The organism is Pseudomonas sp. GXZC, assembly GCF_026967615.1.
GTDB classification, from domain to species: Bacteria; Pseudomonadota; Gammaproteobacteria; order Pseudomonadales; family Pseudomonadaceae; genus Aquipseudomonas; species Aquipseudomonas azotoformans_A.
The window spans coordinates 1603275-1717233 of the sequence record NZ_CP114115.1 but is presented as its reverse complement, the minus strand read 5'-3'; the positions used below and the strand labels follow the sequence as shown (position 1 = coordinate 1717233).

At 60.5% G+C, this 113959-nt stretch carries 107 protein-coding genes (2 of these 107 only partly in view); 39 read left to right on the top strand and 68 right to left on the bottom strand.

The window, feature by feature from the left end:
* Window positions 1–647 carry the 5' portion of an S-(hydroxymethyl)glutathione dehydrogenase/class III alcohol dehydrogenase gene (locus tag OZ428_RS08145; RefSeq protein WP_010212435.1) on the bottom strand. Its footprint begins 466 nt before the window's first position, so the window shows 647 of its 1113 coding nt (coding positions 1–647); its start codon is at window positions 645–647; its stop codon lies off the left edge, out of view.
* Between the two features lie 109 nt (window positions 648–756).
* Between OZ428_RS08145 and OZ428_RS08140 the strand changes: the two genes are divergently transcribed.
* Window positions 757–1656: a LysR substrate-binding domain-containing protein gene (locus tag OZ428_RS08140; protein ID WP_269133076.1), complete on the top strand. Its 900-nt coding sequence runs from the start codon at window positions 757–759 to the stop codon at window positions 1654–1656.
* Here the strand turns inward: OZ428_RS08140 and ispD are convergent.
* The 23 genes from ispD to rpsB form a co-directional block, all read right to left on the bottom strand.
* On the bottom strand, window positions 1653–2360 hold the full coding sequence (ispD, locus tag OZ428_RS08135; protein WP_269133074.1) for a 2-C-methyl-D-erythritol 4-phosphate cytidylyltransferase: 708 nt from the start codon (window positions 2358–2360) through the stop codon (window positions 1653–1655). The genes OZ428_RS08140 and ispD overlap by 4 nt on opposite strands.
* Window positions 2357–2635: a cell division protein FtsB gene (gene ftsB / locus OZ428_RS08130; protein ID WP_003231201.1), complete on the bottom strand. Its 279-nt coding sequence runs from the start codon at window positions 2633–2635 to the stop codon at window positions 2357–2359. Before ftsB ends, ispD begins: the two co-directional genes overlap by 4 nt.
* Before the next feature lie 183 nt (window positions 2636–2818).
* Window positions 2819–4108, bottom strand: a complete 1290-nt coding sequence (gene eno, locus OZ428_RS08125; protein WP_133074429.1) for a phosphopyruvate hydratase — start codon at window positions 4106–4108, stop codon at window positions 2819–2821.
* A gap of 157 nt (window positions 4109–4265) precedes the next feature.
* The gene (kdsA, locus tag OZ428_RS08120; RefSeq protein WP_010212442.1) at window positions 4266–5111 is read right to left on the bottom strand and encodes a 3-deoxy-8-phosphooctulonate synthase; all 846 of its coding nucleotides are present in this window, start codon (window positions 5109–5111) and stop codon (window positions 4266–4268) included.
* 5 nt (window positions 5112–5116) lie between these two features.
* Entirely contained in the window at window positions 5117–6748 is a 1632-nt protein-coding gene (locus OZ428_RS08115; RefSeq protein WP_010212443.1) for a CTP synthase, read from the bottom strand.
* A gap of 273 nt (window positions 6749–7021) precedes the next feature.
* Window positions 7022–8341 carry a tRNA lysidine(34) synthetase TilS gene (tilS, locus tag OZ428_RS08110; protein ID WP_269133073.1) on the bottom strand — a complete coding sequence of 440 codons (1320 nt, stop codon included), beginning with the start codon at window positions 8339–8341 and terminating at the stop codon, window positions 7022–7024.
* A 41-nt stretch (window positions 8342–8382) separates the two neighbouring features.
* The gene (locus OZ428_RS08105; protein ID WP_016976871.1) at window positions 8383–9330 is read right to left on the bottom strand and encodes an acetyl-CoA carboxylase carboxyltransferase subunit alpha; all 948 of its coding nucleotides are present in this window, start codon (window positions 9328–9330) and stop codon (window positions 8383–8385) included.
* Between the two features lie 138 nt (window positions 9331–9468).
* The gene (gene dnaE / locus OZ428_RS08100; RefSeq protein WP_269133072.1) at window positions 9469–12990 is read right to left on the bottom strand and encodes a DNA polymerase III subunit alpha; all 3522 of its coding nucleotides are present in this window, start codon (window positions 12988–12990) and stop codon (window positions 9469–9471) included.
* Between the two features lie 73 nt (window positions 12991–13063).
* A complete protein-coding gene (gene rnhB, locus OZ428_RS08095) occupies window positions 13064–13696 on the bottom strand; it encodes a ribonuclease HII (protein ID WP_269133071.1) in 633 nt (210 codons plus the stop codon).
* Window positions 13693–14832, bottom strand: coding sequence for a lipid-A-disaccharide synthase (gene lpxB / locus OZ428_RS08090; RefSeq protein WP_269133070.1), 1140 nt, complete (start codon window positions 14830–14832; stop codon window positions 13693–13695). The genes rnhB and lpxB overlap by 4 nt, the downstream gene beginning before the upstream one ends.
* Window positions 14833–14834: 2 nt before the next feature.
* A complete protein-coding gene (gene lpxA, locus OZ428_RS08085; protein WP_033902786.1) occupies window positions 14835–15611 on the bottom strand; it encodes an acyl-ACP--UDP-N-acetylglucosamine O-acyltransferase in 777 nt (258 codons plus the stop codon).
* Entirely contained in the window at window positions 15608–16048 is a 441-nt protein-coding gene (gene fabZ / locus OZ428_RS08080) for a 3-hydroxyacyl-ACP dehydratase FabZ (protein WP_016976866.1), read from the bottom strand. Before fabZ ends, lpxA begins: the two co-directional genes overlap by 4 nt.
* Before the next feature lie 111 nt (window positions 16049–16159).
* Window positions 16160–17215, bottom strand: coding sequence for a UDP-3-O-(3-hydroxymyristoyl)glucosamine N-acyltransferase (lpxD, locus tag OZ428_RS08075; RefSeq protein ID WP_269133068.1), 1056 nt, complete (start codon window positions 17213–17215; stop codon window positions 16160–16162).
* A gap of 3 nt (window positions 17216–17218) precedes the next feature.
* A complete protein-coding gene (locus tag OZ428_RS08070; RefSeq protein ID WP_033902788.1) occupies window positions 17219–17722 on the bottom strand; it encodes an OmpH family outer membrane protein in 504 nt (167 codons plus the stop codon).
* Between the two features lie 45 nt (window positions 17723–17767).
* Window positions 17768–20155 (bottom strand): outer membrane protein assembly factor BamA, encoded by a 2388-nt coding sequence (gene bamA, locus OZ428_RS08065; RefSeq protein WP_033902789.1) that lies wholly within the window; start codon window positions 20153–20155, stop codon window positions 17768–17770.
* Window positions 20156–20229: 74 nt separating this feature from the next.
* Window positions 20230–21582 (bottom strand): sigma E protease regulator RseP, encoded by a 1353-nt coding sequence (gene rseP, locus OZ428_RS08060; RefSeq protein ID WP_033902790.1) that lies wholly within the window; start codon window positions 21580–21582, stop codon window positions 20230–20232.
* A gap of 53 nt (window positions 21583–21635) precedes the next feature.
* Window positions 21636–22826 carry a 1-deoxy-D-xylulose-5-phosphate reductoisomerase gene (gene ispC, locus OZ428_RS08055; protein WP_061435546.1) on the bottom strand — a complete coding sequence of 397 codons (1191 nt, stop codon included), beginning with the start codon at window positions 22824–22826 and terminating at the stop codon, window positions 21636–21638.
* Window positions 22823–23629, bottom strand: a complete 807-nt coding sequence (locus tag OZ428_RS08050) for a phosphatidate cytidylyltransferase (RefSeq protein WP_269133067.1) — start codon at window positions 23627–23629, stop codon at window positions 22823–22825. The genes ispC and OZ428_RS08050 overlap by 4 nt, the downstream gene beginning before the upstream one ends.
* Window positions 23630–24385: a polyprenyl diphosphate synthase gene (uppS, locus tag OZ428_RS08045; protein WP_016974405.1), complete on the bottom strand. Its 756-nt coding sequence runs from the start codon at window positions 24383–24385 to the stop codon at window positions 23630–23632.
* A gap of 17 nt (window positions 24386–24402) precedes the next feature.
* A complete protein-coding gene (gene frr, locus OZ428_RS08040) occupies window positions 24403–24960 on the bottom strand; it encodes a ribosome recycling factor (RefSeq protein ID WP_012722596.1) in 558 nt (185 codons plus the stop codon).
* Complete coding sequence (gene pyrH / locus OZ428_RS08035) at window positions 24957–25700, bottom strand: UMP kinase (protein WP_003189161.1); 744 nt, start codon at window positions 25698–25700, stop codon at window positions 24957–24959. Before pyrH ends, frr begins: the two co-directional genes overlap by 4 nt.
* Before the next feature lie 210 nt (window positions 25701–25910).
* Window positions 25911–26774 carry a translation elongation factor Ts gene (gene tsf, locus OZ428_RS08030; protein WP_038849203.1) on the bottom strand — a complete coding sequence of 288 codons (864 nt, stop codon included), beginning with the start codon at window positions 26772–26774 and terminating at the stop codon, window positions 25911–25913.
* Window positions 26775–26965: 191 nt separating this feature from the next.
* On the bottom strand, window positions 26966–27703 hold the full coding sequence (gene rpsB / locus OZ428_RS08025; protein ID WP_003189158.1) for a 30S ribosomal protein S2: 738 nt from the start codon (window positions 27701–27703) through the stop codon (window positions 26966–26968).
* 387 nt (window positions 27704–28090) lie between these two features.
* Here rpsB and map point away from each other — a divergent pair, with 387 nt between their 5' ends.
* The 3 genes from map to dapC all read left to right on the top strand — a co-directional run bounded on the left by map (window position 28091) and on the right by dapC (window position 32881).
* Window positions 28091–28873: a type I methionyl aminopeptidase gene (gene map, locus OZ428_RS08020; protein WP_016975842.1), complete on the top strand. Its 783-nt coding sequence runs from the start codon at window positions 28091–28093 to the stop codon at window positions 28871–28873.
* Between the two features lie 62 nt (window positions 28874–28935).
* A complete protein-coding gene (locus OZ428_RS08015; RefSeq protein ID WP_061435544.1) occupies window positions 28936–31638 on the top strand; it encodes a [protein-PII] uridylyltransferase in 2703 nt (900 codons plus the stop codon).
* 43 nt (window positions 31639–31681) lie between these two features.
* Window positions 31682–32881 (top strand): succinyldiaminopimelate transaminase, encoded by a 1200-nt coding sequence (gene dapC, locus OZ428_RS08010; protein WP_269133066.1) that lies wholly within the window; start codon window positions 31682–31684, stop codon window positions 32879–32881.
* Between the two features lie 13 nt (window positions 32882–32894).
* Here dapC and OZ428_RS08005 read toward each other — a convergent pair whose 3' ends face one another.
* Window positions 32895–34538, bottom strand: a complete 1644-nt coding sequence (locus OZ428_RS08005; RefSeq protein ID WP_269133065.1) for a Na+/H+ antiporter — start codon at window positions 34536–34538, stop codon at window positions 32895–32897.
* 255 nt (window positions 34539–34793) lie between these two features.
* On the opposite strand from OZ428_RS08005, the gene OZ428_RS08000 reads away from it, so the two are divergent.
* The 4 genes from OZ428_RS08000 (at window position 34794) to OZ428_RS07985 (ending at window position 37853) form a co-directional block, all read left to right on the top strand.
* Window positions 34794–35102, top strand: coding sequence for an arsenate reductase (locus tag OZ428_RS08000; protein WP_229999207.1), 309 nt, complete (start codon window positions 34794–34796; stop codon window positions 35100–35102).
* Window positions 35103–35135: 33 nt separating this feature from the next.
* Window positions 35136–36170, top strand: a complete 1035-nt coding sequence (dapD, locus tag OZ428_RS07995; protein ID WP_033902798.1) for a 2,3,4,5-tetrahydropyridine-2,6-dicarboxylate N-succinyltransferase — start codon at window positions 35136–35138, stop codon at window positions 36168–36170.
* Between the two features lie 64 nt (window positions 36171–36234).
* Complete coding sequence (locus OZ428_RS07990) at window positions 36235–37440, top strand: aminotransferase class V-fold PLP-dependent enzyme (RefSeq protein WP_269133064.1); 1206 nt, start codon at window positions 36235–36237, stop codon at window positions 37438–37440.
* On the top strand, window positions 37437–37853 hold the full coding sequence (locus OZ428_RS07985) for a SufE family protein (protein ID WP_269133063.1): 417 nt from the start codon (window positions 37437–37439) through the stop codon (window positions 37851–37853). Before OZ428_RS07990 ends, OZ428_RS07985 begins: the two co-directional genes overlap by 4 nt.
* Here OZ428_RS07985 and tcdA read toward each other — a convergent pair.
* Entirely contained in the window at window positions 37840–38649 is an 810-nt protein-coding gene (tcdA, locus tag OZ428_RS07980) for a tRNA cyclic N6-threonylcarbamoyladenosine(37) synthase TcdA (protein WP_038849221.1), read from the bottom strand. The two genes, OZ428_RS07985 and tcdA, sit on opposite strands and share 14 nt — an antisense overlap.
* 217 nt (window positions 38650–38866) lie before the next feature.
* Here tcdA and OZ428_RS07975 point away from each other — a divergent pair, with 217 nt between their 5' ends.
* From OZ428_RS07975 to OZ428_RS07960, 4 genes are all read left to right on the top strand, one after another.
* Window positions 38867–41458: a glycosyltransferase gene (locus tag OZ428_RS07975; RefSeq protein WP_033902802.1), complete on the top strand. Its 2592-nt coding sequence runs from the start codon at window positions 38867–38869 to the stop codon at window positions 41456–41458.
* Between the two features lie 109 nt (window positions 41459–41567).
* Window positions 41568–42719: a succinyl-diaminopimelate desuccinylase gene (gene dapE / locus OZ428_RS07970; RefSeq protein WP_028619141.1), complete on the top strand. Its 1152-nt coding sequence runs from the start codon at window positions 41568–41570 to the stop codon at window positions 42717–42719.
* The gene (locus tag OZ428_RS07965) at window positions 42719–43528 is read left to right on the top strand and encodes a putative RNA methyltransferase (RefSeq protein WP_269133062.1); all 810 of its coding nucleotides are present in this window, start codon (window positions 42719–42721) and stop codon (window positions 43526–43528) included. The genes dapE and OZ428_RS07965 overlap by 1 nt, the downstream gene beginning before the upstream one ends.
* Before the next feature lie 54 nt (window positions 43529–43582).
* Complete coding sequence (locus OZ428_RS07960) at window positions 43583–43960, top strand: hypothetical protein (protein WP_133074442.1); 378 nt, start codon at window positions 43583–43585, stop codon at window positions 43958–43960.
* Between the two features lie 54 nt (window positions 43961–44014).
* Here OZ428_RS07960 and OZ428_RS07955 read toward each other — a convergent pair whose 3' ends face one another.
* Window positions 44015–44224 carry a cold-shock protein gene (locus OZ428_RS07955; RefSeq protein ID WP_032891681.1) on the bottom strand — a complete coding sequence of 70 codons (210 nt, stop codon included), beginning with the start codon at window positions 44222–44224 and terminating at the stop codon, window positions 44015–44017.
* A 182-nt stretch (window positions 44225–44406) separates the two neighbouring features.
* Here OZ428_RS07955 and plsB point away from each other — a divergent pair, with 182 nt between their 5' ends.
* Genes plsB through OZ428_RS07940 form a run of 3 tightly spaced genes read left to right on the top strand, consistent with a single transcriptional unit; the run spans window position 44407 to window position 48109 of the window.
* Complete coding sequence (plsB, locus tag OZ428_RS07950) at window positions 44407–46926, top strand: glycerol-3-phosphate 1-O-acyltransferase PlsB (protein ID WP_269133061.1); 2520 nt, start codon at window positions 44407–44409, stop codon at window positions 46924–46926.
* 51 nt (window positions 46927–46977) lie between these two features.
* A complete protein-coding gene (locus tag OZ428_RS07945) occupies window positions 46978–47379 on the top strand; it encodes a YbaY family lipoprotein (protein ID WP_033902807.1) in 402 nt (133 codons plus the stop codon).
* A gap of 40 nt (window positions 47380–47419) precedes the next feature.
* A complete protein-coding gene (locus OZ428_RS07940; protein WP_033902808.1) occupies window positions 47420–48109 on the top strand; it encodes a DUF4197 domain-containing protein in 690 nt (229 codons plus the stop codon).
* Between the two features lie 65 nt (window positions 48110–48174).
* On the opposite strand, the gene OZ428_RS07935 is transcribed toward OZ428_RS07940, so the two are convergent.
* The 3 genes from OZ428_RS07935 to OZ428_RS07925 all read right to left on the bottom strand — a co-directional run bounded on the left by OZ428_RS07935 (window position 48175) and on the right by OZ428_RS07925 (window position 52711).
* Complete coding sequence (locus OZ428_RS07935) at window positions 48175–48384, bottom strand: hypothetical protein (protein WP_133074444.1); 210 nt, start codon at window positions 48382–48384, stop codon at window positions 48175–48177.
* 154 nt (window positions 48385–48538) lie between these two features.
* Window positions 48539–51604 (bottom strand): efflux RND transporter permease subunit, encoded by a 3066-nt coding sequence (locus OZ428_RS07930; protein ID WP_133074445.1) that lies wholly within the window; start codon window positions 51602–51604, stop codon window positions 48539–48541.
* 6 nt (window positions 51605–51610) lie between these two features.
* Window positions 51611–52711 (bottom strand): efflux RND transporter periplasmic adaptor subunit, encoded by a 1101-nt coding sequence (locus OZ428_RS07925; protein ID WP_061435528.1) that lies wholly within the window; start codon window positions 52709–52711, stop codon window positions 51611–51613.
* A 93-nt stretch (window positions 52712–52804) separates the two neighbouring features.
* Here OZ428_RS07925 and OZ428_RS07920 point away from each other — a divergent pair, with 93 nt between their 5' ends.
* Window positions 52805–53458 (top strand): TetR/AcrR family transcriptional regulator, encoded by a 654-nt coding sequence (locus OZ428_RS07920; RefSeq protein WP_269133060.1) that lies wholly within the window; start codon window positions 52805–52807, stop codon window positions 53456–53458.
* Between the two features lie 44 nt (window positions 53459–53502).
* Here OZ428_RS07920 and OZ428_RS07915 read toward each other — a convergent pair whose 3' ends face one another.
* On the bottom strand, window positions 53503–54285 hold the full coding sequence (locus OZ428_RS07915; protein WP_269133059.1) for a class I SAM-dependent methyltransferase: 783 nt from the start codon (window positions 54283–54285) through the stop codon (window positions 53503–53505).
* A gap of 96 nt (window positions 54286–54381) precedes the next feature.
* Between OZ428_RS07915 and OZ428_RS07910 the strand changes: the two genes are divergently transcribed.
* Window positions 54382–55002, top strand: coding sequence for an energy transducer TonB (locus OZ428_RS07910; RefSeq protein ID WP_269133058.1), 621 nt, complete (start codon window positions 54382–54384; stop codon window positions 55000–55002).
* A gap of 3 nt (window positions 55003–55005) precedes the next feature.
* On the opposite strand, the gene OZ428_RS07905 is transcribed toward OZ428_RS07910, so the two are convergent.
* The 7 genes from OZ428_RS07905 to ppc form a co-directional block, all read right to left on the bottom strand.
* Window positions 55006–55704, bottom strand: a complete 699-nt coding sequence (locus tag OZ428_RS07905) for an extensin-like domain-containing protein (protein WP_269133057.1) — start codon at window positions 55702–55704, stop codon at window positions 55006–55008.
* 3 nt (window positions 55705–55707) lie between these two features.
* On the bottom strand, window positions 55708–56535 hold the full coding sequence (locus OZ428_RS07900; RefSeq protein ID WP_269133056.1) for an isocitrate lyase/PEP mutase family protein: 828 nt from the start codon (window positions 56533–56535) through the stop codon (window positions 55708–55710).
* Window positions 56536–56562: 27 nt separating this feature from the next.
* On the bottom strand, window positions 56563–57423 hold the full coding sequence (locus OZ428_RS07895; protein ID WP_269133055.1) for a DUF72 domain-containing protein: 861 nt from the start codon (window positions 57421–57423) through the stop codon (window positions 56563–56565).
* Window positions 57423–57713 carry a hypothetical protein gene (locus OZ428_RS07890; protein ID WP_016979856.1) on the bottom strand — a complete coding sequence of 97 codons (291 nt, stop codon included), beginning with the start codon at window positions 57711–57713 and terminating at the stop codon, window positions 57423–57425. The genes OZ428_RS07895 and OZ428_RS07890 overlap by 1 nt, the downstream gene beginning before the upstream one ends.
* A 160-nt stretch (window positions 57714–57873) precedes the next feature.
* Entirely contained in the window at window positions 57874–58560 is a 687-nt protein-coding gene (gene tsaB / locus OZ428_RS07885; protein WP_269133054.1) for a tRNA (adenosine(37)-N6)-threonylcarbamoyltransferase complex dimerization subunit type 1 TsaB, read from the bottom strand.
* 90 nt (window positions 58561–58650) lie between these two features.
* Window positions 58651–59298 (bottom strand): adenylate kinase, encoded by a 648-nt coding sequence (gene adk, locus OZ428_RS07880; RefSeq protein WP_010212617.1) that lies wholly within the window; start codon window positions 59296–59298, stop codon window positions 58651–58653.
* 279 nt (window positions 59299–59577) lie between these two features.
* A complete protein-coding gene (gene ppc, locus OZ428_RS07875; protein WP_016979853.1) occupies window positions 59578–62205 on the bottom strand; it encodes a phosphoenolpyruvate carboxylase in 2628 nt (875 codons plus the stop codon).
* A gap of 185 nt (window positions 62206–62390) precedes the next feature.
* Between ppc and OZ428_RS07870 the strand changes: the two genes are divergently transcribed.
* The 3 genes from OZ428_RS07870 to OZ428_RS07860 all read left to right on the top strand — a co-directional run bounded on the left by OZ428_RS07870 (window position 62391) and on the right by OZ428_RS07860 (window position 64274).
* The gene (locus OZ428_RS07870; protein ID WP_033902821.1) at window positions 62391–62735 is read left to right on the top strand and encodes a hypothetical protein; all 345 of its coding nucleotides are present in this window, start codon (window positions 62391–62393) and stop codon (window positions 62733–62735) included.
* Between the two features lie 272 nt (window positions 62736–63007).
* Entirely contained in the window at window positions 63008–63433 is a 426-nt protein-coding gene (locus OZ428_RS07865) for a DUF4398 domain-containing protein (protein WP_033902822.1), read from the top strand.
* Between the two features lie 55 nt (window positions 63434–63488).
* Window positions 63489–64274 carry an OmpA family protein gene (locus OZ428_RS07860; RefSeq protein WP_033902823.1) on the top strand — a complete coding sequence of 262 codons (786 nt, stop codon included), beginning with the start codon at window positions 63489–63491 and terminating at the stop codon, window positions 64272–64274.
* A 29-nt stretch (window positions 64275–64303) separates the two neighbouring features.
* On the opposite strand, the gene OZ428_RS07855 is transcribed toward OZ428_RS07860, so the two are convergent.
* From OZ428_RS07855 to OZ428_RS07770, 18 genes are all read right to left on the bottom strand, one after another.
* Window positions 64304–64498: a hypothetical protein gene (locus OZ428_RS07855; RefSeq protein ID WP_033902824.1), complete on the bottom strand. Its 195-nt coding sequence runs from the start codon at window positions 64496–64498 to the stop codon at window positions 64304–64306.
* Window positions 64499–64684: 186 nt separating this feature from the next.
* Window positions 64685–65026 (bottom strand): hypothetical protein, encoded by a 342-nt coding sequence (locus OZ428_RS07850; protein ID WP_082461958.1) that lies wholly within the window; start codon window positions 65024–65026, stop codon window positions 64685–64687.
* Window positions 65027–65194: 168 nt separating this feature from the next.
* A complete protein-coding gene (locus OZ428_RS07845; RefSeq protein WP_017738324.1) occupies window positions 65195–65521 on the bottom strand; it encodes a hypothetical protein in 327 nt (108 codons plus the stop codon).
* A complete protein-coding gene (locus OZ428_RS07840) occupies window positions 65518–66417 on the bottom strand; it encodes an alpha/beta hydrolase (RefSeq protein ID WP_133074454.1) in 900 nt (299 codons plus the stop codon). The genes OZ428_RS07845 and OZ428_RS07840 overlap by 4 nt, the downstream gene beginning before the upstream one ends.
* Window positions 66418–66444: 27 nt before the next feature.
* Complete coding sequence (locus OZ428_RS07835; protein ID WP_269133053.1) at window positions 66445–67722, bottom strand: flavohemoglobin expression-modulating QEGLA motif protein; 1278 nt, start codon at window positions 67720–67722, stop codon at window positions 66445–66447.
* 21 nt (window positions 67723–67743) lie between these two features.
* On the bottom strand, window positions 67744–68292 hold the full coding sequence (locus OZ428_RS07830) for a hypothetical protein (protein WP_269133052.1): 549 nt from the start codon (window positions 68290–68292) through the stop codon (window positions 67744–67746).
* A 16-nt stretch (window positions 68293–68308) separates the two neighbouring features.
* Window positions 68309–69025 carry a TetR/AcrR family transcriptional regulator gene (locus tag OZ428_RS07825; RefSeq protein ID WP_016979842.1) on the bottom strand — a complete coding sequence of 239 codons (717 nt, stop codon included), beginning with the start codon at window positions 69023–69025 and terminating at the stop codon, window positions 68309–68311.
* A gap of 106 nt (window positions 69026–69131) precedes the next feature.
* Window positions 69132–70631 (bottom strand): lysine--tRNA ligase, encoded by a 1500-nt coding sequence (gene lysS, locus OZ428_RS07820; protein ID WP_038849273.1) that lies wholly within the window; start codon window positions 70629–70631, stop codon window positions 69132–69134.
* A gap of 32 nt (window positions 70632–70663) precedes the next feature.
* Window positions 70664–71759, bottom strand: a protein-coding gene (gene prfB, locus OZ428_RS07815) for a peptide chain release factor 2 (protein WP_100215725.1) whose coding sequence is annotated in 2 segments (ribosomal slippage) — window positions 70664–71686 and window positions 71688–71759 — 1095 coding nt in all. Because the reading frame shifts where the segments join, the coding sequence is not laid out codon by codon here.
* Window positions 71760–71932: 173 nt separating this feature from the next.
* Complete coding sequence (locus OZ428_RS07810; protein ID WP_269133050.1) at window positions 71933–73687, bottom strand: hypothetical protein; 1755 nt, start codon at window positions 73685–73687, stop codon at window positions 71933–71935.
* A 485-nt stretch (window positions 73688–74172) separates the two neighbouring features.
* On the bottom strand, window positions 74173–75174 hold the full coding sequence (locus OZ428_RS07805; protein ID WP_133074457.1) for a diguanylate cyclase: 1002 nt from the start codon (window positions 75172–75174) through the stop codon (window positions 74173–74175).
* Window positions 75175–75225: 51 nt separating this feature from the next.
* Complete coding sequence (locus OZ428_RS07800) at window positions 75226–76236, bottom strand: chemotaxis response regulator protein-glutamate methylesterase (RefSeq protein WP_269133049.1); 1011 nt, start codon at window positions 76234–76236, stop codon at window positions 75226–75228.
* A complete protein-coding gene (locus OZ428_RS07795; protein ID WP_269133048.1) occupies window positions 76233–78503 on the bottom strand; it encodes a hybrid sensor histidine kinase/response regulator in 2271 nt (756 codons plus the stop codon). Before OZ428_RS07795 ends, OZ428_RS07800 begins: the two co-directional genes overlap by 4 nt.
* Window positions 78500–79201: a chemotaxis protein CheW gene (locus OZ428_RS07790; protein ID WP_269133047.1), complete on the bottom strand. Its 702-nt coding sequence runs from the start codon at window positions 79199–79201 to the stop codon at window positions 78500–78502. Before OZ428_RS07790 ends, OZ428_RS07795 begins: the two co-directional genes overlap by 4 nt.
* Entirely contained in the window at window positions 79198–80457 is a 1260-nt protein-coding gene (locus OZ428_RS07785) for a CheR family methyltransferase (protein WP_133074460.1), read from the bottom strand. Before OZ428_RS07785 ends, OZ428_RS07790 begins: the two co-directional genes overlap by 4 nt.
* Window positions 80454–80966: a chemotaxis protein CheW gene (locus OZ428_RS07780; RefSeq protein WP_133074461.1), complete on the bottom strand. Its 513-nt coding sequence runs from the start codon at window positions 80964–80966 to the stop codon at window positions 80454–80456. Before OZ428_RS07780 ends, OZ428_RS07785 begins: the two co-directional genes overlap by 4 nt.
* Window positions 80966–82588 (bottom strand): methyl-accepting chemotaxis protein, encoded by a 1623-nt coding sequence (locus tag OZ428_RS07775; RefSeq protein WP_269133046.1) that lies wholly within the window; start codon window positions 82586–82588, stop codon window positions 80966–80968. The genes OZ428_RS07780 and OZ428_RS07775 overlap by 1 nt, the downstream gene beginning before the upstream one ends.
* Window positions 82589–82737: 149 nt before the next feature.
* Entirely contained in the window at window positions 82738–83448 is a 711-nt protein-coding gene (locus OZ428_RS07770) for a tellurite resistance TerB family protein (protein ID WP_033899955.1), read from the bottom strand.
* Window positions 83449–83616: 168 nt separating this feature from the next.
* On the opposite strand from OZ428_RS07770, the gene OZ428_RS07765 reads away from it, so the two are divergent.
* The 9 genes from OZ428_RS07765 to OZ428_RS07725 all read left to right on the top strand — a co-directional run bounded on the left by OZ428_RS07765 (window position 83617) and on the right by OZ428_RS07725 (window position 95480).
* A complete protein-coding gene (locus tag OZ428_RS07765) occupies window positions 83617–84528 on the top strand; it encodes a LysR family transcriptional regulator (protein WP_003209548.1) in 912 nt (303 codons plus the stop codon).
* Window positions 84529–84661: 133 nt separating this feature from the next.
* Window positions 84662–86119, top strand: a complete 1458-nt coding sequence (locus OZ428_RS07760; protein WP_028619108.1) for a gamma-aminobutyraldehyde dehydrogenase — start codon at window positions 84662–84664, stop codon at window positions 86117–86119.
* Between the two features lie 72 nt (window positions 86120–86191).
* Window positions 86192–87343: a putative ABC transporter substrate-binding protein YdcS gene (gene ydcS / locus OZ428_RS07755; RefSeq protein WP_133074465.1), complete on the top strand. Its 1152-nt coding sequence runs from the start codon at window positions 86192–86194 to the stop codon at window positions 87341–87343.
* 175 nt (window positions 87344–87518) lie between these two features.
* Complete coding sequence (locus OZ428_RS07750) at window positions 87519–88553, top strand: ABC transporter ATP-binding protein (protein ID WP_061435506.1); 1035 nt, start codon at window positions 87519–87521, stop codon at window positions 88551–88553.
* Window position 88554: 1 nt separating this feature from the next.
* Window positions 88555–89484 carry an ABC transporter permease gene (locus tag OZ428_RS07745; RefSeq protein ID WP_016977918.1) on the top strand — a complete coding sequence of 310 codons (930 nt, stop codon included), beginning with the start codon at window positions 88555–88557 and terminating at the stop codon, window positions 89482–89484.
* Window positions 89474–90283, top strand: a complete 810-nt coding sequence (locus OZ428_RS07740) for an ABC transporter permease (RefSeq protein WP_012722540.1) — start codon at window positions 89474–89476, stop codon at window positions 90281–90283. The genes OZ428_RS07745 and OZ428_RS07740 overlap by 11 nt, the downstream gene beginning before the upstream one ends.
* A 21-nt stretch (window positions 90284–90304) precedes the next feature.
* Complete coding sequence (locus OZ428_RS07735; RefSeq protein ID WP_269133045.1) at window positions 90305–91729, top strand: gamma-aminobutyraldehyde dehydrogenase; 1425 nt, start codon at window positions 90305–90307, stop codon at window positions 91727–91729.
* Between the two features lie 63 nt (window positions 91730–91792).
* The gene (locus OZ428_RS07730) at window positions 91793–93655 is read left to right on the top strand and encodes an NAD(P)-binding protein (RefSeq protein WP_269133044.1); all 1863 of its coding nucleotides are present in this window, start codon (window positions 91793–91795) and stop codon (window positions 93653–93655) included.
* Between the two features lie 199 nt (window positions 93656–93854).
* Complete coding sequence (locus OZ428_RS07725) at window positions 93855–95480, top strand: glucan biosynthesis protein D (protein ID WP_133074469.1); 1626 nt, start codon at window positions 93855–93857, stop codon at window positions 95478–95480.
* Window positions 95481–95524: 44 nt separating this feature from the next.
* Here OZ428_RS07725 and OZ428_RS07720 read toward each other — a convergent pair whose 3' ends face one another.
* From OZ428_RS07720 to OZ428_RS07710, 3 genes are all read right to left on the bottom strand, one after another.
* Window positions 95525–95710: a hypothetical protein gene (locus tag OZ428_RS07720; RefSeq protein ID WP_269133043.1), complete on the bottom strand. Its 186-nt coding sequence runs from the start codon at window positions 95708–95710 to the stop codon at window positions 95525–95527.
* Window positions 95711–95981: 271 nt separating this feature from the next.
* A complete protein-coding gene (locus OZ428_RS07715; RefSeq protein WP_033899937.1) occupies window positions 95982–97088 on the bottom strand; it encodes an NADH:flavin oxidoreductase/NADH oxidase in 1107 nt (368 codons plus the stop codon).
* 127 nt (window positions 97089–97215) lie between these two features.
* Window positions 97216–99117, bottom strand: coding sequence for a potassium transporter Kup (locus tag OZ428_RS07710; RefSeq protein WP_269133042.1), 1902 nt, complete (start codon window positions 99115–99117; stop codon window positions 97216–97218).
* A 410-nt stretch (window positions 99118–99527) separates the two neighbouring features.
* Here OZ428_RS07710 and OZ428_RS07705 point away from each other — a divergent pair, with 410 nt between their 5' ends.
* The 7 genes from OZ428_RS07705 to tsaA all read left to right on the top strand — a co-directional run bounded on the left by OZ428_RS07705 (window position 99528) and on the right by tsaA (window position 104296).
* On the top strand, window positions 99528–99851 hold the full coding sequence (locus tag OZ428_RS07705) for a type II toxin-antitoxin system RelE/ParE family toxin (protein ID WP_269133041.1): 324 nt from the start codon (window positions 99528–99530) through the stop codon (window positions 99849–99851).
* Window positions 99848–100183, top strand: a complete 336-nt coding sequence (locus OZ428_RS07700) for an addiction module antidote protein (RefSeq protein ID WP_133074474.1) — start codon at window positions 99848–99850, stop codon at window positions 100181–100183. The genes OZ428_RS07705 and OZ428_RS07700 overlap by 4 nt, the downstream gene beginning before the upstream one ends.
* 181 nt (window positions 100184–100364) lie before the next feature.
* A complete protein-coding gene (gene rimO / locus OZ428_RS07695; protein ID WP_003231334.1) occupies window positions 100365–101705 on the top strand; it encodes a 30S ribosomal protein S12 methylthiotransferase RimO in 1341 nt (446 codons plus the stop codon).
* A 104-nt stretch (window positions 101706–101809) separates the two neighbouring features.
* Window positions 101810–102283, top strand: coding sequence for a GNAT family N-acetyltransferase (locus tag OZ428_RS07690; RefSeq protein ID WP_133074475.1), 474 nt, complete (start codon window positions 101810–101812; stop codon window positions 102281–102283).
* 71 nt (window positions 102284–102354) lie between these two features.
* Window positions 102355–103065: an rRNA pseudouridine synthase gene (locus OZ428_RS07685; protein ID WP_269133040.1), complete on the top strand. Its 711-nt coding sequence runs from the start codon at window positions 102355–102357 to the stop codon at window positions 103063–103065.
* A 70-nt stretch (window positions 103066–103135) separates the two neighbouring features.
* Window positions 103136–103597: a DUF1456 family protein gene (locus OZ428_RS07680; protein ID WP_032893248.1), complete on the top strand. Its 462-nt coding sequence runs from the start codon at window positions 103136–103138 to the stop codon at window positions 103595–103597.
* A gap of 3 nt (window positions 103598–103600) precedes the next feature.
* Window positions 103601–104296: a tRNA (N6-threonylcarbamoyladenosine(37)-N6)-methyltransferase TrmO gene (gene tsaA, locus OZ428_RS07675; RefSeq protein WP_133074476.1), complete on the top strand. Its 696-nt coding sequence runs from the start codon at window positions 103601–103603 to the stop codon at window positions 104294–104296.
* A gap of 77 nt (window positions 104297–104373) precedes the next feature.
* On the opposite strand, the gene fpr is transcribed toward tsaA, so the two are convergent.
* The gene (fpr, locus tag OZ428_RS07670) at window positions 104374–105153 is read right to left on the bottom strand and encodes a ferredoxin-NADP reductase (RefSeq protein WP_003189055.1); all 780 of its coding nucleotides are present in this window, start codon (window positions 105151–105153) and stop codon (window positions 104374–104376) included.
* A 123-nt stretch (window positions 105154–105276) separates the two neighbouring features.
* On the opposite strand from fpr, the gene OZ428_RS07665 reads away from it, so the two are divergent.
* Entirely contained in the window at window positions 105277–106203 is a 927-nt protein-coding gene (locus OZ428_RS07665) for a LysR family transcriptional regulator (protein ID WP_269133039.1), read from the top strand.
* 3 nt (window positions 106204–106206) lie between these two features.
* On the opposite strand, the gene OZ428_RS07660 is transcribed toward OZ428_RS07665, so the two are convergent.
* The 3 genes from OZ428_RS07660 to OZ428_RS07650 all read right to left on the bottom strand — a co-directional run bounded on the left by OZ428_RS07660 (window position 106207) and on the right by OZ428_RS07650 (window position 108154).
* Window positions 106207–106569, bottom strand: a complete 363-nt coding sequence (locus OZ428_RS07660) for a diacylglycerol kinase (protein ID WP_003172176.1) — start codon at window positions 106567–106569, stop codon at window positions 106207–106209.
* Window positions 106570–106644: 75 nt separating this feature from the next.
* Window positions 106645–107295: a response regulator transcription factor ErdR gene (erdR, locus tag OZ428_RS07655; protein ID WP_003189050.1), complete on the bottom strand. Its 651-nt coding sequence runs from the start codon at window positions 107293–107295 to the stop codon at window positions 106645–106647.
* A gap of 139 nt (window positions 107296–107434) precedes the next feature.
* A complete protein-coding gene (locus OZ428_RS07650) occupies window positions 107435–108154 on the bottom strand; it encodes a tRNA-uridine aminocarboxypropyltransferase (protein WP_133074477.1) in 720 nt (239 codons plus the stop codon).
* 179 nt (window positions 108155–108333) lie between these two features.
* On the opposite strand from OZ428_RS07650, the gene OZ428_RS07645 reads away from it, so the two are divergent.
* Complete coding sequence (locus OZ428_RS07645) at window positions 108334–108774, top strand: PA3611 family quorum-sensing-regulated virulence factor (RefSeq protein ID WP_010212685.1); 441 nt, start codon at window positions 108334–108336, stop codon at window positions 108772–108774.
* A gap of 275 nt (window positions 108775–109049) precedes the next feature.
* Window positions 109050–110162: a TIGR00730 family Rossman fold protein gene (locus OZ428_RS07640; RefSeq protein ID WP_133074478.1), complete on the top strand. Its 1113-nt coding sequence runs from the start codon at window positions 109050–109052 to the stop codon at window positions 110160–110162.
* 178 nt (window positions 110163–110340) lie between these two features.
* Here the strand turns inward: OZ428_RS07640 and recX are convergent, their stop codons facing one another.
* The 5 genes from recX to OZ428_RS07615 all read right to left on the bottom strand — a co-directional run.
* Window positions 110341–110808 carry a recombination regulator RecX gene (recX, locus tag OZ428_RS07635; protein ID WP_033899922.1) on the bottom strand — a complete coding sequence of 156 codons (468 nt, stop codon included), beginning with the start codon at window positions 110806–110808 and terminating at the stop codon, window positions 110341–110343.
* A 2-nt stretch (window positions 110809–110810) separates the two neighbouring features.
* A complete protein-coding gene (gene recA, locus OZ428_RS07630) occupies window positions 110811–111869 on the bottom strand; it encodes a recombinase RecA (RefSeq protein ID WP_003189042.1) in 1059 nt (352 codons plus the stop codon).
* Between the two features lie 84 nt (window positions 111870–111953).
* Window positions 111954–112454: a CinA family protein gene (locus tag OZ428_RS07625; RefSeq protein ID WP_177110997.1), complete on the bottom strand. Its 501-nt coding sequence runs from the start codon at window positions 112452–112454 to the stop codon at window positions 111954–111956.
* Window positions 112455–112564: 110 nt separating this feature from the next.
* Entirely contained in the window at window positions 112565–113122 is a 558-nt protein-coding gene (locus tag OZ428_RS07620; protein WP_269133038.1) for a glycoside hydrolase family 19 protein, read from the bottom strand.
* Window positions 113123–113128: 6 nt separating this feature from the next.
* On the bottom strand, window positions 113129–113959 hold the 3' portion of the coding sequence (locus OZ428_RS07615) for a contractile injection system protein, VgrG/Pvc8 family (RefSeq protein ID WP_269133037.1). Its footprint extends 177 nt past the window's final position; 831 of the gene's 1008 nt are visible here — the last part of the coding sequence; its start codon lies off the right edge, out of view; it ends in the stop codon at window positions 113129–113131.

Below are 113959 nucleotides of genomic sequence, written 5' to 3'. Positions count from 1 at the left end.
ATGATGCGGCCGGCCTTGGCCTTGACCGCACCGATCACCGCCGACAGGCCGATACCACCAAGACCGAAGATGGCCACGGTGTCGCCCGGCTTGACCTTGGCCGTGTTGATCACTGCACCGATACCGGTGGTGACGCCACAGCCCAGCAGGCAGACTTTTTCCAACGGGGCTTCTTTAGGAATCTTGGCCACGGAGATTTCCGGCAGCACGGTGTACTCGGAGAAAGTCGAGGTGCCCATGTAGTGGAAAATCGGCTGGCCTTTGTAGGAGAAACGTGTGGTGCCGTCCGGCATCAGGCCTTTGCCCTGGGTGGAACGGATGGCCTGGCACAGGTTGGTCTTACCCGACAGGCAGAATTTGCACTTGCCGCACTCCGGGGTGTACAGCGGGATCACGTGATCACCCACTGCCACCGACGTCACGCCTTCTCCGATCGCTTCGACCACCGCACCGCCCTCGTGACCGAGAATCGACGGGAAGATGCCTTCCGGATCAGCACCCGACAGCGTGTAGGCGTCGGTATGGCACACGCCCGAAGCGACTACGCGCAGCAACACTTCGCCGGCCTTGGGCATGGCGACATCCACTTCAACGATCTCAAGGGGCTTCTTGGCTTCGAAGGCTACGGCAGCGCGGGACTTGATCATCCGGGTTTCTCCAGGCGGTTGAAAATTGAGACGGTGAGTGTAAAACATGGCTGACTGATGAATAATCCGGACAAAAGCAAAACTTTATTGCTGTACAGGGATAATCGTGATGTTGGAAAACCGCTGGGAAGGCATCGATGAGTTCGTCGCGGTCGCCGAATGCAGCCAGTTCACCGCGGCGGCGGAACGTCTGGGCGTGTCGTCGTCCCACATCAGCCGCCAAGTGGCGCGCCTGGAAGAACGCCTGCAAACGCGGCTGCTGTATCGCAGCACGCGCAAGGTGACCCTGACCGAAGCCGGCCAGACCTTCCTGCAACATTGCCAACGCCTGCAGGACGGTCGCGAAGAAGCCTTGCGCGCGGTGGGCGACCTCACCAGTGAACCCAAGGGCATGTTGCGCATGACCTGCGCGGTGGCGTACGGCGAGCGTTTTATCGTGCCGCTGGTCACACGGTTCATGGCGCTCTATCCGCAGTTGCGTGTGGATATCGAGCTGAGCAACCGCCAGCTGGACCTGGTGCATGAAGGCCTCGACCTGGCGATCCGCCTGGGGCGTTTGCAGGATTCGCGCATGGTCGCCAGCCGCCTGGCGCCCAGGCGCATGTACTTGTGCGCGTCGCCGTCCTACCTGGCGCGGTATGGTCGGCCACACAGTTTGTCGGAATTGAGTCGGCATAACTGCTTGATCGGCAGCTCGGATATCTGGCAACTGGCCCAAGACGGTCGGGAGTTTTCCCAGCGGGTGCAGGGAAACTGGCGCTGCAACAGTGGGCAAGCGGTGCTGGACGCGGCGCTGCAGGGCGTGGGGTTATGCCAATTACCGGACTATTACGTGCTGGAGCACCTGCACAGCGGCGCGCTGGTGTCGTTGCTGGAGGCGCATCAGCCGCCGAATACGGCGGTGTGGGCGTTGTATCCGCAGCAGCGGCATTTGTCGCCGAAGGTCAGGAAGTTGGTGGATTTCTTGAAAGCCGGGCTGGCTGAAAGGCCCGAGTATGGCGTGGCTTAACGTCGGTTCGCCCACCGCAACCGCAACCACTCCAGGTCTTCCGGCCGGGTCACCTTGATATTGTCCGAGCGCCCTTCGATCAGGCGCGGCGCCTGGCCGGACCACTCCATCGCCGACGCTTCGTCAGTGATGACGGCATCCGCCACCAGGCTGTCGGCCAATGCGCGGTGCAAGGCACCGAGGCGGAACATCTGCGGCGTGTAGGCTTGCCAGATCAGGCTGCGGTCGACGGTCTCAACCACACGTCCGTGCTTGTCGACGCGCTTGAGCGTATCGCGGGCCGGCACGGCCAGCAGGCCGCCCACCGGGTCGTCTGCCAGCTCAGCCAGCAGTTTGTCGAGGTCATCGCGACTCAGGTTCGGTCGTGCCGCATCGTGCACCAGCACCCAATCGTCATCGCTGGCACCCAGGGCATTCAGGTGCAATAGCGCGTTAAGTACCGAGCCCGAGCGCTCCGAGCCGCCGTCCGCACGCTGGATACGCGGGTCAGCCGCACACGCCAGCGTCGGCCAATAAGGATCATCAGGAGCAAGGCTGACCACCAGGCCTTTGAGCGATGGATGGTCGAGAAAACAGCCAAGGCTGTGTTCGAGAATAGTCCGCCCGCCCAGCTGCAAGTATTGCTTGGGACGGTCCGCAGCCATACGGGCACCGACGCCCGCGGCAGGAATCACGGCCCAGAAGGCCGGCAAACCAGGGTTCATTGAGCCAACTGGTAGAGGGTTTCGCCCTCCTTAACCATGCCCAATTCATGACGAGCCCGCTCTTCAACGGTCTCCGTGCCTTTTTTCAGCTCAAGCACTTCGGCATCAAGGACGCGGTTACGCTCCAGCAAGATCTCGTTTTCGGCGTGCTGTGCAGCAATTTGCTCGGTCAGGTCTTTTACCTGCGCAAAGCTGCCATTACCCACCCATAGGCGGTACTGCAGGCCAGCCAGCAACAAGAGCAAGACGAGGAACAACCAATTGGGACTGCGCATCGAATATCGGGTATCCAGTGAAAAAAGACAGCCATGCAAAACTTTTGAAGCAACTGATAGCACGAAGCCTGGAAGAACCAGGCTTGTGCTTGATAGCCATCAGATTAGCGTCGAAATCCACACTGTCGTGAGTTTTCCGACGCAATCCGCCGACTTTTTACCATGCCTTACCAACAAGTGCGATCAGCCGCGAAACTCGCCGCGACCGTTGTACTTGGCCTTGCCTGCCAGTTGCTCTTCGATACGCAGCAATTGGTTGTACTTGGAAACGCGGTCGGAACGGCACAGGGAACCGGTCTTGATCTGGCCCGCCGAGGTGCCCACAGCCAGGTCGGCAATGGTCGAATCTTCGGTTTCGCCGGAGCGGTGGGAGATCACGGCGGTGTAGCCCGCAGCCTTGGCCATCTGGATGGCTTCCAGGGTTTCGGTCAGGGTGCCGATCTGGTTGAACTTGATCAGGATCGAGTTGGCGATCTTTTTATCGATGCCTTCTTTCAGGATCTTGGTGTTGGTCACGAACAGGTCGTCGCCCACCAGTTGGATTTTCTCGCCGATCTTGTCGGTGAGGATTTTCCAGCCGTCCCAGTCGGACTCGTCCAGGCCGTCTTCGATCGAGATGATCGGGTAGCGCTCGGTCAAGCCCTTCAGGTAGTCAGCGAAACCTTCGGAGTTGAACACCTGGCCTTCACCGGACAGGTTGTACTTGCCGTCTTCATAGAACTCGCTGGCCGCACAGTCCAGGGCCAGGGTCACGTCGGTGCCGAGCTTGTAGCCAGCATTGGCCACGGCTTCGGAGATCACTTTCAGTGCATCTTCGTTGGACGCCAGGTTCGGTGCGAAACCACCTTCGTCACCCACCGCAGTGCTCAGGCCACGGGCCTTCAGCACAGCTTTGAGGTGATGGAAAATCTCGGTGCCCATGCGCAGGCCTTCGGAGAAGGACTTGGCGCCCACCGGCTGCACCATGAATTCCTGGATATCGACGTTGTTATCGGCGTGCTCGCCACCGTTGATGATGTTCATCATCGGCACCGGCATGGAGTAAACACCCGGCGTGCCGTTCAGGTTGGCGATGTGGGCGTACAGCGGCAGGTCCTGGTCCTGGGCAGCAGCCTTGGCGGCGGCCAGGGACACGGCGAGGATGGCGTTGGCGCCCAGGCTGCCTTTGTTTTCGGTGCCGTCGAGCTTGATCATCGCGTGGTCCAGGGCTTTCTGGTCCAGCGGGTCCTTGCCCAGCAACAGGTCACGGATCGGGCCGTTGATGTTGGCTACAGCCTTGAGTACACCCTTGCCCAGGTAACGGCTCTTGTCGCCATCACGCAGTTCCAGCGCTTCGCGCGAACCGGTAGAAGCACCGGACGGCGCGCAGGCGCTGCCGATGATGCCGTTATCGAGAAGCACGTCGGCTTCGACGGTGGGGTTGCCACGGGAGTCGAGAACTTCACGACCTTTGATGTCGACGATTTTTGCCATTGTTGTAAACACTCCAAAGTTGACGAAAACGACGCAGCTGAAGGAAATCTTTTGACCGACCGCAAGGGTGGAACAACGAGGCAGGCTTGCAGACGACAAGGCTCAGGCCCGCAGGCCTGAGCATAAAGCGTGGGAAATTCTACCGGAGAAACGCGGCTTACGCGGTCTCTACCGTCGGAAAACTCTTGACCAGTTCGTCCAACTGCTTGAGCTGGGCCAGGAATGGCTCCAGCTTGTCCAGGCGCAGGGCGCATGGGCCGTCGCACTTGGCGTTATCCGGGTCCGGGTGGGCTTCAAGGAACAGGCCCGCCAGAGATTGGCTGATGCCAGCCTTGGCCAGGTCCAGCACCTGGGCACGGCGCCCGCCCGCGGAATCGGCGCGACCACCGGGCATTTGCAGCGCGTGGGTCACGTCGAAGAACACCGGGTATTCGAACTGTTTCATGATGCCGAAACCGAGCATGTCCACCACGAGGTTGTTGTAGCCGAAGCTCGAACCGCGCTCGCAGAGGATCAACTGGTCGTTACCCGCTTCCACGCACTTGTTCAGGATGTGTTTCATCTCCTGGGGTGCGAGGAACTGGGCTTTCTTGATATTGATCACAGCGCCGGTCTTGGCCATCGCCACGACCAGGTCGGTCTGGCGCGACAGGAAGGCCGGCAACTGGATGATGTCGCACACCTCGGCGACCACGGCAGCCTGTTCAGGCTCGTGGACGTCGGTGATGATCGGCACGCCGAAGGCTTGCTTGATGTCCTGGAAGATCCGCATGCCTTCTTCAAGGCCTGGGCCGCGATAGGAGGTCACGGACGAACGGTTGGCCTTGTCGAAGCTGGCCTTGAACACGTAAGGGATACCGAGTTTCTCGGTAACCTTCACGTACTCTTCACAGACCTGCATCGCCATGTCACGGCTTTCCAGCACGTTCATGCCGCCGAACAGCACCATGGGCTTGTCGTTGGCAATCTCGATGTCGCCGACGCGAATGATCTTCTGGGCCATCAGGGTTACGCCTTCTTCTGGTGTTGCGTCAGTGCGGCCTTGACGAAACCGCTGAACAACGGGTGACCGTCGCGCGGCGTCGAGGTGAACTCAGGGTGGAACTGGCACGCGACGAACCATGGATGATCCGGTGCTTCGACCACTTCAACCAGCGCGCCATCACCGGAGCGACCGGAAATTTTCAGGCCGGCCTCTTTGATTTGCGGCAGCAGGTTGTTGTTCACTTCGTAGCGGTGACGGTGACGCTCGACGATCACGTCCTTGCCGTAGCAATCGTGAACCAGCGAGCCCGGCTCCAGCAGGCAGTCCTGCGCGCCGAGGCGCATGGTGCCGCCCAGGTCGGAGGCTTCGGTACGGGTCTCGACCGCGCCGGTGGCATCTTCCCACTCGGTGATCAGGCCCACGACCGGGTGACCGCTCTTGCTGTCGAACTCGGTGGAGTTGGCGTCTTTCCAGCCCAGCACGTTACGGGCGAACTCGATGACGGCCACTTGCATGCCCAGGCAGATACCCAGGTACGGCACCTTGTTCTCGCGAGCATATTGAACAGCCGTGATCTTGCCTTCCACGCCACGCAGGCCGAAACCGCCTGGCACGAGGATCGCGTCCACACCTTCGAGCAAGGCAGTGCCTTGGTTCTCGATGTCTTCGGAGTCGATGTAGCGCAGGTTGACCTTGGTACGGTTGCTGATACCGGCGTGGCTCATCGCTTCGATCAGCGACTTGTACGCGTCCAGCAATTCCATGTACTTACCGACCATGGCGATGGTGACTTCGTGCTCAGGGTTGAGCTTGGCGTCGACCACGGCTTCCCACTCGGACAGGTCCGCGCCGTTGCATTGCAGGCCGAAACGCTCGACCACAAAATCGTCCAGGCCTTGCGAATGCAGGATGCCCGGGATCTTGTAGATGGTGTCGGCGTCTTCCAGCGCGATCACCGCACGCTCTTCAACGTTGGTGAATTGCGCGATCTTGCGACGCGAGGAAATGTCGATCGGGTGATCGGAGCGGCACACCAGCACGTCCGGCTGCAGGCCGATGGAACGCAGTTCCTTGACCGAATGCTGGGTAGGCTTGGTTTTGGTTTCGCCGGCGGTGGCGATGTAAGGCACCAGGGTCAGGTGCATCAGCATCGCGCGCTTGGCGCCGACTTCGAAACGCAGCTGGCGGATGGCTTCGAGGAACGGTTGCGACTCGATGTCACCGACGGTGCCACCGATCTCGACCATGGCCACGTCGGCATCGCCTGCACCCTTGATGATGCGGCGCTTGATTTCGTCGGTGATGTGCGGGATCACCTGGATGGTTGCACCCAGGTAGTCACCACGGCGCTCCTTGCGCAGCACGTGCTCGTAGACACGGCCGGTGGTGAAGTTGTTGTTCTGGGTCATGGTCGTGCGGATGAACCGCTCGTAGTGGCCCAGGTCCAGGTCGGTCTCGGCGCCGTCGTGGGTGACGAACACTTCACCGTGCTGGAACGGGCTCATGGTGCCCGGGTCAACGTTGATGTACGGGTCCAGCTTGAGCATGGTGACCTTAAGTCCCCGCGCCTCCAGGATGGCCGCCAATGAAGCCGATGCGATGCCTTTCCCCAATGAAGAAACAACACCGCCCGTGACGAATATGTAGCGCGTCATGAAAAACCCTAGAAGTCTGCGTTAAAGCGGTCCGAGCCGCCGGGGAAAGCGAAGGAAGGCCGAAGCCCCCGATCACCTGCATTAATCACAGTGCACCTTTCAAAAAAACCGCCGCGTGGTGACAGACCAGCAATGAAACACCGGTACGTTGATCGCTACACATTTTTTGGAATCGCCCAGCAAAGACTGCTTGGTAATCGGCAACTCCTGCGATTCAAACGAATCCACAGAAGTTGTATCAAGAAGGGAGCGTAGTCTACCGGAAAGGCTCTATCAGCTCAAACCTTGATCGCAGGTCTGTGGCATCCAATGTAATTGCCAGTCATCACTCGGTGCCGGCCAGAGTCCCGCAAGGCTGGGCGCACCCAGCAATTGCTCGCCCTGATACAGCAGCGGCAATCTGCCACGGACGCAGCCCGGCAAGCCACTTTCGTTAAGCAGGCGCTTCAAGTCGCGCCGACCTCGGCCGGGCACAGCAAGGATTTCGCCGCCCTGGCGGTAGCGGATCGTCAATGGGCCTCCGGGCACCCTGCCCGTCAGTTTCACCTGACCATTGCCGGGTAACTCTAGTGGGTTTTGCGGATCGGGCCAGCTCACCGTTGCGTCGGAAAATTCCGACCAAGTGGAGGGCAGCCACCAGATACGTTCACCGCTGCGCTGCATATCACCGTCCGCCAGCCGCCACAGGGGCTGTGCGTCGCCCTTGGCATCACGCAAGGAATGCCAACTGGCCCAGTGGTCGCTGTCGGGTAGACGGGTCAGAGGGGTTAGCCAGTGACGTAGGGCGTTGCGTTGGCGGGCATTGGAAAGCTCGCGCAACGGCGTAAGCGACAGGGACGGCAAGTGCAACCAGGGAAACGGCGAAGGCTGATTGGCCGCTTGCAGGTCCATCTGTGCCAACTCATCCAGCAGGGCCTGGGCCTCATTGAGGTGCTCGGCAGTCCGCGCCAGGTTTGAGTTAGCCTGCGGCCAGCGCTCCGCCAGTACTGGAAGCACGCGGTGGCGCAGGTAATTACGGGAGAACCGCGAGTCCGCGTTCGAAGGATCTTCAATCCATGTGAGCTGATACGCCTCGGCATAGGCTTCCAGCTCTGCACGCGGGACATCCAACAAGGGCCGTACAAGGTAGCCTGCCGCCAGCGGGCGATGTACCGGCATTGCCGCCAGCCCGCGCACACCTGCCCCACGCAGCAGACGGAACAACAAGGTTTCTGCCTGATCGTCGCGATGCTGGCCCGTCAGTAGCACCTCCCCTGCTCCGGTCACCTCGGTAAACACCTGGTAACGCGCGTCACGGGCAGCACGCTCAAGACTGGCGCCGGGTTGCACCTGCACACGCATCACGCGCAACGGCACGCCCAGGCTGTCGCACGTCGACTGACAGTGAGCGGGCCATGCATCAGCTGCAGCTTGTAGGCCATGATGAACATGCACAGCACTGAGGGGCGGGAGCGATTCGGTGTTGGCCAAATTGGCGAGGAGGTGCAGCAGGACGGTGGAATCAAGGCCACCGGAGAATGCGATGTGCCAGGCCGGGGCATTGCGCCAGGGGGCCAGGGTTTGCAGGAGCCGGGCAGGCAGAGAAGTTTTCACAGCATGCCCGCTCCCACAATGGTCCAGCGTCGTCGGTCAGATCAGAGACCGTAGCTCATCAAACGCTCATAACGACGGGCCAGCAGCGCTTCGTTATCCAGCTTCTTGAGCATCGCCAGCTGCGAACCCAGTTCAGCGCGGATCGTCGCGGCGGCAGCAGCCGGGTCGCGGTGGGCGCCGCCCAAAGGCTCGGCGATGACTTTATCCACGATACCCAAACCTTTGAGGCGATCAGCGGTGATACCCATGGCTTCGGCAGCGTCCGGCGCTTTCTCGGCGGTTTTCCACAGGATCGAGGCGCAACCTTCCGGCGAAATCACCGCGTAGGTCGAATACTGCAGCATGTTCAACTGGTCGCAGACGCCAATAGCCAGTGCGCCGCCGGAACCCCCTTCACCAATCACGGTGGCGATGATTGGGGTTTTCAGGCGGGCCATGACGCGCAGGTTCCAGGCGATCGCTTCGCTCTGGTTGCGCTCTTCAGCGTCGATACCTGGGTAAGCACCCGGCGTGTCGATGAAGGTCAGGATCGGCATCTTGAAGCGTTCGGCCATTTCCATCAGGCGGCACGCCTTGCGGTAGCCTTCAGGACGCGGCATGCCGAAGTTGCGGCGAACCTTCTCACGCACTTCACGGCCTTTCTGGTGACCGATCACCATCACCGGCTGGTCGTCCAGGCGAGCGATACCGCCTACGATGGCCGCGTCGTCGGAGAAGTGGCGGTCGCCGTGCAGTTCGTCGAACTCGGTGAAAATGTGCTGAATGTAGTCCAGGGTGTACGGACGGCGCGGGTGGCGAGCCAAACGCGCGATCTGCCAGCTGGTCAGCTTGCCGAAGATGTCTTCGGTGAGCGTGCTGCTCTTGTCTTGCAGGCGAGCGATCTCATCGCCGATATTCAGCGAATTGTCATTGCCGACCAGGCGCAGTTCTTCGATCTTGGCTTGCAGGTCAGCGATCGGCTGTTCGAAATCAAGAAAATTCGGGTTCATAAGCGTCCGTCTTGGGTCGACGGCCAGGGCGTGCCTGGCCAGCCGGTTGTCTATTCGCGCCCTACCTTAAGGGAGAGGCGCGTTTAGGTCGAGATTAAATGTTCAGTCGAGATCAGGCTATGCAGGACTGCCTGACCGTCAACGGTATTGGAGGAAGACGTTGTCACGGCCGAACTGGTCACGCAATGCTTGAATCAAGCCATCAGCCGGATCAATTCGCCAGGTCTCGCCAAACTGCAGCATGGCCTTGGCGTCACTGCCGGTGTACTCCATGGTCACCGGGCACGCGCCACGGTGGCGCTTGAGCAAATCACCCAACCAGCGTAGCTGATCGCCCTTGAGCGCTTCGGTTTTCACCTTCAAGCGCAGGCTTTCGGCCAAGTTGGTGCGCGCATCTTCCATGCTCATCACCCGCTTGATCCGCAGGCGCAGGCCGCCGGAGAAGTCATCGTTGCTGACCTCCCCTTCCACCACCACCATGGCATCGGTCTGCAACAGCGACTGTGCGGAGTGGAAGGCATCGGCAAACAGCGAGGCTTCAATGCGCCCTGAACGGTCGTCAAGGGTGATGAAGCCCATCTTGTCGCCCTTTTTATTCTTCATCACCCGCAAGGCGATGATCATGCCAGCGACGGTCTGGGTATCCCGCGCAGGTTTCAGGTCGATGATGCGCTGACGGGCGAAACGACGAATCTCGCCCTCGTATTCATCAATCGGGTGACCGGTAAGGTACAGGCCCAAGGTGTCTTTCTCACCCTTGAGGCGCTCCTTGAGGGTCAGCTCCTTGGCCTTGCGGTGGTTAGCGTACACATCCGCGTCTTCTTCGACGAACAACCCGCCAAACAGGTCGGCATGGCCGCTGTCATGGGTGCGGGCGGTCTGTTCGGCAGCCTTGATCGCTTCTTCCATGGCGGTGAGCAGCACCGCACGGTTGCGGTCGATATTCGCCTGGTAAGCCTTGGGCTCATCATGGAAATACGGGCCGAGACGGTCGAGTGCGCCGCTGCGGATCAGGCCATCGAGAGTACGCTTGTTAATGCGCTTGAGGTCAACCCGCGCGCAGAAGTCGAACAGGTCGGCGAACGGCCCACTCTGACGCGCTTCAACGATAGCTTCCACCGGGCTTTCGCCTACGCCTTTGATCGCGCCCAGCCCATAAATGATGCGGCCTTCGTCGTTCACCGTGAACTTGAACTCAGAGGCGTTCACGTCCGGCGCATCGAGGCGCAGCTTCATGGTGCGCACTTCTTCGATCAAGGTCACGACCTTGTCGGTGTTGTGCATATCCGCCGAGAGTACCGCGGCCATAAACGGCGCCGGGTAGTGGGCCTTCAGCCAGGCAGTCTGGTACGACACTAGGCCATAGGCGGCGGAGTGGGATTTGTTGAAGCCATAACCGGCGAATTTTTCCACCAGGTCGAAGATGTTACCGGCGAGGTCCGCGTCGATATTGTTGGTTGCACAACCCTCAATGAAACCGCCACGCTGCTTGGCCATCTCCTCGGGCTTTTTCTTACCCATGGCGCGACGCAGCATGTCCGCGCCACCCAGGGTGTAACCGGCCATCACCTGGGCGATCTGCATCACCTGTTCCTGATACAGGATGATGCCGTAAGTCGGCGCCAATACCGGCTTGAGGCCTTCGTACTGGTAGTCAGAGTGCGGATACGCCAGCTCGGCGCGGCCGTGCTTACGGTTGATGAAGTCGTCCACCATGCCCGATTGCAGCGGGCCCGGACGGAACAGGGCCACCAGTGCGATCAAGTCTTCCAGGCAGTCGGGCTTGAGCTTTTTGATCAGCTCTTTCATGCCCCGCGACTCAAGCTGGAACACCGCCGTGGTCTCGGCTTTTTGCAGCAAGGTGTAGGTCGGTTTGTCGTCCAGCGGGATAAACGCGATATCCAGCGGCGCTTCGTTGACCTTGGCGCGGTCACGGTTGATGGTCTTGAGCGCCCAGTCGATGATCGTCAGGGTCCGCAGGCCAAGGAAGTCGAACTTCACCAGGCCGGCCGCCTCCACGTCATCCTTATCGAACTGGGTTACCAGGCCGTCGCCTTCTTCGTCGCAATAAATCGGCGAAAAGTCGGTGAGTTTTGTAGGCGCAATCACTACACCGCCGGCGTGTTTACCGACGTTACGTACCACGCCTTCGAGCTTGCGCGCCATGTCCCAGATTTCGGCGGCTTCTTCATCGATCTTGATGAAGTCGCGCAGGATTTCTTCCTGCTCGTAGGCTTTTTCCAGGGTCATGCCGACTTCGAACGGGATCATCTTCGACAGACGGTCCGCCAAGCCGTAGGACTTGCCCTGCACCCGCGCCACGTCACGGATTACAGCCTTCGCCGCCATGGAACCGAAGGTGATGATCTGGCTCACCGCATTGCGACCGTATTTCTCGGCCACGTATTCGATCACGCGGTCACGGCCATCCATGCAGAAGTCGACGTCGAAGTCGGGCATGGAAACCCGTTCCGGGTTCAGGAAGCGTTCGAACAGCAGGTCATATTCCAGCGGGTCGAGGTCGGTAATCTTCTGTACGTAAGCCACCAGCGAACCGGCACCCGACCCCCGGCCCGGACCTACCGGCACGCCGTTGCTTTTGGCCCACTGGATAAAGTCCATTACGATCAGGAAGTAACCGGGGAACCCCATCTGGATGATGATATCCAGCTCGAAATTCAACCGGTCGACGTAGACCTGGCGCTTGGCGTCGTAATCTTCGGTGGTTTCCTTGGGCAGCAGGACGCTGAGCCGCTCTTCGAGGCCGTCGAACGAGACTTTGCGGAAGTACTCGTCGATGGTCATGCCATCCGGAATCGGGAAGTTGGGCAGGAAGTGCTTGCCCAGCTTGACTTCGATGTTGCAACGCTTGGCAATTTCGACGGAGTTTTCCAGGGCCTCGGGCAGGTCGCTGAACAGCTCGGCCATCTCGTCGGCGCTTTTGAGGTACTGCTCTTCGCTGTAGTTCTTCGAGCGACGCGGGTCGTCCAAAGCCCGGCCTTCACCGATGCACACGCGGGTTTCGTGGGCCTCGAAATCTTCCTTCTTGATGAAGCGCACATCGTTGGTGGCAACCAGCGGCGCGCCCAGCTTGTCAGCCAGAGCCACAGCGGCGTGCAGGTGCTCTTCGTCGTTGGGGCGATTGGTGCGCTGGACTTCCAGGTAGAAACGGTCAGGAAAGACCTGCATCCACTCCTTGGCCAAGACTTCGGCTTCCTGCGGATTGCCGCCCAACAGCGCGATACCGATTTCGCCCTCTTTGGCGGCCGACAGCATGATCAAGCCTTCGCTGGCCTCGGCGACCCATTCGCGCTCGATGATGATCGAGCCATTGCGCTGGCCGTCGATGAAACCACGGGAAATCAGTTCGGTGAGGTTGCGATAACCCACTCCATTCATCGCCAACAGGCTGATACGGCTCAGGGGGTTATCCGGGTCTTTGTTGGACAGCCACAGGTCGGCGCCGCAGATCGGCTTGATGCCGGCACCCATGGCGTTCTTGTAGAACTTGACCAGGGAACACATGTTGTTCTGATCGGTCACCGCGACCGCAGGCATGTTCATGCCTACCAGGGTTTTGACCAGCGGTTTGATCCGTACCAGGCCGTCGACCAAGGAGTATTCAGTGTGCAGGCGTAGGTGAACGAATGAAGCCAGCATAGTGATCTCTTATACGTGGAAAACAACAAGGCCCGGATTGTACCGGGCCTTGAGCAAAACATCAGCCTTGCGACTAGACCTCGCTGAGGCTCTCGCGCAGCTCGTAGGCCTGGCGAACCGGGGCGAACGAACGGCGATGGATCGGCGTCGGCCCCAGGCGAGCCAGGGCTTCCAGATGAACGGGCGTCGGATAGCCTTTATGCCCGCCAATGCCGTAGCCGGGATAGATCAATTCGAACGCGGCCATTTCACGATCACGGCTGACTTTGGCCAGGATCGAGGCGGCTGCGATGGCAGGTACCTTGCTATCGCCCTTCACCACTGCCTCAGAAGGCATGGCCAGCTTGGGGCAACGGTTACCGTCGATCATTGCCATTTTTGGCGTGATGTGCAGGCCTTCAACCGCACGCTGCATCGCGAGCATGGTGGCGTGAAGAATATTCAGCTCGTCGATTTCTTCGACTTCGGCCCGAGCGATATGCCAGCTCAAGGCTTTTTCGATGATCTCATCGTAGAGCTTCTCACGGCGCGCCTCGGTGAGTTTCTTCGAGTCATTGAGGCCGAGGATCGGACGGTTCGGATCGAGAATCACCGCCGCCGTGACCACGGCACCGCACAAAGGCCCACGCCCGACTTCGTCGACACCAGCGACCAGTTCGTGGGCTTCGGCAACCAGGCTGAAATCCAGGCCTATTTGCGTGTTCATACGCTTTCCTTTTTCTGGCCGATCAAGGTCAGCACGGCGTCGGCCGCCTGGTTCGAGGCATCACGGCGCAATAGGCGATGGACGTCGTCAAAACCACGGGTCTGTTCTTCGCCGCCGTCGATCAACGGTAGCAGCGTTTGCGCAAGGGCCTCAGGCGTCGCATCGTCCTGCAACAATTCCGGTACCAACAGGCGTTGGGCCAGCAGGTTGGGCAGGGAGATGTAAGGACTTTTGACCATGCGCTTGAGAATCCAGAAGGTCAACGGCGCCAAGCGGTAGGCCACCACCATCGGACGCTTGTAGAGCAAGGCCTCCAGAGTGGCAGTGCCGGAGGCGATCAGCACCGCATCACAGGCCGCCAGGGCCAGGTGCGACTGGCCGTCGAGCAGAGTCAACGGCAGGTTGCGGCCTTCCAGCAGCGTTTCGATCTGCGCACGACGCTGCGGGCTCGCGCAGGGCAGCACGAAACGTACGCCCGGCTTCAAGGCTTGCAGACGCTCGGCAGCATCAAAAAATACCGAGGCCAGGCGGCCAACTTCGCCACCACGACTGCCAGGCATCAGCGCGACCAACGGGCCGTCGGGCAAGCCCAGTTCGGCACGCGCGGCGGCGCGGTCAGCCTGCAACGGAATCGTGTCGGCCAGGGTATGTCCGACAAACCTTACCGGCACGCCCTTCTCTTCGTAGAACCGCGCCTCGAACGGCAGCAACGTCAGCATCAGGTCACAGCCTTCACGGATCTTGAGCACGCGCTTCTGCCGCCACGCCCACACGGACGGGCTGACGTAGTGCACGGTCTTGATGCCGGCCTGACGTAATTTGAGTTCGATATTGAGCGTGAAATCCGGCGCATCGATGCCGATGAACACGTCGGGCTTTTCTTCGATCAGGGTCTGGATCAGCAGCTTGCGACGGGCCAACAGCTCACGCAGGCGACCCAGCACTTCGACCAGTCCCATGACCGACAAACGCTCCATAGGAAAGTAGGACGTGAGCCCTTCAGCCTGCATCAGTGGACCGCCGACGCCAATGAATTCAACCGCCGGATGCTGGGCCTTGAGGGCCCGCATAAGACCTGCGCCCAAAATGTCGCCGGAAGCTTCCCCGGCCACCAGCGCGATACGCAGATTGGCCATGATCAGCGGGTGATGCCGCGGGTCGACGCCTGGATCGAGTCACGGAACACCGCGACTTCCGGGAATAACGCTGCCGGCTCGACCAGTTGGGTCAACGCCTGGTCAACCGTGAGCCCCTGGCGGTAAACCACCTTGTAGGCTCGGCGCAGGGCGTGGATGGCGTCTTCGCTGAAACCACGACGGCGCATGCCTTCGAAGTTCATGCTGCGCGCTTCGGCCGGGTTGCCGAATACCGTGACAAATGCCGGAACGTCCTTGCCAATGGCGGTGCCCATGCCGGAAAAGCTGTGGGCGCCAATATGGCAGTACTGATGGACCAGGGTGAACCCGGACAGAATCGCCCAATCGTCAACGTGCACATGCCCGGCCAACGCGGTGTTGTTGACCAGGATGCAGTGGTTGCCGATGACGCTGTCGTGACCGATATGCGCATAGGCCATCACCAGGTTGTGATCACCCAGGGTGGTCTCGGCCCGATCCTGAACGGTACCACGGTGAATGGTCACGCCTTCACGGATGATGTTGTGGTCACCGATTACCAGGCGTGTTTCTTCCCCCTTGTACTTCATGTCCGGGGTGTCCTCGCCTATCGACGAGAACTGGTAGATGCGATTGTGTTTGCCAATGCGGGTCGGACCTTTGAGGATCACGTGCGGCCCGATGACAGTCCCCTCGCCGATTTCCACACCTGCGCCGATGATCGACCAGGGGCCGACCTCAACGTCGGCGGCCAGAACGGCCGACGGATCGATGATTGCGCGAGGGTCAATCAAACTCATAGTTTGCGTTCCGCGCAGATGATCTCGGCGGAGCATACCGGCTTGCCGTCCACCGAAGCCTGGCATTCGAACTTCCAGATCTGGCGCTTGCAGCTGATGAACTTGGCTTCCAGGATCAACTGGTCACCCGGGGTCACCGGGTTGCGGAAACGCAACTTGTCGGAGCCCACGAAATAGTAAAGCGTGCCGTCGGCAGGCTTGAGGTCGAGCATTTTGAAACCAAGGATACCGGCAGCCTGGGCCATCGCTTCGATGATCAACACACCCGGCATGATGGGATGCGCGGGAAAGTGACCGTTGAAGAACGGTTCGTTGATGCTGACATTCTTGTAGGCACGAATGCGCTTTTCCTCGATGTTGAGGTCCACTACGCGATCCACCAGCAGGAACGGGTAACGGTGAGGCAGGTATTCGCGAATCTCGTTGATGTCCATCATTTCGGGGGGAAGCCTGTAATAAAGATTGGGGGCGGGCGAACTAAACGCACGCCCCGCTAGCAAATCAAGGAGGCAGTCTAGCGGCTGTGCACACTTGATATGGAAATGGTATCAGCCTTCTGATGAAGCATTACCGCCAGGGGTCACGTCCCCAACACGCTTTTCCAGCTGTTTGAGACGTCGAGCCATGTCGTCGAGCTGCCTCAACCGCGCTGCACTCTTGCGCCATTCAGCCGCAGGCTGCATGGCGGTACCGGAAGAATAGGCCCCGGGCTCGGTGATCGAGTGGGTGACCATGGTCATGCCGGTGATGAAGACGTTGTCGCAAATATCGATATGCCCTACCAGCCCGACGCCACCGGCGAGCATGCAATGCTTGCCGATCTTGGTGCTGCCGGAGATACCCACGCACGCCGCCATGGCGGTGTGATCGCCAATCTGCACGTTATGGGCGATCTGGATCTGGTTGTCGAGCTTCACGCCATTGCCAATCACGGTATCGGCCAGGGCCCCGCGATCGACAGCCGTGTTCACGCCGATTTCCACGTCGTCACCGATCAGCACACCGCCGACCTGGGCGATCTTGTTCCAGATGCCCTTGGCGTTGGCAAAGCCGAAACCTTCACCGCCAATCACGGCACCCGACTGGATGACTACACGCTCACCGATACGCACATCGTGGTACAGGGTCACGCGAGGCGCCAGCCAACCGCCGGCGCCGATTTCGCAGCGCGCGCCGATAAAGCAGTGGGCACCAACCGTGACATCGGCCGCAATGCGTGCCCCACTCTCGATCACCGCAAAGGCGCCGATGCTGGCCGCAGGATCAACCTGGGCATCCTCGGCAATGACCGCAGACGGATGAATACCGGCAGCAGCCTTGGGTTTCGGATCGAACAGGTGCGACACCCGCGCATAGGCCAGGTAAGGGTCAGGCACCACCAGCGCATCCCCGGCAAACCCTTCGGCGTCAGCGGCTTTCAGCAACACGGCTGCAGCTTGGCTATCGACCAGGTATTTACGGTATTGGGGGTTTGCGAGGAAGCTCAACTGAGCTGGGCCAGCCTCCTGCAAGGTGGCTAGCCCAGTGATTTCTTTCTCCGGGGAGCCACGCAAGGTGGCTCCCAGGAACTCGGCCAACTCGCCGAGCTTGATAGTCGCGGTCATGGCTTACTTCAGCTGGTTCATGCGCTCGATCACCTGACGGGTGATGTCGTATTGAGGCTTGACGTCGATCACAGCGCCACGCTCGAACACCAGGTCAAAGGCACCTTTCTTGATGACTTCTTCTACAGCGCTGTCGAGTTTCGGCTTCAGTTGTTTCAGCATTTCACGGTCAGCAACAGCCTTGGCTTCGTTCAGTTCTTTGGACTGGAATTGGTAGTCACGGGCCTTTTGCTTGAATTCAAGCTCCAGACGCTCGCGCTCGCCTTGCTGCATCTTGTCGCCACCGGCGACCAGACGATCCTGGATACCTTTAGCGCTGCTTTCCAGAGTCTTGAGCTTGGTCAGTTGTGGGCCGAACTTTTTCTCGGCATCCACGGCATAACGCTTGGCCGCATCGGACTCCAGCAGGGCCATCTGATAGTTCAGGACAGCGATTTTCATTTCGGCGAAGGCCGGGGTCGCTACCAGCACGGTTGCCAGCAGAACCAATTGAGTCAACTTACGCACGATGCACTCCTACAGAATCCGTTGTCGTTATCTTGGGTCAGACGCTTAGAACGTCTGGCCGAGGGAGAATTGGAAAATCTGGGTTTCAGCGTTATCCGGTTTCTTGATCGGCATGGCCAGAGCAAAGCTCAATGGGCCCAGCGCGGTCACCCAGGTCACACCCACACCCACGGAGCTTGCCAGATTACTGAGGCTCACGTCGTTGCACTCGGTCTTGGACTTCACACCGCTCGGGTTGGTGATCTGCTCGCACTTGGAGTCGAACACGTTACCCACGTCCCAGAAGACCGAAGTCCGCAGGGAACGCTGATCTTTCACAAACGGCAGCGGGAACAGGATTTCCGCACCGCCCTGGATCAGAACGTTACCACCAAACGGCAGCGGGTCATTGTCCGAGTCAACCACAGTGCCCTGGTTACCGGTTACGCCAACGCCACGGCTTGGAGTACCACGAGGGCCCAAGGTGCTGTCTTTGAAACCACGCACGGAGTTGAAGCCACCCGCGTAGTAGTTCTCGTAGAACGGTAGACCATTGGTGGAGCCATAACCATCGCCATAGCCCAGTTCAGTGTGCAGGCGCATGGTGTAGTTGTCGCTCAACGGCGTGAACAACTGGCCACGGTAGTCGAGTTTGAAGAACGACAGGTCGCTGCCCGGCGTGGTGGTTTCCAGGGTGAGGCTCTGGGAGTGACCACGGGTTGCCAGTACACCTTTGTTCAGGGTCGACTCGGACCAGCCGGCAGACGCCTTGAAGTTCAGGAACTTGTCACCTTCACGACGGGTAAAGTCGAAGATCTCGTCCACGGTGTACACACCGGTCTTGATCTCATCCTGTTGCGCGGTCAAACCGAACGTCAGACGCGAAGTCTCGCTGATCGGGTAGCCCACGTTGACACCGGCGCCGAGGCTGTCGATCGCATAGCTTGCAACGTCAACGTCGAGGTCTTTGTAGTCGGTGGTGCGGTAGAAGGCGTTGTAGCCCAGGCTCACACCGTCAGCAGTCCAGTAGGGGTCGGTATAACCGAAGTTGTATCGGCTCTGGTATTCGCTGCGGGTCAGGCCGATGGACACACGGTTACCGGTACCCAGGAAGTTGTTCTGGGTGATCGAGCCACCGAGGATCAGACCGGCACTCTGTGCGAAGCCGACGCTGGCGGTGATGGAACCCGATGCTTGCTCTTCCACGGCGTAGTTCACGTCAACCTGGTCATCCACACCCGGTACGGCCGGGGTTTCGACGTTGACTTCCTTGAAGAAGCCCAGGCGTTCAAGACGGGTCTTGGACTGGTCGATCAGGTAAGTCGATGCCCAGCCACCTTCCATTTGGCGCATTTCACGACGCAGCACTTCGTCCGCAGACTTGGTGTTGCCACGGAAGTTGATACGGTTCACGTAGGCACGCTTGCCTGGATCGACCACGAAGGTGATGTCCACGGTGTGATCATCATCGTGGGGCGTCGGCACGCCATTGACGTTGGCGAAGGTGTAGCCTTCGTTACCCAGGCGACGGGTGATCAGCTCGGAAGTGGTGGTCATCAGCTTGCGCGAGAACACTTGGTCCTTCTGCACCAGCAACAGCGCCTTGACCTGGTCTTCAGGCACTTTCAGGTCGCCGCTCAGCTTCACGTCACGAACCTTGTACTTCTCGCCTTCGTTGACGTTGACGGTGATGTAGACGTGCTTCTTGTCCGGGGTGATGGACACCTGGGTCGAAGCGATATCCATGTTGATATAACCACGGTCCAGGTAGTAGGAACGCAGGCGTTCCAGGTCACCGGACAGCTTTTCGCGGGCGTACTTGTCATCGTTCTTGAAGAACGACAACCAGTTGGTGGTCTTGAGTTCGAACAGGTCGATCAGGTCTTCATCAGCGAACTTGGTATTGCCCACCACGTTGATGTGCTGGATCGCCGCCACGGTGCCTTCGTTGATGTTGACCTTGAGGCCGACACGGTTACGAGGTTGCGGCACCACTTCCGTTTCCACGGTCGCGGAATACCGACCCTGGGCAACGTACTGGCGTTGCAGTTCGTTACGCACACCTTCAAGGGTGGCGCGCTGGAAGATCTCGCCTTCGGCCAGGCCGGATTGCTTGAGACCTTTCATCAGGTCTTCAGTAGAGATCGCCTTGTTGCCTTCGATCTCGATACTGGCGACGGAAGGTCGCTCGACCACGGTGATGACCAGGACGTTGCCTTCGCGACCCAGTTGGATGTCTTGAAAGAAACCGGTTTTGAACAGCGCACGAGTGGATTCCACCAGGCGACGGTCATCAGCCTGTTCACCGACGTTCAACGGTAATGCACCAAAGACGCTACCCGCGGAAACCCGCTGGAGGCCGTTGACGCGAATATCGGAGATGGTGAAGGACTCGGCGTGAACTTCGGCGATCATCAATACGGTGAGAACCGCAGTTAGCAGCAGACGTTTCATGAAGTCCTTTCTTATTCCAACTGGCAATAAACAAACTGCCGCAAAATGCGGCAGATTCGCAATTCAGCGAAGCGTTACAGTCGACCCAGATCGTTGACCAAGGCTAATAACATCACCCCGACCACCAAACTGATACCGATCTGTATCCCCCAACCCTGCACCCGATCCGACAAGGGGCGACCACGCACCCACTCGACCAGATAAAACAACAGATGCCCCCCATCCAGTACAGGAATGGGCAACAAATTCAGAACACCCAGGCTAATACTCAGATAAGCCAGGAAATTCAGGAAATCCGCGACACCCGACTGGGCAGAAGCGCCCGCCACTTTAGCAATGGTTATCGGTCCACTCAAGTTTTTTACCGAGAGCTCGCCGAACAACATTTTCTTGAGGGATTCCAGGGTCAGCACACTCATGGTCCAAGTGCGTTTTGCACCTTCACCAATCGCTGCCAACGGCCCGTAGCTCACCTCGCGCACCATCGATGGCGGCCAGTCGACAGCCTTGACCCCGGCACCCAGGTAACCCCCGGCAGCCTTGGCTTCCCCACGGACCGACAAGGTCACCGGGACGTCGATTTGAGCACCGTCACGCTCAACTTTCAGCACAATTTTAGTATCAGGACGTACACGAACCAGATCGACCACCTGCTGCCAGTCACCCAGCACCTGCCCGTCAAGGGCCAACAGGCGATCACCGGTTTTCAGGCCGGCAGCCTGGGCCGGACCTTTCGGGTCCAGCTCAGCGAGGACCGGCGGCAAGGCCGGACGCCATGGGCGTATGCCCAGGGACTTGATCGGATCAGGCTCATCAGCGCCCTTGAGCCAATGATCGAGGGCCAGCTCACGCGGGGTTTCGCTGGTGGAATCCTGCTCGCGCACCACCACATTGACGATGCCGCTTTCACCCAGACGACGCACCAACTGCAAATTGACCGCGCCCCAGCCCGTGGTGGGTTCGCCATCAATGGAAACAATTTCCTGCCCGGCAACCAATCCAGCCTTGGCGGCAATACTGTCCGACTCGACCGCGCCAATGACCGGACGCACCTGCTGGCTGCCCAGCATGGCCAACACCCAGAAGAACACCATCGCCAACAGGAAGTTGGCGATCGGGCCGGCGGCGACAATGGCGATACGCTGACGAACGGTCTTGCGATTGAAAGACTGATCCAACTGATCTGCCGGCACTTCGCCTTCGCGCTCATCGAGCATCTTGACGTAGCCACCCAGCGGGATAGCTGCAATCACAAACTCGGTGCCACGACGGTCGTGCCAACGCACCAGCGGCATGCCGAAACCGACGGAAAAGCGCAGTACCTTGACGCCGCAACGACGCGCCACCCAGAAGTGGCCGAATTCGTGGAAGGTAACCAGCACACCCAGAGCAACCAGGGTGCCGACAATCATGTAAAGCGCACTCATCTAATTTCTCCGCATTCCAATCCAGTGCCTGAAGACTCAAACCTGCCTGCAGACTAACGCGCGTTGCGGCTCAACCATTGTTCTGCCAGGGCCCGAGCCTTGGTATCGGCCTCGAAGACGGCCCCAAGCTCATTCACTGCGACCACAGGCTCAAGCGCCAGGACGTCCTCGATGATACTCGCGATCTGCGGAAAGCGGATGCGCCGTTCGAGAAATGCCGCCACAGCCACTTCGTTGGCCGCGTTCAGCATCGCCGGTGCGCTGTTACCCGCTTCAGCCGCCTGCCGCGCCAGTCGTAGGCAAGGGAAGCGTTGCTCGTCCGGCGCTTCGAAGTCCAGGCGGGCCACGGCAAACAGATCCAAAGGCGCTACGCCCGAGTCGATCCGCTCCGGCCAGGCCAGGGCGTTGGCAATCGGCGTGCGCATATCTGGGTTGCCCAACTGCGCCAGGACCGAACCGTCCACGTAATCGACCAGGGAATGAATCACACTTTGTGGGTGAATCACCACCTCGACCTGATCCGGACGCGCATCGAACAACCAGCACGCCTCGATCAGCTCCAGGCCTTTGTTCATCATGCTCGCCGAATCCACGGAGATCTTGCGCCCCATGGACCAGTTCGGATGAGCGCACGCCTGGTCGGGCGATACGTGTTCCAGTTCAGCCAGCGGGGTTTGTCGGAACGGGCCACCGGAAGCCGTCAGCAGGATCCGACGCACACCCACCTGGCTCAGGCCACGGGCATAATCGCCGGGCATGCACTGGAAGATTGCATTGTGTTCGCTGTCCAGCGGCAACAACACGGCACCGCTCTTGCGCACCGCCTGCATAAAGAGCGCACCGGACATGACCAGCGCTTCTTTATTGGCCAGCAGGATTTTCTTGCCAGCATCCACGGCAGCCAAGGTCGGACGCAGGCCCGCAGCGCCAACAATGGCGGCGACGACAGTATCGACTTCAGCATCGGCCGAGACCTGACACAGCCCCTCCTCGCCCACCAACACTTGAGTGGACAGCCCGGCAGCCCGCAGATCGTCCTGCAGCCCACGAGCCGCCGCCGCTTCAGGCACCACGGCGAAACGCGGCGCATGACGCACGCACAAGGCCAGCAATTCGCTCAAACGGGTAAAACCGGTCAGGGCAAAGACCTGATAGCGATCAGGATGACGAGCAATAACATCGAGGGTGCTCAGCCCCACCGAACCGGTTGCACCCAGCACGGTGACTTGCTGCAGGCGGCTCACGAAGCGGTCATCCACAACAGTACGGCAAAGATCGGAATGGCAGCGGTCAGGCTGTCGATGCGGTCCAACACGCCGCCGTGACCCGGCAACAGGTTGCTGCTGTCCTTGATCCCGGCCTGACGCTTGAACATGCTTTCGGTGAGATCACCTACGACCGAGATGAACACGACAATGGCGGTGGCCAGCAGCGCCAACAAGATTTCCTTCACCGACCAGCCGTGCACAACACCGACAACGAGTGCGATCACCAGGGTCAGCGCCAGGCCGCCATACACGCCCTCCCAGCTCTTGCCTGGACTGACCGCTGGCGCCAGCTTGCGCTTGCCGAAGGCCCGGCCTGAGAAGTAGGCGCCGATATCAGCGCCCCAGACCAGCACCATCACCGCCAGGATCAGCCAGTTACCCATTGGGTAACGCTTGATCTCCACCAACCCTTGCCAGGCCGGCAACAGAATCAACAAGCCAATCACCAACTTGCAGGCCACACTTGACCACTTGCCGCTGGTGCGTGGAAAGGTCAGCACCAGGAATGTCGCCAGCGCCCACCACAACACGGCCGCCCCCAACACCCACGGCGCTAGGTCCGGCAGGATGTACAAGAGGAACGCCAAGGCAGCCACGACAGCGGCATACACGACACGCGGCAATTGCGCGCTGAAACCCGCCAGGCGCGCCCATTCCCATGCACCCAGGGTGACGACCAGGCCGATAAACAGCGCAAAGGCGGAACCGTCGAGCAGGAAAAACCCACACAAGGCGATCGGCAACAGGATCAGTGCTGTGATGATTCGTTGTTTAAGCATTTAAACCCGGGCTCCAGCTTCGATCTGCTCGCTCGTTTTACCGAAGCGACGCTGACGGGAAGCGAAATCGGCCAGCGCATTGCGCATGGCATCGTGTTTGAAGTCCGGCCAGAACAGGTCGGAGAAGTACAGCTCGGTGTAGGCCAGCTGCCACAGCAGGAAATTGCTGATGCGGTGCTCGCCACCGGTACGGATGCACAAGTCAGGCAGCGGCAGATCGCCAGTCACCAGGCAGGTTTGCAAGAGTTCGGGGGTGATGTCGTCCGGCCGTAGATGACCGGCCTGCACTTCACGCGCCAGACGCTGTGCAGCCTGGGCGATATCCCACTGGCCACCGTAGTTGGCTGCGATCTGTAGCACAAATCGATTGGCCCCGGCCGTAATGGCCTCGGCTTCGCGCATGGCGGCTTGCAGTTCGGGATGAAAGCGCGAGCGATCGCCGATGATGCGCAGGCTTATGTTGTTGTCGTTGAGGCGCTTGGCTTCACGACGCAAGGCCTTGAAGAACAGGTCCATCAAGGCGCTGACTTCTTCGGCGGGCCGTTGCCAGTTCTCACTGGAGAAGGCGAACAAGGTCAGCACCTCGACCTTGGCTTCGGCGCACACCTCAATCACAGCCCTTACCGCATCGACACCCGCTTTATGCCCGGCAACACCCGGCATAAAGCGTTTCTTCGCCCAGCGATTATTCCCATCCATGATGATCGCGACATGGCGCGGCACCACAGAGGGTACAGTCTGCTTGGTCTTTTCCATGAAGGCGTCCTGACCCCTTATACGGCCATCAGGTCCTTTTCTTTTTCTTCCGTGGCCTTGGTGATCTGGGCCTCGGCATCTTTGGTCAGCTTGTCGATATCAGCGGTGGCACGACGCTCTTCGTCTTCGCTGATTTCCTTGTCCTTGACCAGTTTCTTCAGGTCACCCAGGGCATCGCGACGAATGTTGCGCACGGCAACACGGGCGTCTTCGGCTGCGCTGCGTGCCTGCTTGGTGAAGCCCTTGCGGGTTTCTTCAGTCAGGGCCGGCATGGAGATCAGCAGCAACTCACCCAGGTTGGTCGGGTTGAGGTTCAAACCGGCGCTCTGGATCGCCTTGTCGACAGCACCCAGCATGTTGCGCTCGAACGCGACGACTTGCAGGGTGCGAGAGTCTTTAACGGTAATGTTGGCGACGCTGCTGATCGGGGTATCGGAACCGTAGTAAGGCACCATCACGCTGCCCAGGATGCTTGGGTGCGCCTTGCCGGTACGGATCTGGCCGAATGCATGGCTCAGGGATTCCAGGGATTTCTGCATACGCGCCTGGGCGTCTTTCTTGATTTCGTTGATCATTGTTGGCCTTCCTCGATCAGAGTCCCTTCTGCGCCGCCGTGTACGATATTCAGCAGGGCGCCGGGCTTGTTCATGTTAAATACGCGCAGCGGCATCTTGTGGTCGCGGCACAGGCAAATAGCCGTCAGGTCCATCACGCCCAGCTTGCGATCCAGCACTTCATCGTAGGTCAGATGATCGAACTTCTCGGCATGCGGGTCTTTGAATGGATCGGCAGTGTACACGCCATCCACCTTGGTCGCCTTCAACACCACGTCAGCGTCGATTTCGATGGCGCGCAGGCAGGCTGCGGAGTCGGTGGTGAAGAACGGGTTGCCCGTACCAGCAGCGAAGATCACCACTTCCTTGGAATTCAGGTGGCGCATGGCTTTGCGACGGTCATAGTGATCGGTCACGCCGACCATGGAAATAGCCGACATCACGATAGCCGAGATGTTGGCACGCTCCAGGGCGTCACGCATGGCCAGGGCGTTCATCACAGTGGCCAGCATGCCCATGTGGTCGCCAGTGACCCGATCCATGCCGGCGGCGCTCAGTGCCGCACCGCGGAACAGGTTGCCACCGCCAATCACCAGGCCGACTTGTACGCCGATACCGACCAGTTGGCCGACTTCCAACGCCATGCGGTCGAGCACCTTGGGATCGATCCCGAACTCTTCCGAGCCCATCAGGGCCTCGCCGCTAAGCTTGAGTAGAATGCGTTTATAGCGAGCCTGATAACCACTGCCCTGCTGAGCCATTGCGAATCTCTCCTGCGGCGTATTTTTAAAAATTCTTGGCGAGCCGTTTACGGCTTGCGTTCACTCTAGCTGGACGCTGCTACAGCGCCATCGGAACACGGCTTTGTAAGCCAGTTCCGAAGGGAAGCCAATTAAAATCGGCCTTCCCATTTGAAAAGAGGCTGCGCGCGTGAGCGGGCAGCCTCTTTCGGGCGACAGTTGAAAACTGTCTTATTGCTTGGCGGCAGCCAGCTGGGCAGCAACTTCTTCAGCGAAGTTGTCGACCGGCTTCTCGATGCCTTCGCCTACTTTGTAGTAAGTGAAGGAAACGATTTCAGCACCGGCTTTCTTGGCCAGTTCGCCAACCTTGATTTCAGGGTTCTTGACGAACGCCTGCTCAACCAGGCTCGCTTCAGCCAGGAACTTGCTGATACGGCCTTTGATCATGTTTTCAACGATGTTTTCTGGCTTGCCGGCGATCTTGTCGGCGTTCAGGCTCAGGAACACAGCTTTTTCACGCTCGATCGCTTCGTCAGAAACTTCCGAAGGCAGCAGGAATTCTGGGTTGCTTGCAGCAACGTGCATAGCGATGTCTTTGGCCAGCTCAACGTCGCCGCCTTTCAGAACAACGGCTACACCGATCTTGTTGCCGTGCAGGTAACCACCCACCACATCACCTTCAACGCGAGTCAGGCGACGGATGTTGACGTTTTCGCCAACCTTGCCGACCAGTACCAGGCGATCAGCTTCTTGAGCTTCGATCAGAGGCTCAACAGTAGTCAGCTTGTCGTCGAATGCTTTCTTGACGCTGGCAGCAACGAATGCCTTGAAGTCGTCTTGCAGGGCCAGGAAGTCGGTCTGCGAGTTCACTTCCAGCAGAACGGCAGCTTTACCGTCTTCAACCAGAGCGATAGCGCCTTCAGCAGCGACGTTGCCGGCTTTCTTGGCGGCCTTGATGGCGCCCGAGGCACGCATGTCGTCGATGGCTTTTTCGATGTCGCCGCCGGCCTTGGTCAAGGCCTTTTTGCAATCCATCATGCCTTCGCCGGTACGCTCACGCAGTTCTTTAACCAACGCTGCAGTAATCTCTGCCATTTCAAAATCCTCTTGGATAGGTTTTCAACCATTCCACCCGATCAAACGGGCGATCAATTCTTCCCGAATCTCCGTTGTAGGCCACTGCACGTTACAAATGATGTAGCTGCGTTACCGACAAACGGTTTTCGAGGTGGCAAAAAGGGGGCCAAGCCCCCTTTTTGCTTACTGAGTCAACGCCAGGGCGCTAATTACTCAGCGGCAGCTACCGGAGCTTCTTCAACGAACTGCTCGGTACCACCAGCAACGTGGTTGCGACCACGGATTACAGCGTCAGCCATCGAACCCATGTACAGCTGGATAGCGCGGATTGCGTCATCGTTGCCTGGGATGATGTAGTCAACGCCTTCCGGGCTGCTGTTGGTATCGACTACGCCGATAACAGGGATGCCCAGCTTGTTGGCTTCGGTGATCGCGATGCGCTCGTGATCAACGTCGATAACGAACAGTGCGTCAGGCAGACCGCCCATGTCCTTGATACCACCCAGGGAACGATCGAGCTTTTCCAGGTCACGGGAGCGCATCAGCGCTTCTTTCTTGGTCAGCTTGGCGAAAGTACCGTCTTCGGCTTGCACTTCAAGGTCACGCAGACGCTTGATGGAAGCACGGATGGTTTTGAAGTTGGTCAGCATGCCGCCCAACCAGCGGTGATCGACGTACGGCGAACCGCAACGTGCTGCTTCTTCAGCAACGATCTTGCCAGCGGAACGCTTGGTGCCGACGAACAGAATCTTGTTTTTGCCCTGAGCCAGGCGCTCTACGAAAGTCAGAGCTTCGTTGAACATTGGCAGGGTTTTTTCAAGGTTGATGATGTGGATCTTGTTACGCGCACCGAAAATGTATTTACCCATTTTCGGGTTCCAGTAACGGGTCTGGTGACCGAAGTGCACACCGGCCTTCAGCATATCGCGCATGTTGACTTGGGACATGATAGTTCCTTAATAAGTCGGGTTTGGCCTCCACGTATCCCAATGACCAACCAGCGGCATCAAGGCCTCCGGCACCCAGGTCATCGTGTCGACACGTGTGTGGATTTAAGCTTTACGAGGTATCCCCGGAAAGCGGCGCATTTTATACCACAGCATCGGCAAAAACGGAATACGCAATCACATTTGCCGCAGCGCGCTTTCGTGTAACCCCTTGAATAGAGCCGACATAGCCCTACCTTATAGAGAGAAGCGATCATCAGAGGCTCATGATTTGAGGCCATCGTCTGTTAGAATCGCGTTTTTTGTGGCTTGTGCGAACTCTGCAACCTTTTGTCGCACGCCCGTAAACCGTATTGATTTCAGCGCGTCGCGCTAGAGAGAGCCTGTATGACCGTTAGCTTGAAAACCGCCGAAGACATCGCTGGCATGCGCATCGCCGGCAAACTGGCTGCCGACGTGCTGGAAATGATCGCCGAACACGTCAAGCCCGGCGTCACCACCGAAACCCTGAACCAGATCTGCCACGACTATATAGTCAACGTGCAGGGCGCCATCCCTGCGCCGCTGAACTACAAAGGCTTCCCCAAGTCGATCTGCACCTCGGTCAACCACGTGGTCTGCCACGGAATTCCAGGCGACAAGCCATTGAAGGACGGCGATACCCTGAACATCGACGTCACCGTGATCAAGGACCGCTACTTCGGCGACACCAGCCGCATGTTCCACGTCGGCAATGTGCCGGTCTGGGCCGAACGCCTGTCCCAGGTCACCCAGGAATGCATGTACAAGGCCATCGAAATCGTCAAACCTGGCTGCCGCCTGGGCGACATCGGTGAAGTGATCCAGAAGCACGCGGAAAAGAACGGCTTCTCGGTGGTCCGCGAATTCTGCGGCCACGGTATCGGCACCGTGTTCCACGAAGAGCCGCAGATCCTGCACTACGGCCGCGCTGGCACCGGCATGGAGCTCAAGGCGGGCATGACCTTCACCATCGAGCCGATGATCAACCAGGGCAAGGCCGACACCAAGGTGCTGGGCGACGGCTGGACCGCTATCACCAAGGACCGCAAGCTCTCGGCCCAGTGGGAACACACCCTGCTGGTCACCGAGACCGGCTACGAGATCTTCACCCTGCGCGCTGACGACACCATTCCACGCGTTTCGGCGTGATGATTGCTTCGGTTTTCCCGCAACCCTGTAACTGACTTATAGATAGAAAGGAAAGCCGATCAATGCCCCAGGTGGACCCCGAACTCTTCGACCGTGGCCAGTTCCAGGCCGAACTGGCCCTGAAGGCGAGCCCTATCGCCGCATTCAAGAAGGCTATCCGCCAGGCCCGCGAGGTGCTCGACGAGCGCTTTCGCAGCGGCCGGGACATCCGCCGACTGATCGAGGACCGCGCCTGGTTCGTCGATAACATCCTGCAAAAGGCCTGGGAACAGTTCAGTTGGAGCGAAGACGCCGATATCGCCCTGGTGGCGGTCGGCGGCTACGGGCGTGGCGAACTGCACCCTTATTCGGACATCGACCTGCTGATCCTGCTGGACAGCGCCGATCATGAGATCTTTCGCGATTCCATCGAGCGTTTTCTGACGCTGTTGTGGGACATCGGCCTGGAAGTCGGCCAAAGCGTGCGCTCGGTCGACGAATGCGCCGAAGAGGCCCGCGCCGACCTCACCGTCATCACCAACCTCATGGAAAGCCGCACCATCGCTGGCCCCGAGCGCCTGCGCCAGCGCATGCTCGAAGTCACCAGCACCGCACACATGTGGCCGAGCAAGGACTTCTTCCTGGCCAAGCGTGCCGAACAGAAGGCCCGGCACCACAAGTACAACGACACCGAATACAACCTGGAACCCAACGTCAAAGGCTCGCCCGGCGGCCTTCGGGATATCCAGACGATTTTGTGGGTTGCCCGTCGCCAGTACGGCACCCTGAACCTGCGCGCCCTGGCTGGCGAGGGCTTCCTGGTAGAGAGCGAAAACGCCCTACTGGCCTCGTCCCAGGAGTTCCTGTGGAAAGTGCGCTACGCCCTGCACATGCTCGCCGGGCGCTCCGAAGACCGCCTGCTGTTCGACCACCAGCGCTCCATCGCCACCCTGCTGGGCTTTGAAGGCGAGGACGCGAAGACCAGCATCGAAAGCTTCATGCAGCAGTATTACCGGGTGGTCATGAGCATTGCCCAGCTCAGCGACCTGATCATCCAGCACTTCGAAGAGGTGATCCTGGCCCCCGAAGACGAAGCGCCGCCGCAGCCGATCAACGCGCGTTTCCAACTGCACGACGGCTATATTGAGGCACGCAACGACAACGTGTTCCGCCGCACGCCGTTCGCCATGCTGGAAATCTTCGTGCTGATGGCCCAGCAGCCGGAAATCAAAGGCGTGCGCGCCGACACCATCCGCCTGCTGCGGGAGAACCGTCACCTGATCGACGACGATTTCCGCAACGACATCCGCAACACCAGCCTGTTCATCGAGCTGTTCAAGTGCAAGATCGGTATCCACCGCAACCTGCGACGCATGAACCGTTACGGCATCCTCGGGCGCTATCTGCCGGAGTTCGGTTTTATCGTCGGGCAGATGCAGCACGATCTGTTCCACATCTATACCGTGGACGCCCACACCCTGAACCTGATCAAGCACCTGCGTAAGCTTCAGTACACGCAAGTGTCAGAGAAATTCCCGCTGGCCAGCAAACTCATGGCCAAGCTGCCCAAGCCCGAGCTGATCTACCTGGCCGGCCTGTACCACGACATCGGCAAGGGTCGGCATGGCGACCACTCTGAGGTGGGCGCGGTTGACGCCGAGGCGTTCTGCCAGCGCCACCAACTGCCCGTGTGGGACAGCCGCCTGATCGTCTGGCTGGTGCAGAACCATCTGGTGATGTCGACCACCGCCCAGCGCAAGGACCTGTCCGACCCGCAGGTGATCCACGACTTTGCGCAGATCGTCGGCGATGAAACCCGCCTCGACTATCTGTACGTGCTGACTGTCTCCGACATCAACGCCACCAACCCGACGCTGTGGAACTCCTGGCGTGCCAGCCTGTTGCGCCAGCTGTACACCGAGACCAAGCGCGCCCTGCGCCGTGGCCTGGAGAACCCGGTGGACCGCGAAGAGCAGATCCGCCGCACCCAAAGCGCGGCCTTGGACATTCTGGTGCGCGGCGGTAACGACCCGGACGACGTCGAGCAATTGTGGTCGCAGCTGGGTGACGATTACTTCCTGCGCCACACCGCCGGCGATGTCGCCTGGCACACCGATGCGATCCTGCAACAGCCCGCCGATGGCGGCCCGCTGGTGCTGATCAAGGAAACCACCCAGCGCGAATTCGAAGGCGGCACGCAGATCTTCATCTACGCACCCGACCAGCACGACTTCTTCGCCGTGACCGTGGCAGCCATGGACCAGCTCAACCTGAACATCCATGACGCCCGTGTCATTACCTCCAGCAGCCAGTTCACCCTCGACACCTATATCGTGCTCGACACCGATGGCGACTCGATTGGCGACAACCCGGCACGCGTGAAAAAGATCCGCGAAGGCCTGACCGAGGCCCTGCGCAACCCTGACGACTATCCGACCATCATCCAGCGCCGGGTGCCGCGCCAACTCAAGCACTTTGCGTTTGCGCCGCAGGTGACCATTTCCAATGACGCCCAGCGGCCGGTGACAGTGCTGGAACTCAGCGCCCCGGATCGCCCAGGCCTGCTGGCCCGCATCGGCGGGATTTTCCTGGAGTTCGATCTGTCGCTGCAAAACGCCAAGATCGCGACCCTCGGCGAGCGCGTGGAAGACGTGTTCTTCATTACCGATGCCGACAACCAGCCGCTGTCCGACCCGGAACTGTGCCTGCGCCTGCAAGAAGCCATCGTCCAGCAGTTGAGCGTCACCCAGGAACCCGGCGTCGAGCTGACACGCCTGACCATTTGAAAAGCGCCGCCCCAGTTTTTAACGCCTTGCACGAGATCCACCGATGAACAACGCTCTGAACCAGCTCCAGCCCTACCCGTTCGAGAAACTGCGCGCCCTGCTGGGCAGCGTCACGCCGAACCCGGACAAGCGCCCGATCGCACTCTCCATCGGCGAACCGAAACATAAATCGCCCACCTTCGTGGCCGAAGCATTGAGCAACAACCTCGACCAGATGGCCGTGTACCCGACCACGCTGGGCATCCCGGCCCTGCGCGAAGCCATCGGCGCCTGGTGCGAACGTCGCTTCAACGTGCCCAACGGCTGGCTCGACCCGGCGCGCAACATCCTGCCGGTCAACGGCACCCGTGAAGCGCTGTTCGCCTTCACCCAAACCGTGGTCAACCGTGGCGACGATGCACTGGTAGTCAGCCCCAACCCGTTCTACCAGATCTACGAAGGCGCCGCGTTCCTCGCCGGGGCCAAGCCGCACTACCTGCCGTGCCTGGACGCCAATGGCTTCAACCCAGACTTCGACGCCGTGACGCCGGACATCTGGAAACGCTGCCAGATCCTGTTCCTGTGCTCGCCCGGCAACCCGACCGGCGCGCTGATCCCGGTCGATACCCTGAAAGAACTCATCGCCCTGGCCGACGAATACGACTTCGTCATCGCTGCCGACGAGTGCTATAGCGAGTTGTACTTCGACGAACAAACCCCGCCACCCGGCCTGCTGAGCGCCTGCGTTGAACTGGGCCGCCAGGATTTCAAGCGCTGCGTGGTGTTCCACAGCCTGTCCAAGCGCTCCAACCTGCCGGGCCTGCGCTCCGGTTTCGTGGCCGGCGACGCGGACATCCTCAAGGCCTTCCTGCTGTACCGCACCTACCACGGCTGCGCGATGCCGGTGCAGACGCAGCTGGCCAGTATTGCGGCCTGGCAGGATGAAGCCCACGTGCTCGCCAATCGTGACTTGTATCGCGAAAAATTCGACGCGGTGTTGGCGATTCTCAAGCCAGTGCTGGACGTAGAGAGTCCGGATGGCGGCTTCTATTTGTGGCCGAATGTAAATGGCGACGACGCCGCGTTCTGCCGTGACCTGTTCGTGGAAGAACACGTGACCGTCGTGCCGGGTTCGTACCTGTCACGGGAAGTGGACGGCTTCAACCCTGGCGCCGGCCGTGTGCGCATGGCGCTGGTTGCTCCGTTGGCGGAGTGCGTGGAAGCGGCGGAGCGGATTCGCGACTTTATCCAACGTCGCCGCTAAGGCGCGATCAGGGTCACTTCACCTGCCCCAGATTCGCCTCACTCATATCCAGCTCCGCCAGCACCTCCCTCAAAACGTCATCACCAATCTGGTGATGACGACTCAAACTGTACAACTCCAACCGCTGCGCCCGTAGGGCCTTGAGCCGCAGTTTGCGCTCCAGCAGGTCCATCTGTTGCGCCAAGGCCTGGGCTTCGGCGGAGTCGTTGAACACGTCCAATTGGTGGCGATATTCCGACATCAGCCGCGCCTTGAGCTCCGTGGCAAGCGCGGCTTGGGCGGCGTCCGGGGTTTCGGCGTCTGCCGGTTCTTGCGCTTCAAGCGCGTGAATGGCCGCAACGGCAGTCCTCTTCCAGGCTTCGCGCACTTCCTTGTGGCGTTTTTCGTCCGGGCTTTTTTCGATGCCACGCAACAGTAGCGGCAAGGCGATACAGGCGGCGATCAGCGATAACAGAATCACGCCTGCCGCGATGAAAATCAGCAGGTCACGCTCGGGAAAATCCTGTCCAGGCGCCAGCAGCAACGGCACCGACATCACACCCGCCAACGTTACCGCACCGCGCACCCCACCAACCGTCAACAGCCAGCAGGAACGCGCGGTCGGCACCAGCGTCAGTTCGCTTTTCCCACGCAACCTGCGCAGCAAGCCCGACAGCCGCCAGATGCTCTGCACCCAGATAAAGCGCAGCACCACCAGCACCAGGAAGATCGCGATCACATCCAGGCAGCGATAAAACAGGGTTGGCCACAACGTCGTCTCGTGACTGACGACTGCCTTGATGATGTCTGGCAGTTGCAGGCCCAGCAGCAGGAAGATCAAACCGTTGAAGGCGAACTCCAGCAACGACCACACGCTGCGATTGAGCAGGCGCGTGCTGGTCTGGCGTGGCAGCAGGTCGAGCCAGCTTTGCATCATGCCCGCCGCCACCGCCGACAAAATGCCCGATGCGCCCAAGCGTTCGGCCAGCACATAGGCCGCAAACGGCAGCAGCAACATGAACACCACGTGGGTGGCCGGGTCGTCCCAGCCACGGGCGATCATCCACGCGCGCAAACGGCCCACCAGCCAACTCAGGGCCACGCCGACCGCCAGGCCACCGACTGCCACCAGCACGAATGTGAGGCTGGCATCTGCCAGGGAAAACACCCCGGTCAGCGCCGCCGCCAGGGCAAATTTGAAGGTCACCAGACCCGAGGCATCATTCATCAAGGCCTCGCCCTGGAGCATGTGCATCAGCGGCGTGGGCAAGCGATTCTGGGAAATAGCCGACACCGCCACGGCATCCGTCGGCGACAACACGGCCGCCAGGGCGAAGGCCACCGGCAACGGGATAGTCGGCAAGATCCAATGGATGAAGTAACCGGCGCCCACCACGGTAAACAGCACCAGGCCCACCGCCAACGTCAGGATCGGCCCGCGCAGCCGCCACAACTCGCGCTTGGGCATGCGCCAACCATCCGAGAACAACAGCGGTGGCAAGAACAGAAACAGGAACAACTCGGGGTCCAGCGCCACATGCAGCCCCAGCGTCGGCCAGGCCAGCAAGGCACCGGCGGCAATCTGCACCAGGGGCAACGGCAGAGGAATGACACGCCCGACCAGACGCGAAACGCTGACCAGCATCAGCAGGATAAGAACGGTGTAGGCGGTTTGCATAACGCGGTTTTCCCGGACAATCGACTTGCAACGACACACATCAGGCAACAACTGGCCGTTGAAGTGCCATATTACCCGGCTATGTTACTCGCTGGCTTTTGCACAAAAGTCGCACAGCGCTGACGAGCGGCACCCAAACGCGCTGGTCGTGGCATAATCCGTGACCTTTCGTTTCTACTTGGTCCAAAGGGGGGCAATTCCTTGACCGCTTCAAGCAAAACGTTGCACCTTTTCGGCATCAAAGCCTGCGACACCATGAAAAAGGCGCGCACCTGGCTCGATGAGCACGGCGTCAGCTATGAGTTCCACGACTACAAAACGGCCGGTATCGACCGCGAACACTTGACCCAATGGTGCAACGAGCACGGTTGGCAGGTGGTTTTGAACCGTGCGGGCACCACCTTTCGCAAACTCGAAGACGAACGCAAAGCCGATCTCGATCAGTCGAAAGCCATTGAATTGATGCTCGCACAACCTTCGATGATCAAGCGCCCGGTGCTTGATCTCGGTGACAGAACCCTGATTGGCTTCAAGCCAGATAGTTATTCGGCGGCCCTCAAGTAGGCCAGCCCTTTCCATTTTTGTAGAGGTAACAGTATGTCCAATTCCCTGTTCAGCCTGGGCTTCGGCGTCGGCACTCAGAACCGCCAAGGTGCTTGGCTGGAAGTGTTTTACGCACAACCGCTGCTCAACCCGTCGGCAGAAATCGTCGCAGCCATCGCGCCGATCCTCGGCTACACCGAAGGCAACCAGGCGATCACCTTCACCATCAGCCAAGCGCTGCAACTGGCTGATGCGCTCAAGAATGTCGACGCTACCCAAGCCGCGCTGCTCAACCGCCTGGCCGAAAGCCACACGCCGCTGGTCGCCACTCTGCTGGCCGAAGACGCCGCACTGACCTCCACGCCTGAGGCTTACCTCAAGCTGCACCTGCTGTCCCACCGCCTGGTCAAGCCCCACGGCCTGAGCCTGGCCGGTGTGTTCCCGCAGCTGCCGAACGTGGCCTGGACCAGCCAGGGCGCGATCGACATCAACGAACTGGCCGAACGCCAGCTGGAAGCCCGCCTGCGCGGCGAACTGCTGGAAGTGTTCTCGGTGGACAAGTTCCCGAAAATGACCGACTACGTGGTGCCGAGCGGCGTGCGTATCGCTGACGCAGCACGCATCCGCCTGGGTGCCTATGTGGGCGAAGGCACCACCGTGATGCACGAAGGTTTCGTCAACTTCAACGCTGGCACCGAAGGCCCAGGCATGATCGAAGGCCGTGTATCGGCAGGCGTATTCGTCGGCAAGGGTTCGGACCTGGGCGGCGGTTGCTCCACCATGGGCACCCTGTCGGGCGGCGGCAACATCGTGATCAAGGTTGGCGAAGGCTGCCTGATCGGCGCCAACGCCGGTATCGGTATCCCGTTGGGCGACCGTAACACTGTGGAATCGGGCCTGTACGTCACCGCCGGCACCAAGGTTGCGCTGCTGGACGAGCAGAACCAACTGGTCAAAGTGGTCAAGGCACGCGAACTGGCCGGCCAACCGGACCTGCTATTCCGCCGCAACTCCGAGACCGGTGCCGTGGAGTGCAAAACCCACAAATCGGCCATCGAACTGAACGAAGCGCTGCACGCTCACAACTAAGCAGCCACTCGATGCCCCTAGCGGGCCCCGACCCTGGGGCTCGCTTATACGAGTCTTGAACACCATGCTAGTGCCCTCCCCCTGGCGCGCCGACTTTCCGGCCATCGCCACCCTGCAACGGCAAGACCAGACCTACCTGGACAACGCCGCCACCACGCAAAAACCCCAGGCTTTGTTGGATGCCATCAGCCATTACTACGCCAACGGCGCAGCCAATGTGCACCGCGCCCAGCATTTGCCAGGCGCCCATGCGACCCAGGCGTTCGAAGACAGCCGCAGCAAGGTCGCACAGTGGTTGAATGCAGGCGACAGCGGGCAGATCGTGTTCACCCACGGCGCCACTTCTGCGCTGAACCTCTTGGCCTATGGCCTTGAGCACTTATTCAATGCGGGCGATGAGATTGTCATCAGCGCCCTGGAACACCACGCCAACCTGCTGCCCTGGCAGCAACTGGCCAAGCGTCGCGCACTGAACCTGGTGGTACTGCCACTGGATGATAACGGCGTGATCAACCTGGCTGCCGCTGCCGAGCTGATCGGCCCGCGCACGCGTTTACTGGCAGTGAGCCAGCTGTCCAACGTGCTCGGCGCCTGGCAGCCACTGGAAGCCCTGCTGGCACTCGCCCAGCCCCACGGCGCCCTGACCGTGATCGACGGCGCCCAAGGCATCGTCCATGGTCGGCACGACGTGCAGGCCCTGGGTTGCGACTTCTATGTGTTTTCCAGCCACAAACTGTATGGCCCGGACGGCGTCGGCGTGCTGTTTGGCCGTAACGAGGCCCTGCACCACGTGCGCCACTGGCAGTTCGGCGGCGAGATGGTGCAACAGGCCGACTACCACAGCGCCAGCTTCCGCCCGGCGCCTCTTGGCTTTGAGGCCGGCACCCCGCCGATTGCCAGCGTGATCGGCCTGGGCGCCAGCCTGGATTACTTGAGTTCGCTGGATCAGCCGGCAGTGATCGCCCATGAAGCGGCGTTGCATGACTACCTGTTGCGCGGGCTCAAGGCGCGCAATGGCGTGCGCGTGCTGGGTTCGCCCCAGGTGGCGCTGGTCAGTTTTGTGGTCGATGGCGTGCATAACGCCGACCTCGCGCACCTGCTGACCGAGCAAGGCATTGCCGTACGCGCCGGGCATCACTGCGCCATGCCGTTGCTCAAGGCGATGCATCTGTCGGGGGCGATTCGCGTGTCCCTGGCGCTGTATAACGATTCCGATGACCTGGAACGCTTCTTTGAAGCGCTGGATCAAGCGTTGGATATGCTGCGATGAGCTTACCGGTGGATGCCGCAGCCGCACTTGAGGCTTTTCAGGCCGTCGGCAGTTGGGAGCAGCGTGCGCGGATGCTGATGCAATGGGGCGAGCGCCTGCCTGCCCTGGCCGATGAGGATAAGGTCGACGCCAATCTCGTACAGGGCTGCGAAAGCCTGGTGTGGCTGGTCGCAGAATTGCGCGATGGCCACTGGCAGTTCGCCGCCAGCAGCGAGGCACGGATGATTCGTGGGTTGGTGGCGTTGCTGCTGGCGCGGGTCAATGGCCTGTCCGCCGCAGAATTGCAGGCGGTGGATCTGCCTGACTGGTTTGCACAGTTGGGGCTGTCCCGCCAACTGTCACCGTCGCGCAGCAATGGCCTGAACGCTGTGCTGCAGCGTATGCGGCAACTGAGCGCCGTTACGACGCCTTGACCCGCTCCGATGGCCGGCGCACCCCGGCCACAATCTTGTCCACCGCCTTGGTGGCCGCCACCATCCCGAACGTGGCCGTCACCATCATCACCGCACCAAAACCACCCGCGCAGTCCAGCTTCACGCCATCCCCGACAAAACTCTTCTGCAAACAGATGCTGCCGTCCGGCTTCGGATAGCGCAGTTGTTCGGTGGAAAACACACACGGCACGCTGTAATGGCGGGTCACGGTGCGGGAGAAGTTGTAGTCGCGGCGCAGGGTCGAGCGCACTTTCGACGCCAGCGGGTCATTGAAGGTGCGGTTCAGGTCGCAGACCTGGATCAACGTCGGGTCGATCTGCCCGCCGGCGCCACCGGTGGTGATGATCTGGATCTTGCGACGCTTGCACCAGGCGATGAGCGCGGCCTTGGCGTTGACCGCGTCGATGCAGTCGATCACGCAATCGATGTCCGGCGTGATGTATTCGGCCATGGTGTCGCGGGTCACGAAATCCGCCACCGCATGCACGGTGCAATCCGGGTTGATGCCGCGCAGGCGCTCAGCCATCACCTCGACCTTGGGCTTGCCCACGGTGCTGTCCAGCGCGTGCAGCTGGCGGTTGCTGTTGCTCACGCAAACGTCATCCAGGTCAAACAGCGAAATCTCGCCCACCCCGCAACGGGCCACGGCTTCCGCCGCCCAGGAGCCTACGCCGCCAACGCCGACGATAGCCACATGGGCTGCTTTCAAGCGTTCCAGGCCTTCAATGCCATACAAGCGGGCGACGCCTGCAAACCGCGGATCTTCTGTGCTCATGACCATTACCCCAAAAACCGGCGCGCATTATGGACTACAGAGCGACAAGTTCGAAGCGACAAGCTACAAGTAAAGAACTTAGATGGTCTTTCGCTGACTAATGTCCGGTTTTTCTCTGCTTGCTGTACGGTCAGGGAAGGGCCGGTGTAGGATGCGCGCCGTTCGGCGCAGGCCGACACCTCTTTTCGTTCCACACCCTTTGGAACCCGAAATAGCCATGGCATCGCGTAAATTTGGACTCAACCTGGTGATCGTGCTGGCAATCGCCGCGCTGTTCACCGGTTTCTGGGCGCTGATCAACCGCCCCGTCACCACCCCCAACTGGCCTGAACAGATCTCCGGTTTTTCCTACTCGCCGTTCCAGCAAGGCCAGTACCCGCAGAAAGACCAGTACCCGACCGACGACCAGATGCGTCGCGACCTCGAGATCATGAGCAAGCTGACGGACAACATCCGTACCTACTCGGTCGACGGCACTCTGGGGGATATCCCCAAGCTGGCGGAAGAATTCGGCCTGCGTGTGACCCTGGGGATCTGGATCAGCCCGGACCTTGAGCGCAACGAGCGGGAAATCCAGCGCGCCATCGAAATCGCCAACAGCTCGCGCAGTGTCGTGCGGGTGGTGGTCGGCAACGAAGCGCTGTTCCGTGAAGAAATCACCCCAGAAGCGCTGATCGTGCTGCTGGACCGGGTGCGCGCCGCCGTGAAAGTGCCGGTGACCACGTCCGAGCAATGGCACATCTGGGAGAAAAACCCGCAACTGGCCAAGCACGTCGACCTGATCGCCGCGCACATCCTGCCGTTCTGGGAATACATCCCGATGGACAAGGCCGGCCAATACGTACTCGACCGTGCCCGGGACCTGAAGAAACTGTTCCCGAAAAAACCGCTGCTGCTGTCGGAAGTTGGCTGGCCGAGCAACGGCCGCATGCGCGGGGGTAATGAAACCTCCCCCGCCGACCAGGCGATCTACCTGCGCACGCTGGTGAACAAACTGAACCGCCAAGGCTTCAACTACTTCGTGATCGAGGCCTTCGATCAGCCGTGGAAAGTCAGCGACGAAGGCTCGGCGGGCGCTTACTGGGGCGTGTACAACGCCGCACGCCAGCAGAAATTCAACTTTGAAGGGCCCGTGGTCGCAATCCCGCAATGGCGCGTGCTGGCCATTGGTTCGGTGGTGCTGGCCCTGCTGTCCCTGACCCTGCTGATGATCGACGGCTCGGCCCTGCGCCAGCGTGGTCGCACCTTCCTGACCTTTATCGCGTTCCTCTGCGGATCGGTGCTGGTGTGGATCGGCTACGACTACAGCCAGCAATACAGCACCTGGTTCAGCGTCACCGTGGGCATCCTGCTCGCCCTCGGCGCCCTGGGCGTGTTTATCGTGTTGCTGACCGAGGCCCACGAACTGGCGGAAGCGGTGTGGACCCACAAGCGTCGGCGTGAATTCCTGCCGGTCGAGGGGGATTCGGACTACCGTCCGAAAGTGTCGATCCATGTGCCGTGCTACAACGAGCCGCCGGAGATGGTCAAACAGACCCTCGACGCCCTGGCCGCCCTGGATTACCCGGACTACGAAGTCCTGATCATCGACAACAACACCAAGGACCCGGCTGTCTGGGAACCGGTGCGCGACTACTGCGAAACCCTGGGCCCGCGCTTCAAGTTCTTCCACGTCGCGCCCCTGGCCGGTTTCAAGGGTGGCGCGCTGAACTACCTGATTCCGCACACCGCCAAGGACGCCGAAGTGATCGCGGTGATCGACTCGGACTACTGCGTGTCGCCGAACTGGCTCAAGCATATGGTGCCGCACTTCGCCGACCCGAAAATCGCCGTGGTGCAGTCGCCGCAGGATTATCGCGACCAGAACGAAAGCACCTTCAAGAAGCTCTGCTACGCGGAATACAAGGGCTTCTTCCATATCGGCATGGTCACTCGCAACGACCGTGACGCGATCATCCAGCACGGCACCATGACCATGACCCGTCGCTCGGTGCTTGAAGAACTGGGCTGGGCCGACTGGTGTATCTGCGAAGATGCCGAACTGGGCCTACGCGTATTCGAGAAAGGCCTGTCGGCGGCGTATTACCACGACAGCTACGGCAAGGGCTTGATGCCGGATACCTTTATCGACTTCAAGAAACAGCGTTTCCGCTGGGCCTACGGCGCGATCCAGATCATCAAGCGTCACACCGCAAGCCTCTTGCGCGGCAAGGACACCGAGCTGACCCGTGGCCAGCGCTACCACTTCCTCGCGGGCTGGTTGCCGTGGGTGGCGGATGGCATGAACATCTTCTTCACCGTCGGCGCGTTGTTGTGGTCGGCGGCAATGATCATCGTGCCGACACGGGTTGACCCGCCGCTGCTGATTTTCGCGATCCCGCCGTTGGCGTTGTTCGTGTTCAAGGTCGGCAAGATCATCTTCCTCTACCGTCGTGCGGTAGGCGTGAACTTGAAGGATGCTTTCTGTGCGGCCCTGGCCGGGCTGGCGTTGTCGCACACCATCGCCAAGGCGGTGCTGTACGGCTTCTTCACCACCAGCATTCCGTTCTTCCGTACCCCCAAAAACGCGGATAACCATGGTTTCTGGGTGGCGATTTCCGAAGCCCGCGAAGAAATGTTCATCATGCTGCTGTTGTGGGGCGCGGCACTGGGGATCTACCTGGTGCAGGGCCTGCCAAGCAATGACATCCGCTTCTGGGTGGTGATGTTGCTGGTGCAGTCGCTGCCGTATGTGGCGGCACTGATCATGGCGTTTCTGTCTTCGCTGCCTAAACCTGCGGCGGCGCCGGAACCCGCGCCAGCGGCGTAAAAACTTGCGCAATGCACTAAACGGCGGCCTCTGGCCGCCGTTTTGCTATAAGATAACGGCCGTTTTGTGTGCCTTGCCTGCTCATTTATAAAGCTCCGGAGTTCCCCCCATGACGGCCCATGCCGACCTTTCGCCGACCCTTCAACTTGCCATCGACCTGATCCGTCGCCCGTCGGTCACGCCGATCGACGCCGATTGCCAGAAGCTGATGATGCAGCGCCTGGGCGACGCCGGTTTTGCGCTTGAGCCAATGCGCATCGAAGATGTGGACAACTTCTGGGCCACCCACGGCAAGCACGAAGGCCCGGTGCTGTGCTTTGCCGGTCACACCGACGTGGTGCCGACCGGCCCGGTGCAGGCCTGGCAGAACGACCCGTTCGACGCGTTGATCGATGAAAACGGGATGCTCTGCGGGCGTGGCGCGGCGGACATGAAAGGCAGCCTGGCGGCGATGCTGGTGGCGTCGGAGCGTTTTGTCGCCGACTACCCGGACCACAAGGGCTCGGTAGCCTTCCTGATCACCAGCGATGAAGAAGGCCCGGCGCACCATGGCACCAAGGCCGTGATCGAACGCCTGGCGGCACGCAAGGAGCGTCTGGACTGGTGCATCGTCGGCGAACCGTCGAGCACCACTCTGGTCGGCGATGTGGTCAAGAATGGCCGTCGCGGCTCTCTTGGCGCGACCCTAACCGTGCGCGGCGTGCAAGGCCACGTGGCCTACCCGCACCTGGCGAAGAACCCGATCCACCTGGCTGCGCCGGCACTGGCCGAATTGGCCGCCGAACATTGGGACGACGGCAACACCTTCTTCCCGCCGACCAGCTTCCAGATCTCCAACCTCAATTCCGGCACCGGCGCCACCAACGTGATTCCCGGTGACCTGACGGCGGTGTTCAACTTCCGCTTCTCCACCGAGTCCACCGTTGAAGGCCTGCAGCAGCGCGTTGCGGCGATCCTCGATAAACATGGCCTGGACTGGCACGTGGAGTGGGCGCTGTCGGGCCTGCCGTTCCTCACCGAGCCGGGCGCGTTGCTGGATGCAGTCTCGGCCAGCATCAAGGCGATCACCGGGCGTGAGACCCAGGCGTCCACCAGTGGCGGGACCTCCGATGGGCGATTCATCGCCACGCTGGGTACCCAAGTGGTCGAACTGGGCCCGGTCAACGCGACGATCCACCAGGTCAACGAGCGCATCCTCGCCAGCGACCTCGATGTGCTGACCGAAATCTACTACCAGACCCTGATCAAGTTGCTCGCCTGATGCTCGCGTGCCCCCTTTGCAGCGCCCCGCTGAACGCGGTGGACAATGGCGTGGCGTGCCCGGCCGGACACCGCTTCGACCGCGCACGCCAGGGTTACCTGAACCTGTTGCCGGTGCAGCACAAGAACAGCCGCGACCCCGGCGATAACCTGGCGATGGTGGAAGCGCGCCGCGACTTCCTCAACGCTGGGCACTACGCCCCGGTGGCCAAGCGCCTGGCCGAACTGGCCGCCGAGCGTGCCCCGGCGCGCTGGGTCGACATCGGTTGCGGCGAGGGTTACTACACCGCGCAGATCGCCGACGCCCTGCCCCGCGCCGACGGCTACGCGCTGGATATCTCCAAGGAAGCGGTCAAGCGGGCGTGCAAGCGCACCCCGTCGCTGACCTGGTTGATCGCCAGCATGGCCCGCGTGCCGTTGGCCTCAGGCAGCTGCCAGTTTCTCGCCAGCGTGTTCAGCCCATTGGATTGGGAAGAGGCCAAGCGCCTGCTCAGCCCCGGCGGCGGCTTGATGAAGGTCGGCCCGACCAGCGGCCACCTGATGGAGCTGCGCGAACGCCTGTACGACGAAGTGCGCGAGTACACCGACGACAAGCACCTGGCCCTGGTGCCGGACGGCATGAGCCTGGCGCACAGCGAGACGCTGGAATTCACCCTGAGCCTCGCCGAGCCCCAGGACCGCGCCAACCTGCTGGCCATGACGCCCCACGGCTGGCGTGCCAGCGCCGAGCGCCGCGCACAGGTGATCGAGGCGGCCGAGCCGCTGGTGGTCACCGTGTCGATGCGCTACGACTATTTCGTGCTTCAATAACTGACTTTCCAGCATCCGCGAATGGATTTTCGAATCCCGCAACGAGGAACATCCATGCGCCAACCCGATATCGAGATTTACCTGAAGGACGCCGACGTCGACCACAAGGCCATCGCCGCCTGGCTGGGCGCCGCCCTGGGCCCGTGCTCCGACTGGGTCCAGAGAGGCCAGACCTACAAATGCAAGGCCGGCAATGTGCCGGTTACCTGGCTGCCCAAAGCCGTCGGTAAATGGAACAGCCTGTACCTGGAAAGCGACCAGACGCCGTGGGATGACGACATCGCCTGCGCCCGCGCTGCATTTGCTGCGCTGAGCGTGGAAGTGCGTTGTGCACCGGGGACTTGGATTGAGGAAGAAGGTGAAGAAAGCGCTGACACCTGGATTCGCATCAGCGAAGACGGTGAAGAGCAGATCACCTGGAAAACGGCTTAAAGCAGCGGCAAGCTGCAAGTCAAAAGCTTGTAGCTTGCAGCTTGCCGCTCGGCCTTACAGACCGACCACATCCTCCGCCTGCAACCCCTTCTCGCCGGTCACCACGGCGTATTCCACCTGCTGGCCCTCGGCCAGAGAGCGGTGGCCGTCACCGCGAATGGCGCGGTAGTGCACAAACACATCCTTGCCATCTTCACGCTGGATAAACCCGTAACCTTTTGCATCGTTGAACCACTTCACATTGCCGGTTTCACGCGTTGCCATCTGTCTTACTCCCACATGCATTTTTATTGTTGAGTCGCTCGCATTGAACTGCCGAGTATAAGACAGGCTCAAAAACGATCAACTCAAGTTTACATCGCTGCTTTTTTGCCGATTTTCGGCGAATACGGCACACTACCCACCCGAGCGCCTGCTCGGTTTTTTCCACTTGAAGCAGCACGCCTATGACCCGCTCCCCGTTCCGCCGTCTAGTGTTCGGCACCTTGCGCCGACTGTTGTACCTCTGGGTTCGCTCGGAGACGATCAACCAGTCGTCCCTGACCCTTAACCTGGACCGCAGCCGGCCGGTGTTCTACGTCCTGCAATCGCCCTCCCTCACCGAATTGGCCGTGGTCGACGCCGAGTGCACCAAGGCCGGCCTGCCACGCCCGGTGCTGCCGGTATCGGTCGGCCCGTTGATGGAGCCGGCGGCGTTCTTCTACCTCACGCCAGAGCCGGACTGGCTCGGTCGCCAGGACAAGCGCGGCGCGCCGCCCACCCTGACCCGTCTGGTCAACACCCTCACCGAACACGCCGAAGAGAATGCACAAATCATTCCGGTCAGCGTGTTCTGGGGTCAGTCCCCCGAAAGCGAGTCCAGCCCGTGGAAGCTGTTGTTTGCCGACAGCTGGGCGGTCACCGGGCGTCTGCGCCGCCTGTTGAGCATCCTGATCCTCGGTCGCAAGACCCGGGTGCAATTCTCTGCGCCTATCAACCTGCGTGAATTGATCGAGCACAATAAAGGCCACGAACGCACCGTGCGCATGGCCCAACGCATCCTGCGCGTGCACTTTCGTAACCTGAAGACGGCGGTCATCGGTCCGGATTTGTCACACCGGCGCAACCTGGTGAAGGGCCTGGTCAACATGCCGCTGGTGCGCCAGGCCATTGCCGATGAGGCCGAGCGGGAGAAGATCAGTCCGGAAAAAGCCAAGGCCCAGGCCCTGCGCTACGGCAACGAGATCGCCTCGGACTACACCTACACCGCGATCCGCTTCCTCGAAGTGGTGTTGAGCTGGTTCTGGAACAAGATCTACGACGGCATCAAGGTCAATAATATCGAAGGTGTGCAAAAGGTTGCCCAAGGTTACGAGGTCATCTATGTGCCTTGCCACCGCAGCCACATCGACTACCTGTTGCTGTCCTACCTGCTGTTCAAGAACGGCCTGACGCCGCCGCACATCGCCGCCGGGATCAACCTGAACATGCCGGTGATCGGCAGCCTGCTGCGCCGTGGCGGTGCGTTTTTCATGCGCCGCACCTTCAAGGGCAATCCGCTGTACACCTCGGTGTTCAACGAATACCTGCACACCCTGTTTACCAAGGGTTTCCCGGTGGAGTACTTCGTCGAGGGCGGTCGCTCACGCACCGGGCGCATGTTGCAGCCGAAGACCGGGATGTTGGCGATCACCCTGCGCAGCTTCTTGCGCTCCTCGCGCATGCCAATCGTGTTTGTGCCGGTGTACATCGGTTATGAGCGCGTACTCGAAGGCCGCACCTACCTGGGCGAGCTGCGCGGCGCGAGCAAGAAGAAAGAATCGATCTTCGACATCTTCAAAGTGGTCGGCGCGCTCAAGCAGCGCTTTGGCCAGGTCGCGGTCAACTTCGGCGAGCCGATCAAGCTGGCCGAATTCCTCGACCACGAACAACCGGACTGGCGTTCCCAGGAACTGGGCCCGAACTATAAACCCGCCTGGCTCAACGAAACCACCAACCGCCTTGGCGAACAGGTGGCGCGCCACTTGAATGAAGCAGCGGCGGTGAACCCGGTGAACCTGGTGGCTCTGGCGCTGCTGTCCACCACCCGCCTGGCCTTGGATGAACAGGCCATGGCGCGCCAGCTGGACCTGTACCTGGCGCTACTGCGCCGCGTGCCCTACTCGCCCCATACCACTCTGCCGGAAGGCGATGGCCTGGCGCTGATCAAGCACGTCAAGGACATGGACCTGCTGTCGGAACAGAGCGACGCACTGGGTAAGATCCTGTACCTGGACGAGCAGAATGCCGTCCTGATGACTTATTACCGCAACAACGTGCTGCACATCTTTGCCCTGCCGGCGCTGCTGGCGAGCTTCTTCCAGAGCAGCTCGCGGATGAGCCGCGACCAGATCCTGCGCTACACCCACGCGCTGTACCCGTACCTGCAATCGGAGCTGTTCATTCGTTGGTCGCTGGAAGAACTGAACACGGTGATCGACCAATGGCTGGAGGCCTTCGTCGAACAAGGCCTGCTGCGTTTCGAAAACAATGTGTACCTGCGCCCGGCGCCAAGCTCGCGGCACTTTGTGCTGTTGACCTTGCTGTCCAAGAGCATTGCCCAGACCCTGCAACGTTTCTACATGGCGATTTCGCTGCTGCTCAACAGTGGCCAGAACAGCATCAGCGCCGAAGAACTGGAAGACCTGTGCACGATCATGGCCCAGCGCCTGTCGATCCTGCACGGCCTAAACGCCCCGGAATTCTTCGACAAGAGCCTTTTCCGACATTTCATCCAGACCTTGCTGGAGCAAGATGTGTTGCGCCGCGACGAGGCCGGCAAGCTGAGTTATCACGACCTGCTCGGCGAACTGGCCGAAGGCGCGGCCAAGCGCGTTTTGCCGGCGGAGATTCGCCTGTCGATCCGCCAGGTGGCGTTGCATCGTGTAGATGGCGCCGCTGAAGCACCGGTCGAACCCGAAGCCACTGCACCTGAAGAAACCCGCTAGATTTAAAGAGGCGCCGGAGGGATTCCGGCGCCGTTGAAAAGGAGCAACACCATGAAAAAAATCATCCTCCTGGGCCTGACTGCCCTGCTCGGAGCCTGCCAATCCATGAGCCCTGCCCCTAAAGCCAGCCTTGATGGCGAAGTGTTCTACCTGCAACGCATCGCCCTGCCACCGACCGCGACCTTGAGCGTCAGCCTGCAAGACGTGTCGCTGATGGACGCCCCGGCCGTGACCCTGGCCGAGCAGAAAGGCCCGGTCAAAGGCCAGGTGCCGCTGCCGTTTCACCTGAGCTACGACCCGGCGCAAGTCAAACCCGGCCACACTTATTCGGTGAGCGCTCGCATCGAAGTGGAGGGCAAGCTACTGTTTATCACCACCGAACGGCACGCTGTGCAGCTCAATGGCCAGGACGTGCAACCGTTGCGCCTGCGGGTTGATGCTGTCGCACACTGACAGTCTCTAGAATTTAAGCCAGATCAAAAAGGAAGCGCCCATGCTCCGTAACTCCCTTCGTCTTACCGCCCTGTGTGCCGGCCTGCTGTTCGGCGCCAACGCCATGGCCCTGGACTTGAGCAGCCTGTCCCAGGGCGACGCCAGCGGCGGCCTCAAGGACGCCCTGACCCAAGGCGCGCAGATCGCCGTGAAGCAACTGGGCGTACCCGGTGGTTTCAGCAACAACCCGGAAGTGAAGATCGGCCTGCCTGGCAAGCTGGGCAAAGTTGCTGACAAACTGAAAATGTTCGGCATGGGCGACCAGGTGACCCAGCTGGAAACCAGCATGAACAAGGCCGCCGAAACCGCCGTGACCCAGGCCCAGCCGATCCTGGTCAACGCCGTGAAAAACATGAGTGTGACGGACGCCAAGGGCATTCTCAGTGGCGGTCAGGACTCAGCTACCCAGTACCTCAACAAAAGCAGCCGCGAACAGATCCGCGCCAAGTTCCTGCCGATCGTCAAGGCTGCAACCGACAAGGTCGGCGTCGCCCAGCAATACAACGCCCTGGCCGGCAAAGCCGCGGCCTTTGGTGCAGTGGATGCCAAGAGCGCCAACGTCGAAAACTACGTGACCGAACAGGCGCTGGACGGGTTGTTCAAGATGATTGCCAAGCAGGAAGAAACCATTCGCGAGAACCCTGCGGCCGCCGCGACCAGCCTGGCGAAGAAAGTCTTCGGCGCGCTGTAAACCGAAAATAAACCCAGGCAGGTGTGGGGGGCTCACCTGCCTGGCTTCAAGCGGATCGTCTACGATCAGAAGAACTTCCCTAGGCCAAAACCACCAAACGCGATCATGCCCAGAGGCATGACACCGAAGCCGATGGCCAGGCTCTTGCCGGGCTTGCAAGAGTCCTTGCAAGGGTCCCTGCAAGGGTCAGGCTTGGCCGGTTCAGGCTTGCTGGGTCCGCAGGGGTTGCTGTTGCACGCGGACCGGGAAGAGCTGACATTGATATCAATTTTCATGAGCACTCCTTGAATCATCAGATTTAAGCTCCCACCGGCAGGGGTGAAGCCCTACCGGCGGAAGACCTGGCAATCAGGTAATCAATGAGTGGCCCCCGCCTTGGAAGCGTTCCCGCCTCCGTAGCTTCTTTGTGAAATCCCCTACGACAACTCTTTACACGGCCGGTGGCTTGACCCGGAACCAGGCTGCGTACAAGGCCGGCAAAAACAACAGTGTCAGCGCCGTCGCCACAATCAATCCGCCCATGATCGCCACGGCCATAGGTCCGAAGAACACACTGCGTGACAGCGGAATCATGGCCAGCACCGCCGCCAGGGCTGTCAGCACAATCGGGCGGAAACGTCGGACGGTCGCCTCGATGATTGCCTGCCAGGGCGCCAGGCCCGCCTTGATGTCCTGTTCGATCTGATCCACCAGGATCACCGAGTTACGCATGATCATCCCGGACAGCGCGATAGTGCCCAGCATGGCCACAAAGCCGAACGGCTGGCGGAATACCAGCAGGAACAGCGTCACACCGATCAGCCCCAGCGGCGCTGTCAGGAACACCATGGCCGTGCGTGAGAAACTGCGCAGTTGCAGCATCAACAGGGTCAGCACCACCACGATAAACAGCGGCACGCCGGCTTTGACCGAGTTCTGGCCACGGGCCGAGTCCTCGACTGTGCCGCCGACGTCCAGCAGGTAGCCATCCGGCAGTTCGGCACGTACGCCTTCAAGGGTCGGCAGAATCTGCTGGACCAGCGTGGCCGGCTGTTCCTTGCCATAGATGTCAGCGCGCACGGTCACCGTGGGTAGGCGGTTGCGGTGCCAGATGATGCCTTCCTCGAAACCGTATTCGAGGGTGGCAATCTGCGACAGCGCTACGCTTTTGCCATTGTCGGTCGGCACCGCCAGGCTGGGCAGCAACGACAGCTCGGTGCGTTCATGCACGGTGCCGCGCAGGAGGATCTCGATCAATTCGTTGTCCTCGCGGTATTGGCTGACGCTGGAGCCGGTCAACGAACTCTGCAGGAATTTCGACAGGTTGGCCGTGCTCACACCAAGGGCACGGGCGCGATCCTGATCGATATTGAGGTAGACGATCTTGCTCGGTTCTTCCCAGTCCAGGTGCACGTTGACCACGTGGGAATTTTCGCGAACCTTCGCCGCAACTTTCCGAGCCAGGGCGCGGACTTCTTCAATATGTTCGCCGGTCACACGGAACTGCACTGGGTAGCCCACGGGCGGGCCGTTCTCCAGGCGCGTGACCCTTGAGCGCAGGTCGGGGAATTGTTCGTTGAGGGTTTCGATCAGCCAGGTGCGCAGGCTTTCACGCTCCTCGATGGTTTTGGCCAGCACAACAAACTGGGCAAAGCTGGCGGCTGGCAGTTGTTGATCCAGCGGCAAGTAGAAACGCGGCGAACCGGTGCCGACGTAAGCCACGTAATTGTCGATGCCCGCGTGTTCCTTGAGCAAGGCTTCCAGGCGCTTGACCTGGTCGGCGGTGTTGCTCAGGGAAGCCCCTTCGGCCAGCTTCAGATCGACCATCAGCTCCAGACGGCCAGAAGCCGGGAAGAACTGCTGCGGCACAAAACGGAACAGCGCCACCGAGCCGATAAACAGCAACAGGGTCAGGACAATCACGGTTTTACGCCGACGCACGCACCACTCCACCAAGCGTCTTACTCGCTGATAGAAAGGTGTGCCGTAGGGATCCGGACCATCGGTGCCGTGCTTGGCGGCATGAATCTTCGCCAGGTCCGGCAGGAGTTTTTCCCCCAGGTACGGCACAAACACCACCGCAGCCACCCAGGAGGCGAGCAACGCAATGGTCACCACCTGAAAGATCGAACGGGTGTATTCGCCGGTACTCGATTGCGCGGTGGCAATCGGCAGGAAGCCCGCTGCGGTGATCAGCGTACCGGTGAGCATCGGGAACGCAGTGCTGGTCCAGGCAAAGCTCGCGGCCTTGAGCCGGTCGTAACCCTGTTCCATCTTGATCGCCATCATTTCCACGGCAATGATCGCGTCGTCCACCAGCAAACCCAACGCCAGCACTAACGCGCCGAGGGAAATCTTGTGCAGGCCGATACCGAGGTAATACATGGTGGCAAACGTCATCGCCAGCACCAGCGGAATCGCCAGGGCCACCACCATGCCGGTACGCACGCCGAGGGAGAAAAAACTCACCAGCAACACGATGGCCAGCGCTTCGGCCAATACCTGCACGAATTCGCCGACGCTGGTTTTCACCGCTGCCGGTTGGTCCGACACCTTGCGCAGCTCCATGCCGGCCGGAAGGTTCTTCTGCAGACGTGCGAATTCGCCTTCCAGGGCTTTGCCGAGTACCAGGATGTCGCCGCCGTCGCGCATGGCCACGGCCAGGCCGATCGCGTCTTCGCCCATGTAGCGCATGCGCGGTGCCGGTGGGTCATTGAAGCCACGGTGGATGTCGGCCACGTCGCCGATGCGGAAGGTTCGATCGCCTACGCGAATCGGGAAGTTGCGGATCTCTTCCACGGTCTTGAAGTTGCCCGACACCCGCAGTTGCACACGCTCGCTCGGGGTTTCGAAGAAACCGGCGGTGGAGACGGCGTTCTGTTCCTGCAACGCCTGCTGTACCGCCGCCAGCGGCAAACCGAGGGTGGCCAGTTTGAGGTTGGACAGCTCGATCCAGATCTTCTCGTCTTGCAGGCCCAGCAACTCGACCTTGCCCACATCCGCCACGCGCTGCAGCTGAATCTGGATACGGTCGGCGTAGTCCTTGAGCACGGCGTAATCAAAGCCGTCGCCGGTCAGGGCGTAGATATTGCCAAAGGTGGTGCCGAATTCATCGTTGAAGAACGGCCCCTGGATATCCGGCGGCAAGGTCTGGCGGATATCGCTGATCTTCTTGCGCACCTGGTACCACAGCTCGGGAATCTGCGCCGAATGCATGGAGTCACGGGCCATGAAGGTGACCTGGGATTCGCCGGGGCGCGAGAACGAGACGATGCGCTCGTACTCACCGGTCTCCATGAGTTTTTTCTCGATGCGTTCGGTGACTTGCCGCGAGACTTCCTGGGCCGTGGCGCCGGGCCAGTTGGTCTTGATCACCATGGCCTTGAAGGTGAACGGCGGGTCTTCGCTTTGTCCCAGCTTGGAGTAGGACAAGGTGCCGACCACTGCCAGCAGGATCATCAGGAACAGTACGATCTGGCGATTACGCAACGCCCATTCGGAAAGATTGAAACCCATCGGGGACTACTCCTTGGCCGCCAGATTCACCACACGGTTGGAGCGATCCACCGGGCGCACTTGCTGGCCCTCATGGAGCACATGCACACCCGCAGCAATGACCCAGTCCGTGGCGCTCAAACCCTCCAGTACCGGCACGGTTTTTTCACCGAAGGCACCGATGCGCACGGGCGTGCGCTTAAGAGTGTTGTCCGGCTGTACACGCCAGACGTAAGACGCGCCGTTCTCCGCGCTGAGGGCCGACAGTGGGACCGATAGTGGAATATCGCCGTCGACCTGTATGAACACGCGGGCGCTCTGGCCCAGTTCGGCCGGGACCTTGCCGCCGGTGAATGCCACACGGGCAGCGAACGTACGCGACTTTGGATCGGCAGCCGGCGACAACTCACGAATGCGGCCGCTGAAACGCTGGTCGGGCTGGCTCCACAGCTCGACCGATACCGGCTGGCCGATCTTGAAACGACCAAAACCCTGCTCCGGCAGGCTGATCAGTACTTCGCGCTCGCCATCGGTCGCGAGGGTGAACACGGTCTGGCCGGCAGACACCACCTGGCCGACTTCCACCGCACGCTTGGCCACCACCCCATCCTGTGGCGCACGCAGCACCGCATAGCCGGCCTGGTTGCTGGCCACGTCGAACTCGGCCTTGATCTGCTTGAGACGGGCCTCACCGGATCGATAGAGATTTTCGGAATTGTCGTACTGGGAGCGGCTGACCATCTGACGGTCCATCAGGGTCTTGTAGCGGTCACGCTCGGCGCGCACCAGGCTAAGGTTGGCCTCGGCGGCGGCGACTTGGGCACGGGTCGCTTCCAGTTGCAGGCGCACGTCCTGAGGGTCGAGTTCGGCCAGCGCCTGATTGGCCTTGACCCGCTCGCCCTCTTCCACCAAGCGCTTGCTGACTTTGCCGCCGATGCGAAAGGCCAGGTCTGGCTCATAACGGGCGCGCACTTCACCGGGGTAGCTGTCCATCGACTGTGCAGAAGGCTGTGGCTGCACCACCATGGCCGGACGGAGGGTGGTCTGGGCCGCTTCTTCATGGCCGCATCCGGCCAACAGGAAGACCAGACTGACAGGCAACGCAAAGGGCAGGAAAGTACTGCGCATGCTGTAGGACCTTTCGCAAATGAAGCTAAGAATAATTATACTGGCGGGTATGTTATTAATACCAAACTCACCAGTCCAGTATTAAAGGTGAAAATGTCCGACAATCCCGCAAACACCAATAGCCCCGGGCGCCCCAAGGACATGGCAAAACGCCAGGCAATCCTCGAAGCAGCGAAAATCCTGTTTTTGAGCAATGGCTACGCCAGTACCAGCATGGATGCCGTGGCCCTTGAGGCCGGCGTGTCGAAACTGACCGTGTACAGCCACTTCAACGACAAAGAGACCTTGTTCACCGCCGCAGTGGTGGCCAAGTGCGAAGAGCAACTGCCGGTGATGTACTTCGAGTTGCCTGCGGGCATGCCCGTGGAGACTGTGTTGCTGAATATCGCGCGGGGGTTCCATCGCCTGATCAACAGCGAGGAGTCGGTCAACCTGCATCGCCTGATGATGACCACCGGCAATCAGGACGTGAAACTCTCGCAGATTTTCTTCGAGGCCGGTCCCATGCGCATGTTGCAAGGCATGGAACGCCTGCTCGGCAAGATCGACCAAAGCGGCGCACTGAGCATCGACAAGCCCTTTACGGCGGCCGAGCATTTCTTCTGCCTGCTCAAGGGCACGGCGAATTTCTGCTTGCTGTATGGCTGCGGCGGGCAACTGAGTGAAGAAGCCGCCGAAGCCCATGTGCAGGAGGTGGTGGGGTTGTTTATGCGGGCGTATAGGAGGGAGGCAGCGGCAAGCGGTTAGCTGCAAGCTGCAAGTTGAAAGCGCTTTTGCTTGCCGCTTGCCGCTTAAACCTTGAGCGCTTTCTTGGGGTAGATGTCATACCGGCTGGACTTGCCATCTAGCGCATGGCTCGGCTTGGGCCCTTCGATGCACGGCGCCTTGCGCGGACGCTTGACCACCACACGGTGGCTGGCCAGGGCCAGGGCGGCCGCCAACAGCGCCGGCGCGTCCGGATCATCCCCCACCAGCGGCCGGAACAGGCGCATTTCCTTTTTCACCAGGGCGGTTTTCTCACGGTGTGGAAACATCGGGTCGAGGTAGATCACCTGGGGCGGCTCGCCTTCCCAGTCGCGCATCACGTCGATGGAGTTGCCCTTAAGCAATTTCATGCGCGCCACGATCGGCGCTACCTCAAAATCATCCGCGCCTCGCGCCAGACCATCCTCGAGCAAGGCGCCGATCAGCGGCTGGCGCTCGATCAGGCTCATCTCGCAGCCCAGGCTGGCCAGCACGAAGGCGTCCTTGCCCAGGCCAGCCGTGGCGTCCAACACCCGTGGACGCACGCCTTGGGCGATGCCCACGGCCTTGGCGATCATCTGCCCGCTGCCACCACCGTACAGGCGCCGATGCGCCGCGCCGCCTTCGACAAAGTCCACCCGCACCGGCCCCGGCGCGTCAGGCCCGAGCTGTTGCAGCTGTAGGCCGTGCTCGCCCACTTGCAGGGAAAAGTCCGCATCCGCCAGGTGCATCGGCAACCCAAGCAGTGTTGCCCACTGCTCGGCACGGCCCTGGAACGCTTCGCCCAAGGCCTCGACCTGGATGCGGCTGGCCGCTGGTTGATCGCTCATCAATCGCTACGCTCAAAAATATTAAGGATCGGCAAACAGCGGCCGATAAAAACAACAGTCAGGTATTTTGCCAGAGCTGAGCGTCGACCGAGAAAAATGTCAGACATTCTTCCCCTAACCATCGGTGTACTGCCGACCCACAACCACTACGGCCTGCGCAATACCCAAGCGCTGGCCGGGGTGAGTCATGTGTGGCAGGACTTCTTCGCCCGCGCGTTGGCCGAGCAGCTCGGCGATACGCCGGACGCGCTGGCAGTGCAGGCGCAGGCACCGGCGGACCCAGCGGTAGAACCCAGCGCCGGCGCCGACCTGTTGTCGCAGATCCTCACGCAGCGTGAGTGCGACGTGAAAGACACCGAAATCGCTCCACCGGAACCGCTGTTCCTGCCGATCGCCGAGTTCGAAACCGAGCTGCTGCCGCCGGCTGCCACGCCATTCCCGGAAGAGGAAATCGTCGCCCAGCAACGCCAGCAGAACTTCGAAAGCGGTTGGGTGCGCCCGATTGTGCTCGCTGCTGGCGAACCGCTGCCGGAGCCAGGCCCGGCGCCGGAGCCACGCCCACTGCACCTGCCCATCGCCGAATTCGAACTGGGCCTGCTGCCGCCGGCCGCCACGCCGTACCCGACTGAAGAGCTGGTCGCTCAGCAAAAGGCGCTCGACTTCGACTACTACTGGGCGCGCCCGCTGGTCACCCAGAACCTGCGCCTGGCCGCCTGATACTCAGCGACACACCCACCAACGCCCCATATCCAGATGGAAATGGTTGCGGTGCGCGGCGTTGTAGTCCGGGCTCAACACCACGTTGAAATCATCGCAGGCACTGTCGCGGACCTGACGCAGGAAGCGCGCTTTGTCGCCCTCCCCCGGCCAATCCTTGAGCACGCTGATACTGCGCCCGTCCGCCAGGCGAAAACCGGCGATGTCCAGGGCATTGGCGGACGCATGCTGGCTGAGTCGCCCCTCGGCGCGGTTATACATATTGCGGCAGGCAAAGCTGCCCAGATGATCGACCCGCGTCACCGCCTGGCCAAACACCGCCTGGGCCGCCGGCTGCAGGCTATGGCGCTCGAACAGGGCGAACGCCACCGCCAGCGGGCAACTGGCGAGAAAACTGCTGCTCAGCCCAACCGCGGCTCCCTGAACGCGCAAGGTATTGCGCAGCGGACACGCGACATCGACGGGTGTATCGGCTTGATGACTGACGCGCAGGCCCGAGGTTTCCAGCACTTGGTCGCACAACGCAGGGTCATCCTGCAGGCGCCCCAGCTTGTAGCGGGTGAGCAAATTCGGGCTGGCGCGCACATCCAGCGGAGCCCAAGGATTCCAATCGGCCGGCAGCGGCACCCAGCCACGCCAGACGCCAACGGCAAAACCGCCCGCCAGGATCAGCAGCACGCCCATCACGTTGAAAAAGCGCACCCTTTAACCCTTGAAGAACTCGTTGGCCTGGCTGAAGGGCATCTTGCGTTCGGTAAAGGTGAACGTGCCCAGTTCGTACACCTCCTGGGCCGCACGATAGAACTCGCCATAGGCCGCCAACGCCAGGGCCGAGCCGACGCTGATCCGCCGCACGCCCATCGCGCTGAGCTGCGCGACGCTGAGGTTCAAGCCGCCGGACATCAACACGTTCACCGGCTTGGGCGCCACCGCCTTGACCACCGCCAGCACTTCTTCGGCACTGCGCAGGGCCGGCGCGTACAGCACGTCGGCACCGGCTTCGGCGTAGGCTTGCAGGCGGCGGATGGTGTCAGGCAAATCCAGGCGACCATGCAGGAGGTTTTCCGCACGGGCCGTCAAGGTGAACGGGAATGGCAGGCTGCGCGCGGCGGCCACCACCGCTTCGACGCGCTCGACGGACAGGTCGAAAGGATAGATCGGGTCGGCGGCAATGCCCGTGGCGTCTTCGATGGAGCCGCCGACAATGCCGGTGGCAGCGGCACGCAGGATGGTCTGGGCGCAGCCTTCGGGGGTGTCGCTGAAGCCGTTCTCCAGGTCCGCCGCTACCGGCAACGCGGTAGCCTGGGCAATCATCCTGGCGTTGATCAAGGTGTCGTCCAGGGACAACGCGCCTTCCGCATCCGGGCGCGCCAGGCTGAACGCGTAGCCCGCACTGGTGGTGGCGAGGGCTTCAAACCCCAGGCTGGCCAGCATCACGGCGGAGCCTGCATCCCACGGGTTAGGCATCACGAACGCGCGGTCACGCTCGTGCAAGGCCTTGAAGGTTTCGGCGCGAAGGGTTTGGGCATCCATGTCTGGCTCCTGGCGGGAAAAGGAGCCCTAGAGTAACCCCAGTTGCTCCACGGCGGGAGCACGATCCAAGGTCGGCAGCGGCGGCAGACCCGGCAGGCGCAACGTCAGCTGGTCGTGGAAACGCAGGGCCAGTTGTGCGGCGAGGCGATTATCCGAGGTGTGCAGGAACACGTAGGGGGTGCGGCCTTCTTCGATCCACCCGGCGACTTTTTCCACCCACGGCATCAGGAACGGGTCGTTGGCTTCCAATTCGGGATGACCGATAAAACGCACTTGGGGAAATTGCGTCAGGGCCGCCGGCCGTGGCGGCACCTTGGGCTTTTTCGATTGGGCGTGCAGCACGGCGGCTGATGTAGACGTGCAACTGAACAACGCACGCGGGTCCAGGCAGATGCGCTCCACACCCCGGTCCCGTAACAAGCGGTTAAGCATGCGCTCGGCATCACCTTTGGCGAAGAATTCCGAATGACGCACTTCTACCGCCATGGGCCGCTCCAAGCCATCAATGAAGCCTGCCAACTCCCCCAGACGCTGCGGTGTGAACGTCGCGGGCAGCTGCAACCACAGCGGCGAGACCCGTTCACCCAGAGGGCTCATCAAACCCACAAAGCTTTCGGCAGCCGGTAGCTGCTCAATCAGGTTGCCGCTGTGGCTGATATCACCGGGAAACTTGGCCGTGAAACGGAAATCGTCGGGCATGATTTCAGCCCAGCGTTGCACCGTGGCGGCCGAGGGTCGTGCATAGAACGTGGTGTTGCCTTCAACGGCGTTGAAGACCTGGGAATAGAGCGCGAGGTAGTCGCTGGAACGGGCGTCGGCGGGGTACAGGTATTCGCGCCAAGCGTTTTCACTCCAGGACGGGCAACCGAGGTAGTAAGGCAGGCGCATCAGATGTGGATGTCGAGGCCCAGCACTTCCATATCCCATTCGACAAAACCGGCGGTGGTCAGGTAGCTGGCCAGGGCGGTGGCGACGCTTTTGCTCATGGAGCGCGGGAAGACCATGTCTTGCTGACGGGCGGGAAGACCGCTGATACGGGCTTGAGCGTTGGCCTGCGCGTCGGACTGGACCTCGATGAAGTCCGGCGAATCCTCGACAGACTCGTCTACCGTGACGTTTGCCTTACGCGGCTTGCGCTTGATTGGGTAGGACTGTGAGGAAAAGCCATCAATACGCATGGGCGCGAACTCGCTATCAGTAATGGCATTTTGGCAGCATCATCCGTGGTGCGCAAATGCTCTGGTGATAACTAGAACACATAATTTGAAAAAGGTTTAAAACCGGGGCCAAATTCTGACGATTGGTGAATTTAGCCCCAAATTGCCATAATTTTTGACGTCAAATAATTCCGCGTTCGGCCTTCGTCTGAGCGACCTTATCGCGCAGGTAAACAGGGGCCGCCTGGTCTGCAGGAATCGCCTCTCCCCGATCAAATGCAAAACGCGCAAGTGCCAGCAAATCTTCAGCATGCGGCAACATCGCAGCGTCCTGGCCAATCAACGGCACCGCGATGCGCTCGCCGTAACCCCAACCGGTGCCAGCACCGAACCAGTCACCAATGGCATCACCCGGCAATACGGACGACTCAGGCGGCTGCACGGCTTCTACACCCACCAGGCGCATCTCGCCTGCCGTTTCGCGGTAACAGCCCCAGTACACCTCATCCATGCGTGCATCGATAGCCGCCGCAACCTGCTGGGCGCCATGCTCACGCAAGGCGCGCTGGGCCAGTACGGCCAGGTTGGACACCGGCAATACCGGGCGCTCCAACGCAAACGCCAGGCCCTGCACCACACCAATGGCAATACGCACACCGGTAAACGCACCCGGACCACGGCCGAAGGCGATGGCATCCACCGCAGCCAGCGTAGTGCCGGCGTCTTCCAACAGTTGCTTGATCATCGGCAACAGCTTCTGCGCATGCAGACGCGGGATCACCTCGTAGTGGCTCGTCACCTTGCCATCGTGCAGCAGGGCAACGGAGCAAGCTTCAGTCGCGGTGTCCAGGGCCAGCAGGGTACTCATCGGTGTGGGTGTCCAAGTCGAAAAAAAGTGCGCCAGTATAAACAACAACGGCCCGCAAGCGGGCCGTTATCCGTGAAGCCGGTGGAGCGATCAGCTCAGTGCTTGCAGTACTTTGGCCGTGATCGCTTCAACCGAGCCGACGCCAGGAATGTGGCTGTACTTAGGCTTGCCCTGGGCAGCGGACAGCTTCTGGTAGAAGTCCACCAGCGGCTTGGTCTGCGAATGGTAGACCGACAGACGATGACGCACGGTTTCTTCGGTGTCGTCTTTACGCTGCACCAGGTCTTCGCCGGTCACATCGTCCTTGCCTTCCACTTTTGGTGGGTTGTAGACGGTGTGGTACACGCGGCCCGAGGCTTCGTGAACGCGACGACCGGCAATGCGCTGGACGATCTCTTCATCTTCCACCGCGATTTCAACCACCGCATCCAGCTCAACGCCGGCTTTCACCAGGGCTTCAGCCTGGGGAATGGTGCGTGGGAAGCCGTCGAACAGGAAACCGTTCTTGCAGTCTTCCTGGCTGATGCGTTCCTTGACTAGGTTGATGATCAAGTCATCGGAAACCAGGCCACCGCTGTCCATCACGCTCTTGGCGATCAGGCCCAGCTCGGTGCCAGCCTTGACGGCCGCACGCAGCATGTCGCCAGTGGAGATTTGTGGAATGCCGAACTTTTCAGTGATGAACTTTGCCTGAGTACCTTTACCGGCCCCGGGAGCTCCCAGCAGAATGACGCGCATTGATGTGCTCCTCAATTTTTTATAGAGATGACGCTCGGATTCGCCGCAGGGGGCCAATCGCGTAAAAATAGAATTCGGGCCGCCCAAACGGCCAAAGGCTGATCAAGATACACAGCAGGCCTTAACCACACAAGCCGCCAAAAGTCGCAGGAACCCGCGCAGGGCATGCGTCATAGGTAGGGTATGCCTGAGTGCAACCCGGCCCCATAAACGCCGACTGCCCTTTTCAGGGCAGCCGCCGTGGTTTATCTGCAAGCCATTGAGAACATGCAAAAAACCCTAGCCAGTGTTGCGCAAACCGGCGGCGATACCGGCCACGGAGACCAGCAGCGCCTGTTCCAGAGGGCTATCCTGCGCCGCTTCCTGCTGGCGTGAACGCGCCAGCAACTCGGCCTGCAGCAAGTGCAGGGGGTCGAGGTAGGTGTTGCGCAGGCGGATGAACTCCAGGGTGTCCGGGCTATGGGCCAGCAGTTGCGACTGGCCGGTCAGGCCAAGCACCACACTGCACGCCTGCGACAATAGGTCGCGCAGATGCGCACCCAATGGCAGCAGGTCCGGCTGCACCAGCCGCTCGTCATACAGGCGGGCGATATCGGCATCCGCCTTGGCCAGCACCATTTCCAGCATATCGATACGGGTGCGGAAAAATGGCCACTGTTCACGCATCTGTCCCAGCAACTCGCCTTCGCCGCGCTCCAGGGCCTTGCTCAACGCTGCTTCCCAGCCGAGCCAGGCCGGCAGCATCAGGCGGGTCTGGGTCCAGCCAAAGATCCACGGGATTGCGCGCAGGCTTTCAATGCCGCCTGCACGACGCTTGGCCGGGCGACTGCCCAAGGGCAAGCGCCCCAGCTCCTGTTCCGGCGTGGATTGGCGGAAATACTCGACGAACTGCGGATTTTCCCTCACCACGGCGCGGTAAGCGCTGACACCGTCTGCCGCCAATTCATCCATCAAATGACGCCAGGCCGGCTCCGGGGGCGGCGGGGGCAACAGCGTCGCCTCCAACACGGCAGCCAGATAAAGGTTGAGGTTCTGCTCGGCGATATCCGGCAGGCCGAACTTGAAGCGGATCATCTCGCCCTGTTCGGTGGTGCGGAACCGCCCCGCCACCGAACCCGGTGGCTGCGACAGGATCGCCGCGTGGGCCGGGCCGCCGCCACGGCCGACGGTGCCGCCGCGACCGTGGAACAACAGCAGCTCCACCTGTTGTTCGCGGCAGATATCCACCAGACGCTCCTGCGCCCGGTACTGCGCCCACGCGGCGGCGGTGGTGCCGGCGTCCTTGGCCGAGTCCGAGTAGCCGATCATCACTTCCTGCGGGCCCTGCAAACGCGCGCGATAGCCCGGCAACAGCAACAGTTGCTCGATCACCGGGCCGGCGTTATCCAGGTCGGCCAAGGTTTCGAACAGCGGCACTACGCGCATCGGCCGCTGCACACCCGACTCTTTAAGCAGCAGTTGCACCGCCAAAACGTCCGACGCAGCACCGGCCATGGAGATGACATATGAACCCAAGGATGCAGCCGGTGCGGCGGCGACTTCCTTACAGGTATTGAGCACCTCGGCCGTGTCCGCCGACGGTTTGAAATAGCCCGGCAGCAGCGGTCGACGGTTGGCCAGCTCCTTCATCAGGAAGCTGATGCGCATCTCTTCGTTCCAGTCCTCGTATCGACCCAGGCCAAGGTAGTCGGTGATTTCGGTCATGGCGGCCGAATGACGGCTGGAATCCTGACGCACATCCAAGCGCACCAGGAACAACCCGAACGTCACCGCACGGCGCAGGCAGTCGAGCAACGGGCCATCGGCGATCACGCCCATGCCGCATTCGTGCAGCGACTGGTAGCACAGCTCCAGCGGCTCCAGCAGGTCGCGGTTGTTCTGCAATACCTCGGCCGGCGCCGGGGTGCTACTGCTCAACGCGGTATGTGCCCACTGCCGTGTAGCGCGTAGGCGTTCGCGCAGTTGCTTGAGCAAGGCGCGATAAGGCTCGACGCTATCACCGACCTTGGCCTGCAACGCCGGACTGGCTTGCTGCATCGACAGCTCGGAGGCCAAATGATCGATATCGCGCAAGTACAGGTCGGCGGCCATCCAGCGCGCCAGCAGCAGCACTTCGCGGGTGACCGGGGCTGTGACATTCGGGTTGCCGTCACGGTCACCGCCCATCCACGACGCAAAGCGGATCGGCGCCGCCTCCAGGGGCAAGCGCAAACCGGTGGCGGCGTGCAGCGCCTGGTCCGCCTTGCGCAAATAGTTGGGGATCGCGTGCCACAGCGAATGCTCGATCACCGCAAAGCCCCACTTGGCTTCGTCCACCGGCGTGGGTCGGGTGCGGCGGATTTCTTCGGTGTGCCAAGCTTCGGCGATCAAACGTTGCAGGCGCTGGCGGATCTGCTCGCGCTCTGCGGTAGTGAGGTCGCGGTGATCCTGGGCCGCCAGTTGCGCGGCGATGGCATCGTATTTCTGGATCAGGGTGCGGCGCGCCACTTCGGTAGGGTGGGCGGTGAGAACCAGTTCGATCTCCAGGCGTCCCAACTGACGGGCCAGGGATTCGTTGCTATGGCCTTCGCTTTGCAGGCGCGCCAGCAATTCGGGTAAGACGCGGGACTCGAACGGTGCCGGCTGCGACTCATCACGCCGGTGGATCAATTGGTACTGCTCGGCAATATTGGCCAGGTTGAGGAACTGGTTGAAGGCACGGGCCACCGGCAACAGTTCGTTTTCCTGCAACTGGTTGAGGCTGGTGCTCAGTTCATCGCCGGCACCGCGCCGGTCAGCCTTGGCGCCTTTGCGGATCTGCTCGATCTTGTCGAGGAAATCATCGCCATACTGCTCTCGAATGGTGTTGCCCAATAGCTCACCCAGCAGGTGAACATCCTCACGCAAGCGTGCATCGATATCACTCATCAGCCAATCTCCAGCCAGAAATCCGGGACGCGCAGGTTTGCCAGAGTGCCGCCAGCCTCGATTTATGACAAGACTTTAAACCTTGTGAGTTGCAGCTAGTCTCAAGGATAAGTCGTCGCGTTTATCCGCGCAGGCGACTGGACACTCATCACCGCCTGCTAAAAGCGGGCTTCATTGAGGTTGCCATGAAAATTCGAGAACTGGCCCAGCATTGGGAAGAGAACGCCAAGGGTCGCTTGACCAAGACCGAGTACGCCATCCACCTGGATATGGAGTCCGCCGCGCGGCTGGCGGCCATTACCGAGATGTACCCCAAGCGCCACCCCGAAGAATTGCTCGGTGAGTTGATCGGCGCAGCGCTTGAAGAGCTGGAAGCCAGCTTCCCCTACATCAAGGGCCAGCACGTCATTGCCACCGATGAAGAAGGCGACCCCCTGTACGAAGACGTCGGCCCTACCCCACGTTTTCTGACGCTGTCGCGCCGTTATCTGCATGATCTGTCAGCGAGCAGCGACGAACAGAAACACTGACTCAATCCCTCCAACCCCCTGTATTCCGGGCTCCTAAAGGGCCCGGCGTACCGCTGCGCAACGCAGAAGTTCCAACTTTTTACGTTGACCAATCAGTCAGATATTTTTTTAGGCAAATCGCCATCTTCTCTGAACTTTTGAAAAAAGCCTCCGGTCACAGCCAGTAAGCCATCACTTGGAACGGTCGTTTTAAAGGGCAATTTGCGCCTCAGTGCCAAGCCCGCCGCCGCAGACCAGTGACATGGATTTTGATGTTTTTCAGGAGTTATCCAATGGAGTTGAAGACGATGAAGACCAGCACTGCCAAATCCTCGTTTAACCACCTGCGCGGGCTCAAATTGGCCGCGCTGGCAATCGGCACCAGCTTCGTTCTGGCGGGCTGCGCCGGCAATCCTCCGACCGAGCAGTACGCCGTCACCCAGTCCGCGGTAAACAGCGCGGTCAGCGCTGGTGGTACTGAGTACGCGGCTGTGGAAATGAAGTCGGCCCAGGACAAGCTCAAGCAAGCCGAGATTGCCATGCACGACAAGAACTACGACGAAGCCCGCCGCCTGGCTGAACAAGCTGAGTGGGACGCCCGCGTCGCAGAGCGCAAGGCCCAGGCCGCCAAGGCTGAACAGGCTGTGAAGGATTCCCAAAAGGCTGTTGATGAGTTGCGTAAGGAAGGCATGCGTCCAGCTGCTATCCAGCAGAAGTAAGACGCTTCCTGTGACCCAATCGCACCCGATAAAGAATTGAAAGGACGACACGACTATGCGTAAACAATTGATGATCCCTGCCCTGCTGGCGATGAGCGTTGCACTGGCGGCCTGCTCCACCCCGCCAAACGCGAACCTGGAAAACGCTCGGACCAACTTCTCCTCCCTGCAGACCAACCCGCAAGCCACCAAGCTCGCGGCCCTGGAAACCAAGGACGCCAGCGAATGGCTGGACAAGGCTGACAAGGCCTACCGCGACAAGGAAGACCAGAAGAAAGTCGACCAACTGGCCTACCTGACCAACCAGCGCGTTGAAGTCGCCAAAGACACCATCGTGCTGCGTGAATCCGAAGCCAAGCTGAAAAACGCCGGCGACGAACGTGCCCGTGCGTTGCTGGATGCCCGCGATGCGCAGATCAAGCAACTGCAGGACAGCCTGAACGCCAAGCAGACCGATCGCGGTACGCTGGTAACCTTCGGTGACGTGCTGTTCGCCACCAACAAGTCCGACCTGAAATCCAGCGGCCTGGTGAACATCACCAAGCTGGCTCAGTTCCTGCGCGATAACCCGGACCGTAAAGTGATCGTCGAAGGCTACACCGACAGCACCGGTTCCGATTCGTACAACCAAAGCCTGTCCGAGCGTCGTGCCGCTTCGGTACAACGTGCACTGGCTCAACAAGGCGTGGATATCTCGCGCATCGTGACCCAGGGTTACGGCAAGGAATACCCGGTTGCCGACAACGGCAGCGTCTCGGGCCGTGCCATGAACCGCCGCGTTGAAGTGACCATCTCCAACGACAACCAGCCCGTCAAGCCACGGTCTTCCGTTGCCAACTGATTGATTGGCGTTGGATAAGAAAACCCACCTCACGGTGGGTTTTTTTTCGGCTCGTCAAACTGGATAGTGCGATTCGTGTCCTCGGCTGGCATTTCAATCTTCGCGCTCGCTTGCTCGTCCCTGCCTTGATCGCGCTTGTACCTGCGAGCGGCTTCCTGTTCCAGCGCCACATGCTGCCTTGCCATGGCCAACATGTTTTCCAATACAGGAATATGTATTTTCATCCTCGACCCAATCTATGTAGGTAGCCACTTTTTATGTGGCATTTAAGTCGAACCGGTTCCAGACATTTCCATTTCATCTGCATGACGTGCGACACCCTGTAGTACGCCACTCACGTCGTTACAGGCTGAATAGCGGATTGAGCACGCAAAAACCGCCCTGAAAGGGCGGTTGTCGAGAGGTGGCGTTTAACCGCCGACTTTGCCTGTGCCCTGGGTCTCCGGCATTTGGATCTGGCCCTGACCCTGGCCGCCACCTTGGCCATCCTGCGCGCCTTGATCGCCTTGTGCACCCTGCCCACCTTGAGCTTTTTGGGCGAGCAGTTTCTCCAACAGTTTCATCAGTTCGTCGAGGCCACCTCCGCCTTCGCTGCCCTGGCCGCCTTTAGCACCTTGTGACTGCATCTCTTTGATTTTGCTTTGAACGTCCTTGATCTGCTGATCCAGCCCCTGGTTCTGTTGAGGGCCACCGGCAACCTGTCCACCACCGCCCATGCTGCCTACACCCGGCATTGCGTTTATACCCGCCATATTTGCTCACTCCAGCGTCATGAAAAAATGGACCGATTGGTAAATCCAATCAGTCCATGATCTGTGGTGAGCACGGCAGGCGGGTTCCGGCGTGCCGAGCGGCTTATCAGTGTTAAATCATTAGTCGGCACGCAAAACGGAGCTTTCCCACACCGGCAAAAACCGCATTCACTGCTGCAATTGCGGGGTTTCCTGCCCCATGCATCGCACAGCCTGCTTCTTGTTGTTCACCAACACGCCGCTGAGGCCTTTCTGCTCGGTGTCGAACATCACCAGCACGCCATCCACGCACTGCGCCACTTGCGCGGCCGGGGTCAGGGAGATCTTGTAGTCCTCGCCCGGCACCGTCTTGAGCATGGTGAAATCGCTGAGCAGCAGGGCATCTTCCGGCTTGGCAAAGTGCAGGTAACCGTAGAACCACAGGCAGCCAACGGTGCCGATGATGGTGCCGATACCGGTAAGGATCAGCGGGATCATGTTGCGTTCTTCGCTCATTGCGGGCTCTCTGATGAATCAACTTTAGGAAAGTTCGGAATCTCGCCCAGGCGGCGCAAGCCGTTGAAGTGCTGCGGGTCGTCCAGGTAGCGCAGCATCACCGTTTGCCAGGTCTTGTCGGCAAAGGTCTGTACATGCCCACCCCGGGTCAACTGCAGCACCCGGGGTGGTGGCGCGGCCTGGTAGAGGCGGATGCCATTGGCCACCGGCACGATCGGGTCGTCCAGGCTGTGGAACAACAGCTTCGGCACGCCTGTGAGTTGGGGCATGGCATAGATTGCACTGTCGCCGTCCGGCACCAGCCAGGACAGGGGCACCTGAAACGGCCATGTTAACCAGGAAGTGCTCAGGGCGAATTGTCCTACGTCACGATAACTGGCAGGCACGCCGTCCAACACCAGGGCCTTGAGCTGGGATTGACGCTCCGGATGAGCAGCCAGGTAATGCACCGCCAATGCCCCGCCCAGGCTTTGGCCGAGAACGATCAGCGGCTGGCCCTGGGTTTCCGGCGCCTGGTCGATCCAACTGAACGCCGCGTCCACATCCTGATAGATCGCCGGCAGCGAGGGTTTGCCTTGCGACAAGCCATAGCCGCGATAGTCCAGCAACAGCACTTGGTAGCCTTGCTCGGGCAGCCACCAACTGCCGCCCAGGTGCCAGGCCAGGTTGCCGCCGTTGCCATGCAAATGCAGCACCGTGCCCTTGAGCGGCACACCGGGCTTGGCCGGCAACCACCAGGCATGGAGCTTCACGCCGTCGGCGGTGGTCAAGCTAACGTCGCGGTAGTGCAGGTGGGCTTTTTCCGGCGTGAACGGCAGGCCGGGCTCGGGGTAGAACAGCAGCGAGCTGCAGCCGTTCAATGTGAGTAGCAGGCACAGAATGCCGAGGATTCTCATCCGTTGAAGCCTCGCGAATACCACGGTTTAAAGGATATTGGAGTAATCCGCCTCGATCCGATCCAGGCTCAAGTGGTTGAGGAAGTTGGAGAAGCACATCCACGCCGCCAGTGCGTTCATGTCACGGAATTGTTCCGGCAGGTACTTGGGCGGTACCACCAGGCCTTCGTCGACCAGTTGGCGCAAAGTGCGCATGTCTTCCAGGGTGGTCTTGCCGCAGAACAGCAGCGGCACTTGTTCCAGCTTGCCCTTGCGCACGGCGAGCTGGATGTAGTTGTAGACCATGATGAAGCCCTTGAGGTAGGACAAGTCCTTGGTAAACGGCAGACCGGTCGGCACCGAGCCCCGGAAAACGCGACTGGCGTTGCCGTAGCTTTCGGCCATCTCAAAGCCTTGTTCGCGGAAGAACTCGAACACCTGCAGGAAGTCGGCGCCCTCTTCCACCATATGGATGGCGCGGGTGCGGTTGGTCAGTTTGCGCAGGCGGCTCGGGTAGGAAGCGAAGGTGATGATTTCCATCAGGATCGCCAGGCCTTCCTGGGTCACGGTGGACGATGGCGGGCCTTTTGACAGGAAGGTGCAGATCGGCTGGTTCTGGCCATTGAGGGTGGTGCCGACATGCACCAGGCCTTCATGCACTTCCAGGGCTCGCACGTCGCGGTCGTTGAACATCGCGTCGGCGCGGATCTTGATGTAGTCCGCACCCGCCGCCGCGTCGGCGACGATACCGTCGGACTCGAACACGCGAATGGTCTCTTCGGCCTCGCCAAACACTTTGTTCAAGCGGGTTTGCAGCAGGGCCACGGCGTCCTTGGCGGTGAGGGTCTTGGCCTCGTCCTTCAAGTCGCCACGACCATCGATGTTGTTCAGGTAGTCCGAAAGCATCAGGCCCAAGTCAGCCAGGGTCGGGTCGCCCGCGTGGAACGCATCGGAGGCCGCACCATAGAGTTCCTGGGAAATCAGGCCGAAATCCTCGGTGCCGCGTGCTTCAAGCATGCGCACCACCATGCGGTATTCCTTGCACATGCGGCGCATGATCTGCCCGACCGGGCTGAACTGCCCGAGGCGACGGGTGATGTCGCGCTCGATGTTCTGGAACTCCAGCTTCACCGCGCTGGAGTCGAACGACAGCGGCCGGCTGAGGTAGTAGTCGCGGCTCACCGCCGGCATTTCCTTGCCCTTGGCCTTGAGGAACCCCTGGCGAATAGTGTCGTCCCACTTCACGGCGTCGAGGACGCGAATCGGTGTTTGCGCCAGCACAATGCGATCAGACAAGGTGCGTATCGTCTGCTGGTAATCGTCCACCCGGTGCTTCCTCTTTAAACGTTATTTGCCCGCGCGCTGGTAGCGCACGGCTTCCACGAATACATCGGCATTGGCCGGGTCATCCAGGTAGGCAAATACCTGGTCCAAGGGGCTGTCCACCAACACGCCAGCCCCTTCGACGGTCTCCACGGTACTGCCGTGCAACGCCTTTTGGCCGATGGCTTGATGGATCTGCTCCAGATCGAGGTTGTAGACCACCAATTCATGCTTTTCGTTGATTTCGAAGCCCGCCAGCATGAAGTTCCCGCCGAGCTTGGCCGGCAGCGGCGCCGACAAATACCAGCGGCTGCCATGGCGCGAAACGCTGAACTGGTACTCATCGCGCTGGCCCGGCTTGGCTGTAGGGTAGCTCACGGCCTTGTAACGGTGCTCACCCACGGCGGTGATGTGCAGGTTGAGCGGCTCACCCCAGGCGTTTTTGCTCGACCATTGGCCCAGCAAGGCCTGCGGCGCGGCGTCATGGGCCGGCAGCGGGTCCTTGAAGGTCACCAGGCAACCGCTCAGCAGCAGGAACGACAAGGCGATTACTACCACACGCCAGGTTTTCATTGGACATCCCCCGGTGTCAGACCGAGGCCAACACCAAATGCATGTAACGCTTGAGGATCTCAAGCATCTCTTCACCGGTCAGAGGCTCTGCGCCGCCCAGCAGGCCCTGATATTCCATCCGACTGATTATCGCCGTCAACACTTTGGCATCCTGTTGTGGCTCGCGGGAGCCCAGCACCTGGAAAAACTGCCCGGTGCCCTGCAACAGAATCTGCTGGTGGGAACGTACCAACTCGGCCAGGCGCGGGTTTAGCAAGGCCTCCTGGCGGAACGCCTGCTCGGCCATCAGATGCTCACGACGGTTGGTCAGTTGGCGCAAGACGTAGTCGGCGGTCAGGCGCGCAATGTCATCAGCCAGTTGCGAGCGTGATTGTGGACTGCCATCGCCATAGGCGACCATTTCGCGCAGCAGCCCTTCGTTGCGCACCCACAACTTGCCCATGAACGCGGCGCTGCGTTCGACGTATTGGGCGAAGGTATCGGTGAGCAGGTCATCGATATCCTTGAAATAGTAAGTCGTGGCCGACAACGGCACCCCCGCCTCCGCCGCCACCGCCCGATGGCGAACGGCCCGCACACCATCGCGCACCACAATGCGCATGGCTGCATCGAGGATGTCTTGCCTGCGCTGCTCGCTACCCCGACGACTGGCCTTGCGGCCCTGGTACTGGACGCTTTCAGCCACGGCAGCGGCAATGCCGGCGGCGCCTTCTTGAGCGGTTACGCGGTTCACGACACACATCCTTGAATAGATCAAAACCTGGCGCTGTTTGCTTGACGCTTAAAGACGCCACATAAAAAAGCCGCCTTATAAAAGGCGGCTTCGGATTTCGCTTCGGTTACGCTTGTGGCCGCATGTGCGGGAACAAGATCACATCGCGGATCGACGGCGAGTTGGTCAACAGCATCACCAAACGGTCGATGCCGATGCCTTCACCGGCCGTTGGCGGCATGCCGTACTCCAGGGCACGGACGAAGTCAGCGTCGTAGTGCATGGCTTCGTCGTCACCGGCGTCCTTGTCGGCCACCTGGGCCATGAAGCGCTCGGCCTGGTCTTCCGCGTCGTTCAACTCGGAGTAGGCGTTGGCGATTTCGCGGCCGCCGATGAACAGCTCGAAGCGGTCGGTGACGTTCGGGTTGTCGTCGTTACGACGGGCCAGCGGCGACACTTCGAATGGGTACTGGGTAATGAAGTGCGGCTGCTCCAGCTTATGCTCGACCAGCTCTTCGAAAATCATCACCTGCAGTTTGCCCAGGCCTTCGAAGCCCAGCACCTTGGCGCCGGCTTTCTTGGCGATGGCGCGGGCCTTGTCGATGTCATTCAGGTCGTCAGCAGTCAACTCAGGGTTGTACTTGAGGATCGAATCGAACACCGACAGACGCACGAACGGCTCGCCGAAGTGGAACACCTTGTCGCCGTACGGCACGTCGGTGCTGCCCAGGACCAGCTGCGCCAGTTCGCGGAACAGTTCTTCGGTCAGGTCCATGTTGTCTTCGTAATCGGCGTAGGCCTGGTAGAACTCCAACATGGTGAATTCTGGGTTGTGACGGGTCGAAACGCCTTCGTTACGGAAGTTGCGGTTGATCTCGAACACTTTTTCGAAGCCGCCAACCACGAGGCGCTTGAGGTACAGCTCCGGCGCGATACGCAGGAACATTTCCATGTCCAGCGCGTTGTGGTGGGTTTCGAACGGCTTGGCTGCGGCACCACCGGGGATGGTCTGCAGCATCGGGGTTTCCACTTCCAGGAAGTCACGCTGCATCAGGAAGGTACGGATGTGCGCGATCACTTGCGAGCGCACACGGAAGGTGTGGCGCACTTCTTCGTTGACGATCAGGTCAACGTAGCGCTGGCGATAGCGTTGTTCGGTGTCGGTCAGGCCGTGGTGCTTGTCCGGCAGCGGGCGCAGCGACTTGGTCAGCAGGCGCACGTTGGTCATTTCCACATACAGGTCGCCCTTGCCGGAACGGGCCAGGGTGCCTTCGGCGGCGATGATGTCGCCCATGTCCCAGGTTTTCACCGAGGCCAGGGTTTCTTCCGGCAAGGTCTTGCGGTTGACGTAGACCTGGATGCGACCGGTCATGTCCTGGATCACCATGAACGAGCCACGGTTGAGCATGATGCGACCTGCCACCTTGACCGGGATCGCAGCCTCTGCCAGCTCTTCCTTGGTCTTGTCCGCGTATTGCTTCTGCAAGGCATCGCAGTAGTTTTCGCGACGGAAGTCGTTGGGGAAGGCATTGCCCTTGGCGCGCTCGGCAGCAAGCTTTTCCTTGCGCAGGGCGATCAGGGAGTTTTCTTCCTGTTGCAGGGCCTGGTCGAGTTGTTGGTCGCTCATGTCTTTAAATTTTCCATCACAGAATTAGGGTGTTACAGGCCTGATTTCAGGCTGGCTTCCAGATACTCGTCGATGTCGCCATCGAGCACCTTGTCACAGTCACTGCGTTCGATGTTAGTGCGCAGATCCTTGATCCGCGACGCATCGAGCACATAAGAGCGGATCTGGTGACCCCAGCCGATATCCGACTTGGTGTCTTCCAGCGCTTGTGACGCGGCGTTGCGTTTCTGCATTTCCTGCTCGTACAACTTGGCCCGCAGCATTTTCATGGCGGTGTCTTTGTTGGCGTGCTGGGAACGTTCGTTCTGGCAGCTGACCACGGTGTTGGTCGGTACGTGGGTGATACGTACGGCCGAGTCGGTGGTGTTTACGTGCTGACCACCGGCACCGGAGGAGCGGTAGGTGTCGATGCGCAGGTCGGCTGGGTTGATCTCGATCTCGACCTTGTCGTCGATCTCTGGCGAGACGAACACCGCAGAGAACGAAGTGTGGCGACGGTTGCCGGAGTCGAACGGGCTCTTGCGTACCAGGCGGTGTACGCCGATCTCGGTGCGCAACCAGCCAAAGGCGTATTCGCCCTTGATGTGCACGGTCGCGCCCTTGATACCGGCAACTTCACCGGCGGACAGTTCCATGATGGTCGCTTCGAAACCGCGTTTGTCTGCCCAGCGCAGGTACATGCGCAGCAGGATGTTGGCCCAGTCCTGGGCCTCGGTGCCACCGGAACCGGCCTGGATGTCCAGGTAGGCGTTGTTCGGGTCCATCTCGTGGCTGAACATGCGGCGGAATTCGAGTTTGGCGAGGTTTTCCTCGAGACGGGCCAGCTCGGCGACAACATCGCCCACTGCGCCTTCGTCGTTTTCTTCGACGGCCATGTCCAGCAGGTCACGGCAATCGGCCAGACCGGTGTTCAGTTCGTCGAGGGTATCGACGATCTGCGCCAGCGCAGCGCGCTCGCGGCCCAGTTCCTGGGCGTATTCAGGTTTGTTCCAGACAGCAGGATCTTCAAGCTCGCGATTGACTTCGGTCAGACGCTCATGCTTTTGATCGTAGTCAAAGATACCCCCGAATAGTTTCGGAGCGCTCGGACAGGTCCTTGATGGTGTTAAGGATCGGGTTGATTTCCATGGCGGGCAGCACTCGTTGGCGAACTTTTGAAAGCCGGCGAGTATAACGGCAAACGGCAGGAAACGGCAGCCCGCTTGGTCGATTGTGGTGACAACGCACCACCTGACAGGCTCGCTTGAAAAGAACCTGGTCAGGCGGGCGGCTCCTGCCAAAGAAACCGCCTTTACCCTCGATCAGGTTGTAACGCTGTGGACCACTTTGAAGGGGGTCTTCACGGCGGTGCTCGTCAACACTTCGGCTAAGAGGCTGCCCCCTTTCGCAGCCCCAGCCACCAACCCCAACAAATCAACTCCCAGGTAGAAAAAGCCGTCATTGATATTGCCTGCCGCGAAGTTTTTCCCCGAGTTGTAAAGAGGTATAAGCCCCAGTAAAAAATCGTGAATTTTCTTGTTTCTCGCCTGTTTACGCTCAGCCTCGGTAACACCATAGGCTTCTGCTTTTTCATGTCTGTCATCAGGCCGGAAATGCTGACTCAGTGTGCCGGCCAGGGCGTCCAACCGATGCTTGGTCACCTTTGACGCGTCACTGTCCAGCTCGCTTGCGTGGGAGGCATCCCAGCGCGCCCATTCATGCGCCTTATAGAAGTCGTAGACAAGCGGTATATGCATCCTGCGAGCGACATCATCAATCCGGCGGATACCTGACACGTCCTGACTTCTTTCATAATAGTAAACCTTGGAATCTGGAGCCGGCGTCGTTGCCTTTATCAAAACATTGGCAGGCGCATCCAGAAACTTGAGGTGCTGACTGTCGGGATCACGCACAGGTTTACGACTGTAAACAGTGACATCAGCGCTGGCCAAAATTGCTTTATCCTGCGCAGACAAGCCTTCCAACTCCAATTTGAAAATCTCACCCAAGGCCGCCCTTTGCGAGTTCATATGGTTGGCGTATGACGCTTCGAAAAGAGCAGATGGACTTTCTAACTTTTCTAGCTTAGGTACGATAGGTTTATACCTGAGCTTGTCGGGGTCCATTGAATGGTAGTCGCCAAAGTCATCAAACTTCTCGCTTAAATAAAGATCAACAAGCGAAGTAATCAACGTCAGTTCATTACGCCCTTGAGGCCACCGCCGAAGTATATCCGATGTCATATCAACGTCATCGTCATCAAATAACCCTTCCAACGCTTCAATTGCCAGTTCTCTGCGGTTTTTGAGCGGCTCATTCAACGTGGTCGCTGCGTCTGACATGATCTTTATCCGACGGGTGACTTCAGCCTCCGCAGTGGCGAATTCCTGTTCGCTGTACTCATAATTCGGATTGTTGTTCACAACACCGTTGAGCCTGGCCCAATCCATGGCCGCCAACAGAAAACTGTGCTTCTTGGATAGCGGATCCCCCTCAACTTTATCGGTGTTCCAATAGCGGACGGCGTCCTCTACAAGCGCCTCATCGTTATTAAGGGAACGGGGTAACTTATTTGCAAAATAATGAGCGGCCGCAGCCACGTTGACTGATTCGATACTGCCAAATTGCAGCGTTGGCGAGACGCCCGCGAGCGTCAGTTCTGGAGCGACTCCCGCCAATAGCAAGTGCGCCATCGCCATTGAATTCTGTTCACTCGCCTTGCCAGCGGTCACTAGGTGCGCCGCGAAATCTCGGGTGATTTCACCATAGGCCTTACCTTGGTTACTGCTTTGCTGGACGTCATAGCCGGCAATCTTTCGATGCTCGGTTCCCGCGGATCGATCCAGTTGATTGATCAGTGCAATCTTGACCCACTCTTCGGCGCTGGCATTGATGGTGCCCTTGAAATGCGCCGCTAACTGCTCGCCAAGTGCCTGGGCGGCAGGACTCTCAAACAAAGTGCGTAGTTGTTTCCCCGGGCCGTCTTGTGGGTTAAGTGCTGAACCCGCAGAGGCTACCAGTACGTCCAACAATGTCTGGCCATCGACGCCTGTGTGGCCATTGACATAGGTGTTCAAGTCCTCACGCTGAGTTTTACTCAGGGCTTGCGCGCCGGACAATAGGTCCCACGCGCGCCCCTCAGGCACTTCCAGCCGACTGCTGGAAGATGAACCAGGGGGATTCATGAGTCCGGCGCGAAGAAGCTGACCAGAGGAGGATCGGCGTTTACGGGACGCCACAGTATGACTCAATGAATCTTGTGCTGCTTGAGGGGGTGAGGAATTGTTGGTTGCCTCGGCGTTGCCGGAGGAATAGTCGAGAGCAACAGCGGGGGCCGCCCTATAGGGGAGAGGGGTTTGAACAGGTGCCGTTATCATAGTAATCGCCACTCTTGCTGAAGTATTGATAGCAATTAATCAGTGGCACTCGGAGAAATCTGGTTCAGCACTTGACTGTAACTTTAAATATGTAGAGCACTAAAGCTCACAGATACTTACAACCTTTAAAATTATAAAAAACCCAATACGTCGCCATCAATCAAGCATTGATGGCGACGCTTGCTTCATTCAATCCCTACCTGATTGCGCCCATTATGCTTGGCCGTGTAAAGGCCTTTGTCCGCCGCCAAGATCACCTGCCGGCAATCCGTCCCCTGCTGCGGCGTCATAGTCGACAGCCCAATGCTCACGGTCAGGCTGGAACCTTCCGTCGGTGCGTTATGCGGGATTTTCAGTGCTGCCACCGCCATCCGCAGTTTTTCCGCCACCAGTCGCGCCCCTCCGGGCGAGGTATTCGGCAATACCAACGCAAACTCCTCACCCCCGTAGCGCGCCGGCAAATCCGAAGGCCGACTGCTGGCCTCACGAATGGTCGCCGCCACCTTGCGCAAGGCTTCGTCCCCCTCAACGTGCCCAAAACTGTCGTTATAGGTCTTGAAGAAATCCACATCAATCATCAACAACGACAACTGAGTCTGATCACGCATGGCCCGACGCCACTCCAGCTCCAGGTATTCATCAAAGTGACGACGGTTGGACAACCCGGTCAGGCCATCGGAGTTCATCAACCGTTGCAGTACCAGATTGGTGTCCAGCAACTGTTGCTGGCTGACCCGCAGCGCACGATAAGCCGCATCCCGCTGCAACAGGGTCATGTAGGACCGCGAGTGATAGCGAATGCGCGCCACCAATTCGATGTTGTCCGGCAGCTTGACCAGGTAATCGTTGGCCCCGGCAGAAAAAGCCGCGCTCTTGATCAGCGGATCTTCTTTGGTGGACAGCACGATAATCGGGATATTCGCGGTGGCCGGGTGATTGCGGTATTCGCGCACCAGGGTCAGACCGTCGAGGCCCGGCATCACCAGATCCTGCAGGATCACGGTCGGCTTGATGCGGATCGCCTGGGCAATCGCTTGGTGCGGGTCGGCGCAGAAGTGGAAGTCGATATTTTCTTCATGGGCCAGGCCGCGTCGCACGGCTTCGCCGATCATGGCCTGGTCGTCGACCAGCAACACCATGGCGGCATTTTCGTCGGTCTTGATGTCGTCGATCTGTAAATCATTCATGTGCAGTCACCTGAATTACTACCTGCCAGCCAGCACCGCGAGAGGTCACGTTCATTTTGCAAAGACCTCCAGCAATCGGGGCGCAATTCTATCCAGTGGGCGAATTTCAACAGCAGCATCAATTGCCGCCGCCGCTTTGGGCATGCCATACACCGCCGAGCTTTGCTGATCCTGGGCGATGGTCAAATAACCTTGTTCACGCAGCAACTTGAGGCCCTGGGCCCCGTCGCGCCCCATGCCGATCAGCAATACGCCGACGGCATCGCCATTCCAGTGGCTGGCCACGCTTTCGAAAAACACATCGATCGAAGGCCGGTAAATCTCGTTCACCGGCTCTGCGGTATAGGCCAGCGTGCCATTTTTCAGCAAACGAATGTGGTGGTTGGTGCCAGCCAGCAGCACCACGCCGCTTTGTGGGGGCTCGCCTTCACGGGCCAGGCGCACCGGCAGGCCGGAGGCGCTGCCCAGCCACTCGGCCATGCCGGCGGCGAACACCTGGTCCACATGCTGCACCAGCACAATGGCGGCGGGAAAGTCCCGTGGCAAACCCTTGAGCAGGATTTCCAGGGCAGCCGGACCACCGGCCGATGAACCGATTGCCACCAGGCTCTGGCGTTTACCGGTCATTCGCGGCGCAACGGTTTCGGCACGTACGCGGCTGCCGCGCTGGCCGATCAGCCAGCCGATATTGAGGATCTTGCGCAGCAGCGGCGCCGCCGCATCCTTGGGGTTGCCCACGCCCAGGGGCGGTGTGTCCACCACGTCCAACGCGCCGTGGCCCATGGCTTCAAATACCCGGCTGACGTTGGCCTGGCGGTCGACGGTCACAATCACAATGGCGCATGGGGTCTCGGCCATGATCTGGCGGGTGGCTTCCACGCCGTCCATCACCGGCATGATCAGGTCCATCAGGATCAGGTCCGGCGTCAGTTCAGCACAGCGCTGCACCGCTTCCAGGCCATTGGCGGCCACCCAGACCACTTGATGCGCGGGCTCGAAGCTCAAGGCGCGGCGCAAGGCCTCCACTGCCAGGGGCATGTCATTGACGATCGCAATCCTCATGCCCGCGCGCCCCCGATCAGTTCCACCACGGCATCCAGCAGGGCATCATCATGGAAACTGGCTTTGGCTAAATAATAGTCGGCGCCGGCGTCCAGTCCACGACGTCGGTCTTCTTCGCGATCCTTGTAGGACACCACCATCACCGGCAACGATTGCAGGCGACTGTCTCGGCGCAAGAGTGTGACCAATTCAATACCGTCCATACGAGGCATATCAATATCAGTGATCAACAGGTCAAAGTCTTCGGAGCGCAAGGCGTTCCAGCCGTCCATGCCATCGACCGCCACGGCCACTTCATAACCACGATTAAGTAACAATTTACGTTGCAGTTCACGCACGGTCAGCGAGTCGTCCACCACCAACACGCGTTTACGCGGTGCCTCAGTGGCTTGTTGGCTACGCCGCGCGATACGTTCCAGGCGGCCAGTGTTGAGCAGTTTGTCCACCGAACGCAGCATATCTTCGACATCGACGATCAGCACCACTGAACCGTCGTCCAGCAACGCGCCAGCGGAAATATCCTGGACCTTGCCCAGGCGATCATCCAGCGGCAGCACCGCCAGGGTACGCTCGCCGATAAAACGCTCCACGGCAATCCCATACACCGCATCACGCTCGCGGATCACCACGACTTTCAAGGTGTCCGACTGGCCCTGCCCCGCCGGACGCTGCAACAACTGGCTGGCGGCAACCAGGCCGACGTGCCGGCCTTCGTGCCAGAAATGCTGGCGACCTTCCAGTTGCACGATATCGTCCGGCGCCAGGTCGCACATGCGCTCAATGTGGGCCAGCGGGAAGGCGTAGGCTTCTTCGCCGACTTCCACCACCAGGCTGCGCACCACCGACAGGGTCAATGGCACTTCCAGGTGGAAGCGGCTGCCCTGCCCCGCCGTCTGCTCCAGCACCACCGCGCCGCGCAACTGGCGAACCATATGCTGCACCGCGTCCAGGCCGACGCCGCGCCCGGAGACTTCAGTGACCTTGTCACGCAGGCTGAACCCCGGCAGGAACAGGAACGTCAGCAACTCTTCTTCGCTCAGGCGCAGGGCGGTTTCCAGCGGCGACAGATGCCGGTCGACGATGGTGCCACGCAGGCGTTCCAGGTCGACGCCATTACCGTCATCGCTCAATTCCAGCACCAGCAAACCGGCCTGGTGGGACGCGCGCAGGCGGATCAGGCCTTCAGCCGGCTTGCCTGCGAGCAGGCGTTGCTCAGGCATTTCGATGCCGTGGTCGACCGCATTGCGCAACAAATGGGTGAGCGGCGCTTCGAGTTTTTCCAGCACGTCACGGTCGACCTGGGTCTTTTCGCCCTCGATCTCCAGGCGTACCTGTTTGCCGAGGCTGCGGCCAAGGTCGCGCACCATGCGCACTTGCCCGGCCAGCACATCGGCAAACGGACGCATGCGGCAGGCCAGTGCGGTGTCGTAGAGCACTTGGGCACGTTGCCCGGCCTGCCAGCCGAACTCGTCCAGCTCGGCAGTTTTTTCCGCCAGCAGGGCCTGGGCTTCGCTGAGCAGACGGCGGGTGTCGGCCAGCGCCTCTTGAGCTTCCAGGTTCAGATTTTGGGTCTTGAGTTGCCCGTCCAGCGCATCCAGGGCCCGCACGCTCTGGTTTTGAATGCGCTTGAGGCGCTGCAGGCTGGCCAAATACGGCTTGAGCCGCTGGGTTTCCACCAAGGATTTGCTCGACAGGTCCAAGAGGCTGTTCAAGCGCTCAGCGGTTACCCGCAGCACGCGCTCGCCGCCTTCGGTCATGCGTTTGTTCTGGCGCAGCGGCTCGGCAACCACCGGCGGCGCAGGCTCGGGTTCCGGCGGCAGTTCTTCAACGACAGGTACAGGCTCTGGCGGCGGCGCCACAGGCTTGACCGGCGCCTGGGACGGGTCCAACAGGCGCTCCATCAACGCCACATAGGCTTCGATATCCGCCGGACCCACGTTATTGCCGGGCGTGGCGATGCGCATCAGCAGGTCGGTGCCTTGCAGCAACGCATCAATATGTTCGGGTTGCAGGTACAGGCGGCTTTCCTGGGCGCTGACCAGGCAATCTTCCATCACATGGGACACGCTGACCCCGGCGTCGACCCCGACGATACGCGCCGCACCTTTGAGCGAGTGAGCGGCGCGCATGCAGGCTTCAAGCTGATCGGCCTGGGTCGGGTTGCGTTCCAGGGCCAGCAGGCCCGCGCTCAGCACCTGGGTCTGCGCATCGGCTTCCAGGCTGAACAGCTCCAGCAGCGAGGCATCGCGCATCTGGTCGGGGGTCATGTGAGGCTCCGGGTCACGGCGGACAACAATTGCACCTCGTCCAGCCAACGCAGGCTGCGACCTTTCCACTGCAACACGCCTTGGGTGTAGCGCGCGCTGGCCTGGGTGCCGGAGGCCGAAGCCGCCTTCAAGGTGCGCTCATCGATGGCGTGGATCCCGTCGACTTCATCCACCGGCACCACCACCGGGCCATCCTGTGCGGCAATGATCAGCATGCGCGGCATGATGCGGCCGCCGCTGGCGCCGTTGCTGGTGACATCCAGGCCCAGCAGTTCCACCAGCGACAGGCACGCCACCAGCGCACCCCGCACATTGGCCACGCCGAGCAAGGCGCGCGAGCGTTGGTGCGGCAGGGAATGTATCGGTTGCAACGGCGCGACTTCCACCAGACAACGGGTGGCAATGCCCAGCCATTCTTCGCCGAGGCGGAACATCAGCAACGAACGGGTGACTACATCTTCGCCCAGCTCGACAGCGGCATGCGAGCGATGCGCGTCCTGCTGCAAGGCGTAGCGGTCCAGCAGTCGCGTGGCCGCCGCCGAGTACACCGAGCAGTTGCGGCAATGGATATGGTCTGCCAACAGCGGGCAGGATTTGTCGCCATGGATGCCGATGCGGTTCCAGCAGTCGTCGATGGCTTGGGTGTCGGCCAGGGTCAGGTCCAGGCCTGCAGTGTCGAGCGCCTCGGTGTTACTCATCGTTTGGACTCACTGTCAGCTCGCTCGCTACGGGCAGCCCGCGCCTGCAAGCGGCGCGCTCCCGCACTATCACCCTGGGATTCGAGCAACGCGGCCAGGTGCATCAAGGCCTGCGGGTGCTGGGGTTCCAGGTACAAGGCTTTTCGATAATAACCCTGGGCCTCCAGGGCACTGCCGGCCACATCACTCAACAACCCGAGCCAGTAGAACACCTGGGCAGCCGGCGGGTGGTTGCTCAGATACTGTTCGCACGCGGCGCGGGCTTCGGCACTCTTGCCTTCATTGGCCAGGGTGGCGATGCGGCTGAGCAGGTCGCCCGCATCGGTGTGCGGCGCCTTGATCGGCACCACTTGAGCGCTGGCCGTGCTGAACGGCCGTGGCTTGCTCGGAATCGGCGCCGCACTGCGTTGCGGGATGGGCGCGGCGATCGGCACAAACACGGGCTCAGGCTTGACCGGCTCGGCATGCCGACTGAACGCAAACGACTGCGGCACCCCAATTGAGCGCATGCCATGGCGCCCCAACAGGCTGCCTTCGGCCGGGCCGATAAACAGCACGCCGTCCACATGGGTCAGGCCCTTGAGCACATCGAAAACCTGCTTCTGGGTCGGCTGGTCGAAGTAGATCAGCAGGTTGCGGCAGAACACGAAGTCGTAGCTCGCCTCATTCGCCAGCAAGCCCGGATCAAGCAGGTTGCCCACCTGCAGGCGCACCTGTTCGCGCACACGGTCGGCAATGTGGTAACCGTCGCCATACTCGGTGAAATGGCGGTCGCGAAAGGCAATATCGCCACCGCGAAACGAGTTCTTGCCATACACCCCGCGCCGCGCACGCTCCACCGACAGCGGGCTGACATCCAGGCCCAGCACCTTGAACTGGTGCGGCGCGAGGCCAGCGTCCAGTAATGCCATGGCAATCGAATAAGGTTCTTCACCGGTGGAGCACGGCAGGCTGAGGATGCGCAGTGCGCGCATCTGCTTGATTTCGATCAGCCGCGCCTTGGCCAAGCGGGCCAGGGTCGCAAATGATTCGGGGTACCGGAAAAACCAGGTTTCCGGGACGATTACCGCTTCGATCAGCGCCTGCTGCTCATCCTCGGAACTTTGCAGGTGCTGCCAGTACTCGCCGGCCGTTTGCGCATTGACGGCCTGGCTGCGCTGGCGCAACGCGCGTTCGATGATGGCTTCGCCCACCGACGCGACATCCAGGCCGATGCGCTCTTTAAGGAAGGCAAAGAAACGCGGATCGCTGCTCATAGGCTCAGCTCGGCAGAAAACAGCACAGCGCGCACCTCATCGGTGAGCAGGTCATTCACGCCGATCCATTGCATCAAGCCCAACGCGTCTTCACGCACCGGCCCCAAGTACGGCGCCTGGCGGTTGTCGAGGCCATAGGGCTGAAACTCCGCCGGGTCGCAACGCAACGTGTCGGTGGCCTGCTCAAGGATCAGTCCCAGCCAGCGCGCTTCAATCCAGGGCTCGGGCTGGTAATGGACCAGCACCAGCCGCGTGCTGGTACGTGCCTGGGCGGCGGTGCCGAAGGTCAAGGCGCTGAGGTCGATCACCGGCACCAGTGCACCACGGTGGGCAAAAATGCCCGCCACCCACAGCGGCGCATGGGCGATGGGTTTCAAAGGCAGGCGCGGCAGCACCTCGGCCACTTCGGTGGCCTTGAGGGCGTAACGTTCGTTGCCGATGTGGAACACCAGGAACAACGCCTTTTTCGCTGCCGGGACGGCGCCGCGTTTAGCCGCGAGGTCGCTCATCAGACTTTGAAACGCGACACGCCGCTGCGCAGACCGACCGCCACCTGGCTCAGCTCATCAATGGCAAAGCTGGCCTGGCGCAGGGACTCGACGGTCTGGCTGCTGGCATCGCCCAGTTGCACCAGGGCGTGGTTGATCTGCTCGGCACCGGTGGCCTGGGCCTGCATGCCTTCGTTGACCATCAACACCCGCGGCGCCAGCGCCTGCACCTGATGAATGATCTGCGACAACTGCTCGCCGACTTGCTGCACTTCAAACATGCCGCGACGCACTTCTTCGGAGAACTTGTCCATGCCCATCACGCCAGCGGACACCGCCGACTGGATCTCGCGCACCATCTGCTCGATGTCGTAGGTGGCCACGGCCGTCTGATCGGCCAGACGCCGCACTTCGGTGGCCACCACGGCAAAACCGCGACCGTATTCACCGGCTTTCTCAGCCTCGATGGCCGCGTTGAGCGACAACAGGTTGGTCTGGTCAGCGACCTTGACGATGGTCACCACCACCTGGTTGATGTTGCCGGCCTTCTCATTGAGGATCGCCAGCTTGGCGTTGACCAGATCGGCCGCGCCCATCACCGAGTGCATGGTTTCTTCCATGCGCGCCAGGCCTTGTTGGCCGGAACCGGCGGCGACCGAAGCCTGGTCGGCGGCGGTGGACACTTCGGTCATGGTGCGCACCAGGTCCTTGGACGTGGCCGCGATTTCGCGGGATGTGGCGCCGATTTCGGTGGTAGTCGCAGCGGTTTCTGTGGCGGTGGCCTGTTGCTGCTTGGACGTGGCAGCAATCTCGGTCACCGAGGTGGTGACCTGCACCGATGAACGCTGGGCCTGGGACACCAGGGCCGTCAGCTCGGTCATCATGTCGTTGAAGCCGGTTTCCACCGCGTTGAATTCGTCTTTGCGCTCCAGGTTCAAGCGCTTGCTCAAGTCGCCATCACGCATGGTTTCGAGGATGTCGACGATGCGCTGCATCGGCGCCATGATCGCGCGCATCAGCAGCAGGCCGCACAGGCCGGCGGCGAGGATGGCGACAAGCAGCGATACGAACATGCTGATTTTAGCGGCGGAAACTGCATCATCGATGGCGTTGGTCGCACGGTCGGCGACGTTCTTGTTCTCGGTGATAATGTCGTTGAGCTTCATGCGGCCTGCGGTCCAGGTCGGCGTCAACTGGGTATCGAACTCTTTGCGTGCGGCCGCCAGGTCACCGCGTTGCAGGCTGTCGAGAACCGTGGACAGGCTCTTGTTGTAGGCCTGGTGCAGGGCTTCGAATTTGTCGAACTCGGAACGGTCTTCACTGCCGGCAATGGTTTTGTCGTAGTTGCTCATCTGCTGCAGGATGCGCGCTTCGAAGGACTTGAACTCCGCCCGATCAGCGTCGCTCAGTTGCTTGTTCTCACGCAGGCCCAGCAATTCAAGGGTCTGCAGGTAGCTGTCGACCCAGGCGCTACGGATCATTGAACTGAGATAGACCCCCGGCACCGCGTCATCGCGCACCGCGACTTCGCTGGTTTCGATCTTCAGCAACCGTGAATAGGAGACCACAACCATTAACAGCATGATGGCGATAATGACCGCAAAGCTTGCCAAGATCCGTTGGCGCAAGGTCCAGTTCTTCACAGTAATTCCTCGAAGGGCCGATCAAATGCGGGGGAGTATAGCTGAGCAGAAGCCCTCATTTATCAACGGGTTTTGATGTAGCGCTCACAGAATGCAAAAACACCCCGGGCCTTTATGGCATCCGGGGTGTTTTCGATAAAGCGATGGGGTCAGAGCGCCGCTTGGCGCACCTGTTTTTCCAGCTCCAGCTTCAAACCCGGCTCCAGTTTCAGTTGACGGGCCAACTCATCGAGGTAGGCCTTCTCCATGAAGTTTTCCTCGTCCACCAGCATCACACTGGCGATGTACATCTCGGCGGCCATTTCCGGCGTGCCGGCAGCCCGTGCTACGTCGGCCGGGTCGAGGGGTTTGTTGAGTTCGGCATGCAGCCAGCTTTGCAGTTCGCGGTCGTTGTCCAACTTGGTGAATTCGCCCTCGATCAGCGCACGCTCGCGCTCATCCACATGGCCGTCAGCCTTGGCGGCGGCGACCAGCGCCTTGAGGATGCCTTGGCTGTGTTGCTCGACCTGGGCCGGCGGCAGGCGGTCAATGGTCTGCGGCTCGCCTTGTGGCGCATTGGCTTGGCTGGCCTGCCAGTTGCCGTAGGCTTTGTAGGCAATCACGCCCAATGCGGCCAAACCACCGTAGGTCAGGGCCTTGCCGCCGAATTTGCGGGCTTTTTTGTTGCCAAGCAGCAGGCCCATGGCGCCAGCCGCCAAGGCACCGCCGCCCGCGCCACCGAGCAGGCTGCCCAGGCCGCCACCGCCGAGTAAACCGCCCAGTGCACCTTTGTCGTCCTGTTTACGCTGGCCGCCAGCCTTGTTTTGCAACATGTCCTGGCCAGACTTGAGCAACTGATCGAGCAATCCACGGGTATTCATTCGTAGCCTCCAGACACTAGGGTTCATAGGACCAATAGGCCCCCAGCGTAAAACTAAGTGCCAAAGAGCCTCGATCTAGAGTGCTTCCAGATGTAACGCGGCCGTCCTTCGCTTAAATCGATATACACTCGAACAAATCTATAAAAACACCCCACTGGTAATTCCAGCATGATGACCTTGCGTCAAATCCGGCATTTTATCGCCGTGGCCGAGACCGGCTCGATCTCTGCCGCCGCGCAGACCGCGTTCATTTCCCAGTCCACCCTGACCCTGGCGATCCAGCAATTGGAGCAGGAAATCGGCGTCAACCTGTTCAACCGGCATGCCAAGGGCATGACCCTGACCCACCAGGGCCATCAATTCCTGCGCCAGGCGCACCTGATCCTTGCCACCGTCGACAACGCCAAGCGCAGCCTGCAACAGAGCACCGACCAGGTCGCCGGACAGCTGATCATCGGCGTGACCAGCCTGGTGGCCGGTTATTACCTCGCCGACCTGCTGACGCGCTTCCAGCGCGCCTACCCCAATGTGGAAATCCGTGTGATGGAGGACGAACGCCCGTATATCGAGCACTTGCTGGTCAGCGGCGAAATCGATGTGGGCGTGCTGATCCTCTCCAACCTCGAAGACCGCCACGCCCTGCAGACCGAAGTCCTCACCCACTCCCCGCACCGCTTGTGGCTACCGGCGCAGCATCCACTGCTGGAACACGACAGCATCAACCTGGCCGATGTGGCGCGTGAACCGCTGATCCAACTGAATGTGGACGAAATGGGCCACAACGCCCAGCGCATGTGGACCGGCGCGGGCCTGCAACCGCGCGTGACGTTGCGCACAGCGTCCACCGAAGCCGTGCGCAGCCTGGTGGCGGCGGGCCTTGGCGTGTCGATCCAGCCAGACATGACCTACCGACCGTGGTCGCTTGAAGGCGACATCATTGAAGCGCGCCCGATCGCCGACCTCAGCCAGACCCTCGACGTGGGCCTGGCGTGGCGCCGTGGCACCGCACGTCCGGCGCTGGTGGACCCATTCCTGACCGTCGCCCGCGAACAGCCACATCCGCGCAAGCCATCTATTTAATCGAATGCTGCATTCAGTATTTAGTATTTGTTGACCTCGCGCCTGACCTCTAGTCTCTGTTCATCCCATAAGAGAAGGTCAGGCGCCTTGTAAGAGAACGCCCATGGCCACACAAGAAAAGAGATCGCGAAAAATGTCCGGCGCGCCCACCCCGCTGCTCACTGCGTTGCTGATCGACGGCGAACTGGTCCAGGGCCAGGGGTTTGCCGAGCCGATCCTCAACCCGGCCACCGGTGAAGTGCTCACTCAGATCGCCGAAGCCAGCACCGAGCAGGTCGAAACCGCGATCCTCGCCGCCCACCGCGCCTTTGCCGGCTGGTCGCGCACCACGCCGCAGCAGCGTTCGAACATCCTGCTCGGCATCGCCGACGCCATCGAAAAACAAGCTGATTACCTGGCCCGCCTGGAATCCCTGAACTGCGGCAAGCCGTTGCACTTGGCCCGCCAGGATGACTTGAGTGCCACCGTCGATGTGTTCCGCTTCTTTGCCGGGGCCGTGCGCTGCCAGACCGGGCAGTTGAGCGGTGAATACCTGCCCGGTTACACCAGCATGGTGCGTCGCGATCCGATTGGCGTAGTGGCCTCGATTGCCCCGTGGAACTACCCGTTGATGATGGCCGCGTGGAAGATCGCTCCGGCCCTGGCTGCCGGTAATACTTTGGTGTTCAAACCGTCGGAACACACGCCGCTGTCGATCCTGGCCCTGGCGCCCGTGCTTAAAGAGCTGCTGCCACGTGGTGTGATCAACATTCTGTGTGGCGGCGGCGAAGGCGTCGGCAGTCACTTGGTCAGTCACCCCAAGGTGCGCATGGTCTCGCTGACCGGCGATATCGTCACCGGGCAGAAAATCCTGCAAGCAGCCTCCAAAACCCTCAAGCGCACACACCTGGAATTGGGCGGCAAGGCGCCGGTGATCGTGTGCAACGACGCCGACTTGCAAGCTGTGGTCGAGGGCGTGCGCGCCTACGGCTATTACAACGCCGGCCAGGACTGCACCGCCGCGTGCCGTATCTACGCCCAGGCCGGGATCCACGACAAACTGGTGGCTGAGCTGGGCGCGGCGGTCAGCAGCCTGCGTTTTGCCGGCAAGCGCGATGCCGACAATGAGCTCGGCCCGCTGATCAGCACGCGTCAGCGCGACCGCGTCGCCAGTTTTGTCGAACGCGCCCTCGGCCAGCCGCATATCGAACGCATCACCGGCGCCGCCGTGCATTCCGGCGCGGGCTTCTATTACCAGCCGACCTTGCTCGCCGGCTGTAAACAGAACGATGAAATCGTGCAGCGCGAAGTGTTCGGCCCGGTGGTCACCGTGACCCGCTTCGATGAGCTGGAACAGGCGGTGGACTGGGCCAACGACTCCGAATACGGCCTGGCCTCCTCGGTGTGGACCCAGAACCTGGACAAGGCTATGCAGGTGGCGGCGCGCCTGCAATACGGCTGCACCTGGATCAACAGCCATTTCATGTTGGTCAGCGAAATGCCCCACGGCGGCTTGAAGCGCTCGGGGTATGGGAAGGATCTGTCCAGCGATTCGCTGCAGGACTACAGCGTGGTGCGCCACATCATGGCGCGCCACGGCCAGCATCTTTAAAACAACAACTAAGCTGTTGCGTTACCGGCTTCAAACACTGCCCCGACCATAATTAAAGAAGAGGGAACCCCCATGTCTGCGCACAAGACCGCACTGCTCAGTGCCCTGACCACTGCACTGCTGGCCAGCGCCAGCCTCCAGGCCGCCGAACCGCTCAAAGCGGTGGGCGCCGGTGAAGGCCAGTTGGATATCGTCGCCTGGCCCGGTTACATCGAACGTGGCGAAAGCGACAAGGCCTACGACTGGGTCACCGGTTTCGAGAAGGAAACCGGCTGCAAGGTCAACGTGAAAACCGCCGCCACCTCTGACGAAATGGTCAGCCTGATGGCCAAGGGCGGGTATGACCTGGTCACCGCATCGGGCGATGCGTCGTTACGGTTGATTGTTGGCAAGCGTGTGCAGCCGATCAACACCTCGCTGATCCCCAACTGGAAGAACATCGACCCGCGCCTGAAAGATGCGCCGTGGTATGTGGTCGGCCAGCAAACCTACGGCACCCCGTACCAGTGGGGCCCGAACGTGTTGATGTACAACACCAACGTGTTCAAGACCGCGCCCACCAGCTGGAATGTGCTGTTCGACGCGCAGAACCTGCCGGACGGCAAGCCGAACAAAGGCCGCGTGCAGGCGTATGACGGCCCGATCTACATCGCCGATGCGGCGCTGTACCTCAAGTCGACCCAGCCGGAACTGGGTATCCAGAACCCCTATGAACTGACTGAAACCCAGTACAAGGCCGTGCTCGAATTGCTGCGCGCGCAACAGCCGCTGATCCACCGCTACTGGCACGACACCACCGTGCAAATGAGTGACTTCAAGAATGAAGGCGTAGTGGCCTCCAGCGCCTGGCCGTATCAGGTCAACGGCCTGCAGAACGAGAAACAGCCGATTGCCTCGACCATTCCAAAGGAAGGCGCCACCGGCTGGGCCGACACCACCATGTTGCACAGCGAGGCCAAGCACCCGAACTGCGCCTACAAGTGGATGGATTGGTCGCTGCAGCCGAAGGTCCAGGGCGACGTTGCCGCCTGGTTCGGTTCGTTGCCGGCAGTGCCTGCAGCGTGTAAGGAAAGCGAGTTGCTCGGCGCCGAAGGCTGCAAGACCAACGGTTTCGACCAGTTCGACAAGATCGCCTTCTGGAAAACCCCGCAGGCTGAAGGCGGCAAGTTCGTGCCTTACAGCCGCTGGACCCAGGATTACATCGCGATCATGGGCGGCCGCTAAAGGTCCCAGCAGAGACTGCTTCTTGTGGTGAGCAGGCTTGCCCTGCGCGGGGCAAGCCCGCTCACCACAAAAGCCCGATTTTGACCGTTTCAGCGCAGCACCCATGCATCCTCGTTTTTTCAGAAGTCCAGGCCGGGCCGCTGCGACGACCCGCGCCTTTTTGGAGCACCGCACCATGACGCTTGCAGTCCAATTCACCCACGTTTCCCGTCAGTTCGGCGAAGTGAAAGCCGTTGACCGGGTTTCCATCGACATCCAGGACGGCGAGTTCTTTTCCATGCTCGGCCCTTCCGGCTCGGGCAAGACCACCTGCCTGCGCCTGATCGCCGGGTTTGAGCAGCCGAGCGCAGGCTCGATCCGCATCCATGGCGAGGAAGCCGCCGGCTTGCCGCCGTATCAGCGCGATGTGAACACCGTGTTCCAGGATTACGCGCTGTTCCCCCATATGAATGTGCGCGACAACGTCGCCTACGGCCTCAAGGTCAAGGGCGTGGGCAAGGCGGAACGCCTGAACCGTGCCGAAGAGGCGCTGGCCATGGTCGCCCTCGGCGGCTACGGCGACCGCAAGCCGGTGCAACTCTCCGGCGGCCAGCGCCAGCGTGTGGCCCTGGCCCGCGCCCTGGTCAATCGTCCACGGGTGCTGCTGCTGGACGAACCCCTGGGCGCCCTCGACCTCAAGCTGCGCGAACAGATGCAAAGCGAGCTGAAAAAGCTGCAACGCCAGTTAGGCATCACCTTTATCTTCGTCACCCACGACCAGACCGAAGCGTTGTCGATGTCCGATCGCGTCGCCGTGTTCAATAAAGGCCGCATCGAACAGGTCGACACCCCGCGCAACCTCTATATGAAACCGGCCACGTCGTTCGTCGCTGAGTTTGTCGGCACCTCCAACGTGATTCGTGGCGAGTTGGCCCAGCGCCTCAGCGGCACTGCACAACCCTTCTCGATCCGCCCGGAACACGTGCGCTTTGCCGAAGGCCCGTTGGGCGCTGGCGAAGTGGAAATCAGCGGTCTGCTCCACGATATCCAATACCAGGGCAGCGCCACTCGCTATGAACTGAAACTGGAAAACGGCCAGGCGCTGAACATCAGCCAGGCCAACAACCAATGGCTGGACATCAGCAGCGGCCATCAGGTCGGCCAGTCCATCACCGCTCGCTGGGCACGGGAAGCCATGACCCCGCTGACCGATATCGCAGGCGAGGTGTGACATGAGCCTGGCCCTTTCCCAACCGCCGATGCGCAGGTTTTCCAACCTGCTGTACCGCAAGCCCAACCTCTACCTGGCGATGCTGCTGGTGCCGCCGCTGATCTGGTTCGGCGCGATCTACCTCGGCTCGTTGCTGACCCTGCTGTGGCAAGGCTTTTATACCTTCGACGACTTCACCATGGCGGTCACCCCGGACCTGACCCTGGCCAACTTCGCCGCGCTGTTCCAGCCGTCGAACTTCGACATCATCGTGCGCACCCTGAGCATGGCGATTGTGGTGTCGATCGCCAGCGCCGTCGTCGCCTTCCCGATTGCCTACTACATGGCGCGCTACACCACGGGCAAGACCAAGGCATTCTTCTACATTGCGGTGATGATGCCGATGTGGGCCAGCTACATTGTCAAGGCCTACGCCTGGACCTTGCTGCTGGCCAAGGGCGGCGTGGCGCAGTGGTTCGTGCAGCACCTGGGTTTGGAGCCGGTATTGCAGTTCGTACTGGGCATTCCCGGCGTGGGCGGCAGCACCTTGAGCACCTCGCACCTAGGGCGCTTCATGGTGTTCGTCTATATCTGGCTGCCGTTCATGATCCTGCCGATCCAGGCCTCGCTGGAGCGTTTGCCGCCCTCATTGCTGCAAGCCTCGGCGGATTTGGGCGCCAAGCCGCGCCAGACGTTCATGCAGGTGATCTTGCCGCTGTCGATTCCGGGGATTGCCGCCGGTTCCATCTTCACCTTCTCGCTGACCCTGGGCGACTTCATCGTGCCGCAGCTGGTGGGCCCGCCGGGCTACTTCGTCGGCGGCATGGTCTACGCCCAGCAAGGCGCCATCGGCAACATGCCCATGGCGGCGGCGTTCACGCTGGTGCCGATCGTGCTGATCGCGGTTTACCTGTCCATCGTCAAACGCCTGGGGGCCTTCGATGCACTCTGAAAAATCTTCCATGGGTCTGAAGATCGCAGCTTGGGGTGGACTGGTTTTTCTCCACTTCCCGATCCTGATCATCTTCCTCTACGCCTTCAACACAGAAGAAGCGGCGTTCAGCTTCCCGCCACAGGGCTTCACGTTGAAGTGGTTCAGCGTGGCCTTCGCCCGGCCGGACGTACTGGAAGCGATCAAGCTGTCGTTGCAGATTGCGGCCATCGCTACCCTGATCGCCATGGTGCTCGGCACCCTGGCCTCGGCGGCGCTGTATCGCCGTGAGTTCTTTGGCAAACAAGGCGTGTCGTTGATGCTGATCCTGCCGATTGCGCTGCCAGGGATCATCACCGGTATCGCATTGCTGGCGACCTTCAAGACGCTGGGCATTGAGCCGGGGATGTTCACCATCATCGTCGGCCACGCGACCTTCTGCGTGGTGATCGTCTACAACAACGTCATCGCCCGCCTGCGCCGCACCTCCCACAGCCTGATCGAAGCCTCGATGGACCTGGGCGCCGACGGTTGGCAGACCTTCCGCTACATCATCATGCCCAACCTGGGCTCGGCGCTGCTGGCCGGCGGCATGCTCGCCTTTGCGCTGTCGTTCGACGAAATCATCGTCACCACCTTCACCGCCGGCCACGAACGCACCTTGCCGTTGTGGCTGCTCAACCAACTGAGCCGCCCACGGGATGTGCCGGTGACCAACGTGGTCGCGATGCTCGTGATGCTGGTGACGATGTTCCCGATTCTCGGTGCCTATTACCTGACGCGCGGCGGTGAAAGCGTGGCCGGTAGTGGCGGTAAATAATTGTTTGAAGAGGACATGGCGATGCAAACCAAACTGCTGATCAACGGCCAACTGGTCGACGGCGAAGGCCCGGCCCAGGCGGTATTCAACCCCGCGCTCGGCCGCGTACTGGTGGAAATCAACGAAGCCAGCGAAGCCCAGGTCGACGCCGCCGTGCGCGCAGCCGATGCGGCTTTCGAAAGCTGGTCGCAAACCGCGCCCAAGGACCGTTCGCTGCTGCTACTGAAACTGGCAGACGTGATCGAAGCCCACGGCGAAGAGCTGGCCAAGCTGGAATCGGACAACTGCGGCAAGCCCTACAGTGCCGCCCTGAACGATGAAATTCCGGCGATTGCCGACGTATTCCGCTTCTTTGCCGGCGCCAGCCGTTGCATGAGCGGCTCGGCCGGCGGTGAATACCTGCCTGGCCATACCTCGATGATCCGCCGCGACCCGGTGGGGGTGATTGCGTCCATCGCGCCGTGGAACTACCCACTGATGATGGTCGCCTGGAAAATCGCCCCGGCCCTCGCCGCCGGTAATACCGTGGTGCTCAAGCCGTCGGAACAAACCCCGTTGACCGCGCTACGCATGGTCGAACTGGCCGCTGAAATCTTCCCGGCCGGTGTGCTCAACCTGGTGTTCGGCCGTGGGCCAACCGTCGGTAGCCCGCTGGTGAACCACCCGAAAGTGCGCATGGTGTCGTTGACCGGTTCCATCGCCACCGGCGCAAACATCATCTCCAGCACCGCCGACAGCGTGAAGCGCATGCACATGGAGTTGGGTGGCAAGGCGCCCGTGATCATCTTCAACGACGCGGACATCGACGCCGCCGTGGACGGTATTCGTACTTTTGGCTTCTACAACGCCGGCCAGGATTGCACGGCGGCCTGCCGGATTTATGCGCAGGCGGATATCTACGACAAGTTTGTCGAGAAGCTCGGTGCGGCGGTCGCCAGCATCCAGTACGGCTTGCAGGATGATCCGGCGACCGAATTGGGCCCGTTGATTACCGCGCAGCATCGCGACCGTGTCGCCGGGTTTGTCGAACGCGCCGTGGCGCAGCCGCACATTCGCCTGGTCACCGGTGGCAAGGCCGTGGAAGGCAATGGTTTCTTCTTCGAGCCGACGGTATTGGCCGACGCACAGCAGGACGACGAAATCGTGCGCCGAGAGGTGTTCGGGCCGGTGGTCTCGGTAACCAAGTTCACCGATGAAGCACAGGTACTGGGCTGGGCCAATGATTCGGACTACGGCCTGGCGTCATCCGTGTGGACCGCAGATGTAGGACGCGCCCACCGCTTGGCCGCACGCCTGCAGTACGGCTGCACCTGGGTGAACACCCACTTCATGCTCGTCAGCGAAATGCCCCACGGCGGCCAGAAACTGTCCGGGTATGGCAAGGACATGTCCATGTACGGGCTGGAGGACTACACCACCGTGCGCCATGTGATGTTCAAGCACTGACGATTTAACCCGGCATCCTCCCTGGATGCCGGGAACCTATAACAATAATTTTCAGGATCCCCCATGGATATCACCCGCCGCGACTTCCTCAACGGCGTCGCTGTCACCATTGCCGCCGGTATGACCCCGCTGCAAATCCTGCAAGCCGCTCCCGACGGTCGCTATTACCCACCTGCCCTTACCGGCCTGCGCGGCAGCCATGCCGGCTCGTTCGAAGTGGCGCACCAGATGGGCTGGGAAAAGAAGGTGTTCGACACCGACGCACTGCCGATCACCGAGGACTATGACCTGGTGGTCGTGGGCGGCGGCTTGAGTGGTTTGTCGGCGGCGTGGTTCTACCGCGAGAAGCACCCCAAGGCGAAGATCCTGATCCTGGAAAACCACGACGACTTCGGCGGTCACGCCAAGCGCAACGAATTCCAGGCCGGTGGCCGCATGATCATCGGCTACGGCGGCAGCGAGGCGTTCCAGTCGCCCAACCACCTGTACAGCCAGGAAGTGAACGGGTTGTTGAAAAAGCTCGGGGTGAACATCAAGCGCTTCGAAACCGCCTTCGACCGCCAGTTCTACCCAGGCCTTGGGCTTTCGCGCGGGGTGTTCTTCGACAAGGAAAACTTCGGCGAAGACAAACTGGTGACCGGCGACCCGACGCCGATGGTGGCCGACGATATTGCACCGGACCAGTTGAATGCCCGCGCCATCCGCGACTTCATCAATGACTTCCCCTTGCCAGCGGCCGACCGCCAGGCCCTGATCGAACTGCACACCGCGCCCAAGGATTACCTGCCGGGCAAGACCGCCGAAGAAAAGGCCGACACCCTGGCTACCACCAGCTACCGCGATTTCCTGCTCAAGAACGTAGGATTGTCGGAAGGCGCAGTGAAGTACTTCCAGAGTCGCACCAATGATTTCATGGCGTTGAGCATCGATGCCGTCGCTGCTGCTGACGCTTATAGCGTGGGTTTCCCAGGCTTTACCGGGATGAACCTGGCGCCGATCAGCGAAGAGGCGGCAGCGGAAATGGAAGAGCCCTACATCTACCACTTCCCAGATGGCAATGCGTCGGTGGCGCGGTTGCTGGTGCGCAGCCTGATCCCGGGCGTGGCGCCAGGGCACACTATGGACGATATCGTGCTGGCGCCGTTTGACTACGCCAAGCTCGACCAGCCCAAGGCGGCCGTGCGCTTGCGCTTGAACAGCACGGCAGTCAGCGTGCGTAACGTCGGCAGCAGCGTGCATATCGGCTACAGCCGTGGCGGACAACTCGCACAGGTGCGCGGCAAACGCTGCATCCTGGCCTGCTACAACATGATGATTCCGTATCTGCTGAAAGACCTGCCCGCAACCCAAGCCCAAGCCCTGAGCCAGAACGTGAAGTACCCGCTGGTGTACACCAAGGTGGTGATCCGCAATTGGCAGTCGTTCCAGAAGTTGGGCGTGCATGAAATCTACGCGGCGACCCAGCCCTACAGCCGCATCAAGCTGGATTACCCGGTGAGCATGGGCGGCTACGACCACCCGCGCGACCCGACGCAGCCGATCGGCTTGCACATGGTCTACGTACCCACCAGCCCCAGCAGCGGCATGAACGCCCGCGACCAGGCCCGCGCCGGGCGGGGCAAGTTGTATGGGCAGACGTTCGAGCAGCTGGAAGCGCAGTTGCGTGATCAGTTGCAACGCATGCTCGGGCCGGGTGGGTTCAACCATGAGACCGACATTCTGGCGATCACTGTCAACCGCTGGTCACACGGTTATGCGAGTTTCTCCAACAGCTTGTTCGACGATGCGGACCAGAGCGAAGCGTGGATGAACCTGGCGAAAAAGCCGGTGGGGCATGTGAGCATCGCCAACTCGGACGCGGCGTGGAGTGCGTATGCCCATGCGGCGATTGATGAGGCTTACCGGGCTGTGGGTGAAGTGAGCTGAGGACATTTGGAAATGTCTTGTCGCACTTGCAACGCCATCACCCCGCCATCAATCAATTTTCCTACGTCATCGAACCGCTTAAGCTATCCGGCGTCTGTTTAATGTCCGTTGCGTTTGGTCGAAGGCATGTCCGAACCGTAATTTCTGATCCGCTACGTGCCAGGAACGGCGCGGGATTTGCTCACGACAGGTTGTCTCTATGCACCGCAGGAATTTGCTCAAAGCGTCCATGGCCATTGCGGCTTACACCGGTTTGTCGGCCAGCGGCCTGCTTGCCGCCCAGGCCTGGGCCGGGAACCGTGCCGCCGATGGCAAGGCCGTGGCGTTCGATTTCGACTCGCTCAAGGCCCAGGCCAAACAACTGGCCGGGACCGCTTACAAGGACACCAAACAGGTGCTGCCGCCGACGCTGGCGACCATGACCCCGCAGAATTTCAACGCCATCGGCTACGACGGCAACCATTCGTTGTGGAAGGAGTTGAACGGCCAACTGGACGTGCAGTTCTTCCACGTCGGCATGGGTTTCAAGACGCCAGTGCGCATGCACAGTGTCGACCCCAAGACCCGCGAAGCGCGCGAAGTGCATTTCCGCCCGTCACTGTTCAACTATGAGAAAACCACGGTCGATACCAAGCAGTTGACCGGCGACCTGGGTTTCTCAGGCTTCAAGCTGTTCAAGGCGCCGGAGCTGGACCGCCATGATGTGTTGTCGTTTCTCGGCGCCAGCTACTTCCGCGCGGTGGACAACACCGGGCAGTACGGTCTTTCGGCCCGCGGCCTGGCCATCGACACCTACGCGAAAAAGCGCGAGGAGTTCCCCGACTTCACGCAGTTCTGGTTCGAGACCCCGGACAAGAACGCCACCCGCTTTGTGGTCTACGCCCTGCTCGACTCCCCGAGCGCCACGGGTGCCTACCGCTTCGATATCGACTGCCAGGCCAACCAGGTGGTGATGGCAATCGACGCACACATCAATGCACGTACCACCATCGAACAACTGGGCATCGCACCGATGACCAGCATGTTCAGCTGCGGCACCCACGAACGGCGCATGTGCGACACCATCCACCCGCAGATCCACGATTCGGACCGCCTGGCCATGTGGCGCGGCAACGGCGAGTGGGTCTGCCGCCCGCTGAACAACCCAGCCAAGCTGCAATTCAACGCCTTTGCCGACAAAGACCCGAAAGGCTTCGGCCTGGTGCAGACCGACCATGAGTTCGCCAGTTACCAGGATACGGTGGACTGGTACAGCAAGCGCCCAAGCCTGTGGGTCGAACCGACCACTGCGTGGGGCGAAGGCTCCATCGACCTGCTGGAAATTCCTACCACCGGCGAGACACTGGATAACATCGTGGCCTTCTGGACCCCGAAAAAACCCGTGGCAGCCGGCGACTCGCTCAACTATGGCTACAAGCTGTACTGGAGCGCCCTGCCACCGGTGAGTACGCCGCTGGCACAAGTCGACGCGACCCGTTCAGGCATGGGTGGCTTTACCGAAGGTTGGGCACCGGGCGAGCACTACCCACCCGTGTGGGCGCGCCGTTTTGCCGTGGACTTCAAGGGCGGCGGCCTGGATCGCCTGCCACCAGGCACCGGAATCGAGCCGGTGGTGACCTGCTCCCATGGCGAAGTGAAAGATTTCAGCGTACTCGTGCTGGATAACATCAAGGGCTACCGCATCCTGTTTGACTGGTACCCGACCAGCGACAGCGTGGAGCCGGTGGAACTGCGCCTGTTCATTCGCACCCAGGACCGCACCTTGAGTGAAACCTGGTTGTACCAGTACTTCCCGCCGGCTCCGGACCAGCGTAAGTACACCTGATTGACCGCGTTCCCACGCGTGCGTGGGAACGTTCCCCCTGCGGCTCAGAACCGCGACACACTCTTCATCGCCCCAATCAAATAGCGCATCGCCACCTGATCGTTTTCGGTCAGGGCGCGATATTGCGCCAGCAGTTCAGCTTCATCCGAACTCAGCCTTCGGCCACGCAAAGACACCCTGCGGGCCAGAAATGACGCCACCACCCCCGCTACACCATAGGACTTGGCCATGGACTGCTTCTCCTGATATCCATCAAATACTCCCGTTGCCCATAACCGCCTCCCATGAAGCGCAATGCCTCAGTGAGCAAACCAACTGACTTCCTGGGCCAGAAATCAGGCTTACCCTAAGCGTAGAAACCTTCTTGCCGAGCGTGGGACTTTTTTAGAGTAATCACTTAAATATTTGCTTCGGTAACAAATACCTACAGTCTCTTCTCACTCAACAGTCGCAAAAAAACCCACCGGATCAGGGTGGGTTTCTGGTGAGGCGTACGACGGCCTAATCCCTCAAGTCAGACTCATGGATCGGTTGGTCGCGATGCGTAGCGCGCTGGTACTGCGCCGGCCAGATAGCCTTGCGTCCGCCCAGGTCATCGTCGGCATGCAGCGGCCAGTACGGATCACGCAACAGTTCTCGGGCCAGGAAGATGATATCGGCCTGGCAGGTACGCAGGATGTGCTCGGCCTGGGCCGGCTCGGTGATCATGCCAACGGTGCCGGTGGCCATGCCCGACTCTTTGCGCACGCGCTCGGCGAAACGGGTCTGGTAACCGGGGCCGGTGGGGATCTCGGCGTTGGCGGCGGTGCCACCGGAGGAGACGTCGATCAGGTCCACCCCCAAGTCCTTCAGGCGACGCGCCAGCTCCACGGTTTCATCGGGGTTCCAGCCGTCTTCCACCCAATCGGTGGCCGACACCCGCACAAACAACGGCAGCTCCTGGGGCCAGACTTCACGCACGGCCTGGGTCACTTGCAGCACCAGGCGGATGCGGTTTTCAAACGAGCCGCCGTACTGGTCCTGACGCTGGTTGCTGATAGGAGAGAGAAATTGATGCAAGAGGTAACCATGGGCCGCGTGGATTTCCACCACTTCGAAGCCTGCGGTCAACGCGCGCTTGGCGGCGGCGACAAAATCGGCGATCACTTGCTGGATCTGGCCCTCGTCCAATGGCTTGGGCTGGGTGTGCTGGGGGTCGAAGGCAATCGGCGATGGCCCTACCGGCGTCCAGCCGCCATCCTCCGGTTTGACGCTGCCGTGCTTGCCGATCCAAGGCCGATGAGTGCTGGCCTTGCGCCCGGCATGGGCCAGCTGAATGCCGGCCACCGCGCCTTGGGCCGCAATGAAACGTGTGATGCGTTGCAGCGGTTCGATTTGTGCGTCATTCCACAAGCCCAGGTCCTGGGCGGTGATGCGGCCATCGGCAGTCACGGCGGTGGCTTCAGTGAAAATCAACCCGGCGCCGCCGACAGCACGGCTGCCGAGGTGTACCAGGTGCCAGTCATTAGCCAGGCCATCGACGCTTGAGTATTGGCACATGGGCGACACGGCGATGCGATTGAGCAGGGTCAATTGACGGAGGGTATAAGGTTCGAGCAGCTGACTCATGGCGCACCTCTTCTGGGTTCTGTGGGCACTATTCAAACAGTGCTTAGAGCCTAGTCGACAACGCTGGATTGCACAGGGTTCAGAACGAAAAGCGGGAGCCGATTGCCGGCCCCCGTGTTGCAACAGCTTACATTTCGACCTGGGTGCCCAGCTCGATCACCCGGTTTACCGGGAGTTTGAAGAAGCGCAGGTTGCCGTTGGCGTTCTTCAACATAAAGGCGAACAAGGCTTCGCGCCAACGGGCCATACCCTTGATCCGCGAGGCGATGACCGTTTCGCGGCTGAGGAAGTAGGTGGTGCGCATCGGGCTGAAGTCCAGCTCATCCAGGTGACACAACTTCAACGCCTCTGGCACGTCCGGCTCATCGGTGAAACCGAAGTGCAGGATCACGCGGAAGAAACCTTCGCCGTAGGCATCCACCTCGAACCGCCGTGCGGCCGGTACGCGGGGGATGTCCTCGTAGACCACCGTCAGCAGCACCACTTGCTCATGCAGCACCTGGTTATGCAGCAGGTTGTGCAGCAGCGCGTGAGGCACGGCGTCCGGGCGCGCGGTGAGGAACACGGCGGTGCCCTGCACGCGATGAGGCGGCTGCACGCGGATGCTGCTGATGAAGATCGGCAGCGGCAGGCCACCTTCGTCGAGACGCTCCACCAGCAACTGCTTGCCGCGCTTCCAGGTAGTCATCAACACGAACAGCACGATGCCCGCCAGCACCGGGAACGCGCCGCCTTGGATGATCTTCGGCACGTTGGCCGCGAAATACAGACCGTCCACCAACAGGCAGCAGACCAGGACCGGCACGGCCAGGATTGGCGGCCATTTCCACAGCAGCAGCATCACTGCCGACACCAGAATGGTGGTCATCAGCATGGTGCCGGTCACTGCCACGCCGTAGGCCGACGCCAAGGCGTTGGACGATTCGAAGCCCAGTACCAGCAGGATCACACCCACCATCAGCGACCAGTTCACCGCGCCGATGTAGATCTGGCCCTGCTCGGCGCTCGACGTGTGCTGAATGTGCATGCGCGGGATGTAACCCAACTGGATCGCCTGGCGTGTCAACGAGAACGCACCGGAAATCACTGCCTGGGAGGCAATCACTGTGGCCAGGGTAGACAACACCACCAGCGGGATCAGCGCCCAGCTCGGCGCCAACAGGTAAAACGGGTTGCGCGCGGCTTCCGGGTCACCGAGCAGCATGGCGCCCTGGCCGAAATAATTGAGCACCAGCGCCGGCAGCACTAGCATGAACCAGGCGCGAGCGATGGGTTTACGGCCGAAGTGGCCCATGTCGGCATACAGCGCTTCGGCGCCGGTCAGTGCCAGCACCACCGCGCCCAGGATGGCCACGCCAATGCCAGGATGCGCCTCGAAGAAGCGCACCGCCCACATCGGGTTCATCGCACTGAGTACTTCAGGGTGCAGGGTGATGCCATACACACCGAGGCCGCCCAGCACCAGGAACCAGGTCACCATCACTGGCCCGAAGAGCTTGCCGATGTGGTCAGTGCCATGTTTCTGGATCAGGAACAGCGCCACCAGCACCACCAAGGCGATGGGCACGACCCATTTTTCCAGGCCGTCGAAGGCCAGTTCCAGGCCTTCAACCGCAGACAACACGGAAATCGCCGGGGTGATCATGCTGTCGCCGTAGAACAGTGCCGCGCCGCACAGGCCACACACCACCAGGAAACTGCGCAACTTCTTGCGCTCCCCCGCCGCCCGTCGTGCCAGTGCCGTGAGCGCCATGATGCCGCCCTCGCCCTGGTTATCGGCGCGCAGCACGAACAGCATGTACTTGATCGACACTACCCAGATCAGCGACCAGAAGATCAGCGCCAGGATCCCCAGCACGCCATCATGATTGACCTGAACCCCATAACCGCCGTTGAACACCTCTTTAAGGGTGTAGAGCGGGCTGGTCCCGATATCGCCGTAAACCACCCCGACCGCTGCCACCAGCATGCCAATCGGCTTGGCGTTTGACTGCTCGGCACCTGCTGCCTGATTACTCGCGTGACCCATCAACCACTCCTGCCCTTTGACCTGCGGTCTTTTATTAACAACGCGTCTAAGCTGACCCTAGCATGCGCTGTTTTACTTCTCGTAACAGACGTTTTGTTGACCTTAGGACATTACCTACGCGCAACGGCGCGAAGCATAGCGCAGCACTCGTCGTATTTCCCTGCTCAAGTGATTCGGGTTAGGTTTTCTGATGCCATTAAAAGAGATCAGGGCATTTTGGCGCCTATTTGCCTGCATTGATCACATCACGGCTGGCCGTATATTTTCTCCCGGCTCAATGTTGCTGCCTTAGCGGCGCATGCAGGCAGTCCCCGCTGGCTTATCCGACCAATAAACCATGCTCCTGCATGGCCCGCCCAGTCGATATAGAAACTCAATCATCGACTTGTCTCTTTTAAGGTACAGTCCTCATGTACGAAGTGAAACACGTACTCTCCGTCAATGGCGTGGATATCTACCAAGTTTGGCTAGATACCGTGCAAGACACGCGTTCAAAAGCAAGAATCACCACGAGAGTGGACCGAGCGGCGCTTGGACACTTTGGCATTGCCGAGCCGGTGGGTGATGGGGTGTTTGAGATGAAGCTCGACTTCGGTCCCGGGTTTCGCGTGTATTACGCAATCCAGGATCGAAAAATTGTTTTCCTATTGGGCGGTGGCTCAAAGGCCAGACAGCAGAACGACATCGATCAGGCCAAGGCCCTCTGGAAATCTTACAAGGTGCAGCAAAAATGACTATTCGCACTCGTTCTCATGAAGACAGCGTCCTTGAAATGCTTCGAAACGACGAAGCCTTCGCCCTCGAATACCTTTCTGTCGCGCTTGAGGAAATCGATGAGGCAGGGGGGGAGGATGCATTCCTGGTCGCTGTCCGTCGTGTGGCAGAAGCGCGCGGCGGGATGCTCAGCTTGTCGCAGAATACGGGGCTCAATCGAGCAAATCTCTACAGATCCATCGCCGTTGGCGGCGACCCTAAGCTCTCCACCCTTCTGAAAGTGCTTCAGGCGTTAGGTGTAGGCATGTCTAAAGTTGTATCGCACCGCACGGAGCAAGACGTTCGGGCTTAAGAGCGGAGCAGCGGTTGTGGGAATGCGTCCATGCAGCACTCGTCGCATTTCCCTGCATAAAGCTGGTCAAGTGCGTTGCCCGTCGCTAGAATTGCGCACTTTTTGATCAGAGGCGCACCAAGCGCCCGTCCGCAGCCTTGTCGTGCCCGACTGGCGGCGTCATTCAATACCGAGGTTAGACATGTCCACCACCATCGCAAAAGCCAACCCCAAGGTTGGCTTTGTTTCCCTGGGTTGCCCGAAGGCGCTTGTCGACTCCGAGCGCATCCTTACGCAACTGCGTATGGAAGGCTACGACGTTGTGTCCACTTACCAGGACGCTGACGTGGTGGTGGTCAACACCTGCGGCTTCATCGATTCGGCCAAGGCGGAATCCCTGGAAGTGATTGGCGAAGCGATCAAGGAAAACGGCAAGGTCATCGTGACCGGCTGCATGGGCGTGGAAGAAGGCAATATCCGCAACGTGCACCCGAGCGTGCTGGCGGTGACCGGTCCGCAGCAGTACGAGCAGGTGGTCAACGCCGTGCACGAAGTGGTGCCACCACGCCAGGACCACAACCCGCTGATCGACCTGGTGCCGCCGCAAGGCATCAAGCTGACCCCGCGCCACTACGCGTACCTGAAGATTTCAGAGGGCTGCAACCACAGCTGCAGCTTCTGCATCATCCCGTCGATGCGCGGCAAGCTGGTCAGCCGTCCGGTCGGTGACGTGCTCGACGAGGCTCAGCGCCTGGTCAAGTCCGGCGTCAAAGAGCTGCTGGTGATCTCCCAGGACACCAGCGCTTATGGCGTCGATGTGAAATACCGCACCGGCTTCTGGAACGGCGCGCCGGTGAAAACCCGCATGACCGAACTGTGCGAAGCCTTGAGCAGCCTGGGCGTGTGGGTGCGCCTGCACTACGTCTACCCGTACCCGCACGTGGACGAGTTGATCCCGCTGATGGCCGCCGGCAAGATCCTGCCGTACCTGGACATCCCGTTCCAGCACGCCAGCCCCAAAGTGCTCAAGGCCATGAAGCGCCCGGCGTTCGAAGACAAGACCCTGGCGCGCATCAAGAACTGGCGTGAGATCTGCCCGGAACTGATCATCCGCTCGACCTTCATCGTCGGCTTCCCCGGCGAAACCGAAGAAGACTTCCAGTACCTGCTGGACTGGCTGACCGAAGCCCAACTGGACCGCGTCGGCTGCTTCCAGTATTCGCCGGTGGAAGGCGCCCCAGCCAACCTGCTGGACCTGGCCGTGGTGCCGGACGACGTCAAGCAGGACCGTTGGGAGCGTTTCATGGCGCACCAGCAGGCCATCAGCTCGGCGCGCCTGCAACTGCGCATCGGCAAGGAAATCGAAGTGCTGATCGACGAAGTCGACGAGCAAGGTGCAGTAGGCCGTTGCTTCTTCGATGCGCCGGAAATCGACGGTAACGTGTTTATCGACGATGCCAGCGGGTTGAAGCCGGGCGACAAGGTCTGGTGCACCGTGACCGATGCCGACGAATACGACTTGTGGGCTGAAAAGCGCGACTAAGCCGTAAATAAACCGAAAAAGCCCCGCCTCTGGACAAGATGCGGGGCTTTTTTAGGTCTATCGTTTTGCCCATCGACGCCAATCATCGGCAAGGGGCAGCGGGCATGCGTCAGCATTCGGTTATCCACACACCTAAAACCAGCGACTACACGCAATTGGCACAAATCTGGGAAGACTCGGTCCGTGCGACCCATGATTTTCTACCGGACAGTTACATCGTATTGCTGAAGAACCTGGTGCTGACGCGTTACTTGGACGCGGTGATGTTGATCTGCGCCAAAGACCCGCGTCAGCGTATCACCGGGTTTGCCGGCGTGGCGTCGGGCAAGGTGGAGATGCTGTTCATCGCCCCCAAGCACCGGGGCGAAGGCCTGGGTCGGCAACTGCTGCGCTATGCGATCGAGCACCTGAACGCCGATCAGCTGGACGTCAACGAACAAAACCCCCAGGCCTTGGGTTTTTACTTAAAACAGGGTTTCGAAGTGATCGGACGCACGGAGCACGACGGCTTGGGGCAGCCCTATCCGTTGTTGCATATGCGTTTGCGCCAGGTGCAGCATCAAGCCAGTCAAGGCTAAATGAAATGGGGCCGGGATTAACCGCGCCCACACAGGTACAATAGCCGCCCCCTTTTGCTACGGCCCTTGTCATGACTGACCCCATACGCCTCTCCAAACGCCTTATCGAACTGGTCGGTTGCTCCCGTCGGGAGGCTGAGCTGTTCATCGAAGGCGGCTGGGTCTCGGTGGACGGTGAAGTGATCGACGAACCGCAGTTCAAGGTCACCACCCAGAAGGTCGAACTCGACTCGGACGCCAAGGCCACCGCGCCCGAGCCCGTGACCATCCTGCTGCACGCCCCGGCTGGGGTAGATGCCGAAACGGCCATGGCGTCGATCAGCGCCGATACCCTCTCGGAAGAACACCGCTTCGGCAAGCGCCCGCTCAAGGGCCACTTCCTGCGCCTCACCGCCAGCGCCGACCTGCAAGCCAAGGCCAGCGGCCTGCTGGTGTTTACCCAGGACTGGAAGATCCTGCGCAAATTGACCGCCGATGCCGCCAAGATCGAGCAGGAGTACGTGGTGGAAGTCGAAGGCGACATGGTTGCCCACGGCCTCAATCGCCTGAACCACGGCCTGACCTACAAAGGCAAAGAGCTGCCGGCGGTCAAAGCCAGCTGGCAGAACGAAAACCGCCTGCGTTTTGCGCTGAAAAACCCGCAGCCAGGCGTGATCGCGCTGTTCTGTGAAGCGGTTGGCCTCAAAGTCGTCGCCATTCGTCGTATCCGCATCGGCGGCGTGTCCATCGGCAAGGTGCCGGTTGGCCAATGGCGTTACCTGTCCGGCAAAGAGAAGTTCTAAGCCGCTACCCTTTTCCTCGACACCGCCTCTTTTGCGCGGTGTCCTCAGTTGAATACCAGGATTGCCCACCATGATTCACAACGACGTACTGCGCAGCGTGCGCTACATGCTCGACATCAGCGACAACAAGATGGTCGAGATCATCAAGCTCGGCGGCATGGACGTGACCAAGGACGACCTGCTGACCTACCTCAAGAAAGACGAGGAAGAAGGCTTCGTGTTCTGCCCGGATGAAGTCATGGCACACTTCCTCGACGGTTTGGTGATCTTCAAGCGCGGCAAGGACGAAAGCCGTCCGCCGCAGCCGATCGAGACCCCGGTGACCAACAACATCATCCTCAAGAAGCTGCGCGTGGCCTTCGAACTGAAGGAAGACGACATGCACGCCATCCTCAAGGCCGCCGAGTTCCCGGTTTCCAAGCCTGAGCTGAGCGCGCTGTTCCGCAAGTTCGGCCACACCAACTACCGTACTTGCGGCGATCAGCTGCTGCGCAACTTCCTCAAAGGCCTGACCCTGCGAGTGCGTGCTTAAGCCATGAGCTACAACGTCTCGCCCGTCGGCTTTGTGCGCTCCTGTTTCAAGGAGAAGTTCGCCATCCCACGCCAACCGCAACTGGCGCCTGCCGCCCGTGGTGTGCTGGAGCTGGTGGCGCCGTTCGACGGCGGCGAGGCTGTACAGGGTCTGGAGCATGTCAGCCATGTGTGGCTGTTGTTCCTGTTCCATCAGGCGCTGGAAGACAAGCCACGCCTGAAAGTGCGCCCACCCCGCCTGGGCGGCAACACCTCCATGGGCGTGTTTGCTACCCGTGCGACTCATCGCCCGAATGGCATTGGCCAGTCAGTGGTGAAGTTGGACAAAGTGGAGCCGGGACGGCTGTGGATCTCCGGGATTGATCTGCTCGATGGCACACCGGTGCTGGATATCAAGCCCTATGTCCCGTATGCCGACATTCTCGACACGGCGACCAACGACATCGCCAGCGCCGCGCCTCAGCTGGTTCCAGTGCAGTGGCTGAAGACTGCCCTGCAACAGGCACAAGGTCATGCGCAGCGCCTGGGCGAGCCGTTGGTGGAACTGATTGATCAGTGCCTGGCACAGGACCCACGGCCGGCGTATCAGACGCCGGGGCCGGAGCGAGAATACGGGGCGCAGTTCTGGGATGTGGATGTGCGCTGGCACTATCCCGAGGCGGGGGTGATTTGTGTGCTGGAAGTACTTCCCGCCCACTGAAGAAACCGGAAACAAAATGTGGGAGCGGGCAAGCCCGATCCCACATTTTTTTGATCAGTGTTGTTACTGACCCAGCATTACTTCTCGACGAACGCACGCTCGATCAAGTAATCACCCGGCTCACGCATCCGTGGCGAAACTTTCAGGCCGAAGCTGTTCAACACTTCACTGGTTTCGTCCAGCATGCTTGGGCTGCCGCACAGCATGGCGCGGTCGTCCTCGGGGTTGATCGGTGGCAGGCCGATGTCGCTGAACAGCTTGCCGCTGCGCATCAGGTCGGTCAGGCGGCCTTCGTTTTCGAACGGCTCGCGGGTCACGGTCGGGTAGTAGATCAACTTGTCACGCAGGGCCTCGCCGAAGAATTCGTTCTGCGGCAGGTGCTCGGTGATGAATTCGCGGTAAGCGACTTCGTTGACGTAACGCACGCCGTGGCACAGGATCACTTTTTCAAAGCGCTCGTAGGTCTCCGGGTCCTGGATCACGCTCATAAATGGCGCCAGGCCAGTACCGGTGCTGAGCAGGTACAGGTGTTTGCCCGGCTTCAAATCGTCAAGCACCAGGGTGCCCGTCGGTTTTTTGCTGATGATGATCTCGTCGCCTTCCTTCAAGTGCTGCAATTGGGAAGTCAGCGGGCCATCCGGCACCTTGATGCTGAAGAACTCCAGATGCTCTTCCCAGTTCGGGCTGGCAATGGAGTAAGCGCGCATGAGCGGGCGGCCGTTGGGCTGTTGCAGGCCGATCATCACGAACTGACCGTTCTCGAAGCGCAGGCCCGGATCGCGGGTGCACTTGAAGCTGAACAGAGTGTCGTTCCAGTGATGAACACTGAGGACACGCTCGTGGTTCATGTTGCTCATGTACGGGGGACTCCTGGAAATGGGTCTGCGCCAAATGTAGTTGCGCAATTGCACAGCATTCTAATGGCGGCGACAATATCTGTTAACTGGATTATTAAGATAAGGGTTATCGGTTATATCGATATGCGATTTACTCTCCGTCAACTGCAAGTCTTCGTCGCCGTCGCCCAGCAGGAAAGCGTCTCGCGCGCTGCTGGCCTTCTGGCCTTATCTCAATCCGCCGCCAGCACCTCAATCACTGAGCTGGAGCGCCAATCCAGCTGCCAATTATTCGACCGCGCGGGCAAACGCCTGAGCCTCAACGCCCTCGGTCATCAGCTATTGCCCCAGGCAGTGGCGCTGTTGGACCAGGCCAAGGAGATCGAGGACCTGCTCAACGGCAAGTCCGGCTTCGGTTCCCTGGCGGTCGGCGCCACCCTCACCATCGGCAATTACCTGGCCACGTTGCTGATCGGCAGCTTCATGCAGCAACACCCCGAGAGCCAGGTGAAACTGCATGTGCAGAACACTGCGCATATCGTGCATCAGGTGGCGCACTACGAAATTGACCTGGGTCTAATCGAAGGCGACTGCAGCCACCCGGATATCGAGGTGCAAACCTGGGTGGAGGATGAACTGGTGGTGTTTTGCGCACCGCAACATCATTTAGCCAAGCGCGGCGTGGCAACCATGGACGAGTTGACCCATGAGGCGTGGATCCTGCGGGAACAAGGCTCAGGCACACGCCTGACCTTTGACCAAGCCATGCGCCATCACCGTAGCGCGCTGAATATTCGCCTGGAGTTGGAGCACACCGAAGCAATCAAGCGCGCGGTGGAGTCAGGGCTGGGGATTGGCTGTATTTCGCGACTGGCCCTGCGCGACGCATTCCGGCGTGGCAGCCTGGTGCCGGTGGAAACCCCAGACCTGGACCTGGCCCGGCAGTTCTACTTCATCTGGCATAAGCAGAAGTACCAGACCTCGGGGATGCGCGAGTTCCTGGAACTGTGCCGCGCCTTCACCGCCGGGGTTCAGCGCAGCGACGAGATCGTGCTGCCAAGCATTGCCTGAGGGTTAGATCAGGATCACGGCCCAGACCAGGGTGATCATGGTCAGCGCAACGAATTGCGCGGCGCTGCCCATGTCCTTGGCGTTTTTCGACAGCGGGTGGCGGTCAAGGGAGATGCGGTCGATTGCCGCTTCGACTGCCGAATTGAGCAACTCGACAATCAACGCCAGCAAACACACGGCGATGAGCAACGCACGCTCGACCCGGCTCACATTCAGGAAAAAGCTCAATGGGATCAGGATCACGTTGAGCAACACCAACTGGCGGAATGCCGCCTCGCCGGTGAAAGCCGCACGCAGGCCATCCAGGGAATAGCCCCCCGCATTGAAGATACGTTTGATACCGGTTTGACCCTTGAAAGGCGACATAGACGTAGGCAACTGAACCAAAGAAGTGGGGAAACTAGATCACGCCAAGTCAAAAAAGCGTGAATCGATGACAGCTTAATGCTGCGAAATTGACTCAAGTTGTTGCAAGAGCAACGCCGCCTGGGTGCGTGTACGCACGCCCAGTTTGCGGAAGATCGCCGTGACGTGGGCCTTGATCGTCGCTTCCGACACGCTCAACTCGTAGGCAATCTGCTTGTTCAACAAGCCTTCGCAGACCATGGTCAGCACCCGGAACTGCTGTGGTGTCAGGCTGGCAAGGCCATCACGGGCGGCCTTGGCTTCGTCGGACACGTTGATTTCTTCGAACGCTTGCGGCGGCCAGGACACATCGCCATCCAGCACCGTGCGCACAGCTTTCTGGATATCTTCCATCGCGCTGGACTTGGGAATGAAACCGCTGGCGCCAAACTCCTTGGAACGCACCACCACGTCAGCTTCTTCCTGGGCCGAGACCATCACCACGGGGATCTGCGGGTATTGGCCGCGCAACAGCACCAACCCGGAGAAACCATAGGCGCCGGGCATGTTCAGGTCGAGCAGCACCAGGTCCCAGTCGGACTTTTCGGTGAGGCGGGCTTCCAGCTCGGCAATGCTGGCCACTTCGACCAGGCGGACATCCGGCCCAAGGCCCAAGGTCACGGCCTGGTGCAACGCACTGCGAAACAGCGGGTGGTCATCGGCTATCAGGATTTCGTATGTGGCCATTGATTAAATGATCCTGTTTTTTAGGGGTGCCCTGATCGGCGCCCAGCATGCCCAGCGTAGCCTGGAGGGTCAAGCGCTACGCCCGTGGGCATTTTAGCGGGTTGCGGGGTTGGGGTGCCATCATGCAAACGTCGTCTGGTTATACCGTCGCAATATAGGGAGCAAGGCGCGTATGAACAGTATCCGTCGGATCCAGCGGCATCTGGAACTTGGCGGCCAGGTAATGGGTGCTGAACACATCCAGGTAGGCGTCCAGGACCTCACTGGCCACCAGGTCGTCGGCCAGCTCAAGGCACAGAGCAGCGACTTCGGCGGTGCAGAAGTGGTCGTCGCGCTTGGAACGGCGCAGTTTGTAGCGCGATAGCTGCTCGGGCGCCAGGCTGAGCACCGGCAAATGCTCCAGGTACGGGCTTTTGCGGAACATTTTGCGCGCTTCGCTCCAAGTGCCGTCCAGCAAGATGAACAGTGGACGCTTGCCCTCCTCTACCTTCACCTCGCTGACGACGCGCTCAGGTGCGACGAATTCGCCGGGGAACACGATATAGGGCTGCCACTGCGGGTCGGCCAGCAGTGTGAGCAGTTCAGGATCGACCTCGGTACGTGACCAGGCGAACGCGGTGGTGTCGTCGATCACGTCGGCGATCAGCCAGCCTGTATTGCTGGGTTTCATGGGTTCCACATCATGCATCAGCAGGCACATCGCTGAAGTGGCGGCGACTTTGGGCCGCCAGGCACACAGGCAGTACTCAGGAATGACCCGGCAGTCCGGGCAGCGTTCGGCACGCGAACCACGATTGAGGAACGGCCGGACGGCACGGGCCAGACGCTGGGTACGCAGGCGGGAAACGGCGTGGCTCATCGGATGCGCCGGTGGTGCGGGTAGATCGACACGGTGAAAACTCGTGGACGGCTGAAGTGGCGGCAGTTTACCAGCGATACGCCTGGCTGTAGTGGCAAGGGCTCACCTATAATTGCGCGCCACTGAACGCACAGCGCAGTGGCTGGTCTATGCACCAGTAACCGAATCAGGAGAGTTTCATGCTGCGTTCCATGCTGCGCCTTGTCGCCCCATCCGTCGCCCTCGCGCTGGTATTGCCCGTGTGCGCCCAGGCGGCCTCGCTGCTGGAGGCCCAAATGAACCGCAAGCTGCAAAGCGTCGCGGCTGAGAGCAACAAGGACCTGCCCCGGGAAATCGACGAAAAGACCCTGGAAGTGGCCTACACCGTTGAAGGCATGCAACTGATCGATCACCTGAGTGTCTTGCCCGACCGCGCCGAACAGATGCGCGCCAACCCCAAGGCGGTGTACTTCCAGCTCGGTCAGAGCGTGTGCCTGAACAAGGGCTACCGCGAGCTGATGGCCAAGGGTGCGGTGATGCGTTACGAAATCACTGAGAACAAGACCAACCGTCCTGTGGCCTCGGTGAAGTTCGTGGAAGCGGATTGCCCGGCACCGGCTGCGGCAAAAAAGAAAAAGTAACGGTTTGACCTTCGCGTGCTGCCGTCCGGTGGCGCGCACTCCCCCCGCTTCAATGCCTTCCAGGCAGCTAGACTCCGTATTGAGCGACCAATAAGTGGTTGCCAGCCAAGGGTTTTCCGGCCCATGATCAAGTCATCCCGACCGTTCATCCACAGCGCTTTTCATGCTGTTCTGTAACATTTTCAGGGCAAAAGAAGGTTGCCCCCTGCGGCGAACAGCGACACAAGCAGTGTCGTCGCCTGCGGCGAAGGTGCCCTGCAAGAAGGAGAAGTTGAATGCCTTACGAACCGAATGACCGCCTGCTCCGACATTTTGAACAACACGGCACCGACCTCACCCAGCAGGTCGACGCACAACTCCAGCTGATCGCCCCCAACAGCCCGAATATTCCCCTGTATCGCGACATGATCCTCACCGTGCTGCGCATGGCCCAGGACGACCGCAACCGCTGGAACGCCAAGATCACCCTGCAAGCCATTCGCGAGCTGGACAATGCCTTTCGCGTGCTCGAACAGTTCAAGGGCCGCCGCAAGGTCACGGTGTTCGGCTCGGCTCGCACACCGATAGAAAGCCCATTGTATGCACTGGCCCGCGAAGTCGGCGCGGCACTGGCACGTTCGGACTTGATGGTGATCACCGGCGGCGGCGGCGGCATCATGGCCGCCGCCCACGAAGGCGCGGGCCTGGAACACAGCCTGGGGTTCAACATCACCCTGCCGTTTGAACAGCATGCCAACCCGACCATCGATGGCACCGAGAACCTGCTGTCCTTCCACTTCTTCTTTACCCGCAAGCTGTTCTTCGTCAAGGAGGCCGATGCCTTGGTGCTGTGCCCAGGCGGTTTCGGCACCCTGGATGAAGCATTGGAAGTGCTGACCCTGATCCAGACCGGTAAGAGTCCGCTGGTCCCAGTGGTGCTGCTGGACGCGCCGGGTGGCGGATTCTGGCAAGGCGCCCTGGATTTTATCCGCAGCCAATTGGAAGCCAATCGCTACATCCTGCCCACCGACCTCAAGCTGGTACGCCTGGTGTACAGCGCCGAAGAAGCAGTGGAAGAGATCAACCAGTTTTATGCCAACTTCCACTCCACCCGTTGGCTGAAACGCGAGTTTGTGGTGCGCATGAATCACCCGCTCAGTGAACGCGCATTGGCCCATTTGCAAGGCGAGTTCGCCAGCCTGCGATTGAGTGGTGAGTTCCAGCAGCTCGCGTATACCGGCGAGGAACATGATGAACCGAGGTTCAGCCATTTAACGCGGTTGGTGTTCAACTTCAACGGGCGCGATCAGGGCCGGCTGCGGGAGTTGGTGGACTACATCAATTTGCCGGAGAACTGGGCACAGGCTCAGGGCAAGGCGCAGCAGCGAGTGGCGCCGGAGCCGGCGTGATTTTTTGAGGGCAAAAAAAAAGACCCACTATTTTCATAGTGGGTCTTTTTATATGCATTGATCCAGATGGGTGGGGCTGCTACGCAGCCCAGCGGGAGCAAGCTCCCTCGCCACAGCAAGCTCCCTCGCCACAGCAAGCTCCCTCGCCACAACAGCTCGCTCGCCTCTACAACTGTGTTCAGTCATCCATGTCACGACCGCTCAACAAGCGGCTGATCATTTCCATCGAAAACCCGCGATAGCTGAGGAATCGTCCCTGCTTCGCCCGTTCCTTGGCATCAATCGGCAGATGGCCAGAGAACTTGCGCCGCCAGGTGTCTTCCAACTGCGCCTGCCAACTGATTCCGCACTCGCGCAGGGCAAGGTCGATATCAGCGCGTTGCAGGCCACGCTGGCTCAGCTCTTCACGAATACGCGCCGGGCCATAGCCCGAGCGAGCGCGATAGGAAACAAAACTTTCGAGGTATCGGGCTTCGGAAAGCAGCCCCTCTTCCGTCAAGCGGTCGAGGGCGCTTTCGATCATCTCGGGCTCCGCGCCGCGCTGACGCAATTTACGCGTCAGCTCGACTCGACCGTGCTCGCGGCGAGCGAGCAGGTCCATTGCAGTGCGCCGAACGGCGACGAGTGTATCCAGTACAACTGTCATCGTTAGATGTCAGTGTCAGCTTCTTCCACTTCTTCAACCGGCTCGCGGTTGGCGGCAGCTTTCACGTCTGGAGCAGCAGTCAGCAGCTTGTCGCGAATCTGCTTTTCAAGCGTGGCAGCGATGTCCGGGTTGTCCGCCAGGAACTTGGCCGAGTTGGCCTTGCCTTGACCGATCTTGCTGCCGTTGTAGGCATACCAGGCACCGGATTTCTCGACGAAACCGTGCAGCACGCCCAAGTCGATCATCTCGCCGTTCAGGTAGATACCCTTGCCGTAAAGAATCTGGAACTCGGCCTGACGGAAAGGCGGGGCCACTTTGTTCTTCACGACTTTAACGCGGGTTTCGCTACCGACAACCTCGTCACCTTCTTTCACCGCGCCGGTACGACGGATGTCCAGACGGACCGAAGCGTAGAACTTCAGCGCGTTACCACCGGTGGTGGTTTCCGGGCTGCCGAACATCACGCCGATCTTCATACGGATCTGGTTGATGAAGATCACCAGGCAGTTGGCGTTCTTGATGTTACCGGTGATTTTACGCAGCGCCTGGGACATCAGACGGGCTTGCAGGCCCACGTGCATGTCACCCATTTCGCCTTCGATTTCAGCCTTGGGCACCAGGGCCGCCACGGAGTCAACCACGATCACGTCGATGGCGTTGGAGCGCACCAGCATGTCGGTGATTTCCAGGGCCTGCTCACCGGTGTCCGGCTGGGAAACCAGCAGGTCGTCAACGTTGACGCCCAGTTTGCCGGCGTATTCAGGGTCCAGGGCGTGCTCGGCGTCGACGAACGCACAGGTGGCGCCCATTTTCTGCGCCTGGGCAATCACCGACAACGTCAGGGTAGTTTTACCGGAAGATTCAGGACCGTAGATTTCAACGATACGGCCTTTTGGCAGGCCGCCAATGCCGAGCGCGATGTCCAGACCCAGAGAGCCCGTGGAAATAGCCGGGATCGCCTGACGGTCGTGATCGCCCATACGCATTACGGCACCCTTGCCGAATTGACGTTCGATCTGACCCAGGGCCGCAGCCAAGGCTTTCTTCTTGTTGTCGTCCATTAAAGTCCTCACGTAATCAATAAGGCCGGGGCGGCCAACACCTGTATAAGTAGACAGTATTGTTCCACAAAGATCGGAGATCGCCTACCCCTGATTTTCTATTTCTGCTGCAGCTCGTCGCAACAAGCCCTCTAGCGCGGCCTTTACCGTTTGTCGGCGGACCTCGTCGCGGTTGCCGGTGAAGTGCTCAAGCTCGGCCGTGACCTCCTCGCCGACGCCGAACGCCAGCCATACGGTGCCCACCGGTTTGTCCGGCGAACCGCCATCAGGGCCCGCGACGCCACTGACCGCAACGGCAAAGCGCGCCAGGCTTTTTTCCTGTGCACCGCGCACCATCGCCTCCACCACTTCCTGGCTGACGGCACCGACTTTTGGAAACAACGTTTGCGGCACATTCAACTGGCGGGTCTTCTGGCGGTTGGAATAGGTGACATACCCCGCCTCGAACCAGGCCGAGCTTCCCGGAATCCGCGTGATGGCTTCCGCGATTCCGCCGCCGGTGCAGGACTCGGCAGTGGTGACGTGGGCATTGAGCACCTGCAAACGGCGCCCCAGTTCAGCAGCCAGTTGAGTGATTTCCTTCACGGTCGTCTCCAGTCATGGGCGGGGGTTCGCCTACCCTACAGGAGCCAATCGCACGCGCAAGTGACGGACTGTCTCAAGACGCAAACGGGCGAAGGCACGCCGGTACACGTTTAAGAAACGCAAAGCGCCGCCTTCGCCCGCGCCCACAGCCGCAAGCGATCCTCCAGCCCATTGAGCCCGCCGTTGATGCGCCGCGTGATGGTGGTGAACTGGTCCTTGTCGGCCAGCGCGTTCAGGCCGTTGCTCTGCCAGAACCAGGCCGCCGACTCGGCGGCCCATTGCGGTTGCTCCAGCAACATCGGTTCTCGCAACAAACGCTCATCACCGAACAGGGCCTGGCTGCAGGCCAGGTAATTACGGCGCCCGGTAATCTGGATCAGCCCCCGGCCCCGGTACTTCTGGCCGTCGCCGTCCGCTTCGGGGGTGTTACCCAGGCGCACGGCCAATGCGCCGGTGTCGTACTTGCTCAAATAGGCATCACTGCCCAGTTCACGCACGTAGCGCAACTCGCCGGACTCATGACCGACTTGAGCGATAAACGCCGCGACGCGCTTGGGTTGACCGATCTCAAACCTGGCCATCGCCGTGTTCAGCGCGGGCAAAAAAACGCCCGCTCCAAGGCGGGCTCCCGGCAGGATTTGAAGCAGTTGAGGCAATGTTATCAGCATGGTTCCTCACTCGGCCGGGGACAAACCGCTGGCCTTGATCGCACATCGATAGCTCTCTTTGCGTTTGCCACTGGCAATCACACTCTTGATCGACCAACGCCCCTGCATAAAGCCAGGCCAAGACTCGTCCAACAGCAACAACCCTTCGGCGCCGAATGAGGGATTGCCGGGGCAGATCACATTGACCTGCAACCCTTCGCGCCCCACCCGACGCATCTCGCCCTCTGCGGCAGTCCTGGCTTCAGCCTCGCTCTGGTAACGCTGCGTCATCACCTTGAACGGCGCGATGCCCACTTCCACCACGTGCTGTTTGCCGGCGGCTGCGTCCCACCAACTCGCTTGCGCGCCGGAGTAGGTCGCACGGCTGGACTCAGTGAAACTGGCGGAAATAAACGCACGATCCCCCGGACGGTTGTCGCGGGTGATCGACAACTGCACATCCGGCAAAACCTTGCCCGACAGCGATTTGATCTGCCCTTTACGGCCCAGCACATACAGCTCGTCGACGGGCTTGGCCACCGCATCGAAACGCTTGGCCAACCGCGTCAAAAACGCCATGTCGCTTTCGTTGGTCTGGTCGATATGCTGGATCTGCTCGTCTTCCAAATCATGTGCCACACGCGGTGAGAAGCCGTAGCGCGTGGTCAATTGGCGAAACAGCGCCCCCAGGCTGATCGGCCCGTGGCTGGCGGTTCGTCGCTTCTTGAACTCGGGCTCATCAAAAGGCGCCGCCGTCGCCACCAGCACCGCGCGCAGCGGAAACAGCGATGGCGTTCGCTGAGTGATCTTGAACCGACCTTTATCCACCAGGCCGGATTCCAGGTAGCCGACGCGCAG

Excerpts from the sequence above, each read along its gene's own strand:
- OZ428_RS07660 (WP_003172176.1), bottom strand. The coding sequence starts at position 106,569 with ATGTCGCCTTTCAAGGGTCAAACCGGTATCAAACGTATCTTCAATGCG.
- OZ428_RS07845 (WP_017738324.1), bottom strand. The coding sequence starts at position 65,521 with ATGAGCGAAGAACGCAACATGATCCCGCTGATCCTTACCGGTATCGGC.
- OZ428_RS07990 (WP_269133064.1), top strand. The coding sequence starts at position 36,235 with ATGCTAGTGCCCTCCCCCTGGCGCGCCGACTTTCCGGCCATCGCCACC.
- OZ428_RS07760 (WP_028619108.1), top strand. The coding sequence starts at position 84,662 with ATGTCCGGCGCGCCCACCCCGCTGCTCACTGCGTTGCTGATCGACGGC.
- OZ428_RS07910 (WP_269133058.1), top strand. The coding sequence starts at position 54,382 with ATGTCAGACATTCTTCCCCTAACCATCGGTGTACTGCCGACCCACAAC.
- bamA (WP_033902789.1), bottom strand. The coding sequence starts at position 20,155 with ATGAAACGTCTGCTGCTAACTGCGGTTCTCACCGTATTGATGATCGCC.
- OZ428_RS07715 (WP_033899937.1), bottom strand. The coding sequence starts at position 97,088 with ATGAGTCAGCTGCTCGAACCTTATACCCTCCGTCAATTGACCCTGCTC.
- dapE (WP_028619141.1), top strand. The coding sequence starts at position 41,568 with ATGACGGCCCATGCCGACCTTTCGCCGACCCTTCAACTTGCCATCGAC.
- OZ428_RS07850 (WP_082461958.1), bottom strand. The coding sequence starts at position 65,026 with ATGGCGGGTATAAACGCAATGCCGGGTGTAGGCAGCATGGGCGGTGGT.
- plsB (WP_269133061.1), top strand. The coding sequence starts at position 44,407 with ATGACCCGCTCCCCGTTCCGCCGTCTAGTGTTCGGCACCTTGCGCCGA.
- ppc (WP_016979853.1), bottom strand. The coding sequence starts at position 62,205 with ATGAGTGATATCGATGCACGCTTGCGTGAGGATGTTCACCTGCTGGGT.
- OZ428_RS07920 (WP_269133060.1), top strand. The coding sequence starts at position 52,805 with ATGTCCGACAATCCCGCAAACACCAATAGCCCCGGGCGCCCCAAGGAC.
- OZ428_RS07935 (WP_133074444.1), bottom strand. The coding sequence starts at position 48,384 with ATGAAAATTGATATCAATGTCAGCTCTTCCCGGTCCGCGTGCAACAGC.
- rpsB (WP_003189158.1), bottom strand. The coding sequence starts at position 27,703 with ATGTCCCAAGTCAACATGCGCGATATGCTGAAGGCCGGTGTGCACTTC.
- OZ428_RS07940 (WP_033902808.1), top strand. The coding sequence starts at position 47,420 with ATGCTCCGTAACTCCCTTCGTCTTACCGCCCTGTGTGCCGGCCTGCTG.
- OZ428_RS07685 (WP_269133040.1), top strand. The coding sequence starts at position 102,355 with ATGACTGACCCCATACGCCTCTCCAAACGCCTTATCGAACTGGTCGGT.
- dnaE (WP_269133072.1), bottom strand. The coding sequence starts at position 12,990 with ATGCTGGCTTCATTCGTTCACCTACGCCTGCACACTGAATACTCCTTG.
- recA (WP_003189042.1), bottom strand. The coding sequence starts at position 111,869 with ATGGACGACAACAAGAAGAAAGCCTTGGCTGCGGCCCTGGGTCAGATC.
- pyrH (WP_003189161.1), bottom strand. The coding sequence starts at position 25,700 with ATGGCTCAGCAGGGCAGTGGTTATCAGGCTCGCTATAAACGCATTCTA.
- map (WP_016975842.1), top strand. The coding sequence starts at position 28,091 with ATGACCGTTAGCTTGAAAACCGCCGAAGACATCGCTGGCATGCGCATC.
- recX (WP_033899922.1), bottom strand. The coding sequence starts at position 110,808 with ATGACAGTTGTACTGGATACACTCGTCGCCGTTCGGCGCACTGCAATG.
- OZ428_RS07725 (WP_133074469.1), top strand. The coding sequence starts at position 93,855 with ATGCACCGCAGGAATTTGCTCAAAGCGTCCATGGCCATTGCGGCTTAC.
- adk (WP_010212617.1), bottom strand. The coding sequence starts at position 59,298 with ATGCGCGTCATTCTGCTGGGAGCTCCCGGGGCCGGTAAAGGTACTCAG.
- rnhB (WP_269133071.1), bottom strand. The coding sequence starts at position 13,696 with ATGAACACGCAAATAGGCCTGGATTTCAGCCTGGTTGCCGAAGCCCAC.
- tsaB (WP_269133054.1), bottom strand. The coding sequence starts at position 58,560 with ATGAGTACCCTGCTGGCCCTGGACACCGCGACTGAAGCTTGCTCCGTT.
- lpxD (WP_269133068.1), bottom strand. The coding sequence starts at position 17,215 with ATGACCGCGACTATCAAGCTCGGCGAGTTGGCCGAGTTCCTGGGAGCC.
- lysS (WP_038849273.1), bottom strand. The coding sequence starts at position 70,631 with ATGAGCGACCAACAACTCGACCAGGCCCTGCAACAGGAAGAAAACTCC.
- rimO (WP_003231334.1), top strand. The coding sequence starts at position 100,365 with ATGTCCACCACCATCGCAAAAGCCAACCCCAAGGTTGGCTTTGTTTCC.
- OZ428_RS07840 (WP_133074454.1), bottom strand. The coding sequence starts at position 66,417 with ATGAGAATCCTCGGCATTCTGTGCCTGCTACTCACATTGAACGGCTGC.
- OZ428_RS07925 (WP_061435528.1), bottom strand. The coding sequence starts at position 52,711 with ATGCGCAGTACTTTCCTGCCCTTTGCGTTGCCTGTCAGTCTGGTCTTC.
- OZ428_RS08115 (WP_010212443.1), bottom strand. The coding sequence starts at position 6,748 with ATGACGCGCTACATATTCGTCACGGGCGGTGTTGTTTCTTCATTGGGG.
- OZ428_RS07870 (WP_033902821.1), top strand. The coding sequence starts at position 62,391 with ATGAAAATTCGAGAACTGGCCCAGCATTGGGAAGAGAACGCCAAGGGT.
- OZ428_RS07650 (WP_133074477.1), bottom strand. The coding sequence starts at position 108,154 with ATGAGCCACGCCGTTTCCCGCCTGCGTACCCAGCGTCTGGCCCGTGCC.
- OZ428_RS07640 (WP_133074478.1), top strand. The coding sequence starts at position 109,050 with ATGCCTTACGAACCGAATGACCGCCTGCTCCGACATTTTGAACAACAC.
- ispD (WP_269133074.1), bottom strand. The coding sequence starts at position 2,360 with ATGAACCCTGGTTTGCCGGCCTTCTGGGCCGTGATTCCTGCCGCGGGC.
- lpxA (WP_033902786.1), bottom strand. The coding sequence starts at position 15,611 with ATGAGTTTGATTGACCCTCGCGCAATCATCGATCCGTCGGCCGTTCTG.
- OZ428_RS07680 (WP_032893248.1), top strand. The coding sequence starts at position 103,136 with ATGATTCACAACGACGTACTGCGCAGCGTGCGCTACATGCTCGACATC.
- OZ428_RS07890 (WP_016979856.1), bottom strand. The coding sequence starts at position 57,713 with ATGCGTATTGATGGCTTTTCCTCACAGTCCTACCCAATCAAGCGCAAG.
- OZ428_RS07965 (WP_269133062.1), top strand. The coding sequence starts at position 42,719 with ATGCTCGCGTGCCCCCTTTGCAGCGCCCCGCTGAACGCGGTGGACAAT.
- fpr (WP_003189055.1), bottom strand. The coding sequence starts at position 105,153 with ATGAGCAACATGAACCACGAGCGTGTCCTCAGTGTTCATCACTGGAAC.
- OZ428_RS07750 (WP_061435506.1), top strand. The coding sequence starts at position 87,519 with ATGACGCTTGCAGTCCAATTCACCCACGTTTCCCGTCAGTTCGGCGAA.
- OZ428_RS07735 (WP_269133045.1), top strand. The coding sequence starts at position 90,305 with ATGCAAACCAAACTGCTGATCAACGGCCAACTGGTCGACGGCGAAGGC.
- OZ428_RS07620 (WP_269133038.1), bottom strand. The coding sequence starts at position 113,122 with ATGCTGATAACATTGCCTCAACTGCTTCAAATCCTGCCGGGAGCCCGC.
- tsf (WP_038849203.1), bottom strand. The coding sequence starts at position 26,774 with ATGGCAGAGATTACTGCAGCGTTGGTTAAAGAACTGCGTGAGCGTACC.
- OZ428_RS07960 (WP_133074442.1), top strand. The coding sequence starts at position 43,583 with ATGCGCCAACCCGATATCGAGATTTACCTGAAGGACGCCGACGTCGAC.
- OZ428_RS07795 (WP_269133048.1), bottom strand. The coding sequence starts at position 78,503 with ATGACCCCCGACCAGATGCGCGATGCCTCGCTGCTGGAGCTGTTCAGC.
- OZ428_RS07985 (WP_269133063.1), top strand. The coding sequence starts at position 37,437 with ATGAGCTTACCGGTGGATGCCGCAGCCGCACTTGAGGCTTTTCAGGCC.
- OZ428_RS08005 (WP_269133065.1), bottom strand. The coding sequence starts at position 34,538 with ATGCAAACCGCCTACACCGTTCTTATCCTGCTGATGCTGGTCAGCGTT.
- OZ428_RS07800 (WP_269133049.1), bottom strand. The coding sequence starts at position 76,236 with ATGAGGATTGCGATCGTCAATGACATGCCCCTGGCAGTGGAGGCCTTG.
- OZ428_RS07645 (WP_010212685.1), top strand. The coding sequence starts at position 108,334 with ATGCTGCGTTCCATGCTGCGCCTTGTCGCCCCATCCGTCGCCCTCGCG.
- OZ428_RS08105 (WP_016976871.1), bottom strand. The coding sequence starts at position 9,330 with ATGAACCCGAATTTTCTTGATTTCGAACAGCCGATCGCTGACCTGCAA.
- OZ428_RS07830 (WP_269133052.1), bottom strand. The coding sequence starts at position 68,292 with ATGAAAACCTGGCGTGTGGTAGTAATCGCCTTGTCGTTCCTGCTGCTG.
- OZ428_RS07790 (WP_269133047.1), bottom strand. The coding sequence starts at position 79,201 with ATGAGTAACACCGAGGCGCTCGACACTGCAGGCCTGGACCTGACCCTG.
- OZ428_RS07975 (WP_033902802.1), top strand. The coding sequence starts at position 38,867 with ATGGCATCGCGTAAATTTGGACTCAACCTGGTGATCGTGCTGGCAATC.
- rseP (WP_033902790.1), bottom strand. The coding sequence starts at position 21,582 with ATGAGTGCGCTTTACATGATTGTCGGCACCCTGGTTGCTCTGGGTGTG.
- tcdA (WP_038849221.1), bottom strand. The coding sequence starts at position 38,649 with ATGAGCACAGAAGATCCGCGGTTTGCAGGCGTCGCCCGCTTGTATGGC.
- ydcS (WP_133074465.1), top strand. The coding sequence starts at position 86,192 with ATGTCTGCGCACAAGACCGCACTGCTCAGTGCCCTGACCACTGCACTG.
- OZ428_RS07855 (WP_033902824.1), bottom strand. The coding sequence starts at position 64,498 with ATGAAAATACATATTCCTGTATTGGAAAACATGTTGGCCATGGCAAGG.
- OZ428_RS07865 (WP_033902822.1), top strand. The coding sequence starts at position 63,008 with ATGGAGTTGAAGACGATGAAGACCAGCACTGCCAAATCCTCGTTTAAC.
- OZ428_RS08015 (WP_061435544.1), top strand. The coding sequence starts at position 28,936 with ATGCCCCAGGTGGACCCCGAACTCTTCGACCGTGGCCAGTTCCAGGCC.
- dapD (WP_033902798.1), top strand. The coding sequence starts at position 35,136 with ATGTCCAATTCCCTGTTCAGCCTGGGCTTCGGCGTCGGCACTCAGAAC.
- OZ428_RS07780 (WP_133074461.1), bottom strand. The coding sequence starts at position 80,966 with ATGAGCGACCTCGCGGCTAAACGCGGCGCCGTCCCGGCAGCGAAAAAG.
- erdR (WP_003189050.1), bottom strand. The coding sequence starts at position 107,295 with ATGGCCACATACGAAATCCTGATAGCCGATGACCACCCGCTGTTTCGC.
- OZ428_RS07930 (WP_133074445.1), bottom strand. The coding sequence starts at position 51,604 with ATGGGTTTCAATCTTTCCGAATGGGCGTTGCGTAATCGCCAGATCGTA.
- OZ428_RS07745 (WP_016977918.1), top strand. The coding sequence starts at position 88,555 with ATGAGCCTGGCCCTTTCCCAACCGCCGATGCGCAGGTTTTCCAACCTG.
- kdsA (WP_010212442.1), bottom strand. The coding sequence starts at position 5,111 with ATGGCCCAGAAGATCATTCGCGTCGGCGACATCGAGATTGCCAACGAC.
- OZ428_RS07860 (WP_033902823.1), top strand. The coding sequence starts at position 63,489 with ATGCGTAAACAATTGATGATCCCTGCCCTGCTGGCGATGAGCGTTGCA.
- ftsB (WP_003231201.1), bottom strand. The coding sequence starts at position 2,635 with ATGCGCAGTCCCAATTGGTTGTTCCTCGTCTTGCTCTTGTTGCTGGCT.
- OZ428_RS07705 (WP_269133041.1), top strand. The coding sequence starts at position 99,528 with ATGTACGAAGTGAAACACGTACTCTCCGTCAATGGCGTGGATATCTAC.
- OZ428_RS07895 (WP_269133055.1), bottom strand. The coding sequence starts at position 57,423 with ATGCGCCTGCCTTACTACCTCGGTTGCCCGTCCTGGAGTGAAAACGCT.
- OZ428_RS07720 (WP_269133043.1), bottom strand. The coding sequence starts at position 95,710 with ATGGCCAAGTCCTATGGTGTAGCGGGGGTGGTGGCGTCATTTCTGGCC.
- frr (WP_012722596.1), bottom strand. The coding sequence starts at position 24,960 with ATGATCAACGAAATCAAGAAAGACGCCCAGGCGCGTATGCAGAAATCC.
- fabZ (WP_016976866.1), bottom strand. The coding sequence starts at position 16,048 with ATGATGGACATCAACGAGATTCGCGAATACCTGCCTCACCGTTACCCG.
- OZ428_RS07805 (WP_133074457.1), bottom strand. The coding sequence starts at position 75,174 with ATGAATGATTTACAGATCGACGACATCAAGACCGACGAAAATGCCGCC.
- OZ428_RS07700 (WP_133074474.1), top strand. The coding sequence starts at position 99,848 with ATGACTATTCGCACTCGTTCTCATGAAGACAGCGTCCTTGAAATGCTT.
- OZ428_RS08000 (WP_229999207.1), top strand. The coding sequence starts at position 34,794 with ATGAAAAAGGCGCGCACCTGGCTCGATGAGCACGGCGTCAGCTATGAG.
- dapC (WP_269133066.1), top strand. The coding sequence starts at position 31,682 with ATGAACAACGCTCTGAACCAGCTCCAGCCCTACCCGTTCGAGAAACTG.
- OZ428_RS07740 (WP_012722540.1), top strand. The coding sequence starts at position 89,474 with ATGCACTCTGAAAAATCTTCCATGGGTCTGAAGATCGCAGCTTGGGGT.
- eno (WP_133074429.1), bottom strand. The coding sequence starts at position 4,108 with ATGGCAAAAATCGTCGACATCAAAGGTCGTGAAGTTCTCGACTCCCGT.
- uppS (WP_016974405.1), bottom strand. The coding sequence starts at position 24,385 with ATGGAAAAGACCAAGCAGACTGTACCCTCTGTGGTGCCGCGCCATGTC.
- OZ428_RS07785 (WP_133074460.1), bottom strand. The coding sequence starts at position 80,457 with ATGAGCAGCGATCCGCGTTTCTTTGCCTTCCTTAAAGAGCGCATCGGC.
- OZ428_RS07765 (WP_003209548.1), top strand. The coding sequence starts at position 83,617 with ATGATGACCTTGCGTCAAATCCGGCATTTTATCGCCGTGGCCGAGACC.
- OZ428_RS07955 (WP_032891681.1), bottom strand. The coding sequence starts at position 44,224 with ATGGCAACGCGTGAAACCGGCAATGTGAAGTGGTTCAACGATGCAAAA.
- lpxB (WP_269133070.1), bottom strand. The coding sequence starts at position 14,832 with ATGGCCAATCTGCGTATCGCGCTGGTGGCCGGGGAAGCTTCCGGCGAC.
- tsaA (WP_133074476.1), top strand. The coding sequence starts at position 103,601 with ATGAGCTACAACGTCTCGCCCGTCGGCTTTGTGCGCTCCTGTTTCAAG.
- OZ428_RS07710 (WP_269133042.1), bottom strand. The coding sequence starts at position 99,117 with ATGGGTCACGCGAGTAATCAGGCAGCAGGTGCCGAGCAGTCAAACGCC.
- OZ428_RS07730 (WP_269133044.1), top strand. The coding sequence starts at position 91,793 with ATGGATATCACCCGCCGCGACTTCCTCAACGGCGTCGCTGTCACCATT.
- OZ428_RS07690 (WP_133074475.1), top strand. The coding sequence starts at position 101,810 with ATGCGTCAGCATTCGGTTATCCACACACCTAAAACCAGCGACTACACG.
- OZ428_RS07770 (WP_033899955.1), bottom strand. The coding sequence starts at position 83,448 with ATGAATACCCGTGGATTGCTCGATCAGTTGCTCAAGTCTGGCCAGGAC.
- OZ428_RS07915 (WP_269133059.1), bottom strand. The coding sequence starts at position 54,285 with ATGAGCGATCAACCAGCGGCCAGCCGCATCCAGGTCGAGGCCTTGGGC.
- OZ428_RS08050 (WP_269133067.1), bottom strand. The coding sequence starts at position 23,629 with ATGCTTAAACAACGAATCATCACAGCACTGATCCTGTTGCCGATCGCC.
- OZ428_RS08140 (WP_269133076.1), top strand. The coding sequence starts at position 757 with ATGTTGGAAAACCGCTGGGAAGGCATCGATGAGTTCGTCGCGGTCGCC.
- OZ428_RS07900 (WP_269133056.1), bottom strand. The coding sequence starts at position 56,535 with ATGGATGCCCAAACCCTTCGCGCCGAAACCTTCAAGGCCTTGCACGAG.
- OZ428_RS07665 (WP_269133039.1), top strand. The coding sequence starts at position 105,277 with ATGCGATTTACTCTCCGTCAACTGCAAGTCTTCGTCGCCGTCGCCCAG.
- OZ428_RS07945 (WP_033902807.1), top strand. The coding sequence starts at position 46,978 with ATGAAAAAAATCATCCTCCTGGGCCTGACTGCCCTGCTCGGAGCCTGC.